At 65.3% G+C, this 112,569-nt stretch carries 99 protein-coding genes (2 of these 99 cut by a window edge); 61 read left to right on the top strand and 38 right to left on the bottom strand.

Features of this window, described 5'->3' with window-relative positions; translation table 11 throughout:
* From ACZ9C1_RS13625 to ACZ9C1_RS13580, 10 genes are all read left to right on the top strand, one after another.
* Positions 1–925 carry the 3' portion of a glucokinase gene (locus ACZ9C1_RS13625; protein WP_102682952.1) on the top strand. The gene continues 32 nt to the left of window position 1, outside the view, so 925 of the gene's 957 nt are visible here — the last part of the coding sequence; the start codon falls outside the window, past its left edge; the stop codon is at positions 923–925.
* A 97-nt stretch (positions 926–1,022) separates the two neighbouring features.
* Positions 1,023–1,718: a response regulator gene (locus ACZ9C1_RS13620; RefSeq protein ID WP_219730381.1), complete on the top strand. Its 696-nt coding sequence runs from the start codon at positions 1,023–1,025 to the stop codon at positions 1,716–1,718.
* Positions 1,702–3,156, top strand: a complete 1,455-nt coding sequence (locus ACZ9C1_RS13615; protein ID WP_102682950.1) for an ATP-binding protein — start codon at positions 1,702–1,704, stop codon at positions 3,154–3,156. The genes ACZ9C1_RS13620 and ACZ9C1_RS13615 overlap by 17 nt, the downstream gene beginning before the upstream one ends.
* A gap of 121 nt (positions 3,157–3,277) precedes the next feature.
* Entirely contained in the window at positions 3,278–4,495 is a 1,218-nt protein-coding gene (locus ACZ9C1_RS13610) for a D-mannose isomerase (protein WP_476254067.1), read from the top strand.
* A 115-nt stretch (positions 4,496–4,610) separates the two neighbouring features.
* Entirely contained in the window at positions 4,611–5,918 is a 1,308-nt protein-coding gene (locus ACZ9C1_RS13605) for an ABC transporter substrate-binding protein (RefSeq protein WP_139669078.1), read from the top strand.
* A 149-nt stretch (positions 5,919–6,067) separates the two neighbouring features.
* The gene (locus ACZ9C1_RS13600) at positions 6,068–6,976 is read left to right on the top strand and encodes a carbohydrate ABC transporter permease (protein ID WP_457378185.1); all 909 of its coding nucleotides are present in this window, start codon (positions 6,068–6,070) and stop codon (positions 6,974–6,976) included.
* Positions 6,969–7,814, top strand: coding sequence for a carbohydrate ABC transporter permease (locus ACZ9C1_RS13595; protein ID WP_457378186.1), 846 nt, complete (start codon positions 6,969–6,971; stop codon positions 7,812–7,814). The genes ACZ9C1_RS13600 and ACZ9C1_RS13595 overlap by 8 nt, the downstream gene beginning before the upstream one ends.
* Before the next feature lie 3 nt (positions 7,815–7,817).
* A complete protein-coding gene (locus tag ACZ9C1_RS13590) occupies positions 7,818–8,972 on the top strand; it encodes an ABC transporter ATP-binding protein (RefSeq protein WP_038706737.1) in 1,155 nt (384 codons plus the stop codon).
* Between the two features lie 13 nt (positions 8,973–8,985).
* Positions 8,986–10,359 carry a carbohydrate porin gene (locus ACZ9C1_RS13585; protein WP_371926796.1) on the top strand — a complete coding sequence of 458 codons (1,374 nt, stop codon included), beginning with the start codon at positions 8,986–8,988 and terminating at the stop codon, positions 10,357–10,359.
* 119 nt (positions 10,360–10,478) lie between these two features.
* Positions 10,479–11,333 carry a D-hexose-6-phosphate mutarotase gene (locus tag ACZ9C1_RS13580; protein WP_046854323.1) on the top strand — a complete coding sequence of 285 codons (855 nt, stop codon included), beginning with the start codon at positions 10,479–10,481 and terminating at the stop codon, positions 11,331–11,333.
* On the opposite strand, the gene hexR is transcribed toward ACZ9C1_RS13580, so the two are convergent.
* Complete coding sequence (gene hexR, locus ACZ9C1_RS13575; RefSeq protein WP_172670918.1) at positions 11,326–12,189, bottom strand: DNA-binding transcriptional regulator HexR; 864 nt, start codon at positions 12,187–12,189, stop codon at positions 11,326–11,328. The genes ACZ9C1_RS13580 and hexR overlap by 8 nt on opposite strands.
* Positions 12,190–12,380: 191 nt before the next feature.
* On the opposite strand from hexR, the gene zwf reads away from it, so the two are divergent.
* Genes zwf through ACZ9C1_RS13560 form a run of 3 tightly spaced genes read left to right on the top strand, consistent with a single transcriptional unit; the run spans position 12,381 to position 15,242 of the window.
* The gene (gene zwf, locus ACZ9C1_RS13570) at positions 12,381–13,850 is read left to right on the top strand and encodes a glucose-6-phosphate dehydrogenase (RefSeq protein ID WP_214500530.1); all 1,470 of its coding nucleotides are present in this window, start codon (positions 12,381–12,383) and stop codon (positions 13,848–13,850) included.
* Complete coding sequence (pgl, locus tag ACZ9C1_RS13565) at positions 13,837–14,550, top strand: 6-phosphogluconolactonase (RefSeq protein ID WP_277501825.1); 714 nt, start codon at positions 13,837–13,839, stop codon at positions 14,548–14,550. Before zwf ends, pgl begins: the two co-directional genes overlap by 14 nt.
* Positions 14,551–14,567: 17 nt before the next feature.
* Entirely contained in the window at positions 14,568–15,242 is a 675-nt protein-coding gene (locus tag ACZ9C1_RS13560) for a bifunctional 4-hydroxy-2-oxoglutarate aldolase/2-dehydro-3-deoxy-phosphogluconate aldolase (protein WP_046854326.1), read from the top strand.
* Positions 15,243–15,451: 209 nt separating this feature from the next.
* On the opposite strand, the gene leuA is transcribed toward ACZ9C1_RS13560, so the two are convergent.
* The 3 genes from leuA to xseA all read right to left on the bottom strand — a co-directional run bounded on the left by leuA (position 15,452) and on the right by xseA (position 19,705).
* Complete coding sequence (leuA, locus tag ACZ9C1_RS13555) at positions 15,452–17,125, bottom strand: 2-isopropylmalate synthase (RefSeq protein ID WP_102682942.1); 1,674 nt, start codon at positions 17,123–17,125, stop codon at positions 15,452–15,454.
* 369 nt (positions 17,126–17,494) lie between these two features.
* Positions 17,495–18,322, bottom strand: coding sequence for a peptidoglycan DD-metalloendopeptidase family protein (locus ACZ9C1_RS13550; RefSeq protein ID WP_457378188.1), 828 nt, complete (start codon positions 18,320–18,322; stop codon positions 17,495–17,497).
* 3 nt (positions 18,323–18,325) lie between these two features.
* Positions 18,326–19,705, bottom strand: coding sequence for an exodeoxyribonuclease VII large subunit (gene xseA, locus ACZ9C1_RS13545; RefSeq protein WP_476254066.1), 1,380 nt, complete (start codon positions 19,703–19,705; stop codon positions 18,326–18,328).
* A gap of 137 nt (positions 19,706–19,842) precedes the next feature.
* Between xseA and ACZ9C1_RS13540 the strand changes: the two genes are divergently transcribed.
* Positions 19,843–20,607 (top strand): N-acetylmuramoyl-L-alanine amidase, encoded by a 765-nt coding sequence (locus ACZ9C1_RS13540; RefSeq protein ID WP_476254065.1) that lies wholly within the window; start codon positions 19,843–19,845, stop codon positions 20,605–20,607.
* On the opposite strand, the gene ACZ9C1_RS13535 is transcribed toward ACZ9C1_RS13540, so the two are convergent.
* Entirely contained in the window at positions 20,595–21,494 is a 900-nt protein-coding gene (locus tag ACZ9C1_RS13535) for a LysR family transcriptional regulator (protein WP_457378191.1), read from the bottom strand. The genes ACZ9C1_RS13540 and ACZ9C1_RS13535 overlap by 13 nt on opposite strands.
* 97 nt (positions 21,495–21,591) lie before the next feature.
* On the opposite strand from ACZ9C1_RS13535, the gene ACZ9C1_RS13530 reads away from it, so the two are divergent.
* The 6 genes from ACZ9C1_RS13530 (at position 21,592) to tadA (ending at position 28,292) form a co-directional block, all read left to right on the top strand.
* Positions 21,592–22,347, top strand: a complete 756-nt coding sequence (locus ACZ9C1_RS13530) for a sulfite exporter TauE/SafE family protein (protein ID WP_139669097.1) — start codon at positions 21,592–21,594, stop codon at positions 22,345–22,347.
* A gap of 50 nt (positions 22,348–22,397) precedes the next feature.
* The gene (locus tag ACZ9C1_RS13525) at positions 22,398–22,955 is read left to right on the top strand and encodes a sugar ABC transporter ATPase (RefSeq protein ID WP_102682938.1); all 558 of its coding nucleotides are present in this window, start codon (positions 22,398–22,400) and stop codon (positions 22,953–22,955) included.
* A gap of 86 nt (positions 22,956–23,041) precedes the next feature.
* Positions 23,042–24,511: an IMP dehydrogenase gene (gene guaB / locus ACZ9C1_RS13520; RefSeq protein WP_023628475.1), complete on the top strand. Its 1,470-nt coding sequence runs from the start codon at positions 23,042–23,044 to the stop codon at positions 24,509–24,511.
* Positions 24,512–24,588: 77 nt separating this feature from the next.
* Positions 24,589–26,166, top strand: coding sequence for a glutamine-hydrolyzing GMP synthase (gene guaA / locus ACZ9C1_RS13515; RefSeq protein WP_011535447.1), 1,578 nt, complete (start codon positions 24,589–24,591; stop codon positions 26,164–26,166).
* A gap of 264 nt (positions 26,167–26,430) precedes the next feature.
* Positions 26,431–27,813, top strand: a complete 1,383-nt coding sequence (locus ACZ9C1_RS13510; protein WP_476254064.1) for a multicopper oxidase family protein — start codon at positions 26,431–26,433, stop codon at positions 27,811–27,813.
* Complete coding sequence (gene tadA / locus ACZ9C1_RS13505; protein WP_046854335.1) at positions 27,813–28,292, top strand: tRNA adenosine(34) deaminase TadA; 480 nt, start codon at positions 27,813–27,815, stop codon at positions 28,290–28,292. The genes ACZ9C1_RS13510 and tadA overlap by 1 nt, the downstream gene beginning before the upstream one ends.
* Before the next feature lie 104 nt (positions 28,293–28,396).
* On the opposite strand, the gene mltF is transcribed toward tadA, so the two are convergent.
* On the bottom strand, positions 28,397–29,854 hold the full coding sequence (mltF, locus tag ACZ9C1_RS13500) for a membrane-bound lytic murein transglycosylase MltF (RefSeq protein ID WP_110699821.1): 1,458 nt from the start codon (positions 29,852–29,854) through the stop codon (positions 28,397–28,399).
* Positions 29,855–30,179: 325 nt separating this feature from the next.
* Here mltF and purL point away from each other — a divergent pair, with 325 nt between their 5' ends.
* Together purL and ACZ9C1_RS13490 are read left to right on the top strand one after the other, a co-directional pair.
* Positions 30,180–34,079 (top strand): phosphoribosylformylglycinamidine synthase, encoded by a 3,900-nt coding sequence (gene purL / locus ACZ9C1_RS13495; protein WP_476254063.1) that lies wholly within the window; start codon positions 30,180–30,182, stop codon positions 34,077–34,079.
* Positions 34,080–34,082: 3 nt separating this feature from the next.
* The gene (locus tag ACZ9C1_RS13490) at positions 34,083–34,394 is read left to right on the top strand and encodes a YqfO family protein (RefSeq protein ID WP_023632229.1); all 312 of its coding nucleotides are present in this window, start codon (positions 34,083–34,085) and stop codon (positions 34,392–34,394) included.
* Positions 34,395–34,504: 110 nt separating this feature from the next.
* Here the strand turns inward: ACZ9C1_RS13490 and nagE are convergent, their stop codons facing one another.
* The 8 genes from nagE to tatA form a co-directional block, all read right to left on the bottom strand.
* Entirely contained in the window at positions 34,505–36,166 is a 1,662-nt protein-coding gene (gene nagE, locus ACZ9C1_RS13485) for an N-acetylglucosamine-specific PTS transporter subunit IIBC (RefSeq protein ID WP_476254062.1), read from the bottom strand.
* 12 nt (positions 36,167–36,178) lie between these two features.
* Positions 36,179–38,722, bottom strand: a complete 2,544-nt coding sequence (gene ptsP, locus ACZ9C1_RS13480; protein ID WP_457378870.1) for a phosphoenolpyruvate--protein phosphotransferase — start codon at positions 38,720–38,722, stop codon at positions 36,179–36,181.
* Positions 38,723–38,740: 18 nt separating this feature from the next.
* Positions 38,741–39,763, bottom strand: coding sequence for an SIS domain-containing protein (locus ACZ9C1_RS13475; protein WP_457378871.1), 1,023 nt, complete (start codon positions 39,761–39,763; stop codon positions 38,741–38,743).
* Positions 39,760–40,848: an N-acetylglucosamine-6-phosphate deacetylase gene (gene nagA / locus ACZ9C1_RS13470; protein WP_139669111.1), complete on the bottom strand. Its 1,089-nt coding sequence runs from the start codon at positions 40,846–40,848 to the stop codon at positions 39,760–39,762. Before nagA ends, ACZ9C1_RS13475 begins: the two co-directional genes overlap by 4 nt.
* Positions 40,849–40,859: 11 nt before the next feature.
* Positions 40,860–41,591: a GntR family transcriptional regulator gene (locus ACZ9C1_RS13465; protein ID WP_038706720.1), complete on the bottom strand. Its 732-nt coding sequence runs from the start codon at positions 41,589–41,591 to the stop codon at positions 40,860–40,862.
* Positions 41,592–42,171: 580 nt separating this feature from the next.
* On the bottom strand, positions 42,172–42,906 hold the full coding sequence (tatC, locus tag ACZ9C1_RS13460; RefSeq protein WP_110699809.1) for a twin-arginine translocase subunit TatC: 735 nt from the start codon (positions 42,904–42,906) through the stop codon (positions 42,172–42,174).
* Complete coding sequence (gene tatB / locus ACZ9C1_RS13455) at positions 42,906–43,193, bottom strand: Sec-independent protein translocase protein TatB (RefSeq protein ID WP_046854344.1); 288 nt, start codon at positions 43,191–43,193, stop codon at positions 42,906–42,908. Before tatB ends, tatC begins: the two co-directional genes overlap by 1 nt.
* Positions 43,193–43,411 carry a twin-arginine translocase TatA/TatE family subunit gene (gene tatA, locus ACZ9C1_RS13450; RefSeq protein WP_046854345.1) on the bottom strand — a complete coding sequence of 73 codons (219 nt, stop codon included), beginning with the start codon at positions 43,409–43,411 and terminating at the stop codon, positions 43,193–43,195. Before tatA ends, tatB begins: the two co-directional genes overlap by 1 nt.
* A gap of 136 nt (positions 43,412–43,547) precedes the next feature.
* On the opposite strand from tatA, the gene gspK reads away from it, so the two are divergent.
* The 3 genes from gspK (at position 43,548) to ACZ9C1_RS13435 (ending at position 46,107) form a co-directional block, all read left to right on the top strand.
* Positions 43,548–44,513, top strand: a complete 966-nt coding sequence (gene gspK / locus ACZ9C1_RS13445) for a type II secretion system minor pseudopilin GspK (protein WP_476254061.1) — start codon at positions 43,548–43,550, stop codon at positions 44,511–44,513.
* A gap of 135 nt (positions 44,514–44,648) precedes the next feature.
* Complete coding sequence (locus tag ACZ9C1_RS13440; protein ID WP_457378875.1) at positions 44,649–45,947, top strand: hypothetical protein; 1,299 nt, start codon at positions 44,649–44,651, stop codon at positions 45,945–45,947.
* Positions 45,937–46,107 carry a hypothetical protein gene (locus tag ACZ9C1_RS13435; protein ID WP_203650986.1) on the top strand — a complete coding sequence of 57 codons (171 nt, stop codon included), beginning with the start codon at positions 45,937–45,939 and terminating at the stop codon, positions 46,105–46,107. The genes ACZ9C1_RS13440 and ACZ9C1_RS13435 overlap by 11 nt, the downstream gene beginning before the upstream one ends.
* Positions 46,108–46,182: 75 nt before the next feature.
* On the opposite strand, the gene ACZ9C1_RS13430 is transcribed toward ACZ9C1_RS13435, so the two are convergent.
* The gene (locus ACZ9C1_RS13430; RefSeq protein WP_476254060.1) at positions 46,183–48,228 is read right to left on the bottom strand and encodes a PhoX family protein; all 2,046 of its coding nucleotides are present in this window, start codon (positions 48,226–48,228) and stop codon (positions 46,183–46,185) included.
* A gap of 207 nt (positions 48,229–48,435) precedes the next feature.
* Between ACZ9C1_RS13430 and ACZ9C1_RS13425 the strand changes: the two genes are divergently transcribed.
* The 12 genes from ACZ9C1_RS13425 to ACZ9C1_RS13370 are packed head-to-tail and all read left to right on the top strand — an operon-like array spanning position 48,436 to position 59,050.
* The gene (locus ACZ9C1_RS13425; protein ID WP_198754451.1) at positions 48,436–50,082 is read left to right on the top strand and encodes a bifunctional UDP-sugar hydrolase/5'-nucleotidase; all 1,647 of its coding nucleotides are present in this window, start codon (positions 48,436–48,438) and stop codon (positions 50,080–50,082) included.
* Positions 50,079–50,498, top strand: coding sequence for a pilus assembly protein PilZ (locus ACZ9C1_RS13420; protein ID WP_476254059.1), 420 nt, complete (start codon positions 50,079–50,081; stop codon positions 50,496–50,498). The genes ACZ9C1_RS13425 and ACZ9C1_RS13420 overlap by 4 nt, the downstream gene beginning before the upstream one ends.
* Before the next feature lie 3 nt (positions 50,499–50,501).
* Entirely contained in the window at positions 50,502–52,451 is a 1,950-nt protein-coding gene (gene gspD / locus ACZ9C1_RS13415; RefSeq protein WP_476254058.1) for a type II secretion system secretin GspD, read from the top strand.
* Positions 52,451–53,899, top strand: a complete 1,449-nt coding sequence (locus ACZ9C1_RS13410; protein WP_457378883.1) for a GspE/PulE family protein — start codon at positions 52,451–52,453, stop codon at positions 53,897–53,899. The genes gspD and ACZ9C1_RS13410 overlap by 1 nt, the downstream gene beginning before the upstream one ends.
* 2 nt (positions 53,900–53,901) lie before the next feature.
* Positions 53,902–55,098 carry a type II secretion system inner membrane protein GspF gene (gene gspF / locus ACZ9C1_RS13405; protein ID WP_277501808.1) on the top strand — a complete coding sequence of 399 codons (1,197 nt, stop codon included), beginning with the start codon at positions 53,902–53,904 and terminating at the stop codon, positions 55,096–55,098.
* Positions 55,099–55,112: 14 nt separating this feature from the next.
* Entirely contained in the window at positions 55,113–55,547 is a 435-nt protein-coding gene (gene gspG, locus ACZ9C1_RS13400; RefSeq protein WP_110699795.1) for a type II secretion system major pseudopilin GspG, read from the top strand.
* Positions 55,548–55,560: 13 nt separating this feature from the next.
* Positions 55,561–56,001: a type II secretion system minor pseudopilin GspH gene (gene gspH, locus ACZ9C1_RS13395; protein WP_476254057.1), complete on the top strand. Its 441-nt coding sequence runs from the start codon at positions 55,561–55,563 to the stop codon at positions 55,999–56,001.
* Entirely contained in the window at positions 55,998–56,366 is a 369-nt protein-coding gene (locus tag ACZ9C1_RS13390) for a type II secretion system protein (RefSeq protein WP_102682922.1), read from the top strand. Before gspH ends, ACZ9C1_RS13390 begins: the two co-directional genes overlap by 4 nt.
* Positions 56,363–56,953 carry a prepilin-type N-terminal cleavage/methylation domain-containing protein gene (locus tag ACZ9C1_RS13385; protein ID WP_277501806.1) on the top strand — a complete coding sequence of 197 codons (591 nt, stop codon included), beginning with the start codon at positions 56,363–56,365 and terminating at the stop codon, positions 56,951–56,953. The genes ACZ9C1_RS13390 and ACZ9C1_RS13385 overlap by 4 nt, the downstream gene beginning before the upstream one ends.
* A complete protein-coding gene (locus tag ACZ9C1_RS13380) occupies positions 56,950–58,011 on the top strand; it encodes a GspL/Epsl periplasmic domain-containing protein (protein ID WP_476254056.1) in 1,062 nt (353 codons plus the stop codon). The genes ACZ9C1_RS13385 and ACZ9C1_RS13380 overlap by 4 nt, the downstream gene beginning before the upstream one ends.
* A complete protein-coding gene (gene gspM / locus ACZ9C1_RS13375) occupies positions 58,008–58,394 on the top strand; it encodes a type II secretion system protein GspM (RefSeq protein WP_277501804.1) in 387 nt (128 codons plus the stop codon). Before ACZ9C1_RS13380 ends, gspM begins: the two co-directional genes overlap by 4 nt.
* Positions 58,395–58,423: 29 nt before the next feature.
* Entirely contained in the window at positions 58,424–59,050 is a 627-nt protein-coding gene (locus ACZ9C1_RS13370) for a hypothetical protein (protein WP_457378880.1), read from the top strand.
* A gap of 12 nt (positions 59,051–59,062) precedes the next feature.
* Here ACZ9C1_RS13370 and ACZ9C1_RS13365 read toward each other — a convergent pair whose 3' ends face one another.
* The 4 genes from ACZ9C1_RS13365 to ACZ9C1_RS13350 form a co-directional block, all read right to left on the bottom strand.
* Positions 59,063–60,682, bottom strand: a complete 1,620-nt coding sequence (locus ACZ9C1_RS13365) for a ShlB/FhaC/HecB family hemolysin secretion/activation protein (RefSeq protein WP_139669138.1) — start codon at positions 60,680–60,682, stop codon at positions 59,063–59,065.
* A gap of 187 nt (positions 60,683–60,869) precedes the next feature.
* A complete protein-coding gene (locus ACZ9C1_RS13360) occupies positions 60,870–64,865 on the bottom strand; it encodes a hemagglutinin repeat-containing protein (protein WP_476254055.1) in 3,996 nt (1,331 codons plus the stop codon).
* 222 nt (positions 64,866–65,087) lie between these two features.
* Positions 65,088–65,651, bottom strand: coding sequence for a L,D-transpeptidase family protein (locus tag ACZ9C1_RS13355; RefSeq protein WP_102682915.1), 564 nt, complete (start codon positions 65,649–65,651; stop codon positions 65,088–65,090).
* A gap of 20 nt (positions 65,652–65,671) precedes the next feature.
* Positions 65,672–66,226: an NUDIX hydrolase gene (locus ACZ9C1_RS13350; protein ID WP_102682914.1), complete on the bottom strand. Its 555-nt coding sequence runs from the start codon at positions 66,224–66,226 to the stop codon at positions 65,672–65,674.
* A 137-nt stretch (positions 66,227–66,363) separates the two neighbouring features.
* Here ACZ9C1_RS13350 and ACZ9C1_RS13345 point away from each other — a divergent pair, with 137 nt between their 5' ends.
* The 5 genes from ACZ9C1_RS13345 to purT all read left to right on the top strand — a co-directional run bounded on the left by ACZ9C1_RS13345 (position 66,364) and on the right by purT (position 69,530).
* The gene (locus tag ACZ9C1_RS13345) at positions 66,364–66,963 is read left to right on the top strand and encodes a CoA pyrophosphatase (protein ID WP_046854363.1); all 600 of its coding nucleotides are present in this window, start codon (positions 66,364–66,366) and stop codon (positions 66,961–66,963) included.
* A gap of 45 nt (positions 66,964–67,008) precedes the next feature.
* On the top strand, positions 67,009–67,533 hold the full coding sequence (locus ACZ9C1_RS13340) for a gamma carbonic anhydrase family protein (protein ID WP_102682912.1): 525 nt from the start codon (positions 67,009–67,011) through the stop codon (positions 67,531–67,533).
* Positions 67,526–67,720 carry a DUF1289 domain-containing protein gene (locus tag ACZ9C1_RS13335; RefSeq protein ID WP_476254054.1) on the top strand — a complete coding sequence of 65 codons (195 nt, stop codon included), beginning with the start codon at positions 67,526–67,528 and terminating at the stop codon, positions 67,718–67,720. The genes ACZ9C1_RS13340 and ACZ9C1_RS13335 overlap by 8 nt, the downstream gene beginning before the upstream one ends.
* 86 nt (positions 67,721–67,806) lie before the next feature.
* The gene (locus ACZ9C1_RS13330) at positions 67,807–68,274 is read left to right on the top strand and encodes a 7-cyano-7-deazaguanine/7-aminomethyl-7-deazaguanine transporter (protein WP_023629807.1); all 468 of its coding nucleotides are present in this window, start codon (positions 67,807–67,809) and stop codon (positions 68,272–68,274) included.
* Positions 68,275–68,348: 74 nt separating this feature from the next.
* The gene (purT, locus tag ACZ9C1_RS13325) at positions 68,349–69,530 is read left to right on the top strand and encodes a formate-dependent phosphoribosylglycinamide formyltransferase (RefSeq protein ID WP_139669148.1); all 1,182 of its coding nucleotides are present in this window, start codon (positions 68,349–68,351) and stop codon (positions 69,528–69,530) included.
* Between the two features lie 78 nt (positions 69,531–69,608).
* On the opposite strand, the gene ACZ9C1_RS13320 is transcribed toward purT, so the two are convergent.
* From ACZ9C1_RS13320 to ACZ9C1_RS13310, 3 genes are all read right to left on the bottom strand, one after another.
* Positions 69,609–70,913, bottom strand: coding sequence for an MFS transporter (locus ACZ9C1_RS13320; protein WP_102682909.1), 1,305 nt, complete (start codon positions 70,911–70,913; stop codon positions 69,609–69,611).
* A 240-nt stretch (positions 70,914–71,153) separates the two neighbouring features.
* Positions 71,154–72,341, bottom strand: a complete 1,188-nt coding sequence (locus ACZ9C1_RS13315) for a transporter associated domain-containing protein (protein WP_110699776.1) — start codon at positions 72,339–72,341, stop codon at positions 71,154–71,156.
* Between the two features lie 9 nt (positions 72,342–72,350).
* Complete coding sequence (locus ACZ9C1_RS13310) at positions 72,351–73,160, bottom strand: cytochrome C assembly family protein (RefSeq protein ID WP_102685316.1); 810 nt, start codon at positions 73,158–73,160, stop codon at positions 72,351–72,353.
* Positions 73,161–73,422: 262 nt separating this feature from the next.
* Here ACZ9C1_RS13310 and ffh point away from each other — a divergent pair, with 262 nt between their 5' ends.
* From ffh to ACZ9C1_RS13280, 6 genes are all read left to right on the top strand, one after another.
* Complete coding sequence (ffh, locus tag ACZ9C1_RS13305) at positions 73,423–74,799, top strand: signal recognition particle protein (RefSeq protein WP_023629809.1); 1,377 nt, start codon at positions 73,423–73,425, stop codon at positions 74,797–74,799.
* Positions 74,800–75,032: 233 nt separating this feature from the next.
* Positions 75,033–75,284 carry a 30S ribosomal protein S16 gene (gene rpsP, locus ACZ9C1_RS13300; RefSeq protein WP_011535318.1) on the top strand — a complete coding sequence of 84 codons (252 nt, stop codon included), beginning with the start codon at positions 75,033–75,035 and terminating at the stop codon, positions 75,282–75,284.
* A 5-nt stretch (positions 75,285–75,289) separates the two neighbouring features.
* The gene (rimM, locus tag ACZ9C1_RS13295) at positions 75,290–75,826 is read left to right on the top strand and encodes a ribosome maturation factor RimM (protein WP_023629810.1); all 537 of its coding nucleotides are present in this window, start codon (positions 75,290–75,292) and stop codon (positions 75,824–75,826) included.
* A 3-nt stretch (positions 75,827–75,829) separates the two neighbouring features.
* Positions 75,830–76,582: a tRNA (guanosine(37)-N1)-methyltransferase TrmD gene (gene trmD / locus ACZ9C1_RS13290; protein ID WP_023629811.1), complete on the top strand. Its 753-nt coding sequence runs from the start codon at positions 75,830–75,832 to the stop codon at positions 76,580–76,582.
* 43 nt (positions 76,583–76,625) lie between these two features.
* Positions 76,626–76,976, top strand: coding sequence for a 50S ribosomal protein L19 (gene rplS / locus ACZ9C1_RS13285; RefSeq protein ID WP_023629812.1), 351 nt, complete (start codon positions 76,626–76,628; stop codon positions 76,974–76,976).
* A gap of 98 nt (positions 76,977–77,074) precedes the next feature.
* A complete protein-coding gene (locus ACZ9C1_RS13280) occupies positions 77,075–77,482 on the top strand; it encodes an acyl-CoA thioesterase (protein WP_023629813.1) in 408 nt (135 codons plus the stop codon).
* 114 nt (positions 77,483–77,596) lie between these two features.
* Here ACZ9C1_RS13280 and ACZ9C1_RS13275 read toward each other — a convergent pair whose 3' ends face one another.
* Complete coding sequence (locus ACZ9C1_RS13275) at positions 77,597–79,417, bottom strand: cation:proton antiporter (protein ID WP_476254053.1); 1,821 nt, start codon at positions 79,415–79,417, stop codon at positions 77,597–77,599.
* Positions 79,418–79,485: 68 nt separating this feature from the next.
* Here ACZ9C1_RS13275 and xerD point away from each other — a divergent pair, with 68 nt between their 5' ends.
* The 6 genes from xerD (at position 79,486) to ACZ9C1_RS13245 (ending at position 85,090) form a co-directional block, all read left to right on the top strand.
* Positions 79,486–80,382, top strand: a complete 897-nt coding sequence (gene xerD, locus ACZ9C1_RS13270) for a site-specific tyrosine recombinase XerD (RefSeq protein ID WP_139669154.1) — start codon at positions 79,486–79,488, stop codon at positions 80,380–80,382.
* A 154-nt stretch (positions 80,383–80,536) separates the two neighbouring features.
* On the top strand, positions 80,537–81,286 hold the full coding sequence (locus ACZ9C1_RS13265; protein WP_102685319.1) for a thioredoxin fold domain-containing protein: 750 nt from the start codon (positions 80,537–80,539) through the stop codon (positions 81,284–81,286).
* Between the two features lie 82 nt (positions 81,287–81,368).
* Positions 81,369–82,673 carry a homoserine dehydrogenase gene (locus tag ACZ9C1_RS13260; RefSeq protein WP_023630110.1) on the top strand — a complete coding sequence of 435 codons (1,305 nt, stop codon included), beginning with the start codon at positions 81,369–81,371 and terminating at the stop codon, positions 82,671–82,673.
* Positions 82,674–82,727: 54 nt separating this feature from the next.
* Complete coding sequence (thrC, locus tag ACZ9C1_RS13255; RefSeq protein WP_139669156.1) at positions 82,728–84,137, top strand: threonine synthase; 1,410 nt, start codon at positions 82,728–82,730, stop codon at positions 84,135–84,137.
* 155 nt (positions 84,138–84,292) lie between these two features.
* Complete coding sequence (locus ACZ9C1_RS13250; protein ID WP_476254052.1) at positions 84,293–84,670, top strand: ANTAR domain-containing protein; 378 nt, start codon at positions 84,293–84,295, stop codon at positions 84,668–84,670.
* Positions 84,671–84,808: 138 nt separating this feature from the next.
* Positions 84,809–85,090, top strand: a complete 282-nt coding sequence (locus ACZ9C1_RS13245; RefSeq protein WP_476254576.1) for a DUF3509 domain-containing protein — start codon at positions 84,809–84,811, stop codon at positions 85,088–85,090.
* A 183-nt stretch (positions 85,091–85,273) separates the two neighbouring features.
* Here the strand turns inward: ACZ9C1_RS13245 and ACZ9C1_RS13240 are convergent, their stop codons facing one another.
* Both ACZ9C1_RS13240 and ACZ9C1_RS13235 read right to left on the bottom strand, forming a co-directional pair.
* The gene (locus tag ACZ9C1_RS13240) at positions 85,274–86,152 is read right to left on the bottom strand and encodes a TIGR02285 family protein (RefSeq protein WP_457378911.1); all 879 of its coding nucleotides are present in this window, start codon (positions 86,150–86,152) and stop codon (positions 85,274–85,276) included.
* A 10-nt stretch (positions 86,153–86,162) separates the two neighbouring features.
* Positions 86,163–87,362, bottom strand: coding sequence for a CaiB/BaiF CoA transferase family protein (locus tag ACZ9C1_RS13235; RefSeq protein WP_102685323.1), 1,200 nt, complete (start codon positions 87,360–87,362; stop codon positions 86,163–86,165).
* 141 nt (positions 87,363–87,503) lie between these two features.
* Here ACZ9C1_RS13235 and ACZ9C1_RS13230 point away from each other — a divergent pair, with 141 nt between their 5' ends.
* Positions 87,504–88,046 (top strand): YaeQ family protein, encoded by a 543-nt coding sequence (locus ACZ9C1_RS13230; protein ID WP_046854377.1) that lies wholly within the window; start codon positions 87,504–87,506, stop codon positions 88,044–88,046.
* A gap of 30 nt (positions 88,047–88,076) precedes the next feature.
* Positions 88,077–89,786 (top strand): single-stranded-DNA-specific exonuclease RecJ, encoded by a 1,710-nt coding sequence (recJ, locus tag ACZ9C1_RS13225; RefSeq protein ID WP_277501797.1) that lies wholly within the window; start codon positions 88,077–88,079, stop codon positions 89,784–89,786.
* Between the two features lie 913 nt (positions 89,787–90,699).
* Here recJ and ACZ9C1_RS13220 read toward each other — a convergent pair.
* Positions 90,700–91,341: a TetR/AcrR family transcriptional regulator gene (locus tag ACZ9C1_RS13220; protein WP_102690704.1), complete on the bottom strand. Its 642-nt coding sequence runs from the start codon at positions 91,339–91,341 to the stop codon at positions 90,700–90,702.
* A gap of 172 nt (positions 91,342–91,513) precedes the next feature.
* Between ACZ9C1_RS13220 and ACZ9C1_RS13215 the strand changes: the two genes are divergently transcribed.
* Entirely contained in the window at positions 91,514–92,614 is a 1,101-nt protein-coding gene (locus ACZ9C1_RS13215; RefSeq protein ID WP_277501796.1) for an efflux RND transporter periplasmic adaptor subunit, read from the top strand.
* 6 nt (positions 92,615–92,620) lie between these two features.
* Positions 92,621–95,686, top strand: coding sequence for an efflux RND transporter permease subunit (locus tag ACZ9C1_RS13210; RefSeq protein ID WP_258599995.1), 3,066 nt, complete (start codon positions 92,621–92,623; stop codon positions 95,684–95,686).
* Positions 95,687–95,816: 130 nt separating this feature from the next.
* On the opposite strand, the gene ACZ9C1_RS13205 is transcribed toward ACZ9C1_RS13210, so the two are convergent.
* Positions 95,817–96,503 (bottom strand): DUF4197 domain-containing protein, encoded by a 687-nt coding sequence (locus tag ACZ9C1_RS13205; protein ID WP_023631317.1) that lies wholly within the window; start codon positions 96,501–96,503, stop codon positions 95,817–95,819.
* A 64-nt stretch (positions 96,504–96,567) separates the two neighbouring features.
* Positions 96,568–99,057, bottom strand: a complete 2,490-nt coding sequence (gene plsB, locus ACZ9C1_RS13200) for a glycerol-3-phosphate 1-O-acyltransferase PlsB (RefSeq protein WP_139669169.1) — start codon at positions 99,055–99,057, stop codon at positions 96,568–96,570.
* A 228-nt stretch (positions 99,058–99,285) separates the two neighbouring features.
* Here plsB and ACZ9C1_RS13195 point away from each other — a divergent pair, with 228 nt between their 5' ends.
* Positions 99,286–99,495, top strand: coding sequence for a cold-shock protein (locus ACZ9C1_RS13195; RefSeq protein WP_011535295.1), 210 nt, complete (start codon positions 99,286–99,288; stop codon positions 99,493–99,495).
* Between the two features lie 64 nt (positions 99,496–99,559).
* Here the strand turns inward: ACZ9C1_RS13195 and ACZ9C1_RS13190 are convergent, their stop codons facing one another.
* The 4 genes from ACZ9C1_RS13190 to ACZ9C1_RS13175 form a co-directional block, all read right to left on the bottom strand.
* Positions 99,560–99,937 (bottom strand): hypothetical protein, encoded by a 378-nt coding sequence (locus tag ACZ9C1_RS13190; RefSeq protein ID WP_102684040.1) that lies wholly within the window; start codon positions 99,935–99,937, stop codon positions 99,560–99,562.
* Positions 99,938–99,954: 17 nt separating this feature from the next.
* Positions 99,955–100,767: a putative RNA methyltransferase gene (locus ACZ9C1_RS13185; protein WP_277501794.1), complete on the bottom strand. Its 813-nt coding sequence runs from the start codon at positions 100,765–100,767 to the stop codon at positions 99,955–99,957.
* Positions 100,767–101,918 carry a succinyl-diaminopimelate desuccinylase gene (gene dapE, locus ACZ9C1_RS13180; RefSeq protein ID WP_102684042.1) on the bottom strand — a complete coding sequence of 384 codons (1,152 nt, stop codon included), beginning with the start codon at positions 101,916–101,918 and terminating at the stop codon, positions 100,767–100,769. The genes ACZ9C1_RS13185 and dapE overlap by 1 nt, the downstream gene beginning before the upstream one ends.
* A gap of 114 nt (positions 101,919–102,032) precedes the next feature.
* Positions 102,033–104,624: a glycosyltransferase gene (locus ACZ9C1_RS13175; protein ID WP_476254051.1), complete on the bottom strand. Its 2,592-nt coding sequence runs from the start codon at positions 104,622–104,624 to the stop codon at positions 102,033–102,035.
* Positions 104,625–104,912: 288 nt separating this feature from the next.
* Between ACZ9C1_RS13175 and tcdA the strand changes: the two genes are divergently transcribed.
* Positions 104,913–105,722, top strand: a complete 810-nt coding sequence (tcdA, locus tag ACZ9C1_RS13170) for a tRNA cyclic N6-threonylcarbamoyladenosine(37) synthase TcdA (protein WP_038706694.1) — start codon at positions 104,913–104,915, stop codon at positions 105,720–105,722.
* Between the two features lie 19 nt (positions 105,723–105,741).
* Here tcdA and ACZ9C1_RS13165 read toward each other — a convergent pair whose 3' ends face one another.
* The 4 genes from ACZ9C1_RS13165 to ACZ9C1_RS13150 form a co-directional block, all read right to left on the bottom strand.
* Positions 105,742–106,152 (bottom strand): SufE family protein, encoded by a 411-nt coding sequence (locus ACZ9C1_RS13165; protein WP_457378822.1) that lies wholly within the window; start codon positions 106,150–106,152, stop codon positions 105,742–105,744.
* Positions 106,149–107,354, bottom strand: coding sequence for a cysteine desulfurase (locus tag ACZ9C1_RS13160; protein ID WP_457378823.1), 1,206 nt, complete (start codon positions 107,352–107,354; stop codon positions 106,149–106,151). Before ACZ9C1_RS13160 ends, ACZ9C1_RS13165 begins: the two co-directional genes overlap by 4 nt.
* A gap of 80 nt (positions 107,355–107,434) precedes the next feature.
* Complete coding sequence (dapD, locus tag ACZ9C1_RS13155; RefSeq protein WP_046854388.1) at positions 107,435–108,469, bottom strand: 2,3,4,5-tetrahydropyridine-2,6-dicarboxylate N-succinyltransferase; 1,035 nt, start codon at positions 108,467–108,469, stop codon at positions 107,435–107,437.
* A gap of 41 nt (positions 108,470–108,510) precedes the next feature.
* The gene (locus ACZ9C1_RS13150) at positions 108,511–108,858 is read right to left on the bottom strand and encodes an ArsC family reductase (RefSeq protein ID WP_023631566.1); all 348 of its coding nucleotides are present in this window, start codon (positions 108,856–108,858) and stop codon (positions 108,511–108,513) included.
* 283 nt (positions 108,859–109,141) lie between these two features.
* Between ACZ9C1_RS13150 and ACZ9C1_RS13145 the strand changes: the two genes are divergently transcribed.
* Positions 109,142–110,788 carry a Na+/H+ antiporter gene (locus ACZ9C1_RS13145; RefSeq protein WP_277501789.1) on the top strand — a complete coding sequence of 549 codons (1,647 nt, stop codon included), beginning with the start codon at positions 109,142–109,144 and terminating at the stop codon, positions 110,786–110,788.
* On the opposite strand, the gene ACZ9C1_RS13140 is transcribed toward ACZ9C1_RS13145, so the two are convergent.
* A complete protein-coding gene (locus ACZ9C1_RS13140) occupies positions 110,785–111,531 on the bottom strand; it encodes a zinc metalloprotease (protein ID WP_258599999.1) in 747 nt (248 codons plus the stop codon). The two genes, ACZ9C1_RS13145 and ACZ9C1_RS13140, sit on opposite strands and share 4 nt — an antisense overlap.
* Before the next feature lie 109 nt (positions 111,532–111,640).
* Positions 111,641–112,569, bottom strand: the 3' portion of a protein-coding gene (gene dapC / locus ACZ9C1_RS13135) for a succinyldiaminopimelate transaminase (RefSeq protein ID WP_277501787.1). 265 nt of this gene lie beyond the right edge of the window; 929 of the gene's 1,194 nt are visible here — the last part of the coding sequence; the start codon falls outside the window, past its right edge; the stop codon is at positions 111,641–111,643.

Below are 112,569 nucleotides of genomic sequence, written 5' to 3'. Positions count from 1 at the left end.
CACCAACGCGCGTTTTGCCGTGTGGCGCGACAATGAACTGCAGGCGGTGCAGGTGCTGGCCACCGCCGACTACACCAGCCCTGAACAGGCCATCGAGGCCTATCTGGCCGACCAGCGTATCGCCCGTGGCGGCCTGGCGGCGGTGTGCCTGGCGGTGGCAGGCCCGGTGGACGGCGACGAATTCCGCTTTACCAACAACCACTGGCGCCTGAGCCGCAGCGCGTTCTGCCAGACGCTGCAGGTCGACCGCCTGCTGCTGATCAACGACTTTTCCGCGATGGCGCTGGGCATGACTCGCCTGCGCGCAGGCGAATTTCGTGAAGTCTGCGCAGGCCTCGCCGATCCATCGCGCCCGGCGCTGGTGATCGGCCCCGGCACAGGCCTGGGCGTGGGCAGCCTGCTGCGCCACGGTGAGCACTGGCTGGCGCTGCCGGGGGAGGGCGGGCATGTCGACCTGCCGGTGGGCAATGCCCGTGAGGCGGCGATCCACCAGGAAATCCACCGGCAGATCGGCCATGTCAGTGCCGAGACCGTGCTCAGTGGCGGTGGGCTGGTGCGCCTGTACCAGGCCATCTGTGCGCTCGATGGTGCTGCGCCGACGCACAAGACCCCGGCGCAGATCACCGACGCGGCGCTGGCCAACGAGCCACGGGCGCTGGCGGTGGTCGAGCAGTTCTGCCGGTTCCTCGGCCGGGTGGCGGGCAACAATGTGCTCACCCTCGGGGCGCGGGGTGGCGTCTACATTGTCGGTGGCGTGATTCCCCGTTTCGCCGAATTGTTCCTGCGCAGCGGCTTTGCCGCGAGCTTCGCCGACAAGGGCTGCATGAGCGGCTACTTCGCCGGGGTGCCGGTATGGCTGGTGACGGCGGAGTTTTCCGGGTTGCTGGGGGCGGGGGTGGCGCTGCAGCAAGCGCTGGATCGGTGATCGTTGGGGCCGCTTTGCGGCCCCAAACAGCAGACACAAAGATCTGCGCATAACAAGAGGACTGACCATTGTGACCACTGCCGGCAAATCGATCCTGATGGTCGACGACGACCAGGACATCCGCGAACTGCTGCAGACCTACCTCGCCCGCTGCGGCCTGCAGGTGCACGCCGAACCTGACGGCCAGGGCTTTCGCCGCGCCCTGGACGCCAACCCCTACGACCTGGTGATCCTCGACGTGATGCTGCCCGACGAAGACGGCTTCAGCCTGTGTCGCTGGGTTCGCCAGCACCCGCGCCAGGCGCGGGTGCCGATCATCATGCTCACCGCCAGTTCCGATGAAGCCGATCGGGTCATCGGCCTGGAGCTGGGCGCCGACGACTACCTCGGCAAACCCTTCAGCCCGCGAGAGCTGCAGGCACGGATCAAGGCCTTGTTGCGCCGTGCCGATTTCGGCCAGGCGACGCTGGCCAGTGCGGTGCTGGCCTTCGATGACTGGCGCCTGGACACGATCAGCCACCGTCTGTTCCACCGCGACGGCGAAGAAGTGATCCTCTCCGGCGCCGACTTCGCCCTGCTCAAACTGTTTCTCGATCACCCGCAGCAGATCCTCGACCGCGACACCATCGGCAACGCCACCCGTGGTCGCGAACCGATGCCGCTGGACCGTATCGTCGACATGGCGGTCAGTCGCCTGCGCCAGCGCCTGCGCGACACGGAAAAACCACCCCGGCTGATCCGCACCGTGCGTGGCAGCGGCTACCTGCTGGCGGCCAATGTCTGCCCGGCCTGACGAGCGTCGCTGGCGCCTGCTGCCGCGCTCGCTGTTGGGGCGCATGCTGCTGCTTACCTTGCTGGTGGTATTGCTGGCTCAGGGCCTGTCCAGCGTGATCTGGGTCGCGCAATTGCGCGCCAGCCAGCTGCAGGGCTTGCGCGCCAGCGCCAGCAGCCTCGCGCACTCGATGAGTGCCAGTGTCAGCTACTTCCGCTCGCTGCCGGTGGCCTACCGGCCCATGGTATTGGATCAGTTGCGCAGCATGGGCGGCACGCGCTTCTTCGTCTCGCTCAACGTCAAGCCTCTGGAAATGCCGGTGTTGCCGATCACCCCGCGCAAGCAGGCGGTGATCGACGTATTCCAGGAGGTGCTGCACGAGCGTCTTGGCCAGCAGATGGAGATTTCCGTGGAGTTCGTCAGCCCCGACGATCTGCGCATCTTCAACAGCGGCCTGAAACTCGATGAGCTGCCCCGCTCGTGGGCGCACTATTCGTTGACCCTCGAGCCGCTCAATCCGCCGGTGCTGGTGACCCAGATCCGCCTCGGCGAAGGCGAATGGCTGTACATCGCCTCGCTGCTGCCCGAGCCCTACACCAGCCTTGAGGCCGAACGCTTGCCGCGTCAGCAGATCGGCTTCATTGCCCTGACCACCGTGCTGTTGCTGCTGTTCATCGGTCTGTTGGTGCACTGGCAGAGCCGGCCGCTCAAGCGCCTGGCACGGGCGGCGCGGGAAATGTCGCTGGGGGCGGACGTCGCCCCGGTGGCCGAAGGCGGCGGTAGCGAAGTGGTCGAGGTGGGGCGGGCGTTCAACAACATGCGTGATCGGATAAGCCGTTACCTGACCGAGCGTTCCCAGCTGTTCAGCGCCATTTCCCATGACCTGCGCACACCGATCACGCGCCTGCGCCTGCGAGTGGAGCTGCTCGAGGACGAGAAGCTGCAGGCCAAGTTCAGCCGCGATCTCGATGAGCTGGAGCTGCTGGTCAAGGGGGCGCTGCAATGTGTCAAGGACACCGATATCCACGAGAATATCGAGCCGATCGACCTCAATCAGGTGCTGGAGCTGCTGGCCGAGCCTTATCTCGGCGATGGGCGCATCACCCTCGAGGGTCAGGCGCTGGCGCCGTACCCCGGCAAGTCGCTGGCGTTGCGCCGCTGCATCGGCAACCTGATCGACAATGCCATCAAGTATGGCGAGCGGGCGCAGCTGCGCATCATCGACACCGCCGAGAGCTTCGTGCTGCAGGTGGACGACCAGGGCCCGGGGGTGCCGGAACAGCGCCTGGAACAGGTGTTCGAGCCGCACTTCCGCCTGGCCGGGCAGCAGCAGGGGTATGGGCTGGGGCTGGGCATCGCGCGCAACATCGCCCATAGCCATGGCGGCGAGGTGAGCCTGTTAAACCTGCGCGAGGGTGGGTTGCGGGTGACCTTGTACCTGCCGCGTACAGCCGAATGAGCCCTTGCCCCGCGATAAGCGCTTCGATGTAACGATGCGGTGACAATCGAGCCGGGCTTCGTGACATGCCAGCCAGGATGGCTGACTAGAATCGGCTGACAACAACAAGGAAGGTGCACCCATGGCCATCAGCTGGCTCGACTCCCCGACACACCATGCCTGGCTCGACGCCGAGGCCCTGCGCCTGCTCGCCTTCGCCAGGGCTTCGCGCCTGCCCCAGGGGTTCGGCAACCTCGATGACGAAGGCCGCCTGCCCCGTTGCGCCCTGGCCGAGACCATGAACACCGCGCGCATGACCCACAGTTTCGCCTTGGCGCATATCCAGGGCGTTCCGGGTTGCCGCGAGCTGGTCGAGCATGGCGTCGGCGCCCTGCAAGGCCCGTTGCGCGACCAGGAACATGACGGCTGGTACGCGCAGCCCGAAGGTCATGGCGACACCGGCAAGGCCGCCTACCTGCATGCCTTCGTCGCTCTCGCCGCCAGCTCGGCGGTGGTGGCGGGCATCAGCCAGGCGTCGGCGTTGCTGGAGGCGGTAACCCAGGTCATCGCGCAGCGCTTCTGGTGCGAAGAGGAAGGCGCCCTGCGCGAGTCGTTCTCCCGCGACTGGCGGCAGGCGGAGGCCTACCGGGGCGCCAACAGCAACATGCACGGCGTCGAAGCCTTCCTCGCCGTGGCTGACGTGACCGGCGACACACAGTGGTTGCTGCGCGCCCAACGGATCGTCGAGCGCTTGATCCTGACCCACGCCGCCGCCGACGGTATGCGCGTCACGGAACATTTCGATGCGCAGTGGCAGGCGCTCCCCGACTACAACCGCGACAACCCCGCCGATGGCTTCCGTCCTTACGGGACCACGCCCGGCCACGCCTTCGAATGGGCGCGCCTGGTGCTGCACCTGGAGGCGGCCCTGCAAAGGGCGCAACTGCCTGTGCCCGAGTCCTTGCTGCCAGCCGCCCGGGGCCTGTTCGACAGCGCCTGTCGCCACGCCTGGCAGGCAGATGGCGCGCCGGGGCTGGTCTACACCCTGGACTGGCACGACCGCCCGGTGGTGCGCGAGCGCCTGCACTGGGTGCATGCCGAGGCCTGTGCCACTGCCGCGGCGCTGTTGCAACGTACCGGTGAAGCCCAGTACGAACACTGGTACCGCTGCTTCTGGGACTTCATCGCCAGCCACTTCATCGACCGCGTCCATGGCAGCTGGCACCACGAACTCGACCCGGCACTGCTGGCCAGTGCGCGCATCTGGGGCGGCAAGCCCGACCTCTACCACGCCTACCAGGCCCTGCTGCTGCCACGCCTGCCGCTGGCGCCGAGCCTTGCCACGGCCCTGGCTTTGTAACCAGACGATGACATTCGCGCATCCGTTCGTTACCTGGCGCCGGGCGCGACCTCCCTACACTCCATGCCATGCAAGCGACAGTCTTGCCTCGCATAACAACAAGAAAGGTAATCCCATGCATCCGACGCTTCGTCTCGCCGCCGCGATCTCCTTCGCCTCCCTGTTCTCCCTCAGTGCCCAGGCCGCCGACTCCAAAGGCAGCGTGGAAGTCGTCCATTGGTGGACCTCCGGCGGCGAGAAGGCCGCGGTCGACGTGCTCAAGGCGCAGGTCGAGAAGGACGGCTTCACCTGGAAGGACGGCGCCGTGGCTGGCGGTGGTGGCGCCACCGCCATGACCGTGCTCAAGAGCCGCGCCGTGGCTGGCAACCCGCCCGGGGTCGCGCAGATCAAGGGCCCGGATATCCAGGAGTGGGCATCAACCGGTTTGCTGGATACCGATGTGCTCAAGGACGTGGCCAAGGAAGAGAAATGGGACGGCCTGCTCGACAAGAAGATCGCCGATACTGTGAAGTACAAGGACAAGGAATCCAAGGAACCACCTAGTTACGTTGCCGTCCCAGTAAACATCCACCGTATCAACTGGCTGTGGATCAACCCGGAAGTGTTCAAGAAGGCCGGTATCGACAAGGCCCCGACTACCCTAGATGAATTCTACGCCGCCGCCGACAAGCTCAAGGCCGCCGGTTTCATCCCGCTGGCCCACGGTGGCCAGCCGTGGCAGGACAGCACCGTGTTCGAGAGCGTGGTGCTCTCGGTGATGGGCGTCGAGGGTTACAAGAAGGCCCTGGTCGAGCTGGACGAAAAGGCCCTGACCGGCCCCGAGATGGTCAAGGCGCTCACCGAACTGAAGAAAGTCGCCACCTACATGGACCCTGACGGCAAGGGCCAGGACTGGAACCTGGAGGCGGCCAAGGTCATCAACGGCAAGGCCGGCATGCAGATCATGGGCGACTGGGCCAAGAGCGAATGGACCCTGGCGAAGAAGACCGCTGGCAAGGACTACCAGTGCGTGGCCTTCCCCGGCACCGACCAGGCCTTCCTCTACAACATCGACTCGCTGGTGGTGTTCAAGCAGAAGGACAAGGGTACCGCGGCAGGCCAGCAGGACATCGCCCGCAAGGTGCTGGGCGAAGACTTCCAGAAGGTCTTCAGCATCAACAAGGGCTCGATCCCGGTGCGTAACGACATGCTTGCCGACATGGGCAAGTACGGCTTCGACAGTTGCGCCCAGACGGCGGCCCAGGACTTCCTGGCCGATGCCAAAAACGGCGGCCTGCAACCGAGCATGGCGCACAACATGGCCACCACCCTGGCGGTTCAGGGGGCGTTCTTCGATGTGGTGACCAACTACATCAACGATCCCAAGGCCGATCCGGCCGACGCGGCGAAGAAGCTGAACGCAGCTGTCAAAGCGGCCAAGTAAGGGGCTGACGGCCCTATCGCCGGCAAGTCGCGGCGGCGAACCGCGGCTCCCACAGGTACAGCGATCAGCCTGAGCACACCTGTACCTGTGGGAGCTGGCTTGCCAGCGATAAGGCCCGCGCAGGCAATCTCGTATCGGGAACCCAGATCATGACTACAGCAACCGCCCGCCTGCGGGCCTCACCCCTGGACGCGCTGCAGCGCTGGCTGCCCCAGCTGGTGCTGGCGCCGAGCATGCTCATCGTCCTGGTGGGCTTCTACGGCTACATCCTGTGGACCTTCGTCCTCTCGTTCACCACCTCTACTTTCCTGCCCACCTACAAGTGGGCGGGCCTGGCCCAGTACGCCCGGCTGTTCGACAACGACCGCTGGTGGGTGGCGAGCAAGAACCTGCTGCTGTTCGGCGGGCTGTTCATCGGCATCACCCTGGCCATCGGCGTGTTCCTTGCCGTGCTGCTCGACCAGCGCATCCGCCGCGAAGGCTTCATCCGCACCATCTACCTGTACCCCATGGCGCTGTCGATGATCGTCACCGGTACCGCCTGGAAGTGGCTGCTCAACCCCGGCATGGGCCTGGACAAGCTGCTGCGTGACTGGGGCTGGGAAGGCTTTCGCCTGGACTGGCTGATCGACCCCGACCGGGTGGTCTACTGCCTGGTGATCGCTGCCGTGTGGCAGGCCTCGGGCTTCATCATGGCGATGTTCCTCGCCGGCCTGCGCGGCGTCGACCAGTCGATCATCCGCGCCGCACAGCTCGATGGCGCCAGCCTGCCGCGCATCTACTGGACCGTGGTGCTGCCCAGCCTGCGCCCGGTGTTCTTCAGCTCGCTGATGATCCTCGCGCACATCGCGATCAAAAGCTTCGACCTGGTCGCGGCGATGACCGCGGGGGGGCCGGGCTACTCGTCGGACCTGCCGGCAATGTTCATGTACTCGTTCACCTTCAGCCGTGGGCAGATGGGCATGGGCTCGGCCAGCGCGATCCTCATGCTGGGCGCGATCCTGGCGATCATCGTCCCCTACCTGTACTCCGAACTGCGGGGCAAACGCCATGATTAGTCCTGTCGACAAACCCGCGCTGAACCTCAGCCGCATCGCCATCCACGCCGTGCTGCTGCTGGCGGTGCTGCTGTACCTGGTACCACTGGTGGTCATGCTGCTGACCAGCTTCAAGACCCCCGAGGACATCAGCACCGGCAACCTGCTGAGCTGGCCTGCGGTGTTCACCGGCATTGGCTGGGCCAAGGCCTGGGCCACGGTCAACGGCTACTTCCTCAACTCGATCCTGATCACCGTGCCGGCGGTGCTGATCTCCACGGCCATCGGCGCGCTCAACGGCTACGTGCTGTCGATGTGGCGCTTCCGTGGCTCGCAGTTGTTCTTCGGCCTGCTGCTGTTCGGCTGCTTCCTGCCGTTCCAGACCGTGCTGCTGCCGGCCTCGTTCACCCTCGGCAAGCTGGGCCTGGCCAGCACCACCGGCGGCCTGGTGCTGGTGCATGTGGTGTACGGCCTGGCCTTCACCACATTGTTCTTCCGCAACTACTACGTGAGCATCCCCGAGGCGCTGGTCAAGGCGGCACGCCTGGACGGCGCCGGGTTCTTCACCATCTTCGGGCGGATCATCCTGCCGATGTCGACGCCGATCATCATGGTCTGCCTGATCTGGCAGTTCACCCAGATCTGGAACGACTTCCTGTTCGGCGTGGTGTTCTCCAGCGGCGACTCGCAACCGATCACCGTGGCCCTGAACAACCTGGTCAACACCAGCACCGGGGCCAAGGAATACAACGTCGACATGGCCGCGGCGATGATCGCCGGGCTGCCGACGCTGCTGGTCTACGTGATTGCGGGCAAGTATTTCGTGCGCGGGCTGACCGCCGGCGCGGTCAAGGGGTAAGTCATGGCAACACTCGAACTTCGCAATGTGCACAAGACCTATGGCGCGGGCCTGCCGGACACGCTCAAGGACATCCAGCTGGCGATCAAGGACGGCGAGTTCCTGATCCTGGTCGGGCCCTCGGGCTGCGGCAAGTCGACGCTGATGAACTGCATCGCCGGCCTGGAAAGCATCAGCGGCGGGGCGATCCTCATCGACGACGAGGATGTCAGCGGCATGAGCCCCAAGGATCGCGACATCGCCATGGTGTTCCAGTCCTACGCGCTGTACCCGACCATGAACGTGCGCGACAACATCGCCTTTGGCCTGAAGATCCGCAAGATGTCCCAGGCCGCCATTGACGAGGAGGTGGCGCGGGTGGCCAAGCTGCTGCAGATCGAGCACCTGCTGGGGCGCAAGCCCGGCCAGCTGTCCGGCGGCCAGCAGCAGCGCGTGGCCATGGGCCGGGCGCTGGCGCGGCGGCCGAAGATCTACCTGTTCGATGAACCGCTGTCGAACCTCGACGCCAAGCTACGGGTGGAGATGCGCACCGAGATCAAGCTGATGCACCAGCGCCTGAAGACCACCACGGTGTATGTCACCCATGACCAGATCGAGGCCATGACCCTGGGCGACAAGGTGGCGGTGATGAAGGACGGCATCATCCAGCAGTTCGGCACCCCGCAACAGATCTACAACGACCCGGCCAATCTGTTCGTTGCCAGTTTCATCGGCTCGCCGCCGATGAATTTCATTCCCGTGCGCCTGATGAAGCAGGACGGGCGGGTGCTGGCGCTGCTCGACAGCGGCCAGGCGCGCTGCGAGCTGCCGCTGGGCGTGGCGGCGGACGAGCTGGAAGGGCGCGAGATCATCCTCGGCGTGCGCCCTGAACAAATCTCGCTGGGGGCCGCCGAGGGCAACGGCATGCCCGCCATCCGCGCCGAAGTGCAGGTCACCGAACCCACCGGCCCGGACCTGCTGGTGTTCGTCACCCTCAACCAGACCAAGGTCTGCTGCCGCCTGGCGCCGGATGTAGCGTGCCGGGTGGGCGACAGCCTCAACCTGCAGTTCGACCCGGCGCGGGTGCTGCTGTTCGACGCCGGCAGCGGCGAACGTCTCGACCTCGCCGCCAGCGGCACTGCCATCAAGGACAACGTGACTCGCTTCAAAGGCCGTTGAATCGTCTAGAACAATGCATAACAAGAAAAGAGGACGCAAAGGGATGGAACATCGCAATCGCATCAAGACCCTGGGATCGCTCGCCTTGCTGGCGCTGGTCGGCAGCAGCGGGGCCCAGGCCGCCGAGGCTTTCTCGTCGGAATCGAAATGGATGACCGGCGACTGGGGCGGCACCCGTACCGAGCTGCTGGAGAAGGGCTACGACTTCACCCTCGACTACGTTGGCGAAGTGGCCGGCAACCTGCACGGTGGCTACAACGACGACAAGACCGCGCGCTACAGCGACCAGTTCGCCCTGGGCGCGCACCTGGACCTGGAGAAGATCTTCGGCTGGAAGGACACCGAGTTCAAGCTGGCGATCACCGAGCGTAGCGGCCGCAACCTGTCCAACGACCGCATCAGCGACCCGCGTGCCGGGCAGTTCAGCTCGGTGCAGGAGGTCTGGGGGCGCGGCCAGACCTGGCGCCTGACGCAGATGTGGGTCAAGCAGAAGTACTTCGACGGCGCGCTGGACGTGAAATTCGGCCGCTTCGGCGAGGGCGAGGACTTCAACAGCTTCCCCTGCGACTTCCAGAACCTGGCCTTCTGCGGCTCGCAAGTGGGCAACTGGGTCGGCGGCATCTGGTACAACTGGCCGGTCAGCCAGTGGGCGCTGCGGGTCAAGTACAACATCACCCCGGAATTCTTCGTCCAGGTCGGCGCCTACGAGCAGAACCCGTCGAACCTGGAGACCGGCAACGGCTTCAAACTCAGCGGCAGCGGCACCAAGGGCGCGATACTGCCGGTGGAGGCGGTCTGGTCGCCGAAGGTCAACGGCCTGCCGGGCGAGTACCGCCTGGGCTACTACTACAGCACCGCCAAGGCCGACGACGTGTACGACGACATCAACGGCAACCCGCAGGCGCTGACCGGCGCGGCGTTCAAGTCGCACTCCAGCAAGCACGGCTGGTGGGTCGTGGCCCAGCAGCAGGTCACCGCCCATGCCGGCGACGTCAACCGCGGCCTGAGCCTGTTCGCCAACTTCACCGTGCACGACAAGGCCACCAACGTGGTCGACAACTACCAGCAGGTCGGCCTGGTCTACAAGGGTGCCTTCGATGCCCGGCCCAAGGACGACATCGGCTTTGGCATCGCCCGCATCCACGTCAATGACGATGTGAAGAAGCGCGCCGAGCTGCTCAATGCCCAGTCCGGCATCAACGACTATGACAACCCGGGCTTCGCGCCGCTGCAGCGCACCGAGTACAACGCCGAGCTCTACTATGGCTTCCACGTCACCAATTGGCTGACCGTGCGCCCGAACCTGCAGTACATCAAGAGCCCGGGTGGTGTGGACGAAGTGGACAACGCGCTGGTCGCGGGGTTGAAGATTCAGTCGTCATTCTGAGAAAAATTGTTGTAAATTTACGCCATCCATTTCGGCCTTCCCGCTAACCACTGGTCTGCAGTGGTTAGCGGGCACGGGCTGAGACAGCGCTATCTCGAACAACAAAAGAGCTTGGAACCATGCCCGAACATCCGCTACATCGCTTCTTCACCTCGCAACGGCCCAGGCCGACCTTCGAGTGGGAGCGTTACCAGCAGCGCGATGTGCTGATCATCGACCACCCTCGCTGCCAGGCAGTGTTCAGCCGCCAGGGCGGGCAGCTCCTGCACTTTCAACCCGCCGGTGAGAAACCCTGGTTGTGGTGCGCCGAGCAGTGGCCGCAGGTAGGGGCTATCCGCGGAGGCGTGCCGGTGTGCTGGCCCTGGTATGGCCGCCATCCCAGCGAGGACCTGTGGCCGGCCCATGGCTGGGCGCGCCTGCTGGACTGGAAGCTGGTGGACAGCCGCGAGGACGAGGAGGGGGTGACCCTGAAATGGCGCCTGGACCTGTGCGACTGGCAGGTCGACCTGCATGCCCGGCTTGGAGCGAGCATGGAACTGAGCCTGAGCACCGAGCACCAGGACAGTGAACCGTGCCAGCTGAGCCATGCGCTGCTGGCCTACTGGCGGATCAGCGACGTGTCGAAGATAGCGCTGTCTGGGCTGGAGGACATCGACGGCTACGACCGTCTCAATCGCCAGGCCTGCCGCGAAGACGGCGCGCTGACCCTCAAGGGCGGTTGCCAGCGGGTCTATCCCGGTACGCCGCGGGTGCAATTGCAGGACCCGGCCTGGCAGCGCGAACTGTGCATCGACACCGGCGACAGCGACGACACTGTGGTCTGGCACCCTGGCAACCGGCCGTTGATGGGCGTGAGCGGGCGCGAGTGCCAAGGCTTCGTCTGCGTCGAGGCGGCCAGCGGCAGTGGCGAGGGTCTGAGCCTGGCGCCGGGCGAGCGGGCGCACCTGCGTTTGCAGGCGCACCGGCTCAGTTGAGGTCGTCGTCCTCGATCGGGTAGCGACTGGCGTTGAGGCTTTCCTTGATCTTGCGCAGGTGCGGCTGGAAGTCCACGCCACGGCGCAGGGTCATGCCGGTGGCGAGCACATCGAGCACGGTGAGCTGGATGATCCGCGAGGTCATCGGCATGTAGATGTCGGTGTCTTCCGGCAGCGGGATATGCAGGCTCAGGCTGCAGGCCTGGGCCAGGGGCGAGCCGGCGGCGGTCAGGCCGAGCACCGAGGCGCCGTTTTCCCGCGCCAGGCGCGCCACCTCGACCAGTTCGCGGGTGCGCCCGGTGTAGGAAATGATCACGAACAGGTCGCCGGTGTGGGCCACCGAAGCCAGCATGCGCTGCATCAGCACATCGGCGTGGGCCGACACGGCGAGGTTGAAACGGAAGAACTTGTGCTGCGCATCGAGGGCCACCGGGGCCGAGGCGCCGAGGCCGAAGAAGTGGATCTGTCGGGCTTGGATCATCATGTCCACGGCGCGGCTGACCTGCTGCGGGTCGAGCGCCTGGCAGGCGCTGTCGAGCGAGGCAATGGCGCTGCCGAAGATCTTCTGGGTGTAGGCGGCCGGATCGTCGTCTGCCTCCACCGCGCGGCTGACATAGGCGGCGCCGCTGGCCAGGCTCTGCGCCAGTTGCAGCTTGAGCTCGGGGTAGCCACTGACGCCGAACGAGCGGCAGAAGCGGTTGACCGTCGGTTCGCTGACACTGGCCGCCTGGGCCAGGGCGGCAATGCTGAAGCGGGTGGCTTGCTGCGGGTTGAGCAGGATGACTTCGGCGACCTTGCGTTCGGCCTTGTTCAGCTCGTCGAGGCGGCCCTGGATCTGTTCCAGGAGGTTTCGCACGCGGTCCATGGTGTGTCCTTGGGTCGGGAAGCAGGCTTTTTGCGCTGGTGTGTATCCTACTGTCGGTAAGATTGTCACACCACTTGTCTGTAATAGCTGTATTGGATGTTGTGGTTTTTACTACATTAACCCTTGAAAAGCAGGGTTGAAACCGGTATTCCTAGTCCAACATTTATAAAAGAACCAACATTATGGCCGCGATCAGTGTCGAACCCTGCACCTTCGCCCTCTTTGGCGCCCTAGGCGACCTGGCATTGCGCAAGCTGTTCCCCGCGCTCTACCAGCTCGACCGCGCCGACCTCCTGCACCCCGACACCCGCCTGCTGGCCCTGGCCCGCGAGCCGGGCAGCGTGCAGGAACACCTGAACAACATCGAAGCCCATCTGCGCCGCCACGTGCCGGAGGCCGAGATCGATGCCGCCTCCCTGGGGCGCTTCCTGGCGCGCCTGAGCTACCTGCACCTGGACTTCGTCGAGCCCGAGGGCTACCAGGCCTTGGCTGAGCAGGCACCGAGCGGGCAGCCGCTGATCGCCTACTTCGCCACGGCGGCGGCGGTCTACGGAGCGATCTGCGAGAACCTCGACAAGGCCGGCCTGGCGTCGCGCACCCGGGTGGTGCTGGAAAAGCCCATCGGCCACGACCTGGAGTCCTCGCGCCGGGTCAACGACGCCGTGGCGCGGTTCTTCCCCGAGAGCCGTGTCTACCGTATCGACCACTACCTGGGCAAGGAGACGGTGCAGAACCTGATCGCCCTGCGCTTCGCCAACAGCCTGTTCGAAACCCAGTGGAACCAGAACTCCATCTCCCATGTGGAGATCACCGTTGCCGAAAAGGTCGGCATCGAGGGCCGCTGGGGCTATTTCGACAAGGCCGGCCAGTTGCGCGACATGATCCAGAACCACCTGTTGCAGCTGCTCTGCCTGATCGCCATGGACCCGCCCAGCGACCTTTCGGCCGACAGCATCCGCGACGAGAAGGTCAAGGTGCTCAAGGCACTGGCGCCGATCACCGGCGAGGGCTTGAGCACCCATGTGGTGCGTGGGCAGTACATCGCCGGTTTCAGTGACGGCAAGCCGGTGCCGGGTTACCTCGAAGAGGACAACGCCAACGCCCAGAGCGACACCGAGACCTTCGTCGCCCTGCGTGCCGATATCCGCAACTGGCGCTGGTCGGGCGTGCCGTTCTACCTGCGCACCGGCAAGCGCATGCCGCAGAAGCTGTCGCAGATCGTCATCCATTTCAAGGAAACCCCGCACTACATCTTCGCCCCGGAACAGCGTTTGCAGATCGGCAACAAACTGATCATTCGCCTGCAGCCGGACGAGGGCATTTCGCTGCGGGTGATGACCAAGGAGCAGGGCCTGGACAAGGGCATGCAACTGCGCAGCGGCCCGCTGCAGCTGAATTTCTCCGACACCTGGCGCAGCGCGCGGATCCCGGATGCCTATGAGCGGTTGTTGCTGGAAGTGATGCGCGGCAACCAGAACCTGTTCGTGCGCAAGGACGAGATCGAATACGCCTGGAAGTGGTGCGACCAGCTGATCGCTGGCTGGAAGACCAGCGGTGACGCGCCCAAGCCCTATGCGGCCGGCTCCTGGGGGCCGATGAGCTCGATTGCATTGATTACACGTGATGGGAGGGCCTGGTATGGCGATATCTGAACTGCAACTGCCGGCGACCGTGAAGGTTCATCAGCTGGCTGATCCGAAAACCCTGGCGGCGACCCAGGCCTTCGACGTGGCCGAGCGCCTGCGCCAGGCGATCGCCAGCAAGGGGCAGGCTTGCCTGGTGCTGTCTGGCGGGCGTAGCCCGGTGCCCTTCCTCGAGAAGCTGGCCGGCGAGGCGCTGGACTGGTCCCGGGTCACCGTGAGCCTGGCCGATGAGCGCTGGGTGCCGGTGGCGCACGACGACAGCAACGCCGGCCTGCTGGCTCGTCACCTGTTCAAGGGGCCGGCGGCCAAGGCGCGCTTTATCGGGCTCTACCAACCCGCCGCTACCCTCGAAGCCGCTGCCGAGCAGGCCGACCAGGTGCTGGCCGACCTGCCACCGATCGATGTGCTGGTGCTGGGCATGGGCGACGATGGCCATACAGCCTCGCTGTTCCCGGCCAGCCCCAACCTGCGCCAGGGCCTGGCCAAGGTCGGTGAGCGCCGCTGCCTGCCGATGTTGGCGCCCAGCGTGCCGCACCAGCGCCTGAGCATGACCCGCGCGCTGCTGGCCACTGCCGGCCTGACCCTGTTGTCGGTGCAGGGCGCGGGCAAGCTTGCCACCCTGCGCACCGCGCTGGCGGCCGAAGACCCAACCGAAATGCCGATTCGCGCCTTTCTTCACGACCCCCTGGACATCTACTGGTGCCCATGAGCCAAGGATCCATTGTCATGACCACCCTCGAACGCCCACAGCCTTTGCTCTCGATGGCCGACAAAGCCGCGCGGATCGACGCGATCTGCAACAAGGCGCGCATCCTGCCGGTGATCACCATCGCCCGTGAGGAAGACATCCTGCCCCTGGCCGATGCCCTGGCCGCTGGCGGCATCCGCACCCTGGAAGTGACCCTGCGCTCGCAACACGGCCTGAAGGCCATCCAGGTGCTGCGCGAGCAGCGCCCGGAGCTGTGCGTCGGCGCCGGTACCGTGCTCGATCGCGGCATGTTCGCCGCCGTCGAGGCGGCGGGCGCGCAGTTCGTTGTTACCCCGGGCATCACCCAGGACATTCTCGAAGCGGGCGTGGACAGCGACATTCCGCTGTTGCCAGGCATCAGCACGCCGTCGGAGATCATGATGGGCTATGCCCTGGGCTACCGCCGCTTCAAGTTGTTCCCGGCCGAGATCAGTGGCGGCGTGGCGGCGATCAAGGCGTTCGGCGGCCCGTTCGGCGACATTCGCTTCTGCCCCACTGGCGGGGTCAACCCGGCCAACGTGCGCAACTACATGGCCCTGCCCAATGTGATGTGCGTGGGCGGTACCTGGATGCTCGATAGCAGTTGGATCAAGAACGGCGACTGGGCGCGGATCGAGGCGTGCAGCGCCGAGGCGATGGCGTTGCTGGACTGACAGATTTCGTTGTGTGCTACACGGCTTGTGGGGCGCTTGGTCGGCGCCCCTTTTTTTCGCCTGTGGGTTTTGGGTTGTTTGCACCGGCCTCATCGCGGATGAATCCGCTCCTACACGGTCCCTGTAGGAGCGGATTCATCCGCGATGAGGCCGGTACAGACAAAAAAAGCCCGCATCCAAGATGCGGGCCTTGATCATCACATTGCGACTTACGCCGCTTTGGCCTGCTGCTGGCTCAGCGAGCGGTTCAGTGCGCTGAACAGCGCCTTGAAGCTGGCGGTGGTGATGTTCTCGTCGATGCCCACGCCGTGCACCGGACGCCCGCCGGCCACGCGCAGCTCGATGTAGGCCGCGGCCTTGGCATTGGTGCCGGCACCGATGGCGTGTTCGTTGTAGTCCATGATCTCCACGGCGATCGGCAGGCCGGCCACCAGCGCTTCGAGGGCGCCGTTGCCCTTGCCGTGCCAGTGCAGGGTGGTTTCGCCTTCACCGGAGACTTCCACTTGCACGTGGCTGCTGCCGTTCTCTTCCTGCAGGCGGTGGCTGACCAGGGCATACGGGGCGTTGGCCTGGAGGTATTCCTTCTGCAGCAGCTTGTAGATCTGCTCGGCGGTCATTTCCAGGCCGAGACGGTCGGTCTCGCCCTGTACCACCTGGCTGAACTCGATCTGCATGCGGCGCGGCAGGCTGATGCCATATTCCTGCTCGAGCAGGTAGGTGATGCCGCCCTTGCCCGACTGGCTGTTGACACGGATCACCGCCTCGTAGCTGCGGCCGATGTCGGCCGGGTCGATCGGCAGGTACGGCACTTCCCACAGCTCGCCGTCCTGCTGCTTGGCGAAGCCCTTGCGGATGGCGTCCTGGTGCGAGCCGGAGAAGGCGGTGTGGACCAGGTCGCCAACGTACGGGTGACGTGGGTGCACCGGCAGCTGGTTGCATTCCTCGACGACCTTGCGCACGCCATCGATGTCGGAGAAGTCCAGCTGCGGGTCGATGCCCTGGGTGTAGAGGTTCAGTGCCAGGGTCACCAGGTCGACGTTGCCGGTACGCTCGCCGTTGCCGAACAGGCAGCCTTCGGCACGGTCGGCGCCAGCCATCAGGCCCAGCTCGGTGGCGGCGATGCCGGTGCCACGGTCGTTGTGGGTGTGCAGGCTGATGATCACGCTGTCGCGGCGGTTGACGTTACGGCAGAACCACTCGATCTGGTCGGCGTAGACGTTCGGCGTGGCGACTTCGACGGTGGCCGGCAGGTTGAGGATGATCTTGTGCTCGGGGGTCGGGTTCCACACCTCGATCACCGCGTCGCACACCTCTTTGGCGAACTCCAGCTCGGTGGCGCTGAAGGTTTCGGGCGAGTACTGGAAGGTCCACTGGGTTTGCGGCTGCTGCGCCGCGTACTTGACGAACAGCTTGGCGGCATTGACCGCGATGTCCTTGACGCCCTGCTTGTCCTGGTTGAAGACGATGCGGCGGAACGACGGGCAGGTGGCGTTGTACAGGTGAACGATGGCCTTCTTGGCGCCGCGCAGGGATTCGAAGGTACGGGCGATCAGGTCTTCACGGGCCTGGGTGAGCACCTGGATGGTGGTGTCGTCCGGGATATGGCCGTCTTCGATCAGGGTACGCACGAAGTCGAAGTCGGTCTGCGATGCGGACGGGAACGACGCCTCGATTTCCTTCACGCCTACTTGCACCAAGGTCTTCCAGAAACGCAGCTTCTTCTCGGCATCCATCGGCTCGATCAGCGACTGGTTGCCATCACGCAGGTCGGAACTGCACCAGATCGGCGCCTGGGTGATGGCCTTCGACGGCCAGGTACGGTCAGGCAGGTCGATGGTCGGGAAGGCGCGGTACTTCTTCGATGGGTCTTTGAGCATGGTCATGGAAGCAATCCTTTTATGTGCGGCCGTGATCGGGCCTGCCGAACGTGTACGAGATGAAAAGGCGAGGCGACGCGATTCACCCTGGTAGTCGGGCGCTGACCAGGCAGAGGCTGCGGTGTTGTTGGAGGAGGGTGCTGAAGATGTTCATATGCTCAACCCTAACCAGTGGGTTGGGGGATGGCAAGCATTGCGGGAAAATTGAGAGAAATGCTTAAAAAAACGATGATTGGGATTTTTTATGTCCGTTAATCAGGCCTTGTTGAGATTTTATTGCGTTATGTTTTTTCATTGCGCAAATCGCGGGGCCAGCCCGCTCCTACAATGCCAACGCCGGCTGCGTGGGAGCGGGCTGGCCCCGCGATTGCGATTTCAGGGCTGGAACGCGCCGATGAAGATCGCCGGATCCACCCGCGCATCGTTGAGGCTTACGTTCCAGTGCATGTGCGGCCCGGTGGCCCGGCCAGTCGAACCTACGCGGCCCACCACCTCGCCACGGCGCAGCGCCTGGCCCGGCTTCACGTCGATCTTCGACATGTGGCAGAACATGCTGATGAAGCCTTGCCCATGGTCGACGAACACCGTGCGGCCATTGAAGAAGTAGTCGCCCACCAGGATCACCTTGCCATTGGCCGGGGTCTTGATCGGCGTGCCGGCGGGCACGGCGAAGTCCAGCCCGGCATGGGGGTTGCGTTCCTCGCCATTGAAGAAGCGGCGCACGCCGAACTTGCTCGACAGCGGCCCGTTGACCGGCTTGTCGAGGACCAGGTTGCTTGGCAGCACAGGGCTGAAGCTGCGGTAGGCCTTGATCTGCTCGGCCAGTTCGCGGTCGATGCGCTTGAGGTCCTGCGGTTCAGGGTTGACCTGGCGCTTGTTCTTCAAGGTGATGTGCTGCTCGGGGTACTTCTTGCTGCCGACACTGAAAGGAATGCTGCGCCCACCCTGGGTCAGCACGGCGCTGCCGGGCTTTTGCGTCAGCGGGATGCCGACGATGGCCAGCCAGTTGTCCTGCTCCCTGACCACCAGTACCGGTTTGCCGTCGAAGCGCGCCGTCGGGGCGCTGGCGGCGGGCCCCAGGTCGACCACCGCCACGCCGCCGGGCACGGGCTTGTTGAGAGCGCGGGTGATGTAGCTGGCGTGGGCGGCCGTGACCGGCAGCAGCAAGGCGAGGGCAAGCAGGGGCGCGAACAGGCGTGGCATGTGTCAGTCCAGTAGCGAGAGGGTGACCGGGGTCTGGTGGTTGTCCTCGACCCGCACCTTGAGCTCGCCTTCGTTGAGGCGGGCAGTCAGGCGTTGGCCGTTGTGGGTTTGCGCGGCGCTGCGGATGGCCTGGCCGCGCTCATCCAGGAGGATGCTGTAGCCGCGGGCGAGGGTGGCCAGCGGGCTGACCACCTGCAGGGTCTGTAGTTGTGCCTGGAAGCGCTGGCGGCGGTCCTTGAGCACCTCGCGCATGGCCCGCGGCAGGCGCTCGGCGAGGCTGTCCAGGCGCTGCTTGAGCAGTTTCAGGCTGCGTCCTGGATGTTGCGCGGCCAGGCGCGTGTCGAGGCGGCCGAGGCGTTGCTGGCGCTGGTTCATGTCGAGCATGAAGGCGCGACGCAGGCGCATGTCCAGGTCGTCCAGGCGCTGGGCCTGCTGGCGCAGGCGTTCGCCGGGGTGGCGCAGGCGTCGGGCCAGCCCGTCGAGGCGCAGGCGGTCGTGGGCCAGGCGGTTCTGCATGCGCAGCAGCAGGCGCCGTTGCAGGCTGTCGAGGCGCTGCTGCAGGCCGCTGCTGTCGGGGGCGAGCAGCTCGGCGGCGGCCGACGGCGTGGGTGCGCGTACATCGGCGACGAAGTCGCTGATCGACACGTCGGTCTCATGGCCCACGGCGCTGACGATGGGCGTGACGCAGGCGGCCACGGCGCGGGCCACGGCCTCTTCGTTGAAGCACCAGAGGTCTTCCAGCGAGCCGCCGCCACGGGCCAGGATCAGCGCGTCGAAGCCTTGCCGATCGGCCATCTGCAGGGCGCGGACGATCTGGTTGATCGCCTCGCGGCCCTGCACCGTGGTGGGGATCAGGTTCAACTCGACCTGCGGCGCACGGCGGCCGAACACGCTGATGATGTCGCGGATCACCGCGCCGGTGGGCGAGGTGATGATGCCGATGCGTTGCGGGTGCGCCGGTAGCGGCTTCTTGCGTTCGGTGCTGAACAGCCCCTCGGCGCCGAGCTTTTCCTTCAGCGCCTCGAACGCCAGGCGCAGGGCACCGTCGCCGGCCGGCTCGACCGTATCGAGGATCAGCTGGTAGTCGCCACGCCCTTCGAACAGCGAGACCTTGCCGCGCACCCGTACCGCCAGGCCGTCGCGCAGGGCCTGGCGCACCCGGGCGGCGTTCTGCCGGAACAGCGCGCAGCGGATCTGCGCGCCGCTGTCCTTGAGGGTGAAGTACATATGGCCGGAGGCCGGGCGGGCGAGGTTGGAAATCTCGCCTTCCACCCAGACGCTGCGGAACACGTCCTCAAGCAGCACGCGGGCGCGGCCGTTGAGCTGGCTGACGGTGAGGACCTCGCGGTCCAGGCCGAGTCGTTCGAAAGGGTCTCTGATCATGGCGGCATCATAAAGGAGCCGTCGCGCGGATGCACTGTGCCGGCTGCTGGTACGCCCAACCTTGGGAGTATTTCCGGCTGCCGGCCCCGACACCCGGCGATGCAGTCTGGGCGCTTGATTCCATGAGGAGATTCGCCATGTATCCCATAGACGCCCACACTTACCGCTCCAAGGCTTTCAACCGACGGGTGCGATTCCTGGTGCTGCATTACACAGCCATCAATTTCAACGGCTCGATCAATGCGCTGGTCAACGGTACCCAGGTCAGCGCCCACTACCTGGTGCCCGACCCGTCCGATCCGAGCTTCGCGAGTGCAGGTTTTGATGCGATGCGCACCTTCAACCTCGTTGACGAGAACGAGCGCGCCTGGCATGCGGGGGTCAGCGGCTGGGCAGGACGCAGCAACCTGAACGATACGTCGATCGGCATCGAGATCGTCAACCAGGCGTCGGTGAGCAACGGCCAGTTCATGTTCCCGTCCTATCACCCCCAGCAGGTAGAAGCCTTGATCCAGCTGGGCCAGGCGATCCTGCAGCGCTATCCGGAGATCACGCCGACCCAGGTGGTCGGCCATAGCGACATCGCCATTGGCCGCAAGAGCGACCCGGGCGCCGCTTTTCCCTGGCAGGCCCTGCACCAGGCCGGTATCGGCGCCTGGTATGACGAGGCGCGCAAGGCGCACTACGAGCAGCGGTTCGCGGGTTGCCTGCCGCAGCTCAAGGTCGTCCTCGACAAGCTGCGTACCTACGGTTACAGCTTCCCGACCCGCCCCGATCCGGCCCAGGTGCGCGCGTTGCTCAGGGCGTTCCAGCTGCATTTCAGGCCAGGCAACTATGACGGTGTGCTGGATGCCGAGACCGCGGCGATCGTCTTTGCGCTGGTGGAGCGCTACATGCCCTGATCGCCCTGTGGCGAGCGCAGGCTGTCCAGCAGCTTTCTCGACAGCGCTGCTGCGTCGCGTCGGCAGGCCAGGGCCACGGTGCTCTGGCAAGCCTCGGCCAGCGGCACGAAGGTGACAGAGGGCGGGGCGATCTCGCGCATGCTCAGGGGCAGCAACGCCACACCGAACCCGGCCTGGATCAGTTGCAGCTGGGTGGTCTTGCGCGACACCACCTGCGCCGCCCGGGGAAAGAACCCTTCGTTCATGCATAACGACGCCGACAGGTAGCTCAGCCCGCCGCGCTGGCGGTGGGGTATGGAAATGAAGCGCTCCTCGCGCAGGTGCCCCAACCGAACACTGGCTGCCGCGGCCAGTGGGTGGTTCGCCGCCACAGCCAGCAGCAGGGGCTCATCGAACAACGCATGCAGCTCAACGCCCTCATGCTGGCGTAGCACCGGCAGGCGCAACAGGCCGATCTCCAGGCGGCCTTCGGCGATGTCCTCCAGTTGCGCCTCCGACGATTGCTGAGCGATCTCCAGGGAAACGCCGGGGTTGTCCTTGAGGTAGCCGCCGAGGCGCTGCAGCAGCTGGCCGGTCAGCGGCACGGTGCTGGAGTGGTTCAGCCGCAGGCTGCCGCGCAGGCCCTGGCCGATTTCCCGGGCCAGGCGCTCGGCCTTGTCCAGGTCGGCCAGCAGATGGCGGGCGCGCTCGAGAAAGGCCTGACCGGCCACGGTCAGGCGTGGCAGGCGCGCAGTGCGTTCGAACAGGGCGGTGCCCAGCTGAAGCTCAAGCTCCTTGATCTGCCGGCTGAGGGCCGACTGGGCAATGTACAACCGCTCGGCGGCGGCGCTGAAGCTGCCGACCTCGGCGATTTCGACGAAGTAGCGCAGTTGGCGGATAGAGGTCATGTCATGCCTTTTCGAGATATCTTGCGGCGAAAAGACATATTAGTCGGCATGGCTTGTGGCTGGCTAATCTTCAGTGGACTTCCTAGGAACTGCCGCGATGCTCGCTCAATTGTCGTTTTCCACGTCCGACTGGCTGCCCATCCTGCTGGGAGTGGGGGTGGCCTACATCGTCTTCGGCATCGCCGGTTTTGGCACCGCGCTGGTCGCCGGCCCCGTGCTGATCCATTTCATGCCGTTGTCACGGATCATCCCGCTGCTGGTGCTGCTGGACTTCGTCGCCGCCTTCGGCAACCTGCTGCCTTCGCGGCGCGATGTGGTGCGCGGCGAGTTGCTGCGCCTGCTGCCGTTCATGGCCGTGGGTTGCACCCTGGGCGTGGTGTTCCTGCTACGGCTCAAGTCCGATCTGCTGCTGTTGCTGATGGGCATCTTCGTGACCGCCTATGCGGTCTATGGCCTGGCGGTCAAGGTGCGCCCGGCTAGCCTGTCGGGCGCCTGGGCGGTGCCCATGGGCACGGTGGGCGGATTGTTCGGCGCCTTGTTCGGCAGTGGTGGATTCCTCTACGCGATCTACCTCAGCGCCCGCCTGGAGGCCAAGGAACAGGTGCGTGCGACCCAGGTCGCCCTGATCAGTTGCAGCACGGTGGTGCGCCTGTCGCTGTTCCTGATCGCCGGGGTGTATGCCGATAGCAGCTTGCTGCTGCTCGCCGCCTGCCTGCTGCCGGTGATGTTCGTCGGCACCTGGCTGGGGCGGCGACTGACCTTGAAACTGTCCCGCGAGGCCTTCATCCGCCTGGTCACCTGGTTGGTCCTGGCCAGCGGCCTGGCGTTGATCGGTCGCTACCTGAGCGCCTGAGCAGGCGCTAGAATTGCGCCATTACCGCAGTCCCCAGGCCCGCCTCACGCATGAATACCCAGAGCATCATCGTCCCCAAACTGTCCACCGTGCCCGTCCATGAGGCGCGCGCCCGCGCCATCCTGCGTTGGCTGGTGCGCGAAAAAATCGTCGAGGAACAGTTGAGCACCTGTGGGCGCACCGGCAACCGCATGGGCCATGCCCTGGCGGAGGGGGCGCGCAAGGTGGCCCTGCATCCCGAGAGGTTGCCGTTCGGCGAGCAGGTCAACGGCCTGGAAGTGATGCTCAAGCGCTGCATCTACACCCCCACCGACGGTTTTCTCGAAGAAGCCGGTTGCCCGGAGTGCCGGCGCGAGGTCGGCGAGCCGCTGTTCGAGAGCCTGGAGGAGTGGATGCCGGGGGTGAGCGATAACTTCACCTGCCCGTTGTGCGGCTTCGAAGACGACATCAATGGCTTTCTCTATTTGCAGCCGTGTGCCTTTTCCAACCTGGGGTTCATCTTCAATAACTGGGGCGAGGCCGGGTTTACCCAGGCCTTCCTCGACAGCTTCGCCGACTGGCTGGACCAGCCGGTGGCGGTGGTGCAGGTAAAACTGCCGCAAGGCTGACCGAAGGCCCTTATTTTGCATTGAGCGGCGCGCCATGGATGGGTATAATGGCGCGCTTCCATTTTTCCCTCCCGGGAGCCCCCGCGATGCTGCGTATCAGCCAAGAAGCCCTGACCTTCGACGATATCCTCCTTGTACCTGGCTACTCCGAGGTACTGCCCAATGAAGTCAGTCTCAAGACCCGTTTGACTCGTGGCATCGAGCTGAACATTCCCCTGGTCTCCGCCGCCATGGATACCGTGACCGAAGCGCGCCTGGCCATCGCCATGGCCCAGGAAGGCGGCATCGGCATCATCCACAAGAACATGACCATCGAGCAGCAGGCCGGCGAAGTACGCAAGGTCAAGAAGTTCGAGGCTGGCGTGGTCAAGGACCCGATCACCATCGACGCCGACGCCACCGTGCGCGACCTGTTCGACCTGACCCGCCTGAACAACATCTCCGGTGTTCCGGTGCTGGAAAACGGTGACCTGGTCGGCATCGTCACCTCCCGCGACGTGCGCTTCGAAACCCGCCTGGACGCCAAGGTCCGCGACGTGATGACCCCCAAAGAGCGTCTGGTCACCGTCCGCGAAGGCGCCGACAAGAACGAAGTCCGCGAGCTGCTGCACAAGCACCGCCTGGAAAAAGTCCTGATCGTCGACGACAAGTTCGCCCTCAAGGGCATGATGACCGTCAAGGACATCGAGAAGGCCAAGGCCTACCCGCTGGCCAGCAAGGACGACCAGGGTCGCCTGCGCGTCGGCGCCGCGGTCGGTACCGGCAAGGACACCGGCGAGCGTGTTGCCGCCCTGGTAGCCGCCGGCGTTGACGTGGTGGTGGTCGACACCGCCCACGGTCACTCCAAAGGCGTGATCGACCGCGTGCGTTGGGTGAAAGAAACCTACCCGCAAGTGCAGGTGATCGGCGGCAACATCGCCACCGGCGCCGCCGCCAAGGCCCTGGCAGAAGCCGGCGCCGACGCGGTCAAGGTCGGTATCGGCCCAGGCTCGATCTGCACCACCCGTATCGTCGCCGGTGTCGGCGTGCCGCAGATCAGCGCCATCGCCAACGTCGCCGCCGCACTGGAAGGCACTGGCGTGCCACTGATCGCCGACGGCGGCATCCGTTTCTCGGGTGACCTGTCCAAGGCCATCGTCGCCGGTGCGTCCTGCGTGATGATGGGCTCGATGTTCGCCGGTACCGAAGAAGCGCCGGGCGAAGTCGAACTGTTCCAGGGCCGTTCCTACAAGGCCTACCGCGGCATGGGCTCGCTGGGTGCCATGGCACAGGCGCAAGGCTCGTCCGACCGTTACTTCCAGGACTCCTCGGCCGGCGCCGAGAAGCTGGTGCCGGAAGGTATCGAAGGCCGCGTGCCGTACAAGGGCGCCCTGGCCGCGATCATCCACCAGCTGATGGGCGGCCTGCGTTCGTCCATGGGCTACACCGGCAGCGCGACCATCGAAGAGATGCGTACCAAGCCGGAGTTCGTGCGCATCACCGGTGCCGGCATGGCCGAGTCCCACGTGCATGACGTGCAGATCACCAAAGAAGCCCCTAACTACCGCGTAGGCTGAGGCTTCCAGCAATTACCGAACGGGGCTGTCATACACAGCCCCGCGTCGTTTCCGATTTCCACTGACGAGATTGAGTCATGGCCCTCGACATTCACGCTCACCGTATCCTGATCCTCGATTTCGGTTCCCAGTACACCCAGCTGATCGCCCGCCGCGTGCGCGAGATCGGTGTGTATTGCGAGCTGCACCCGTTCGACATGGACGATGAAGCGATCCGCGAATTCAACCCGCGCGGCATCATCCTGGCCGGTGGCCCCGAGTCGGTCCACGAAGCCAACAGCCCACGCGCGCCGCAGGCCGTGTTCGACCTGAAAGTACCCGTGCTGGGCATCTGCTACGGCATGCAGACCATGGCCGAGCAGATGGGCGGCAAGGTCGAAGGTTCCGACCTGCGCGAGTTCGGTTACGCCCGCGTCGACGTGGTCGGTAAGAGCCGCCTGCTCGACGGCATCGAAGACCATGTCGACGATGACGGCGTGCTGGGCCTGGACGTGTGGATGAGCCACGGCGACAAGGTCACCCAGATGCCAGGCAACTTCAGCGTGCTGGCCAGCACTCCGAGCTGCCCGATCGCCGGCATGTACGACGATGCCCTGGGCTACTACGGCGTGCAGTTCCACCCGGAAGTGACCCACACCAAGCAAGGCGGTCGCATCCTGTCGCGCTTCGTCCAGGACATATGCGGCTGTGAAGCGCTGTGGACTGCCTCGAACATCGTCGAGGACGCCATCGCCCAGGTCCGTGCACAGGTCGGTTCGGCCAACGTCCTGCTGGGCCTGTCCGGCGGCGTCGACAGCTCGGTTGTTGCCGCGCTGCTGCACCGCGCCATCGGCGACCAGCTGACCTGCGTGTTCGTCGACAACGGCCTGCTGCGCCTGCACGAAGGCGACCAGGTGATGGCCATGTTCAAGGAGAACATGGGCGTCAAGGTGATCCGCGCCGATGCCGAGAAGCAGTTCCTCGACAATCTGGAAGGCGAAGCGGACCCTGAGAAGAAGCGCAAGATCATCGGCCGCACCTTCATCGACGTGTTCGATGCCGAGGCCAGCAAGCTGGAGAACATCCAGTTCCTTGCCCAGGGCACCATCTACCCCGACGTGATCGAGTCGGCCGGCGCCAAGAGCGGCAAGGCCCACGTGATCAAGTCGCACCACAACGTCGGCGGCCTGCCGGAGGAAATGAACCTCAAGCTGGTCGAGCCCCTGCGTGAGCTGTTCAAGGACGAAGTGCGCAAGATCGGCCTGGAGCTGGGCCTGCCGTACGACATGGTCTACCGCCACCCGTTCCCGGGCCCGGGCCTGGGCGTGCGCATCCTCGGTGAAGTGAAGAAGGAATACGCCGACATCCTGCGTCGCGCCGACCACATCTTCATCGAAGAACTGCGCAAGGCCGACTGGTACCACAAGACCAGCCAGGCGTTCGTGGTGTTCCAGCCGGTCAAGTCGGTCGGCGTCGTCGGCGACGGCCGTCGCTACGCCTGGGTCGTGGCCCTGCGTGCCGTCGAGACCGTGGACTTCATGACCGCGCGCTGGGCGCACCTGCCGTACGAACTGCTGGAAACCGTCAGCGGCCGTATCATCAACGAAATCGACGGCATCTCCCGCGTCACCTACGACGTGTCGAGCAAGCCGCCGGCCACTATCGAGTGGGAATGAGTTGAGCCACAAGGGCGCCGCAAGGCGCCCTTGTCGTATCTGGGGGGAGGCTCAGGTCTCGCGCTGGTAAGCGGGAAGGCGTGTAGGGCTTGCTCGCGAAGCAGGCCAGCGACTCCTGCAGGTGTACCGCCCCATCGCTTCGGCAACGAACAGCCCTGCGACAAGACTTCACTTAATATTTCGCAAATGCAGGTGTATCGTATTCGCCCTTCATCGCCAGCCCTGCTGGCAGCTTGATCGCGCAGAAACGAGGTACCCGCACCGATGTCCTTTACCCGTCGACAAATGCTCAAGGGCCTGACCGGCCTTGTGGTGGTAGGCCTGGGCGCCGGTGGCGCGGCGCGTTACTGGCTGGGCAAGGTCGATGACGACAACGCTGGGCACGACTACGAGCTGATCGCCGCACCGCTGGACGTCGAGCTGGTGCCGGGGTTCAAGACCGAGGCCTGGGCCTTCGGCCCGTCGGCGCCGGGGACCGAGCTGCGGGTGCGCCAGGGTACGTGGCTGCGGGTGCGCTTCATCAACCACTTGCCGGTGGAAACCACCATTCACTGGCATGGCATCCGCCTGCCGCTGGAAATGGACGGCGTGCCGTACGTGTCGCAGTTGCCGGTCAAGCCCGGTGAATATTTCGACTACAAGTTCCGTGTGCCGGATGCCGGCAGTTACTGGTACCACCCCCATGTAAGCAGCTCCGAGGAGCTGGGGCGCGGGCTGGTTGGCCCACTGATCGTCGAAGAGCGCGAGCCGACCGGTTTCAAGCACGAACGCACGCTGAGCCTGAAGAACTGGCACGTGGACGAGCAGGGCGCCTGGTTGCCGTTCAGCATCCCTCGCGAGGCGGCACGCAACGGCACGGCCGGGCGGCTGATCACTATCAATGGCCAGGCCGAGTCGGTTACGGAGCTGCCGGCCGGACAGGTGGTGCGGGTGCGTCTGTTGAACCTGGACAACACCTGGACCTATCGCTTGAACCTCAAGGGCAACTGCGAGGCGATGATCTACGCCCTCGATGGCAACCCGATCACCCCGCGCCCGCTAGACGAGGAATACTGGCTTGGCCCCGGCATGCGCATCTGCCTGGCGATCCGCATTCCCGAGGCGGGCGAGGAGGTCTCGTTGCGTGACGGCTTCGTGCGCCTGGGTACCTTGCGCTCGGTGGCCAGCAGCGACGCTCCAGGCGACTGGCCCAAGGCGCTGCCGCCGAACCCGGTTGCCGAGCCGGACCTGGAGAACGCCGAGAAGCTCAACTTCAATTTCGAATGGGTCGGCAAGGTTTCGGTGAACACCGAGAACGGCAAGCCGCCGAGCCTGTGGCAGATCAACGGCCAAGCCTGGGACATCACCGACAAGACTTGCGCCGACCGGCCCATCGCTACGCTGCAGAAGGGCAAGAGCTATATCCTCGAGCTGAAGAACATGACCCAGTACCAGCACCCGATCCACCTGCACGGCATGAGTTTCAAGGTGATCGCCTCCAATCGGCGTAAGATCGTCGAGCCGTGGTTCACCGATACCTACCTGCTGGGCAAGAACGAGCGGGCGCAGGTGGCGCTGGTGGCGGATAACCCGGGCACCTGGATGTTCCACTGCCATGTCATCGACCACATGGAAACCGGCCTGATGGCCGCGATAGCGGTGGTCTGATGCGTCCGCAGATCATCGATCGCAGCCGCGATCAGGAATTCATGCGCCTGGCCCTCGAACTGGCGGCCCAGGGCGCGGCCCTGGGCGAGGTGCCGGTGGGGGCGGTGCTGGTGCAGCACGGCCAGGTGCTCGGCCAGGGCTTCAACCGGCCGATCCTCGACAGCGACCCCAGCGCCCACGCCGAGATGGTGGCGATCCGCGCTGCGGCCAAGTCCGCCAGCAACTACCGCCTGCCGGGCAGCACCCTGTACGTGACGCTGGAACCGTGCAGCATGTGCGCGGGGCTGATCGTCCATTCGCGGGTGGCGCGGGTGGTGTATGGGGCGCTAGAGCCCAAGGCGGGGATCGTGCAGAGCCAGGGGCAGTTCTTCACCCAGGGTTTTCTCAACCATCGGGTGATGTACGAGGGGGGAGTGCTGGCCGAGGAATGTGGCGCGATCCTCAGCGAGTTTTTCAAGGCTCGGCGGGCCAAGGGCTAACCCGCGCCGGCCTCATCGCTGGCAAGCCAGCTCCCACAGGATGGCGCTCGGCTTTAGAAGGGCGATTGGGGGAGCTGGCTTGCCGGTGAAGTGGCCTTGAAGACTCACATCGGCGCCGCTTGCTCCGCTGGCTTGTCCTTGTTCACCGCCGGCACATGCAGGTTGCCCTCGGCCACCTGGCCTTCGAGCTGCGGCTGCGTGACCCAGGTGAGGATGTCGTAGTAACGACGGATGTTGGCGACGAAATGCACCGGCTCGCCGCCCCGGGCATAACCGTACTTGGTCTTGCTGTACCACTGCTTCTGCGACAGGCGCGGCAGCATCTTCTTCACGTCCAGCCACTTGTTCGGGTTCAGGCCTTCGCGCCTGGCCAGGGTGCGGGCGTCTTCGAGGTGGCCGCTGCCAACGTTGTAGGCCGCCAGGGCGAACCAGGTGCGGTCCGGCTCCTTGATGCTGTCGTCGAGCTGGTCCTTGACCAGCATGAAGTACTTGGCGCCGCCCTGGATGCTCTGCCGGGGGTCCAGGCGGTTGGACACGCCCATGGCCTGGGCGGTGCGCTGGGTCAGCATCATCAGGCCGCGCACACCGGTCTTGGAGGTGACTTCCGGCTGCCACATCGATTCCTGGTAGCCGATCGCGGCCAGCAGCCGCCAGTCCACCTGTTCGACCTTGGAGCTGGTCTTGAAGTGTTTCTCGTACTTGGGCAGGCGTTGCTGCAGGTGCTGGGCGAAGGTGTAGGCACCGACGTAGCCCAGCACATCGACATGGCCGTAGTAACGGTCCTTCAGGCGTTGAAGCGTGCCGTTCTTCTGCGACTTGTCGAGAAACTCGTTGATCTCGTTGAGCAGGCTGTTGTCTTCGCCGGCGGCCACCGCCCAGCGCTGGTCACGGGTGTCGCCCAGGTCGAAGGCCACGCGCACGTTGGGGAAGTAGACCTGGTTCATGGCCAGTTCGTTGGAGTCGACCAGGGTCAGGTCGATCTGGCCTTCGTCGACCATGCGCAGCAGGTCGACCACTTCGACGGCGTCGGATTCTTCGTATTCCAGCCCCGGATTCTGCTTTTTCAGCTCGGCCAGCTGGTCGGCGTGGCTGCTGCCCTTGAGCACCATGATCTTTTTGCCCACCAGGCCCTTGGCATTGGTGGGGCGCGAGCGGCCGTTGCGGTAGATGACCTGCGGGGTCACCTCGAGATACGGGTGGGAGAACTTCGCCTGGCTGGCGCGGCGCTCGCTGCTGACCAGGCCGGCGGCGGCCAGTACCGGGCCGGAGGGCTTGCCCAGTTGGTCGAACAATTGGTCAAGGTTGTCGGCGGTCTCGATCTCGAGCTTCACCCCCAGGTCATCGGCGAAGCGCTTGACCAGTTCGTACTCGAAACCGGTTTCGCCGTTGCGGTCCTGGAAGTAGGTCGCCGGGCTGTTGCGGGTAATCACGCGCAATACGCCATCCTCCTTGACGCGCTCGAGGGTGCTGGGTTTTTCAACGCAGGCACCGAGCATCAGGAAGAGTCCGGTTGCGAAGAGCCATTTGGCGCAACGCTGGCGCAAAGCAGTGTGGGCGAACATAGGGTGCAGTATACGCAAAGGACTGCCGGCGCCATATCTCGACAATGGTTGGCAGGTCTGCTAGCACGTCACTGTGCCTGCGACAGGGCGGAGCAGGTCGTGGGAGCGGGCTTGCCCCGCGATTCGCCCGCTCAGGCAGTCTCTTTGCCGGTAGGTGTCATCGCGGGGCAAGCCCGCTCCCACGATGAAATACCCGCGATTTTTTTGACCCGCAAGTCCGGTTCCACCGCCCGGCAGCATTGGCTTAGAGCGGGTGCCGAAAGCCTGCGAATTAGGCTAGAATGCACGGCCTCTAAGCACACCCCTTCCTGAGGCTGTCCCGACGATGTTGATCCTGCGCGGCGCTCCTGCCCTTTCTGCCTTTCGCCACGGTAAATTACTCGAGCAACTGAGCCAGAAAGTCCCCGCTGTTACTGGTTTGTATGCCGAATTCGCCCACTTCGCCGACGTCGACGGCGAGCTGACCGCCGACCAGCAGCAGGTGCTGGGCCGTCTGCTCAAGTACGGCCCGAGCGTGCCGGTACAGGAGCCGAGCGGCCGCCTGTTCCTGGTCGTGCCGCGCCTGGGCACCATCTCGCCCTGGGCATCCAAGGCCAGCGACATCGCCCACAACTGCGGCCTGCAGTCGATCCAGCGCCTGGAGCGCGGCATCGCCTACTACGTCGCCGGCAACATCAATGACGCCGACGCCCAGGCCATCGCCGCCGAGCTGCACGACCGCATGACCCAGCGCGTGCTGGGCAAGCTGGAAGACGCCGCCGACCTGTTCAGCCACGCCCAGCCCAAGCCGATGACCTCGGTCGACATCCTGGCCGGTGGCCGCGCCGCCCTGGCCCAGGCCAACATCGACCTGGGCCTGGCCCTGGCCGAAGACGAGATCGACTACCTGGTCGCCGCCTTCCAGGGCCTTGCGCGCAACCCGAACGACATCGAACTGATGATGTTCGCCCAGGCCAACTCCGAGCACTGCCGCCACAAGATCTTCAACGCCAGCTGGGACATCGACGGCCAGGCGCAAGAGAAGAGCCTGTTCGGCATGATCAAGAACACCTACCAGATGCACAACGAAGGCGTGCTGTCGGCCTACAAGGACAACGCCTCGGTGATCGTCGGTTCGGTGGCCGGGCGCTTCTTCCCGAACCCTGAGACCCGCCAGTACGGCGCGGTACAGGAGCCGGTGCACATCCTGATGAAGGTCGAGACGCACAACCACCCGACCGCCATCGCCCCGTTCTCCGGCGCCTCCACCGGCTCCGGCGGCGAAATCCGCGACGAAGGCGCCACCGGCCGTGGTGCCAAGCCCAAGGCCGGCCTGACCGGTTTCACCGTCTCCAACCTGCGCATCCCCGGTTTCGAGCAGCCTTGGGAAAAGCCGTACGGCAAGCCCGAGCGCATCGTCGACGCCCTCGACATCATGATCGAAGGCCCGCTGGGCGGCGCCGCGTTCAACAACGAATTCGGTCGCCCGGCCCTGACCGGCTACTTCCGTACCTTCGAGCAGGGCATCAACACCCCGCACGGCGAGGAAGTCCGTGGCTACCACAAGCCGATCATGCTGGCCGGCGGCATGGGCAACATCCGTGAAGACCACGTGCAGAAGGGCGAGATCACCGTCGGCGCCAAGCTGATCGTGCTTGGCGGCCCGGCCATGCTGATCGGCCTGGGTGGCGGCGCCGCTTCGTCGGTTGCCACCGGCGCCAGCTCCGCCGACCTGGACTTCGCCTCGGTGCAGCGCGAGAACCCGGAAATGGAGCGTCGTTGCCAGGAGGTCATCGACCGCTGCTGGCAGCTGGGTGACAAGAACCCCATCGCCTTTATCCACGACGTCGGCGCCGGCGGCATTTCCAACGCCTTCCCCGAGCTGGTCAACGACGGTGGCCGTGGTGGTCGCTTCGAGCTGCGCAACGTGCCCAACGACGAGCCGGGCATGGCCCCGCACGAAATCTGGTCCAACGAATCGCAGGAGCGCTACGTGCTGGCCGTCAGCGCCGAGGACTTCGAGCGCTTCCAGGCCATCTGCGAGCGCGAGCGTTGCCCGTTCGCAGTGGTCGGCGAGGCCACCGAAGAGCAACACCTGACCGTTACCGACAGCCACTTCGACAACACCCCGGTGGACATGCCGCTGGACGTGCTGCTGGGCAAGCCGCCGCGCATGCACCGTTCGGTCACTCGCGAAGCGGAGCTGGGCGATGAGTTCGATCCGAGCACGCTGGACCTGACCGACTCGGTCGAGCGCGTGCTGCGTCACCCGGCCGTGGCCAGCAAGAGCTTCCTGATCACCATCGGCGACCGCACCATCACCGGCCTCGTGGCCCGCGACCAGATGGTCGGCCCGTGGCAGGTACCGGTGGCCGACTGCGCCGTCACCGCCACCAGCTTCGACGTCTACACCGGCGAAGCCATGGCCATGGGCGAGCGTACCCCGCTGGCCCTGCTCGACGCCCCGGCGTCCGGGCGCATGGCAATCGGCGAAACCCTGACCAACCTGGCTGCCTCGCGCATCGAGAAGCTGTCCGACATCAAACTGTCGGCCAACTGGATGTCCGCCGCCGGCCACCCGGGCGAAGACGCCCGCCTGTACGACACCGTCAAGGCCGTCGGCATGGAGCTGTGCCCGGAACTGGGCATCACCATCCCGGTCGGTAAAGACTCGATGTCGATGAAGACCCAGTGGAGCGAAGCCGGCGAGCAGAAGAGCGTTACCTCGCCGATGTCGCTGATCATCACCGGCTTCGCCCCGGTCACCGATATCCGCAAGACCCTGACCCCGCAGCTGCGCATGGACAAGGGCGAGACCGACCTGATCCTGATCGACCTGGGCCGCGGCAAGAACCGCATGGGCGCCTCGATCCTGGCGCAGACCCACGGCAAGCTGGCTGCCCAGGCGCCGGACGTCGACGACGCCGAGGACCTCAAGGCGTTCTTCGCGGTGATCCAGGGCCTCAACGAAGACGGCCACCTGCTGGCCTACCACGACCGTTCCGACGGTGGCCTGCTGACCACCGTGCTGGAGATGGCCTTCGCCGGCCACTGCGGCCTGGATGTGGAGCTGGGCACCCTGACCAGCAAGCGCGAGAAAGTCGCGGCCATCCTCTTCAACGAAGAACTGGGCGCGGTGATCCAGGTCCGTCAGGACGCCACGCCGGATGTGCTGGCGCAGTTCAGCGCCGCAGGCCTGGGCGAGGATTGCGTCGCGGTGATCGGCCAGCCGATCAACAACGGTGAAGTACTGATCAAGTTCGAAGGCGAAGAGCTGTTCAAGGGCGACCGTCGCCTGCTGCAGCGCCAGTGGGCCGAGACCAGCTACCAGGTCCAGCGCCTGCGCGACAACGCCGACTGCGCCGACCAGGAGTTCGACGCGCTGCTCGAGGAAGACAACCCAGGCCTCTCGGTCAAGCTCGGCTATGACGTCAACGAAGACATCGCCGCCCCGTACATCAAGAAAGGCGTGCGCCCGCAAGTGGCGATCCTGCGCGAGCAGGGCGTCAACGGCCAGGTCGAGATGGCCGCGGCCTTCGACCGCGCCGGCTTCGCCGCCGTCGACGTGCACATGAGCGACATCCTGTCTGGTCGTGTCGATTTCGAAGCGTTCAAGGGCCTGGTGGCCTGCGGCGGCTTCTCCTACGGCGACGTGCTCGGTGCCGGTGAGGGTTGGGCCAAGTCGGCGCTGTTCAACGCCCGTGCCCGCGATGCCTTCCAGGCCTTCTTCGAGCGTACCGACAGCTTCGCCCTGGGCGTGTGCAACGGTTGCCAGATGATGTCCAACCTGCACGAGCTGATCCCGGGCACCGAGTACTGGCCGCACTTCGTGCGCAACCGCTCGGAGCAGTTCGAAGCCCGTGTGGCCATGGTCGAGGTGCAGAAGTCCAACTCGATCTTCCTGCAGGGCATGGCTGGTTCGCGCATGCCGATCGCCATCGCCCACGGTGAAGGCCATGCCGAATTCGCCAGCGAAGAGGCACTGCTGGAAGCCGACCTGTCCGGTTGCGTGGCCCTGCGCTACGTCGACAACCACGGCAAGGTCACCGAAGCCTACCCGGCCAACCCGAACGGCTCGCCGCGCGGGATCACCGGCCTGACCAGCCGCGACGGCCGAGTGACCATCATGATGCCGCACCCGGAGCGTATGTTCCGCGCCGTGCAGAACTCCTGGCGCCCGGATGAGTGGCAGGAAGACGCAGCCCTGATGCGCATGTTCCGCAACGCGCGGGTGTGGGTGAACTAAGGCGTGTACAAGCTCGCCTTCTTCGTCCCCGACAGCCATGTCGAAGTGGTCAAGGCCGCCGTGTTCGCCGCTGGAGGCGGGCGCATTGGCGACTATGACCACTGCGCCTGGCAGACCCTCGGCCAGGGCCAGTTCCGCCCGTTGCACGGCAGCCAGCCGTACCTCGGGCAGACCGGTCAGGTCGAGGTGGTTGAGGAGTGGAAGGTGGAGCTGGTGGTGGCTGATGCGCTGATCGCCCAGGTGGTCGCTGCGCTCAAGCAGAGCCACCCGTATGAAACACCTGCCTATGAGGTCTGGCCGCTGGCCGATTTCTAGGAAAGCGTTGAATGACATCGCGGGGCAAGTCGCATCGGCGCACCGCCGCTCTCACGAAGCAAAATCGTGGGAGCGGCGGTGCGCCGATGCGACTTGCCCCGCGATGCTTTTCAGCCTTGCAAGGCGGCGCCCAGCGCAGGCGCCTTGCCACCTACCAGCAGATGCCACACGCCACCCGCCTGCGGACTCACTCCCAGGCATCCCAAGGCGGCCAGGTGATCCTGTGCCACCTTGCTCTCATCCCTGACTTGCACCCGCACCCGGCTCGAGGCCACGCACTGCGCTTCCAGCAGATTGTCGCGCCCGCCCAGGGCCTGCAGCCATTCATCCACGACGACTGTCTCGGTGACCACGGCGGCCTTCTCGGCTACCGGTGCCGTCACCCGCGCATGGGGTAGCTCACCACGGATCTCATCGGCCAGCGCATCAGCCATCGGCCCCACCACCACTTGGAGGCTGCCGCCGCTGCCAGGCCGTACCACCGCCATGGCGCCGAGGGCTTTCAAGGCCTGGTCCTGGGCCAGGCCGCGATCGGCCAGTACCAGGCGCAGGCGCGTGGTGCAGGCGTCCACCCCTTGCAGGTTGGCGGCGCCGCCCAGTGCGTCGATATAGCGCCGGGCCCTGGGCACCTCCACGTCGGCCGCCGCTTCGTTGCCGGGTTGTTCCTCGCGCCCTGGTGTCTTGAGGTCGAAGCGGCGGATACAGAAGTCGAACACGAAGTAGTAGACCACCGCATACAGCAGGCCTACAGGGAACACCAGCCAACCATTGCTGGAGCGCCCCCAGCCCAGGGCCATGTCGATGGCGCCGCCGGAGAAGGTGAAGCCCAGGCGGATGCCCAGCAGGTCGCAGACCGCCATGGACACTCCGGTGAGCAGCGCGTGGATCAGGTACAGCAGCGGCGCGAGGAACATGAAGGCGAACTCGATTGGCTCGGTCACCCCGGTCAGCGCCGAGGTCAGTGCCATCGACAACAGCACGCCACCGATCAGCTTGCGCCGGGCCGGCAGGGCGTGGCGGTACATGGCCAGGCACGCGGCGGGCAGGCCGAAGATCATCACCGGGAACATGCCGGCCATGAACTGCCCGGCGTTCGGGTCACCGGCGAAGAAGCGCGCCAGGTCGCCGGTCACCACCTGGCCGCTGGCCGCCTGGAAGCTGCCGAAGACGAACCACACCAGGTTGTTGAGGATGTGGTGCAGGCCGGTGATGATCAGCAGGCGGTTGAGCACACCGAAGAAGAACGCGCCGATGCTGCCGCTCTCCAGCATCAGTTGGCCAAGGTCGTTGATGCCATGCTGGATCGGTGGCCAGATAAGTCCGAACAGCAGCCCGAGGAACACCGCCGACACCCCGGTGGCAATCGGCACGAAGCGCCGGCCGCCGAAGAACGCCAGGTAGTCCGGCAGCTGGATGTCCTTGAAGCGGTTGTACAGGCCACCGCCGAGCAGACCGCAGATGATCCCGGCGAGCATGCCCATGTCGATCTTCGCATCGATCACCTTCAGCGTCGCCACCAGCACCAGGTAGCCGATGGCCCCGGCCAGGCCGGCGGTGCCGTTGTTGTCGCGGGCGAAGCCCACGGCGATGCCGACGGCGAAGATCAGCGCCAGGTTGGCGAAGATCGCTTGCCCTGCGTCGTGCACCAGGGCGATGTCGAGCAGGTCGGTGTCGCCCAGGCGCAGCAGCAGGCCGGCGATGGGCAGGATGGCGATGGGCAGCATCAAGGCGCGGCCGAGCCGTTGCAGGCCCTGGATGAAGTGCTGGTACATGGTGCGCTCCGATTATTGTTGTAGGGCCGCGGCGGCGGCCGGTTGGGCGTGGGACTGGGCGGTGAAGTCGCGGCAGGCCTGGCGCACCGCGGCGGCGCTGGACAAGCCCAGCAGGCCTTGGCTGAAGCGGCGGCAGGCGGTGGCATCGAGCTGGCGCACCTGCGCCTTGATCTCGCCGATCTGCGGCGCGCTGACCGACAGCTCGGCCACGCCCAGGCCGACCAGCACTGGCGTGGCCAGCGGGTCGGAGGCCAGCGCGCCGCACACGCCGACCCAGCGCCTGTGCTTCGCCGCGCCCTGGCAGGTCAGCTCGATCAGGCGCAGCAGGGCGGGGTGCAAGGCATCCACCCGCGCAGCCAGGCCGGCGTGGTCGCGGTCCATGGCCAAGGTGTACTGGGACAGGTCGTTGGTGCCGATGGAGAAGAAATCGGCATGTTCGGCCAGGCGCTCGGCGAGCAGCGCCGCGGCGGGGACTTCGATCATCACCCCCAGCTCGGCGCGTTGCGCGATGCCCAGCTCGCCGGCCAGCCGGTCCAGGCGCTGGCGGATGGCGATCAGCTCGTCGACTTCGGTCACCATCGGCAGCATGATCCGGCAACGCTGTTGCGGGCTGACTTGCAGCAGCGCGCGCAACTGCTGGTCGAGCAGTTCCGGGCGTACCTGGCCCAGGCGGATGCCGCGCAGGCCCAGTACCGGGTTGGCCTCGGCCGGCAGGGGCAGGTAGTCGAGCTGCTTGTCGCCGCCTACATCAATGGTACGGATGATCACCGGACGCTCGCCCATGGCATCGAGCACGGCCTGGTAGGCGCTGCGCTGCTCCGTCTCGTCCGGCGCGGTGGGGCGGTCGATGAACAGGAACTCGCTGCGCAGCAGGCCGATGCCGTCGGCGCCTTGGGCCAAGGCCTCGGCGGCTTCCTCGGCACTGGCGACATTGGCAGCGACCTCGATCAGTTGGCCATCACGGGTGCGGGCGCTTTGCTGGGCGGCGGCCTGCTGGCGTTGGCGGGTTTCGCGGCGCTGCTGCACATGCTGACGCACCTCGGCCAGACGCTGCGCATCAGCCTCGGTTTCCAGGCGGCCCTGGTCGGCGTCCAGCACCAGCGGCGTGCCGGCGGGCAACTCCAGCAGCGCTTCGCCCACGGCCACCAGGCACGGCAGGCCGCGGGCGCGGGCAAGGATGGCGACGTGCGAGGTGGCGCCGCCGGCGGCCATGCACAGCCCGGCGACCTCATGGCGGGCCAGTAGCAGCAGGTCGGAGGGCGTCAGTTCATGGGCGACGACAATGGCCGAGGGCGGCAGGCGCAGTTGCCGGGTTTCACCAAGCAAGGCCCGCAGAACACGCTGCTGCAGGTCGTACAGGTCGTTGGCGCGTTCGGCCAGCAACGGGTTGCCCAGGCTACGCAGGATCTGGCATTGGGCATCGATGGCACGGCTCCAGGCATGGCTGGCGGCGACGCCGTTGGCGATATGCTGGCGGGCGTCGCCGAGCAGGGCCGGATCGTCGAGCAAGGCCAGGTGGGCCTCGAGGATCGCGGCTGCGTCCTCCTGGCCGCGCGGCAGGTGGCGCCAGTCGCGGTCGATGGCGTGGCGCACGTCGGCCAAGGCCGTGTTCAACGCGTGGTGCTGTGCGGCGGGGTCGTTGTCGCCGTTGTCGGGCGGCAGGCTGACCCCGTCCAGCCGGGCCAGCGGCCCTTGGGCCAGGCCGGGGGCGGCGCAGACACCGGTAAGCATGCCGGGCCCGGCAGCGGGCTTGGGCATGGCGGTGCTGGTTGGCGCATGCGCGGCATGGCGCTCACCGACCGAGGCCGTCTGTACGGCGGCGATCAACGCCTGCAGCGCGACCTGGCTGTCCGGCCCGGTGCAGATCAGTTCGACTTCGGCACCTTCGCCAACACCCAGGCCCATGACCGCCACCAGGCTGTCGAGGTCGGCCTCGCGCTCGGCGAAGCGCAGCATGGCTCGGCTCTGGAAGCCTTGCGCAGTCTGGCGCAGCAAGGCGGCGGGGCGGGCGTGCAGGCCGCCGTGATGAGCGACCCGGGCATGACCGCGCGCGCTTTCATGGCTGACCGGCCGGGCATTCGCTTCGCGAGCCATGGCCTCGACCTCCAGCAGCGCCGCGCCAAGTTGCGCATTGCCTGCCTCCAATCGCCTCAGGCCAAAGCCAGGGCCATTGCTGATCAGCATCACCGTAACCAGGCTGACACAGTGCTGCGCCACTTGGTCCATGTCGAAGCGCACCAGCGGCTGGCCTTGGCTGACCTGGTCGCCCAGCGCCACCAACGGCGAGAAACCACGGCCCTGCAGTTGCACGGTGTCGACACCGATATGCAGGAGGATTTCCGCGCCGTTGGTTGCGCGCAGGGTCAGCGCGTGGCCGGTGCGGGCCAGTTGCACCACCTCGCCGGCACACGGGGCGTGCAGCACGTCGTTGAGTGGGTCGATGGCGACGCCGTCACCGAGGGTGGCGCTGCTGAACACCGGGTCTGGCACTTGCTCCAGCGGCACCAGCGGCCCGGCGAGCGGGGCATGGAGGATGATCTTGTTATTGTCGGGCATGCGCTGTTCCTCGCGGCTTCACTGCGTGCAGGTCACTTTGCTCAGGTGGCGCGGCTGGTCGGGGTCGAGGCCACGGGCCTCGGCCAGGGCCGCGGCCATGACGTAGAAGCTCTGGATCGCCAGCAGCGGGTCCAGGGCCGGGTGTTCGGCGCAGCTCAGGGTGAGGTCGCGCCCGGCGATATCGGCCGGCGCCGCCAGCAGCACATTTGCGCCGCGCTGACGCATGTCGGCGGCCAGTTGCAGCAGGCCGGCCTGCTCGACGCCGCGCGGGGCGAACACCAGCAGCGGGTACTGGGCGTCGATCAGCGCCATGGGGCCGTGGCGCACCTCGGCGCTGCTGAAGGCCTCGGCCTGGATCACCGAGGTTTCCTTGAGCTTGAGCGCCGCTTCCTGGGCGATGGCAAAGCCGGCGCCACGGCCGATCACCATCAGCCGTTCGGCATCGCGCAAGGTGTCGAGGGCCGGGCTCCAGTCCTGGGCGGCGGCTTCACGCAATTGCGCGGGCAGGGCAAGGCCGGCTGCCAGCAGGGCGCGGTCCTGGCCCCAATGGGCGACCAGGCGGGCGCTGGCGCTCAGGGTGGCGACGAAGCTCTTGGTCGCCGCCACCGACAGCTCGGGGCCGGCGCCCAGCGGCAGGTGGTGCTGGCAGGCCTGCTCCAGCGGCGAGCCCTCGGCATTGACCAGCGACACGGTGGTCGCGCCGCACTGGTTCAGGCGACGCAGGCTGTCGACCAGGTCCGGGCTCTGCCCCGACTGCGAGAAGCCCAGCGCCACCTGGCCGCGCACCCGCAGCGGCGCCTGCTGCAAGGTCACCACCGACATCGGCAGCGAGGCCACTGGCAGGCCGAGTTGCTGCATGGCGACATAGGCGAAGTAACTGGCGGCGTGATCCGAACTGCCGCGGGCCACGGTCAGCGCCACCTGCGGGTCGAGCCGGCGCAGCTGTTCGCTCAGGGTTTCCAGGCGCGGGTCCAGCGTCTGGTTCTGTCGTTCGACGACATCGGCGCAGCTGCGGGCTTCTTCGAGCATCCTTGAGCTCATGCGGTTTCTCCTTCGACCATCACGGCGGTCAGGTTCAGTTGGCGATCGAGCAGCACCGCGTCGGCCCAGGCGCCCGGTTGCAGGCGGCCACGGTCGGCGATACCGAGGTAATCGGCGGGGTGGCGGGACAGGCGCGCGGAGGCCTCGGCCAGGGGCAGGCCGATCTTCACCAGGTTGCGCAGGGCCTGGTCCATGGTCAGGGTGCTGCCGGCCAGGGTGCCGTCGGGCAGGCGCACGCCGCCCAGGCACTTGGTCACGGTGTGGCTGCCCAGGCGGTATTCGCCGTCGGGCATGCCGGCGGCGGCAGTGGAGTCGGTGACGCAGTACAGGCACGGGATCGCGCGCAGGGCCACCTTGATCGCCCCGGGGTGCACGTGCAGCAGGTCGGGGATCAGCTCGGCGTAGCGGGCGTGGGCCAGGGCCGCGCCGACGATGCCCGGCTCGCGGTGGTGCAGCGGGCTCATGGCGTTGTACAGGTGGGTGAAGCTGCTGGCGCCGGCTTCCAGCGCCGCCACGCCTTCCTCGTAGCTGCCCAGGGTGTGGCCGATCTGCAGGCGGATGCCGCGCTGGCTCAAGGCCTGGATCAGCGGCAGGTGCCCGGCGATTTCCGGGGCGATGGTGATGACCTTGATCGGTGCCAGGGCCAGGTATTCCTCGACCTCGTCGAGTAGCGCCTGGTGGGCGAAGTTCGGCTGTGCGCCGAGCTTGCCGGGATTGATGTACGGGCCTTCCAGATGCACGCCGAGAATGCGCGCGCCCTGGCGCGGTTGCTTGAGGTGCGCGCCCAGTTCGCCCAGCACGCGGGCCAGTTCCTCGCGTGGTGCGGTCATGGTAGTGGCCAGCAGCGAGGTGGTGCCGAAGCGCCGATGGGTGCGGGCGATGGTGGCGAAGGCCTCACCGCCCTGCATGATGTCGCTGCCACCGCCGCCGTGCACATGCAGGTCGATGAAACCGGGCAACAGGTAGGGCAGGTCGTTGGTCAGCGGGTCGCACGGCGTGCCCTCGATGGCCTGTATGCGGCCGTTTTCGAGGTGCAGTTGTCCGCGCACCCAGCCGTCGGGGGTGAGGATGTTGGCGATGTCCATGGGGGCTCCGGTCAGCGTCGCAGTTCGGCGACGAAGTCGTAGTAGTCGTTGCGGCAGTAGGTGTCGGTCAGCTCGATGGCGGTGTTGTCGTCGAGGTAGCCGATGCGGGTCATCAGCAGCATGGCGGTGCCGGGGGCGATGCCCACCTGGGCGGCCAGTTCGTCGCTGGCGTTGATCGCGCGGATATGTTGCAGGGCGCGGACCACCGGGCGGCCGAGTTGGTCGAGGTGCTGGTACAGCGAATCGCCGATGGCCTGCGGGTCGCCGAGCAGGCGGGCGGGCAGGGTGCTGACCTCCACCGCCATGACGATGTCGTCGGCCTTGCGCAGGCGCTTGAGGTGGGCCACCTGGTCGGTGGGCGACAGGCCGAGGCGGATCAGTTCGTCGCTGCTCGGCGTGCCGATGCTGCGCTCCAGCCACTGCGAGCTGGGCACGAAGCCTTTCATGCGCAGCATTTCGCTGAAGCTCGACAGGCGTGACAGGGGTTGTTCGAGGCGTGGCGTGATGAAGGTACCGGAGCCCTGGATGCGCTGGATCAGGCCTTGTTCGAGCAGGACTTCCAGGGCCTTGCGCGCGGTGACCCGGGAGATGTCCAGGGTTTCGCTGAGGGTGCGCTCCGAGGGCAGGGCCTGGTCGGCGGTCCACTGGCCGGCGTGGATGGCCTGCTCCAGGTTGCGTGCCAGTTGCAGGTAGAGCGGGGTGGCGCTGGTGTCGTCGGGGCGCAGGGCGGTTAGAGGACGCATGGGCGGTGTCCGGTATTGTTGTGGGATGAAAATTAATACCACTTTAATACCAGGTCAATACCACTGGTCTGGATTGGTGTGTCGATGGGGATGTATGTCGATAGATATTTGGCGCTCGGTCTCACAGGCGTAGCCCTCCTATCGATGAACGCCCCGTCCCCCCAATCTCCTGTCGGACATTTCCGAACTTGAAACCAAATGCTTCAGCCAGAAATGCTTGGGAACTATCCTACGTGCTTGCCGGAAGCTGCTGCGTTGTCGGGGAAAGACCCCAGGGATAACTTCACCTGGTCGCCAGATTTGGTGACCAGGATGTGAGAATCCTGGAGTACAGGTTTTTCGGCAGTCCCTTCATGGCAGCCGTGCACGGGCAGACTTCGGTCTGACCGGGTTTCTTGTGCCCCGGATTCTCACCCCGTTCATGGCTGCCACCTTAATCGGGCGTGAGAGTCCGTATAACGAAGATCGCTGCTCTGCCATGGCAGCCGTAGGTGGGCAGGCCTTGCCTGATCGGTTTTCTTCGTGACCGGTTCTCACTCCGAGTACGGCTGCCACCCGACCAAGTAATGGCTCCTGCCTTTTACTCCGCCCGCCGCACCAACCCACACGCCAGCAATCCCACCTCGAACAGCACCCACATCGGCACCGCCAGCATGGTCTGGGAAAACACATCCGGCGGCGTCAGGATCATCCCCACCACGAAGCAGCCGACGATCACATAAGGCCGGCTGCGTCGCAGCGTGGCCACGTCGGTCAGCCCCGCCCAGACTACGATGAAGGTCGCCACCGGGATCTCGAAGGCCAGGCCGAACGCCAAAAACAGCGCCAGGATGAAGTCCAGGTACAGGCCGATGTCGGTCATCATCGCCACCCCGTCCGGGGTCACGCTGGCGAAGAAACCGAACATCATCGGGAACACCAGGAAGAACGCGAACGCCATGCCGCCGTAGAACAGCACGATGCTCGACACCAGCAGGGGCAGGGCGATGCGCCGTTCGCGGCGGTACAGCCCCGGGGCGATGAAGCCCCAGGCCTGGTGCAGCAGCAGCGGCATGGCGACGAACAGCGCGCACATCGCCGTCAGCTTGAACGGCGCAAGAAACGGCGAGGTGACGCTGGTGGCGATCATGCTGGCGCCTTCGGGGAGGTAACGGCGCAGCGGTTCGGAAATGTGCGTGTACAGCGTCTGGGCAAAGGGGAACAGCCCGCAGAACACCAGCGCGATCACCAGCAGGCAGCGCACCAGGCGCTTGCGCAGGTCGCGCAGGTGATCGGTCAGTGGCATGCGCGTCGCCTGGTCGAGAGCGAGGGACATCAAGCGCTCTCCTTGGCATGGGCGACTGGTGTCGGGTCATTGGCCGGCGTCGCGTCGAGCTGGATGCCCTGGCGCAGCTCCTGCTCCAGGCGCTGCAACGGCGCGGCATCCAGGGCGGGCATGTCGATCTCCCGTTCCACCTGCGCCTTCAACGCATTCAGTGCCCGACGGGCCTGGCCCAGCCCACGGCCCAGGGTCCGCGCCGCCACCGGCAGGCGCTCGGGGCCGAGCACCAGCAGCGCGACGATGCCCACCAACAGCAGTTCGGTGAAGCCGATCTCGAACATCAGGCCTGACGATCCGTTTGCGTCTGCTGCACCGGCTGATTGTTCAGCACCTGCGGCTGTTGCTCGACAGTGTTGTCGGCAGTGCCGCCCATGGACTTGCGAAAGCCCTGGATCGCCTCGCCGACATCACCGCCCAGCCCCTTGAGACGCTTGGTGCCGAACAGCAGGAAGACGATCAACAGCACGATCACCAATTGCCAGATTCCAATGCCACCCATGTAAGACCACTCCTGTCAGGTCAAAGAAAAAGGAAGGCCAATCCTGCCCTGCGCAGATGACGGGCACATGACTGCCATCTGCCTGCAACAACTGGCGTGTTGACTGGCGCTTTTCAGCGGCCACGGGAAGACAGGGATGGGGCGCAGGCGACAACAGGGCGCGGCACTGCTGATGGTGCTGGTGGTACTGGCGATGCTCGCAGCGGGGCTGGCCTGGCTGGTGGAGGATGGCCGGCGCCAGGTGGACGCGGTGCGGCTGCTGCACCAGCGGGTGCAGGTGCGGGCCATGGAGCAGGCGGGGCTGGCCTACGCCTCCCAGGCCCTGCGTGATCCGGCCTGGCGCGCCAGCCCGCTGTTCTGGCAGGCCCTGCGTGGGCAGCCGCTGGCCTATGATTTTGGTGCCGGCAAGGCACAGTTGCGGGTGATCGACCAGCACAGCTGCTTCAACGTCAACGCCCTGCTGGGGGAGGATGGACCACGGGCCGAGCGCCAGTTGCGCCAGCTGTTGGGCGATGACATGGCTGCCGAACGGCTGGTCGATGCCCTGGCCGACTGGCTGGATGCCGACAGCGATGCCCGCCTGCAGGGCGCCGAGAGCGCCCAGTACCAGCGCCAGCAACCACCGCGACTGGCGGCCAACCAGCCGATGCTCGACACCAGTGAGCTGAACCTGCTGCTGGAGCCGGACAGTGGTCGGCAAGGCCGCTATCGAATGCTCTGCGCGCTGCCGTCGACCAGCGGCTGGCGGCTCAATGCCAATGCCCTGGGGTTGGAACACCTGCCGTTGCTGGAGGCGATGTACGAAGGACGGTTTTCCCGTTCGATGCTCAGCCGTGTGATCAGTGGCCGCCCGGCGGCCGGGTATGTCGATGCCGCGGCCTTGCGCCAGGCGCTGGGGGCGGTGGATGACGAGACCTTCGCCCGGCTAAGCGAAGGGTTGCTGCTCAACAGCGGCCATTTCGTCCTGCAGCTGTCGTTCGAGGAAGAGGGGCGCACGCTGCGCAGCCAGTTCCAGATCGAGGCGCTGGGCGTGGTGCAATGGCATGCGCGGGTGCCGGCGCAGCAGGTGCGGGTCAGGGGGCGGGAGCCCGTAGCCGGGTGAGACTTTGTTACTGATGGTTGGAAATTCGCTAGGTATCGTAGGAAATGTCGGATGAGGCGATCTGTTCAGCATGGCCGGTGACGCGGGCGGCTAAGCTACCCGCCGACCACTTGTATTACCGGGTATTCACCTCTCATGCCGAACACCACCCGCCCCGGTTGGGGCGAGAAAACCCTCCAGGCCCTGAGTGACGGCGTGTCCATTGACGGGCGATTCCGGACAGGGCTCTCGAAGTGCTTTGCGTCTGCCGCCGGGTCGATCCTGCTGGCAGTGTTCTCTGTCGGCAGCGCGGGATTCGTATCGATCTGCAGCACACCGATCCTCGAACAGTGCAAGTACCTGATCGATGACACATCGCTCCCTGTGCCAGAAACCTACGCGCACTCCATCATTGCGCTCTGCCTGACAGTGGTTGCGCTTCTGCTGGTGTGGTTGCGCGAGTTGGGTCTGACGGATATCGCGCGTCGCAAGGAAGCCGACCTGGAGCGTCAACGCCGGGAGATGGAAGGGCGTCTGACCAATCTGCCGCCCCGGCAGTTCATCAATGACTATGTGGATGCGCTGAGAACCATCGGCGAGTTGCGTCAGTTGACCAAGTACGAGGCTTGCACGCTCAGCCCGGAAACGATCGTGCAGCGCATTCGAACCATCATGTCGATCATCCTGAGCCTGACCAGGCTGTGGGATGGAGTCTCGGCATCCAACCGTTTCGTCACTTACCATGCGAACATCATGAGGGTCCTGTATCGGGACGAAATTGCCCTGACCCCGGTACGCGACCTGGCCTTGGGTGATGAGGCGCAAACTTTCGCCAGCCAGGACTCATACGCATTGCAGAACTGGTTGCTGCAGTATGAGTTCTTTCTGCACAACCAATCCTATGACGTGGTGATCGAGCGCTGTTCAGGCATCCTGTTCATCCAGGACACCGGTCTGTCCGTCAACTCATCATGCCCCGGGCGTCCCGATGCGTCGGCCGAGCAGATCTGCCTGCCATTCACTCGAACGGCGTGCTATGACCCATCGTTCCATCATCCAAACCTCCCGGGGCCGGCGCGAGCGGCGGCGACCGGCCAACCTGGCTATGTACCGAACATCAATGAAACCATGGCACTGTGGTTCGCCAATCAGAAAATCACCAACAGCGAAATCAATCCCAGATACGAGCAACAGGTAAAGGATTACTACCGCAAGCTTGATCATGCGAAATCGCTGATCAGCCTGCCCCTTTATCATCAGGGCGCATTGATGGGGGTCTTGAACGTCAGCAAAAATGCCGAGAACATGCTGATGAATGCAGACCGTGCAGACCTGTTCGTGCAGTTGATGAACCCAGTCTGCTACCATTTGGGCAAGATGCTAGCCTCGCCTGAGGCAGGCCACGCTGGCGCGCAAGGCGTGCCCTGCGACAAGGAGCATGAATATGAGAATTGAGCTGCGTACACCACTGGTTCGCAAACCGACGCCCGCCAACACTGCCAAGAAGCGTGAGATGACAGGCGAGGAGTTGTGCAAGGCAATGGCCGAGCGGGCCGAGAAGATCCTCAAGGGGGAGCCCGTCGAACCGGTGGGCTGGAACCTCGAGGTCTACTGAGCCTCAGTCGAATCGAAAGAAGCCGCCCATGGGCGGCTTCTTCGTTTGTCACCGTGGGAACGCGGGTCGACTCGATCAGGCCGTACCGATCTCCCCGCCATCATTACGCTGGATCACCACCGTCGAGGCCCGCGGCCGTACCGAGGTACCGGCCGGGGTCAGGTCGGTGGCCTTGTCGGTGCTCGGCCAGTTGTCCGGGTGCTGGATGTTGACGAACATGGTCTTGTTGTCCGGGGTGAAGGCAATCCCCGTCACCTCGCAGCCATTCGGCCCGACGAAGAAGCGGCGCAGGTCCACCTGGTTGGTGGCGTTGACCGGGACCTGCTTGCCGTTGGCGTCCACCAGGTCGGTGGGGATCACTGCCAGCACCTGGTCGTTGGTGTAGCTGGTCAGGGTGGCTTCGCCGTTGTCGGTCTCGAACCACAGTACGCCGCGGCTATCGAAGCTCATGCCGTCGGGGCTGGCGAACTGGTTCAGTTCGGTCAGGCCCGAGCGGTTGATGTCTGGCGCACCGGCGGCGTTGGCGCCGAACACGAAGATGTCCCAGGTGAAGGTCTTGTGGTCGTCGCTGTCGTGCCAGCGGATGATGTGGCCGTGGCGGTTCGGCCCGCGCGGGTTGGCCGCGTCGACCTTGGCCGCGGTGCGCGCGCTGTTGTTGGTCAGGGTCAGGTAGACATCGCCGTTGAGCGGGTTGACGGCGGTCCACTCGGGGCGGTCCATGGGCGTGGCGCCCACGGCGTCGGCAGCGCCACGGGTGTTGAGGATGATGCCCGGCAGGTCGCCGAACTGCGCGCCCAGGGTGCTGCCGGCGGTGGTCGGGGTGGCCACGTCGAGCAGCAGCCAGGCGCCAGTGCCGTTGGCATCGAAGCGGGCGACATACAGCTTGCCCTTGTCCATGTACTTGGCGCCGGTGGCCAGGCGGTCGGCCGGGTTGGCGTCGGCCGGGTCCCACAGCGCGTCGGAGACGAACTTGTACAGGTATTCGTTGTTGGAGTCGTCGCCGGTGTACCAGACCAGCGGCTTGCCGGCCACCGGCAGGCCCGGGCAGCAGCCTTCGTGGCGGAAGCGGCCCAGGGCGGTGCGCTTCACCGCCAGGGTGTTGTTAGTGTACGGGTCGATCTCGACAATGTAGCCATAGGTGCTGGCTTCGTTGCGGAAGTCGTCGGTGGCGCTGGCGCCGCTGGGGGTGATGTTGAAGCGGGCGAATTCGCCGGCCACTTCGCTGGCATCACCCGCCGCGGTTTCCCACTTGTACTGGCCGCTGCTCGAAGAGACGCCGATACGCACCTGGTCGGCCGGACGCACACCCTTGTTGACGAAGATGCCGGGCCAGTTCTCCTCGCAGGTCAGGTAGGTGCCCCACGGGGTGTAGCCGTTGCCGCAGTTGTTGTTGGTGCCGCGGCACTGGGTGCCGGTGGGCGAGAACTTGGTCTTGACGTGGTCGGTGCCGCGCATCGGGCCTGCGATATCCATCAGCGAGACGGTGGTGAAGCGGCGGTTGAGCGGGTCGTTGTCGACCACCTGCCAGCGCCCGGCGACCTTGCTGATGCGCACCACGCCGGCGCCGTGGGCGTTGATCTCCTTGCGCACCTCTTCGACCGGGCGTTTGCCGGCAACGGTGGTGGGGCCGGTCGGGTGCAGGGCGGCGGTGTCGATGTATTCGAAGTTGATCGCCAGCAGGCCATCGCTGGAGCTGCCGTTGATGGGGAAGAAGTGCATGCCGTCGTGGTGCATGCCCATGGCGTTGGCCTGGTCGGTGGAGGTGTTGCTACCGTCGGCCTTCCATGGGTTGGCGGTGGCGTTCAGCGGCGTGCCCCAAGGGGCCAGCACGTAGGCGCTGTAGCCGGCGGCGACCACGCAGGCGTCGGTGCGCGAGCCGGCGATGGAGTTGAAGCCCAGCTTGAGTTTGGGTTTCTCCGGCTGCGGCGCTGGATCGTCGTGATCCGAGCCGCCGCCGCTGTCGAAGCAACCGGTCAGGCCGGCACCGGCGATCATGGCGATGGCCGCGCCGAGGCTGCCGCGCACCACGGAGCGACGGCTCAGGTAAGTGTCCATGACACTGGCCATCGGCAGGTTGCCGCTCTGGTTGCGGTCCAGGTTATCGCCGGTATCTCGACTCATCAGGGTGTCCTTTTTTTGGCTGAGTTGAAGGAAACCGCGACTGTAGAGGGCAAGTATGATGATTGATTGTCAGATTTGTTAAAGAGCCTTTAAAACTCACCGCTATTACTAAAGCGTTAACCTGCGCTGTTTTGGAATTAACGTCGGTTTTCTGCCATCAAACTGTCACGCAAGCGCCGCAATATCCGGAGCCCTACGTGAACAGGGATGGCGGAGTCGATGGCGAGCAGGCGCGAAGTGATCAGCTGGATGGGTGTCGGTGCCCTGGCACCGTTGCTCGGCGCCTGCTCGGCTTTGCCCCTGCCGCGTGGCGGGGCCGATCGGGCGCTGGACCTGTTGTATGTCGCCGACACCCTCGACGCCCGCCAACCGGGCCAGGCCGTTGTGCCGGCCACACGCCTGGGCCCGGTCAGCCACCTGGGCCGTGCACCCTGGATGAGCGGGCCGAATGCCAGCGCCGGGCAGCCGGCGCTGGCGCCGTTGCTCGATGCTGGCCTTGCCGGCCAGGCCCATACTGGAGGTTATGCAGTATTGGCCGCGCTGCTCGAACAGCTGCGGCGCGAGGCCGGTAGCGAACAGTGCCTGACCCTGGAGAACGGCCAATGCTGGAACGGCAGCGGCCTGGCCTACCTCACCCAGGGCGAAAGCGGTGTGCAGGGCAGCCAACTGCTGGGCAGCGAAGCGCGGGTCAGCAGTGATGAGCGTGTGCTGTGGCCGCAGCGCAGTGCCGGGCTCTATCGGCAGTCCTCCTCGATTACCCTCGGCGCCGGGCTGGCCGATGCCCAGGGCAAGGCGCTGGGCGTCAAGGGGCTGCAGGTGTTCCAGCGTGGCGGTGTGCGCATCGCAGTGGTCGGCGTCACCGACCCCTACGCCCAGGACCAGAAAGCCTCCCTGAAACAGTGGTACCAATCCTTGCAACCGAGCTTCCAGCAAGCCCGGCGCGAGGCCGACCTGGTGGTGGCGCTGGCGGATGTCGGCACCGGCCCGGGCTTGTGGTTGGCCGAGCGCATACCCGAGGTGGATGTGCTGCTGTGTGCCCGTGGCCAGGACCTGTGGCCGGCGCCGGTGCTGGCCACCCAAGCCAGCGGCCGCCGGGTACCGGTGCTGTTCGCCGGTTGCCGGGCCAGTGGCGCGTTTCGCCTGCGCTGCCGCCAGGCAGGCGGCCAATGGCAGTTCGAGGCGCGGTTCTTCCCGGCCTTCGAGCACAGCCTCGCACCGCAGGCCCTGGCCCGTGCCAGCCAATTGCGCAGCGAACTGCAACGCCAGCGCAGCGGTCATGCCGCCTGGCTTGACCAGCCGCTGGCGCGTGCCCCTGAAGCATTGTGGCGCCGCGATACCCGTGGCGGCAGCTGGGACCGCCTGTTGCACCATGCCCTGGCCGATGATTCGAGCATGCCGGTGCTGCTGCCCGGCCTGCGCTACGACTACCCGCTGACAGCGGGCGAGTCGATCACCCGTGAGCACCTCATAAGCCTGACCGGTGGTTACGCCGCACCGGTGGTCGAGGCCCCGGCGCGCCAGGTCGAGCAGGTGCTGGAGAACGCCGCCGAGCAGCTGTTCGGCGACCCGTTGCTGCTGGACAACAGCCAGGACCTGCCGCGCTGGCAGAGCCAGGACTGGCAGGTCAGCTACAGCCCTAACGGCAAGCGCATCATCGGCCTGCAACCCGTCGAGGGCCTGTGCCGCACCTTTGGCCTGCACTTCGATGCCCAGGCCGGCGCGCCCTTGTGGCAGACCCTCGAAGCCTGGCTGACCCGCCAGGCGCCGGGCTGGGCCCTGGCTCCCTTGCAACTGCCGGCTGTGCGCTACGTGCAGGGCCATCCTGGCTGGCACCCGCACCAGGTGGCCGCGTGATCTCGCGTCTTTTCAGCTTCGCGTTGCTGACCCTCACCGGCTGGCTGGCGGCGCAGTGCGTGCTGCTGCTCAGCCGCCAGCCGCAACCGGCCAATGCGCCGGCACCGGCGCCGGCACCGTTGCCAGGCTTGTTGGCCGAGCACTGGCAGACGCCTGTCGATGACGGGCGCATCCCGCTCACCCGCCTGCCCCTGGCCTACCTGGGCGGGCTCAAGGCCCAGCCGCTGTCGGCCAGCGTGGTGGTACTGCGCCATGGCCAACAGGTGCGCACCCTCGGCCGTGGCCAGCGCCTGGCGCCGGGCATCGTGCTGCAGGACATCGACGCCGATGGCCTGATCTTCGACAACAACGGGCGGCGCGAGCGCCTGCCCTGGCCACCACGCCCCGCCGTGACCGGCTTCAAGCGCCAAGGATGAATGATGATCGCAAGGTACTGTCTGGCCGGGCTGCTGATGCTCGGCATGTCCCTGGCCCGGGCCGAAGAGGCGGAAGTCTTCGCCGACGACGGCACGCCGCTGTACGAGGTGAACTTCGTCGATACCGAGCTCGGAGAGTTCATCGACAGCGTGTCGCGCATCACCGGCACCACCTTCATCGTCGACCCCCGGGTGCAGGGCAAGGTCACCGTGCGCACGGTCGATCGCCACGACGCCGACGCTATCTACGACATCTTCCTTGCCCAACTGCGCGCCCAGGGCTTCGCCGCCGTGGACCTGCCCAACGGCAGCGTGAAGATCGTGCCCGACCAGGCCGCGCGCCTGGAGCCGGTGCCGGTGGAAACCGCGGGCAAGAAGGCCGAAGGCAGCGACGGCGTGGCGACCCGCGTGTTCAATGTGCGCAACGCCGCCAGTGAGCAGATGCTCGGCATTCTCAAGCCGCTGATCGACCCACGGGTCGGGGTGATCACCCCGTATCCGGCGGCCAACCTGCTGGTGGTCACCGACTGGCGCAGTAACCTGGAGCGCATCGACAGCCTGCTGCGCCAGCTCGACCAGGTCAGCGACGAGCCGTTGCAGGTGATGCCGCTCAAGCATGCCAGCGCTGCCGACACCGCTGGCCTGGTGACCCGCCTGCTGGCCCGCGAGCAGGGCGCCGACAGCGCCCAGGTGGTTGCCGACCCGCGCAGCAATGCGCTGCTGGTGCGTGGCAGCGCCGACAGCCGGGAGCGGGTGCGGGCGCTGCTGGTGCAGCTCGACCGGCCCAGCGACAGTCTGCGCAGCAGCAACACCCAGGTCATCTATCTGCGCCACGCCAATGCCGCCGAAGTGGTCAAGGTGCTGCGCGGCCTGAGCCAGGCTGGCACGGTGCCGGCGGCGGAAGGCGAGGGCAAGGATGCGCCGGTGCCGGCGGCCAGCGACTCGGGCATTCGCCTGGAGTACGAGGAGGGCACCAACGCCGTGGTGATGGTCGGCCCGGACAGCGAACTGGCCGCCTACCGCAGTATCGTCGAGAAGTTGGACATTCGCCGGGCGCAGGTGGTGGTCGAGGCGATCATCGCCGAGGTCTCCGACAGCAGCGCCCAGGAACTGGGCGTGCAGTGGCTGTTCGCCGACGAGAAGTTCGGCGCCGGCATCGTCAATTTCGGCGGCAACGGGGTGAACATCGCCAGCATCGCCGGGGCCGCCAGCAGCGGCGACAACGAGAAACTCGGCAAGCTGCTTTCGGCCACCACCGGCGCCACCGCCGGCATCGGCCATATCGGTGGTGGCTTCAACTTCGCCATGCTGGTCAACGCACTCAAGGGCAAGAGCGGTTTCAACCTGCTGTCCACGCCGACCCTGCTGACCCTGGACAATGCCGAGGCGTCGATCCTGGTGGGCCAGGAGGTGCCGTTCGTCACCGGTTCCGTCACCCAGAACAACGCCAACCCCTACCAGACCATCGAGCGCAAGGAAGTCGGGGTGAAGCTGCGCATCAAGCCGCAGATCAGCATCGACGACAGCGTGCGCCTGGACATCGTCCAGGAGGTGTCGTCGATCGCCGACTCCAGCGCCGCCAGTGACGTGATCACCAACAAGCGCGAGATCAAGACCAAGGTCATGGTCGAGGACAACGGCCTGGTGATCCTCGGCGGGCTGATCAGCGACGAAATGGCCACCAGCAACCAGCGCGTGCCGCTGCTCGGCGATATTCCCTACCTGGGCCGGCTGTTCCGCTCCGACGCCAGCAAGAACACCAAGCAGAACCTGATGGTGTTCATTCGCCCGCGCATCCTGCGCGATGGCGAGAGCCTGGCCGGACTGAGCCAGCAGAAGTACCAGAGCCTTCAGCAAAACACTCCGCTCAAGCTGCCGGCGCTGGCCGAGGGCCTGCCGTTGCTGCAAGTGTTCCCCGCCAGCCGGGCACGTCTGGAAGGCGGTGACTGGTGATGCTGCCCTATCGCCTGGCACGGCAGAGCGGGGTGGCAATGGCGCCGGCTGAAAACGGCTGGCAGTTGTGGCTGCGCGGCGACGCCGACAGTGACCAATTGCAGGAACTGCTGCGCGTGCATGGCCAGCCGGTGGGCGTCGAGCAGCTCGACAGTGCGAGCTTCGACGAGCGCCTCGGCCAGCTTTACCAGGCTGGCGAGGCGGCGAACCAGGCCTTGATCGAAGGCATCGGCGAGCAAGTCGACCTGGACAGCCTGATGAGCGAGATGCCGCGCATCGAGGACCTGCTGGAAAGCGATGACGAAGCACCGGTGATCCGCCTGATCAACGGCCTGTTCGGCCAGGCGCTGCGCCTGCGCGCTTCGGATATCCATATCGAGACCTTCGAGCAGAGCCTGGTGGTGCGCCTGCGCATCGACGGCCACCTGCGCGAGGTGCTGCGCCCGCCACGGGCGTTGTCGGCGATGCTGGTGTCGCGGATCAAGGTCATGGCGCGGCTCGATATCGCCGAGAAGCGCCAGCCCCAGGATGGCCGCATCACTCTGCGCGCCGCCGGGCGCGAGGTGGATGTGCGGGTCTCGACCTTGCCCGGTATCCATGGCGAGCGGGTGGTGATGCGCGTGCTCGACAAGCAGGCCAGCTTGCTGGCGCTGGACAACCTGGGCATGCCTGCCGCCGTGCTGCGCGGCTTGCGTGGTTGCCTGGCACGGCCCAATGGCATTGTGCTGTCCACCGGCCCCACCGGCTCGGGCAAGACCACCACGCTGTACGCCAGCCTCAACAGCCTGAATGACGGCAGCCGCAATATCCTCACCGTCGAGGACCCGGTGGAATACGCCATCGCCGGCATCGGCCAGACCGCCATCAACCCGCGTGCCGGGCTGACCTTCGCCAGTGGCTTGCGCGCCATCCTGCGCCAGGACCCGGACGTGATCATGCTGGGCGAGATCCGCGACCAGGAGACCGCGCAGATCGCCGTGCAGGCCAGCCTCACCGGGCATCTGGTGCTGTCGACCCTGCACACCAACAGTGCCGTCGGTGCGGTGACCCGCCTGCGCGACATGGGCATCGAGCCGTTCCTGATTGCCTCGTGCCTGCGTGGCGTGCTGGCCCAGCGCCTGGTGCGGCGCCTGTGCACCTGCGCGGTGGCGCAGCCGCTGCAAAGCGCCGAGCGTGAACTGTGGCCGGAGTTGGGCAGCTTGCGCGAAAGCTTTCACCCGGTCGGCTGCGAGCACTGTCAGGGCAGCGGCTATGTCGGCCGTCTGGGGCTGTATGAGTTCATCGAGTTGGACGCCGGGCTGGTTGCCTTGCTCTACGACGGCGAGAGCGAACTGGCCATGCAGGCCTACCTGGATGGCCGCCGGCAGAGCCTGGTGGCTGAGGCCCGCGATTGCCTGGCCCGTGGCGAGACCAGCCTGGCCGAAGTGCTGCGCGTGGTGCAGGGCTAGCCATGCCGACCTATCGCTACCAGGCCGTGGATCTTGCCGGCAAGGCGCACAAGGCCAGCGTGCAGGCCGACAGCGAGCGCCATGCGCGGCAATTGCTGCGCGAGCAGGGCCTGTTCGCCCGGCACTTGCAACGCCACGATAGCGCACAGCCCGGTCGTCAGCGCCTGACCCGTGGCCAACTGTGCGAGCTGACCCGCCAACTGGCGACCTTGGTTGGCGCTGGCATCCCCCTGGTCGATGCCCTTGCCACACTGGAGCGGCAGCTACGCCAGCCGGCCTTGCACGCGGTGCTGGTGGCCTTGCGCGGCTCCCTCGCCGAGGGCCTGGGGCTGGCGCGTAGCCTGGCGCGACAGGGCGCGCCGTTCACCGGCTTGTATTGCGCGCTGGTCGAGGCCGGCGAGCGCTCCGGGCGTCTTGGCCAGGTGCTGAGCCGTCTGGCCGACCATCTCGAACAGGTCCAGCGCCAGCGCCACAAGGCACGCACCGCGCTGATCTACCCGGCGGTGCTGATGGGCGTGTCACTGGCCGTGGTGGTCGGCCTGATGACCTTCGTGGTGCCCAAGCTCACCGAGCAGTTCGCCCACTCCGGGCAGAGCCTGCCGTTCATCACGTCGCTACTGATCGGCTTGAGCCAGGGGCTGGTGCAGGCCGGCCCCTATCTGCTGGCACTGGCGATCCTGGCCGCGCTGTTGGGCGGCTGGCTGCTGCGCAAGCCGCACTGGTGCCTGCGCCGCGACGACCTGCTGCTGCGCCTGCCGCGTATGGGTGTGCTGCTGCAAGTGCTGGAGAGCGCGCGCCTGGCACGCAGCCTGGCGATCCTCTGCGGCAGCGGCGTGGCCCTGCTCGAAGCCCTGCAGGTGGCCACCGAGACAGTCGGCAACCGGCGCATCCGCGCAGCCATGGAGCAGGTACGCCAGCAGGTGCAGGGCGGCACCAGCCTGCATCGGGCGCTGGATAACGCCGGGGAATTTCCGCCGCTGCTGGTGAACATGGTCGGCAGCGGCGAGGCCAGCGGCACCCTGGCCGACATGCTCGAACGGGTGGCCGATGACCAGGAGCGCGGCTTCGCCCGCCAGGTGGACACCGCCATGGCGCTGTTCGAACCGCTGATGATCCTGGTAATGGGCGCCGTGGTGCTGTTCATCGTGCTGGCGGTGCTGCTGCCGATCATGCAGCTCAACCAGGGATTGCAACTGTGACAAGGAGAACTTCGATGCCGCAACGACGTAACCGCCAGCGGGGCTTCACGCTGATGGAAATCATGGTGGTGATCTTCATCATCGGCCTGCTGATCGCCGTGGTCGCGCCCAGCGTGCTGGGCAACCAGGACAAGGCCATGAAGCAGAAAGTCATGGCCGACCTCGCGACCTTGGAGCAGGCGCTGGACATGTATCGCCTGGATAACCTGCGCTTCCCCAGCACCGAACAGGGCCTGGCGGCGCTGGCGAAGAAGCCGACCCAGGAGCCGCTGCCGCGCAGTTGGCGCAGTGACGGCTATATCCGCCGCCTGCCGGAAGACCCGTGGGGCACCCCGTACCAGTACCGCATGCCCGGCGAGCATGGCCGGGTTGATGTGTATTCGCTGGGCGCCGATGGCGTGCCGGGCGGCGAAGGGCTGGATGCCGACCTGGGCAACTGGGCGCTTTAAGTTGATCAAGCCTATGGCCCACCCCCTCCAGCGTGGTTTCAGCCTGCTCGAACTGCTGGTGGTGCTTGCCATTGCCGCCTTGATGACCAGCCTCGTGGCCTGGCTCGACAGCGGCAGAAGCAGCATCGACCAGGCGCTCGATCGCCTGGCCGCCGCCACCGTGGCCCAGGCCGACCTGGCGCGCCACGCCGGGCAGTTGCGCGGGCTGCGCTGGAACGGTCAACGCCCCGAGTTCGTCCGTCGGCAAGGCGAGCACTGGCAGGTGGAAACCGTGGCGCTCGGCGATTGGCCCAAAGGCCTGCGCCCGGACTGGCCAGCCAGCCAGGCGCCAGCGCTGCTGTTTACCCCCGATGGCTGGTCACGTCCGGGCACTGTGCGCTGGCGCTGGGCCGAGGGCGGTCAGCGCTGGGACTGGGACCGCGGCGGGCAATTGCGCGTGAGCGCGATGCCATGAAGCGCCGGCAACGCGGCTTCACCCTGTTGGAGGTGAGCGTGGCCCTGGGCATCGCCGCCGTCCTGGCGGTGATCACCAGCCAGGTCCTGCGCCAGCGCCTGGCGGTGCAGGACACCGTGCAGCAGCATCGCCTGGGCCTGCTGTGCGCCCGTGAGCTGCAGGCACGCTTCGTGGTCGAGCAGTATTGGCCGGTGACCAACCAGGACAACGGTGTGCTGGTGGAGGGCGGGCAGGCCTGTCATTGGCAGTTGCAACTGCGCCGCACCGGTGTGCGCGACCTGCGCCGTGGCGAACTGCTGTTGCATGCCGATCGTGACCAGCGCCTGCCGCTGGGGCAGTTCACTGTGTTTCTGGAGCGGCCATGAAACGGCGCCAGGTGGGCATGACCCTGATCGAACTGCTGGTGGCCCTGGCCCTCACGGCCTTGCTCGGGGTGATGCTGTCGGCGCTGGTCAACGGCTGGCTGAAGGTTCGCGAGCGGCTCGATGAACAGGTGAGCGAAACCGGCGTAGTGGATTTTTGCCTGGCCCTGGAGCGGCGTTTCGACAGCCCGGTGCTGCGCCGCCTGTACGAGCAGCGTTTGCCGTTGGCGGCGCGCTGGCTCGACTGGCAGCCCGACCGTCAGCAACTGCTGTGGGTGGCCGCCGCCGCCTGGCCGCAGGCCGAAGGGGGATCGCGCCTGCAGCGCCAGCGCCTGCGCTTCGAGCCGCGTGAACAACGGCTGCTGCTGGAAACCTCGGCCGACCTGTACGCCGCCGCGGCCCCGGTTTGGGTGCTACGCGAACGGCTGGAGCGGGTCAGCGCGATGAATGTTCTCTACCACCAGACCGGCCGTTGGCTGGCCTGGCCTTCCGATCAACCGGCGCACCCCGGTAGGGGCGTGCGCGTGGAGCTAGTGCGTGATGGAGCACCTTATACCTGTACCTTCGTTCTGCCTTGGGGGCGCGCATGAAGCTTGAATGGCGCCGGCGGGCGCCGGCACAACCCTGGTTGCTGCTGCGCCCCGGCGAGGTCTGGGAGTGGCTGCTGGTCACCCAAGGCTGCCCGTTGCGCCAAGGCCGGGGCGAGCCACCGGCCGGGCTCGGGGCGCGGGTTGCCCTGATCGTCCCTGGTGAACATTGCAGTCATTTCCTGCTGCCCGCTCCGCCTGGGCTGAAACGCGAGGAATGGCCTTTGCTGCTCGAGGACCGCTTGCTGCAAGGCGACGATGACGTGCTGTGTGCCTGTATCGGGCGCCACGCAGGGCAGTTGCGTCTGCTGGTGGTGGCACGGGGCAGGCTCAAGGAATGGCGGGGGCAGTGCGCCAGCTGGGGGCTGACCGTGGAACGTTGCTGGGCTGAGTTCCAGCTGCTGCCAGACTGTGCGGCAGAAGCGGCTTGGCACTGGCGACGAGGAGCGATGAGCCTGTACAAGGGCCAGGCCCACTGGCTGGCCTGGCCGCAGGGGCTTGGCACGCCGCCCGCGCTTGCCTGGCTGCCTGGCGAGGTCGAGTGCGTCGACGGCGACTGGCCCGGTGTGCTGGCCCCGCTCGATGGCTTGCCCGGCTTGTTCGAGGCCCGCCGGCCACGCCAAGTTCTGCGCCTGGCAAAGGGGCAGGCGCGCCTGGCAATTGCCTGCCTGGCGTTGATGTTGGCGTGGGGCGGGTTGTGGAGCGCGCAACATTGGCGCCAGGCCCAGCTCTATCGCGCCCAGGTGCAGGCCGTTACCGGCGTCCAGCCGACGCCTCGCCAGGCGGCGCGGGTGTTGACGCAACTGCAGGACGAGGCGCGTGAAAGCCAGGTGTGCCTGCGCCAGCTCGAGGCATTGCAGACGCAAGTCCATGGATGGTTGAACGATCATCCCGGCTGGCGTCTGCAAGTGGTGCGCTTCGATGGCCAGCGTTGGCACCTTGAGTTGGTCGGAGAGGGTGCAGTGGCACCCTGGCAGGAAATGGCCACGGCAGCCGGCGTGCAGGTCCAGGTAGAAGACGAGGCGCGCCGCGTGGTGTTCGACCTGGGGAGCGCCGCATGAGCCGTGAATGGGTGCGACAGCATCGGCTATCGCTGGCCTGGGCCGTCGTCGCGCTGTTGCTGGGGTTGCTGGCGCTGCGCGAGGGCGTGGCCTTCTGGCAGGAACAGCGGCAATGGCAGGCATTGGCCGAATCGCTGGCGGCACAGCCACGCCAGCCTGCGCTGACCCTTGAAGCGTTGCACCCATCGGCCCAGGCCCGGCACATCGAGTTAGTCGAGGTGCAGTCCGAGGACGAAGGCTGGCTGCTGCGCGGCAAGGTGGCCGATGCCCAAGCCCTGCAGGGCTGGTTGCAGGCCCTGCGCGATGAAGGCGCGCAGCCGTTGCAATGGGGGCTGGAGCGAGATGCCGAGGGGCTGCGTTTCACCGTGCGGCTTCGACCATGAGGCGGCGGGCGTACCTTTGGCTGGGCTTGGTGTTCTGTCTGACCCTGGTGTTCGAACTGCCGGCGCGCTGGCTGGTGGCGGGGTTCGGGTTGCCGGCGGAGGGAGTGAACGGCAGCCTGTGGCAAGGGCAGTTTGCCCGGCTGGGACCGGTGGGACCCGTGCAATGGACATGGCGTCCATGGCAGCGCGACCTGCAGGTGCGCCTGGGCTTCCAGGAGCAGGGCTGGCAAGGCCGCCTGAGTGGTTGGCCGTGGCGTTGGCAGGCGGACCTCCAGGCATTGGGCGCACAGCCAAGCGTCGGCGGTGACTATCGCCTGGCCGGGCAATGGCAGGGCAGTATCAAGCTGCAAGGCTCGGGGCAACATTGTCGGGCCGCCGCAGGCAGCATCACCGTCGCCGACCTGGCTTTGAGCGCGCCCTGGTCGCTGGTGCTGGGACAGGGCTCGCTGGCGATGGACTGCCGTCAGGGCTGGCGGTTGAGCGCTGGCCTGGTTCGCCACGGCCAGCACCAGATGAGCCTGGAGGCCGACCTGGCGGCCCGGCAAGCGCAGGTCGATTTCGTGTTGCAGGCCGATGCCGGTTTGACGCCCGTGCTGCGCGGCGTGCAATGGCTGGGGCCCGAGGACACGGTCGGGCAGCGCCGGCTCAGGTGGTAGCCCACATGCCGGTCAGAGCGCGAGGGACCATTGCGCGACCCAGAAGCCTTGCTCCAGTGATTTGCGCGGGCGATCGCTGGCGTGCAGTGCGCGTTGGTAGTCCAGGCGCAACGTGCTGTGCGGCAGGTTCAGTTCGACCCCTGCCGAGGCACCGACCAGGCGCTGCGACGGGCTGGTGCGCGCATAGCGGGCCCAGCCCAGGTCCACGCCGAAGGACGGGCGTAACGGTACCGGCAGGGGTAGCGGCTGGCTGAGGGTGTTGCGCCATGCCCCGGCGCTGGCGCCCGCGACATTGTGCTTGCGGAATCCGCGCACGGCCGAGTGATCGCTCAATTGCAGTTGCTCGACGGCGGGCAGCACATGGGCGCTGTATTGCAGGGCCAGTTCGCTTTGCCAGCGCCAGGGCCATTGAGCCTGGCCCTGGCGCAGGTGCAGCAAGTTGGCGCGGTACTTGGTGAAGTCCGGACGTGGCGCCTGCTTGTGGGCGAACGGTCGGTCGGCGCCGAACCAGCGTACCCCTTGGCTTACGCCCAGGTAAGCGTTCCACAGTCCACCTTCGAGCCACAGCAGGTTCAGGCCAGCTTCGAGGGTGGCCAGGGTCGGGCTCTGCAGCGCCAGTACGGCGGGGCCGAAGCGGTTGAGCAATTGCTTGCGGTCCAGCCGGGCGCTGGCGCTGAGCATGCCTTGCTGGTTGCGCCACAGCACGCGCTCGGCGCCGACGCCGTAGAACTCGCTGCGGCCACTGCTGGCGTAGCGGGTGTTTGGGATCGGCGCTCGGTAGCGCATCTGGCTGGCATTCAGGGTGAAGGTCCAGCGGCCATGGGGAATGCTGTAGTACAGGCTGACGCCTTCGCTTTGGCCAGGCGCGTCGAACACCACCGAACTTAGCGACAGGCGCAGGTCGTCGTTCAGGCCCAGCGGGCTGTCCAGGCCAAGCCCCAGGTTGAGACGGTGGCGGCCGGTCAGTTCCCCGCCGCGGTTGTCGAGCAGGGCGTCCAGGTGGGCGCGTGAAGCGACGCGCCGGGGTTCGAGCACGACGCGGGTTCCGCCTTGCATCTCGCCCGGCAGCAAGGCCATTTGCAGGTCATAGGCACGCAGCCGGTTGAGTTGGTCCAGGCCTTGCTCGAGATCCGGCAGGTGCAGGGGAAGGCCGAGCATGCCCGGAAATGCGCCTTGCAGCGACAGCGGCAGGTCGGCGCCAGCCAGTTCGATCGATTCGATGAAGCCTTCGACGATGACGATGTCCAGCGGGGCGCCGTGCTCAGGGGCGCGGGCCACATAGGGGCGGCTGGTGGGATATCCGGCTTGCACGTAGTGCCGGGTCAGTTGTTTGAGTAGCTGGTCAATTTCGGCGACCCCCATGCAAGTGGACGACAGCGCACGCACGATCGGCTGCAGTTGCCGGGTATCGAGCATGCGGTTGCCGGCCAGGCGTACCCCACTGATCGCCCAGCAGTGCTGGTCGGGGTCGAGCATTGCAGTATCGCTGTCTTCAGTGGCGTTGGCAGGTTGCCTGCGCTGCCAGCGTTCGAGCCGCTGCTGCTGTTCCAGTTGCCGCACGGCTTGTTGCTGATCCCGCAACTGCTGGCTGGCCGGGTCGACCGTGGCGATGGCGTTGGCCGATAGCGTCATGATGAGGCAAGCCAGCAGGACAGTGGCGATGTGGCGTATGCCTGCGCTTGATGGGCGGAAAGTATGGGAGGAAAAGATCGGTGCGTTCATGGGGTTCGGTCCGATGCCCCTGTGGGAACGGGTGTGCCCGCTCCCGCAGAATCCGTGTGGGAGGCGCAGCGACCCACAGGCCGCTGCCTGGCAAGCGTCAGCGCTGGCGGCTCTCCTTTATCTGCGAGACATACTCGCTAGTGCGGTCGTGACCGGTGTTGCTGTACGCCTTGTGGTCGTCAGCCTTGTCGGTGCTGCCGGTGATCAGGTTCGAGAGGTACGAATAGGCGGTACTGGCAAGGCCAGCCGTGGACAAATCGACGTCGACCTTCACATCCTTGGCGTAGTCCCGACCGCTCAGGTTGTCGCGGGCGACCGCGCCGCCACCGAGTTCGACCTGGCCATCGGCCGCCTGCAGCGTGGCGCCGACCAGGCGGGTGTCGCCAGCTACCTGCAGATCGATGCCCTGCGTGCCGGACAGGAGCGTCTGCTGGCTGACGGTGTCGTTGTCGCGCTTGGCGTATTCCATCTTGACCGACGGGGTAAATTTCGCGGTGACTTTGTTCCACAGCGCCCCGGCGATTTCCGTGATGTTGCCGCCCTCGAAAACGCTCGCCAGCGAGGCCGGGGTTTCAGTCTCGGATGCTGCCGGTTGCTTCTGGGCGAGACTGGCGTCGACCTCTAGCTTTACGCTGTCGACCTGGTCCTGACGGCTGGCCACCCGCAGGTTGCCGTCGATCTTGCCTTCGATTGCCTGCGCCTCAAGCTGTGCGCCTTCGATGCGGGTATCGCCCTGGCTGCGCAAGTCGATCAGGTCGGCGCGCAGCTTGCTGTCATGCCAGGTGGTGTTGTCGCGTTTATCCAGGCCGACCTTGACCTGGGCGTTGATGCCCCCAATGTCCATGGCATTGACCTTCAGGCCGCCACCAATGGTAACGTCGAGGTTGTCGTGGCGCTCGGTGTTGCTGGCTGCCTCGACCAGCAGGCCACCATTGCGGGCGTCCAGGCCTATCCGTTTGGCGTTGGCTTGCAGCCCTTGTACCTGCAGCGCGGTATCGTCATGGGCGAAGCTGGTAATCTGCACCGAGCCCTTGCTGTCGAACTGCGCACCAATGGCTGTGCTGGCCTGCTCATTGACCCAGCCGAAGGTGCCTTTGCCACCCAAGCCACCACCGGTAGTGCTGCCGTCGACATTCAGCTTGCCGCCCCAGGTCTTGCCCAGACTCTGGCGGGTATCGCTGGCGGCTGTCACGCTCAGCCTGCCTTCGCTGTGCAGGGTAATGTCGCCGGTGCCCGCACGGCTGCCGATGCGCGTGCCTTCAAGGCGCATATCACCGCCACTGGTCAGTTCCACGGCACCTTTGCCATCGATTTGTGCGACCCGCGCCTGGCTGTGCTGCGTTTCCAGGCTGTGGCGCTTGAGATTACCGTCCAGGCCGCCGTTGGGGCCTAGCAGGCCGGTGCCGGCCTTGACCGCCAGTCCGGCGTCCAGCGTGGTGGTGTGTTCAGTGTTGTGATCATGGGCTGCTGCGAGTGTCAGGTCGCCGCCACTGCGCAGGCTGACCGCGCCGTTGCCGCCGTCGAAGCGGGCACCCTCATAGTGACTACTACGTTCGAGTTCTGCCTGGACCCCCTGGCTGCCCTGCAAACTGCCGACGCGGGCTGTCGTGGTCTTTTTCAGCTGGCTCAGGGAGTCGCCATGACCTTCAAGCCTTGCGTTGACATCCGTTCCGGTGGTGGTGCTCACACGCAGGCTGCCGCCACCCGTGGTGTTGCGTATTTCGCTGCTGCTCTGATCCCGGGCGGCCAGCATCTGGTGTTCTCCAGCCTCGATGCGCAGGCTCCCAGCCCTGGCTTTGTAGGCGCTACCTTCATCCATGAGCTGATCGGCCCGAATGGAGATGTTGCCACCGTCGAAGTTCGTGACCTGCGCGGTGCTGTTGGTGTCCTTGTGCACGCGCGAGGTGTGCTGGAGCGAGAGTTGAGCGCCAGCGTTTGGTGAGGCCGCTTCGTCTTCGGCTTTCTTGCCAGTGAACAAGTGCTTGACGTGATCGCTGAGGTACTTGTAGTCGATGCCGACGCTCAGGCCGCCGTCCCATTTGGTGAGCGTGGTTTCACGGACCTTGGTGTCGGCTGCCGCACGGTTGTCGATGCGCTCGGCGTCCACTTTCAAGGTGCGTCCCGCATTCAGCTGAGCAGCGGTGGTGGTGAGTTGCGCGGTGTCGATGTGCAGATCGCCGCTTGCTGACAGATGGCTTCGTCGAGTCGTGGTTTCGCGTTCGAGCACGGCGGCCGGGCCATGATAGCCGTCGATGCCAAGGCCTACACGGTCGGAACCGCCGGTGACACTCAGCGCGGCAGCTGTACGGGTATCGAGGGTATGCCTGGCCTGGGTGTCGTGGGCTGCCGCCAATTCGACTTCGCTGGCGGCCAGCATGAGGTCTTTCCTTGCCTGCACGTTCGAAGCACTGAGCGTCAGTTTACGATCACTGCGCAGCGAGACGGAGTCCGCGCTGATGCTGCTGGCGACCTGGCGTGTCGCAGTGGTCTGCTCGTCGCTCTGCAGTTTTTCGTAGCCGAACTTGGCCGTGTACTGCTGCGAGTCCGGCGCGTCCTTGCCGGCGCTGGCCACGAACGCACGCTTGCCCGTGGTGAGCCGGGCATGGTCATTTTCCACGGCGCTTTCAATCTGCAGAGCGCCTTTGGCGTCGAGTTCGACCTGCTTGCGCGCCTCGAGGCGGGCGCCGGAGATCTGCATGTCGGCCCCGGCGCTGGCGATGAGAGTGCTGCCCTTGAGGGTGCTGGCCTTGACCTGCTCGGTGTGTGCCTGGCTGTCGATATCGGTGCGGTCCAGGTAGCGCCTGTGGGTGGACTGCTCGGCGATATCGAGCGTGTCCACGCCAGCGTCGATCGTCATCTTTCCACCGCTGCGCAGTTGCAGGGCGTTGTCCGCTTCCAGGTGCGCGGCCGTCAGGTGCAGGTCGCTGCCGGCCGACAGGTTCAGGCTGTCCTCGGCCACCAGGCGGCTACTCAGTTGCTGGCGACTGGTTTGCGTGGTCTTGCCGTTATGGCTTTCGGTGGGGATGAACAGCCATTGCTTCGACCAGTTGACCGGATCGTCCGTCACCTTTTCGCGGGTGGCGGTATCCAGGGTCAGTTTTTTACCGGCGTGTACCTCGATCTGCCTGGCCTTGCCATGAGCATGGGTAAGCTGCAGGTCGCCATCGGTTTTCAGGTCCAGCTTGCCGGTCTTGCTTACGAGGCTGGCCTGGCGTTTGTCATTGCCCTGTACTTTAAGGTCGCCCGCGGAGTGGATGATCAAGTCGCGATCTGCGCGCAGCTCCTTGTCGCCGACCTGCACACCGGCGCCTTCGGCGGTGCTGACGATGCGGATGCGCCCGGCCTGCATGGCGCCAAGCAGGTTGGCATCGATGGAGGTGGCGGCGGGGAGCTGTTCGAGCACCTCGCGACTGCTGGCGTCGACAAGGTTGTGGCCGATGGTCATGTTCAGCTGCCCTTTGGCGAACAGGTGCCCAGTGGTGTCGATACGCGGCGCGATGAGGTCCAGGGCGCCTGCGCCGTTGCTCTGGCCGCGGCCCAGCACATTCAGCGTGCCGCTGGCGTCACGGCTGTCGAGGTGTCTGATCTGCCCGTCGTGAATGTCCGCCTTGCCGACCAGGAAGCCGGCGCGGGTGGTATTGATGAAGCTGCCGCCATTGAGTGTGATGCCGTTGGGGTTGGCGAGCAGGTAATCGGCTTTCTGGCCGAAGATCTCCTGAGCCCCTTCGATCCGCGAGGCGTTCTGGCCGACTACCTCGTTGAGGATGGTCGAGGCGGCGTGGCCCTGGAATTGCGAGTTGGCGCCCAACTGGCCGGCCAGCTGCGACTGCCCGGCCTGCAGGGCATTGTTCAGCACCAGGCCTGGCTTGCCGACGTTGTAGTCGAGGAACTGGTTGTGTGACAGGCCGCTGGCATTGGGCGCGACGATGTCGATGACCGGGACGCCATGGCTGTTGTCGATGATCGGGGTGCCGCCAGGGCCCGGTGTCGGTGTCAGGGCGCCTTGCGCCTGAACCTGGGTGCTGCCCAGCAGGGCAAGGAAGACAGCCCAGCGCAGGGGGTCGGGTCTGGTCTTGGAGACAGGATTTTGCATGAAAACCTCGCAAGTGATGTACGAAATCGTGAAATCAGCTGCGGGAATTCTAAGAATGTCAGTGATGGCATTTATGTGGCTCAACGCCACTATGCTGCGGGGAATGAGCCGATCCTAACTGTAGGAAAAGGGAGCGGTGGTGTGGCGAAAGGGGGCGGGCACTAAAAAAGAAAGGCCTGTCACGCGTGAGCAGGACAGGCCTTTGGTGCCACCGGTGAGCGCTCAGGGGCGGATTTCGATCAGCGTGCCGTCCTTGACCATGCTCCATACTTCGCGCATGTCGTCATTGCGCATGGCGATGCAGCCCTCGGTCCAGTCGAGGGTATGGAAATACCACTCGGGGTACTCCTCGTTGATCGGCGTGCCGTGGATCATGATCATGCTGCCAGCGGCAACACCTTCGCTGCGCGCCTTGGCGGCATCGGTGATATTCGGGTAGGAGATGTGCATGGCCAGGTTGTAGCGGTCGCTGACCTTGCGCCAGTCGAGCCAGTACAGGCCTTCCGGGGTTTTCTTGTCACCTTCGCGGGCCTTGGCCCCCTTGGGTTGCTTGCCCAGGGAGATGCGGTAGGTCTTGAGCGGCTCGCCACGGCTGATCAGTTGCAGGCGGCGCTCGGACTTGATCACCAGCACCTTGTCGATCAGCCGCTCTTGCTGGGTGCCAGTGGTGGCGGGTTGGACCGGCGACGGCGCGGCCGACGGCGTCTTGCGGATGATAGTCTCGGTGAAGGCGGCTTGCGACACCGAGGCGACACTGAGGCAGAAGAGGGCAAGCAGCCAGCGCATGAAACCGTATCCCTGAAAACTTAGGTGGTGGACGACGTGACGTTCATCGGCGGCAGGTATTCATGGCCAATCGGATAGTGCTGCCTGACGCGGTCGCGATAATAGCATTCTAGTGTGCGTGTGACGGTGCGGAAAGCCAGCTCGCGCCAGGGGATCTCGTGCTCTTCGAACAAGCGTACTTCAAGGCTCTCGATGCCCACTGCAAAGTCCAGATCGGCCAGTTCGGCGCGGAAAAACACGTGCACCTGGTTGATGTGCGGCAGGTCGAACAACTGGTACAGGCAGGTTTCGCCGACCCGCGCGCACGCTTCCTCGACGGTTTCGCGACGGGCGGCGGCATCGAGGGTCTCGCCGTTTTCCATGAAGCCGGCGGGCAGCGTCCAGAACCCTCGGCGCGGTTCTATCGCCCGGCGGCACAGCAGTACCTGGGAGCCCCAGGTAGGCAAGACCCCTGCGACGATATTGGGGTTCTGGTAGTGGATCGTCTGGCAATGATCGCAGACATACCGCAGGCGGCTGTCGCCTTCGGGGATCCGCTGGGTGACCGGTTGGCCGCACGCGCTGCAGAATTTCATGCTTTCATTCATTCCAGTGGGGTCGGGCTATCTTGGCGCGCCCGGCCCGCTTATCGCAAGCGGCCTGCGGGCGGGGCTTGGGTGCCTCGCGGCTTTGGTGCATCATGCAGGGCAGGCCTTGGACACGAGAGTGCGTAATGCTGGACGAGCTTCTTCGCCGAATGAGCAACCATACCCCCGCATCACCGGAGACGGACCGCCGTTTCCCCGAAGCGGCGGTGTTGCTGCCCATTACCCGCAGCGAGGAGCCGGAGCTGGTGCTGACCCTGCGCGCCAAGGGCCTGTCCACCCATGGTGGTGAAGTCGCCTTCCCGGGCGGGCGGCGCGACCCTGAGGACCCAGACCTGGTGTTCACGGCCCTGCGCGAAGCCGAGGAGGAAATCGGCCTGCCGCCGGGGCTGGTCGAGGTCATCGGCCCGCTCAGCCCGCTGATCTCGCTGCACGGCCTGAAGGTGACGCCGTTCGTCGGTTTGATCCCGGACTATGTCGAGTACCGCGCCAACGACGCGGAAATCGCCGCCGTGTTCAGTGTGCCGCTGGCGTTTTTCCGCCAGGACCCCCGCGAGCACACTCACCGCATCGACTACCAGGGCCGCAGCTGGTACGTGCCCAGCTACCGCTACGGCGACTACAAGATCTGGGGGCTCTCGGCGATCATGATCGTCGAACTGGTCAACCTGCTGTTCGACGCGGGCATCAGCTTGCACCAGCCTCCCGAGCGTTTCATCGAGAACTGAGCGGGGCACACCCCGCCACTGGCGTTCAACCGTGAGGAGCGACACATGAAATACCGCCTGGGCGACCTGCGCGTCGAAGCCCATCCCGAGAGCTGGGCCGCGCCCACTGCCACGCTGATCGGCAAGGTGCGCCTGCAGGCCCGGGCCAGCGTGTGGTTCGGCGCGGTGCTGCGCGGCGACAACGAGTTGATCGACATCGGCGAGGACAGCAACGTCCAGGACGGCACGGTGATGCACACCGACATGGGCTCGCCGCTGACCCTCGGTCGCGGCGTGACCATCGGCCACAACGCCATGTTGCATGGCTGCTCGGTCGGCGACTACAGCCTGGTCGGCATCAATGCGGTGATCCTCAACGGGGCGCGTATCGGCAAGCACTGCATCATCGGCGCCAACGCCCTGATCCCCGAGGGCAAGGAGATTCCCGACGGCTCGCTGGTGATGGGGTCGCCGGGCAAGGTGGTGCGCGAGTTGACCGAGCAGCAGAAACGCATGCTCGAGGCCAGCGCCGCCCATTATGTGCACAATGCCCAGCGCTATGCCCGTGACCTGGTGAGCGACGATGAGTGACGAGCGGCCCGTGGCCTCGCCCTGTGTCAATGTCTGCGCGCTGGACGAGCAGGATATCTGCACCGGGTGCCAGCGTACGGTGAGCGAGATCACTCGTTGGGGGCGCATGGACAATGCCGAGCGGCGCTTGGTGTTGCAGCGCTGCCATGAGCGGGCGCTGGCGGCCGGGTTGATCATCGGTCTGTAGCACCTGTCGAACAGCCGTGGGAGCGGGCTTGCCCCGCGAAGGGGGCAACGCTAATCTGTCCGGCTTGCCCAATCCGAACACCCATCATGTTCTATCTCATCGCCTACATCAGCAGCGTGGTGCTGATCAACTTCGCCTTCTCCAGTGCGCCGCACCTGGACGTGATCTGGTCCGCCTGGGGCGGGTTGGTGTTCATCCTGCGCGACATGGTGCAGACCCGCTACGGCCATGGCGCGTTGTTGGCCATGCTGGTGGCGCTGGTGCTGTCCTATATCACCTCCGAGCCTGCCATCGCCCTGGCCAGCGCGACCGCGTTCTTCGTCTCCGAACTGATCGACTGGCTGGTGTTCAGCGTTACCCGGCGCCCCCTGCGCGACCGCCTGTGGCTGAGCTCGGCGCTGAGCATCCCGGTGGACACCTTCATCTTCTTCGGCATGATCGGTGCCTTGACGCCTGCAGTGATCGGCACGGCGATGGCCTCGAAGTTCGCCGGGGTCACCGCGGTGTGGTTGATCATGGCCTGGCGGGCACGGCGCGCGGTGGCCACATCCTGATGTAGAATACCGGTCCATTTTTCAGCGGGCGGCAGCCAGCGTGGCGCGGCCCCGGACGCCTTCGAGGACCTGAAATGACCCGTATCGGAACCCCACTGTCGCCCACCGCGACCCGTGTATTGCTGTGCGGCTGCGGCGAGCTGGGCAAGGAAGTGGTGATCGAGCTGCAGCGCCTGGGCGTCGAAGTGATCGCCGTGGACCGCTACGCCAATGCGCCGGCGATGCAGGTCGCGCACCGCAGCCATGTGATCAACATGCTCGATGGCGTGGCCCTGCGCGCAGTGATCGAGGCGGAAAAACCGCATTACATCGTCCCCGAGATCGAAGCCATTGCCACCGCCACGCTGGTCGAGCTCGAGAGCGAAGGCTTCAACGTCGTCCCCACCGCCCGCGCCACCCAGCTGACCATGAACCGCGAAGGCATTCGTCGCCTGGCTGCCGAAGAGCTGGACCTGCCGACCTCGCCGTACCATTTCGCCGACACCTTCGAGGATTACAGCAAGGCGGTGGCCGACCTGGGCTACCCGTGCGTGGTCAAGCCGGTGATGAGCTCGTCCGGCAAGGGCCAGAGCCTGCTGCGTAGCGCCGATGACCTGCAGAAAGCCTGGGACTATGCCCAGGAAGGCGGCCGTGCCGGCAAGGGGCGGGTGATCATCGAAGGCTTCATCGACTTCGAATACGAGATCACCCTGCTCACTGTGCGCCATGTCGGTGGCACGACCTTCCTCGCGCCGGTCGGCCACCGACAGGAAAAGGGCGACTATCAGGAGTCCTGGCAGCCCCAGGCCATGAGCCCGAAGGCGTTGGCCGAGTCGCAGCGTGTAGCCCAGGCGGTCACCGACGCGCTGGGCGGCCGTGGCCTGTTCGGTGTGGAACTGTTCGTCAAGGGCGACCAGGTGTGGTTCAGCGAAGTGTCGCCACGCCCGCACGACACGGGCCTTGTGACCCTGATTTCCCAGGACTTGTCGCAGTTCGCCCTGCACGCGCGGGCCATCCTCGGCCTGCCCATCCCGGTGGTGCGCCAGTTCGGCCCGTCGGCGTCGGCGGTGATCCTGCCTGAAGGCCAGTCGCAGCAGACCAGCTTCGCCAACCTGGGCGCGGCGCTGAGCGAGCCGGATACCGCCATCCGCCTGTTCGGCAAGCCAGAGATCAATGGTACTCGGCGCATGGGCGTGTGCCTGGCGCGTGACGAATCGGTCGAGGCGGCGCGGGCCAAGGCGACCCGGGCTTCGCAGGCGGTCAAGGTCGAGTTCTGATCTGAAACGATCGCGGGGCGAGCGCGCTACCACGCCAGTATCAGTCTGGCGTGGTAGCGCGCTCGCCCCGCGATTGATTCAAAGCTCGGTATTGCGCGTCTCTTTCAGACACAGCACGGCAATCAGACTGATCAGCGCCGCCGCCGACACATAGCCTCCCACCCAGCTCAATCCCCCCATGCTCACCAGCTTCTGGGCAAAGAACGGTGCCGCCGAGGCGCCGACGATGCCGCCCAGGTTGTAGGCCGCCGAAGCGCCGGTGTAGCGCACATGGGTCGGGAACAGCTCCGGCAGCAGCGCGCCCATCGGGGCGAAGGTCACACCCATCAGGAACAGTTCGATGGCCAGGAACAGCGCCACGCCTGCGGTCGAGCCCGAGGTCAGCAGCGGTTCCATGGCAAAGCCCGAGGCAATGGCCAGCAGCGCGCCGGCGATCAGCACCGGCTTGCGCCCATGACGGTCACTCAACCAGGCCGACAGGGGCGTGGCCAGGGCCATGAACACCACGGCGAAGCACAGCAGGCCGAGGAAGGTTTCACGGCTGTAGCCCAGTGTGGACACGCCATAGCTCAACGAGAACACCGTGGAGATGTAGAACAGCGCGTAGCACACCACCATCGCCGCAGCCCCCAGCAGGGTCGGCAGCCAGTACTGGGAAAACAGCTCGAGCACAGGCATCTTGACCCGCTCCTGGCGGGCCACGGCCTTGGCGAACACCGGGCTTTCCTCGAGTTTCAGGCGCACATAGAGACCGACCAGCACCAATGCGGCGCTGAGCAGGAACGGAATGCGCCAGCCCCATTCGCGGAACTGCTCGTCGCTGAGCACCAGGGCCAGGGTGAGGAACAGGCCGTTGGCGGCGAGGAAGCCGATCGACGGGCCCAACTGCGGGAACATGCCGAACCACGCGCGTTTGCCCTCAGGGGCGTTTTCAGTGGCCAGCAATGCCGCGCCGCCCCATTCGCCGCCCAGCCCCAGGCCTTGGCCGAAGCGCAGCACACAGAGCATGATCGGTGCCCATACGCCGATGCTGTCATACCCGGGCAGCACGCCGATCAGGGTAGTCGAGACGCCCATCAGCAGCAGCGAGGCGACCAGCGTCGACTTTCGCCCGATGCGGTCGCCGAAGTGGCCGAACAGCGCCGATCCCAGTGGCCGGGCGAGGAAGGCGATACCAAAGGTAAGGAAGGCCGCCAGCATTTGCGCGGTGCCGGAACCGGACGGGAAGAACACCGGCCCGATCACCAGCGCGGCGGCGGTGGCGTAGACGTAGAAATCGTAGAACTCGATGGCGGTGCCGATGAAGCTGGCGGTGGCCACCCGGGCAGGCGAGTTGACCGGGGCTGCCGAGGCAGGTTCGGCGTAGGTGGTGCTGGTAGTCATGCGAAGGTCCCTGACAGTCATGCTCCATGGGGCACGGCCCATGTGGCGGGCACACGGGAGCCGGAGCGTATTGTTGTTGGTCGCCGACTGACGATAGCCCAGGGGATAGGCGGTGAGCGGTGGCTGATCGGGGTGCTGAGCAGGACCGCGGGGCGTGTCAGTGGGGCGGACTGGCCGTCGGACGCCGGGTGCGGGTAGCGGGCGGGACGGCAGGGCTGGGTAAGCGTGACCCGAGTATAGCTATCGAGCCAGTGTCCAGACCAGTACCTTGCTTGCGCAATTGTCCTCGGTTTCGAGGATTTCCAGCCGATATCTGCCAATTTTCAGGCAGACAGCGCTTTCTGGAATGCTTTCAAGTGCTTCGGTGACCAGGCCGTTCAGGGTTTTCGGCCCACCGTCGCAGGGCAGGTGCCAGCCCAGGGTACGGTTGATCTCGCGCAGCGAAGCCGTCCCTTCGATGACGAAGCGGCCATCAGGCTGAGGGTGGACATGCGGGTTGTCCAGGTTCTGCTCGTCCTCGAACTCGCCAACGATCTCTTCGAGGATGTCTTCCAAAGTGACGATACCCAGTACTTCGCCATACTCGTCCACCACCACGCCCATGCGCCGCTGCTGCTTGTGGAAGTTGAGCAACTGCATCTGCAGCGGTGTGCTCTCGGGCACGAAGTAGGGCTCGTAGCAGGCGGCCTGGAGCTTCTCCTGGGTGAGCTCTGCCCGCGGCAGCAGGTGGCTGATCAGCTTGGTGTTGAGGACGGCTTCTACCTGGTTGATGTCGTTGTGATAGACCGGCAGGCGCGTGTGGCGGCTGATGATCAGTTGCTCGATGATCTGCTCGATGGGATCGTCGAGGTTGATGCCGTCTACTTCGTTGCGCGGTACCAGGATGTCGTTGACGGTGATCTTGTCCAGCGCCTGCAGGCCCTCCAGCAGGCCGTGCTGGCTGGTCTCGGCAGGTTCGTCTTCGTCGAATGCGTCGCCCTGCTGCGGGTGCAGTGCCACCGCAGTGGGTTGCACGCGGAACGGGCGCAGGATCACTTTGGCGCAGCCATCGAGCAGGCAGCCCAGCGGCTGCAGCAACGTCAGCGGCAATTTCAGCAGGTTGCCGCCCAGGTCCAGGAAGGCTTGCGGGTTGCGGCGTGCCAGGCGGCGCGGCAGGTAGTCGGCGAGCACCAGCAGGGTGAAACTGGCGCCAAGGCCGGCCAGCCAGAAGCCGTGTTCACCGCTGTAGCGCTGGCCAATCAGGCAGGCCAGGCCCAGTACCAGCAACTTGCCGAGGCTGGCGCCGAGCACCAGGCCCTGGGCGGGCAGGGTGGGGGCGCCGTGGCCATTGAGCTGCTGGCGGGCGCAGTCTACCGCGGTGAACAGCGCCGACCACAGCAGGGCCAGTGCGATGATGCCGAGCAGCGGGGCGTACGGCAGAGTGTCCATGGGCGGCCGTCAGATGTGCAGGATGAATTCGCGGACCAGCTTGCTGCCGAAGTAGGCCAGCATCAGCAGGCAGAAACCGGCCAGGGTCCAGCGGATCGCCTTGTGACCGCGCCAGCCGAGGCGGGTGCGGCCCCACAGCAGCACGCTGAAGACGATCCAGGCGACACAGGCCAGCAGCGTCTTGTGCACCAGGTGCTGGGCGAACAGGTTGTCGAGGAACAGCCAGCCGGATATCAGCGACAGCGACAGCAGCCCCCAGCCGGCCCAGAGGAAGCCGAACAGAAGGCTTTCCATGGTCTGCAGCGGCGGGAAGTTGCGGATCAGTCCGGACGGGTGCTTGTGCTTGAGCTGGTGGTCCTGCAGCAACAGCAGCAGGGCCTGGAACACGGCGATGGTGAACAGGCCGTAGGCCAGGATCGACAGCAGGATATGGGCGAGGATGCCTGGCTCTTCGTTGATCAGCGGCACCGTGCCGGGGGGCGCGAACTGGGCCAGCAGCGCGGTCACCGCACCGAGCGGGAACAGCAGCACCAGCAGGTTCTCCACGGGAATGCTCAGGCAGGCGAGCAGGGTCAAGCCGATCACCGCCACGGCGATCAGGCTGGCGGCGCTGAAGAAGTCGAGGCTCAGGCCCAGGGGCGTGATCAGCTGGAAGAACAGGGCGCCGCCCTGGGCGATGACCGCCAGGGTGCCGAGCAGGCCAAGCAGCCGTTTGTCGGCACGGGCGCCACGGGCCAGGCCGGTGGCCTGGTAGACGGTCGCGGCCAGATAAAGGAAGGCGGCGAGCAGGTTGGGGATGAGGCTGGGTGAAGAGAACATAAGTCCTGGCGTGCAAGCCCTAAAGGGACGGAGTTTGGCATAGAACGCGGTAGGCAAGGAAGACTGCGTATCAATCGCGGGGCAAGCCCGATACCACGGGGCCATGACCAGGGATAGCCAGCGCATCTGGCCGGTGGTCCCGAGCAAGGTGTGCGCGCAAGGCAGTCTCCGCTATAATCGCCGCCTTGTTGTGCCCAGCGCGTGTGCATTTCCACCTGGGCGCCTGAAAAACCTCGGCTTCACTGGGCCTGAAAGGATCACCATGTTCGAAAACCTGACCGACCGCCTGTCACAGACGCTGCGCCATGTCACCGGCAAGGCCAAGCTGACCGAAGACAACATCAAGGACACGCTGCGCGAAGTGCGCATGGCCCTGCTCGAAGCCGACGTCGCCCTACCGGTGGTCAAGGATTTCGTCAACAGCATCAAGGAACGTGCGGTCGGCACCGAAGTGTCGCGCAGCCTGACCCCGGGCCAGGCGTTCGTAAAGATCGTCCAGGCCGAGCTGGAAAGCCTCATGGGGGCGGCCAATGAAGAGCTGACCCTCAACGCCGCCCCGCCGGCCGTGGTGCTGATGGCCGGCCTGCAGGGCGCGGGCAAGACCACCACCGCCGGCAAGCTGGCGCGTCATCTGAAAGAGCGCAAAAAGAAGAGCGTGATGGTAGTGTCGGCCGACGTCTATCGTCCGGCGGCGATCAAGCAGCTCGAGACGCTGGCCAATGATATCGGCGTGACCTTCTTCCCGTCCGACATCAGCCAGAAGCCGGTGGCCATCGCCGAAGCGGCGATCCGCGAAGCCAAGCTCAAGTTCATCGACGTGGTGATCGTCGACACCGCGGGTCGCCTGCACGTCGACGCCGACATGATGGACGAGATCAAGGCCCTGCACGCCGCGGTCAAGCCGATCGAAACCCTGTTCGTGGTCGACGCCATGACCGGCCAGGATGCCGCCAACACGGCCAAGGCCTTTGGCGATGCGCTGCCGCTGACCGGCGTGGTGCTGACCAAGGTCGACGGCGATGCCCGTGGCGGTGCCGCCCTGTCGGTGCGCGCCATTACCGGCAAGCCGATCAAGTTCATCGGTATGGGCGAGAAGACCGAAGCCCTCGAGCCGTTCCACCCCGACCGGATCGCTTCGCGCATCCTTGGCATGGGTGACGTGCTTAGCCTGATCGAGCAGGCCGAGCAGAACATCGACAAGGAAAAGGCCGACAAACTGGCCAAGAAGTTGAAGAAGGGCAAGGGCTTCGACCTCGAAGACTTCCGCGATCAACTGCAACAGATGAAGAACATGGGCGGCCTTGGCGGCCTCATGGACAAACTGCCGAGCATCGGTGGCGTCAACCTGTCGCAGATGGGCAACGCCCAGGGCGCGGCCGAGAAGCAGTTCAAGCAGATGGAAGCGATCATCAATTCCATGACCCCTGCCGAACGCCGCGACCCTGACCTGATCAGCGGTTCGCGCAAGCGCCGCATCGCCCTCGGTTCCGGCACCCAGGTGCAGGACATCGGCCGGCTGATCAAGCAGCACAAGCAGATGCAGAAGATGATGAAAAAATTCTCCGCCAAGGGCGGCATGGCCAAGATGATGCGCGGCCTTGGTGGGATGCTGCCGGGTGGCGGCATGCCCAAGATGTAAGCGAATCCGGGCGGCGGTTTTTAATATGAAGACCGCCGCCCAGCCCCCGCTTCGGCGGGAACAGTGCCGCCAAATGGCGGCTTAACCGGCAGATCTGAACGGTGGGTCAAGCGCTCGCCGAAAAAGGCATTTGCAAATGTCCGTGTATTCCCCGAGAATATGCGGCCTTTTGGGCACCCGTGTGCCCATTGGGCATTCAGTTTTGCAGCACCGACTATAGGAACGATGTTCACATGGTAACCATTCGTCTGGCCCGTGGCGGCTCGAAAAAGCGCCCATTCTACCACCTGACCGTGACCAACTCGCGTAACGCCCGTGACGGCCGTTTCGTTGAGCGCGTTGGCTTCTTCAACCCGATCGCATCGGGCGCCGAAGTCAAGCTGTCGGTCAACCAAGAGCGCGTCACCTACTGGCTGAGCCAGGGCGCACAGCCGTCTGAGCGTGTTGCTCAGCTGCTGAAGGAAGCTGCCAAGGCTGCAGCCTGAGCAGTATGAACGCGACGCCAGAAAAGGCTGATGACCTCATCGTCGTTGGCAAGATTTTTTCGGTTCACGGCGTTCGCGGCGAGGTGAAGGTGTACTCCTTTACCGATCCGATTGAAAACCTGTTGGATTATCCGCGCTGGACGCTTAGGCACGAAGGCAAGGTAAAGCAGGTCGAGCTGGTCAGCGGTCGTGGCTCCCAAAAGGGCCTGGTCGTGAAATTGAAAGGCCTCGAGGATCGTGACGAAGCCCGTCTTCTGAGCGGTTACGAAATCTGCATCGCGCGGAGCCTTTTGCCCAACCTGGCAGCCGACGAGTACTACTGGTACCAGTTGGAAGGCCTGAAGGTCATCAATCAGGACGAACAGCTGTTCGGCACGATCGATCACCTGTTGGAGACCGGTGCGAACGATGTAATGGTGGTCAAGCCTTGCACAGGCAGCCTGGATGATCGCGAGCGTCTGTTGCCCTATACGGAGCAATGTGTGCTGGCAATCGACCTGCAGGCCGGTGTGATGCGAGTCGAATGGGACGCGGATTTCTAGACGATGGGCAGCCTTCGCGTAGAAGTCATCACGTTGTTCCCCGAGATGTTCTCGGCCATCACGGAGTACGGCATTACCAGCCGTGCGGTGAAACAGGGGTTGCTGCAAGTGACCTGCTGGAATCCGCGGGACTACACCACAGATCGCCACCACACCGTGGATGATCGGCCGTTTGGCGGTGGTCCGGGCATGGTGATGAAGATCAAGCCTCTGGAAGACGCCCTGGTTAGCGCCAGGCAGGCGACTGGAGCTGCGGCAAAGGTGATCTACCTTTCGCCACAAGGCCGCAAGCTGACCCAGCAGGCGGTCAAAGGCTTGGCCGAACAGGAATCGTTGATCCTGATCGCCGGCCGTTATGAAGGCATCGATGAGCGCTTTATCGAGGCTCATGTCGATGAGGAGTGGTCGATTGGCGACTATGTGCTTTCCGGTGGCGAGCTGCCGGCCATGGTGCTGATCGATGCGGTTACGCGGCTGCTGCCCGGAGCTTTAGGGCATGTGGACTCGGCGGAGGAAGACTCTTTCACCGACGGTCTGCTGGATTGCCCGCACTACACCCGACCCGAGGTGTATGCGGATCAGCGTGTACCCGACGTGTTGCTTAGTGGCAACCATGCACATATCCGGCGATGGCGGATGAAGCAGTCCCTTGGTAGGACCTTCGAACGACGCGCCGATCTTCTGGAAAGTCGCTCGCTTTCTGGAGAAGAGAAGAAGCTGCTCGAGGAATACCTCCGCGAGCGGGACGATAGTTAAACGTATCGATGGTGGATCGCGTTATCCATCTTAGGAGCACAGCATGACCAACAAGATCATCCAGCAGCTCGAAGCCGAGCAGATGAGCAAAGAGATCCCGACCTTCGCACCAGGCGACACCATCGTCGTCCAGGTCAAAGTGAAGGAAGGCGACCGCTCGCGTCTGCAGGCGTTCGAAGGCGTCGTTATCGCCAAGCGTAACCGCGGTCTGAACAGCGCCTTCACCGTGCGCAAGATCTCCAGCGGCGTTGGCGTAGAGCGTACCTTCCAGACCTACAGCCCGCAGATCGACAGCCTGGCCGTGAAACGTCGTGGTGACGTGCGTAAAGCCAAGCTGTACTACCTGCGTGACCTGTCCGGTAAAGCAGCTCGCATCAAGGAAAAACTGTCCTGAGTGCAGTTTGTCCGGTGGCCTAGGCCCCGTGCGAGAAAAAGCAGCCTTCGGGCTGCTTTTTTGCGTCTTGAATCTTGCCTTTGCGATGTGACTCCGAGATGACAACCCGAGACCAGGAAATCCAGCGCCGTACCGAACTGTCGGTGACCCGCGTGACCAAGGCGGTGTTCCCCAACACCACCAACCACCACAACACCCTGTTCGGTGGCACGGCCCTGGCGTGGATGGACGAAGTTTCGTTCATCGCCGCCACCCGTTTCTGCCGGCTGCCGCTGGTGACCGTGTCCACCGACCGCATCGACTTCAAGCACCCGATCCCGGCAGGCTCGATCGTCGAGCTGGTGGGGACGGTGATCAAGGTCGGCAACACCAGCCTGCAGGTGCAGGTGGATGTGTTCGTCGAGAACATGTACCTCGATGGCCGCGAACGGGCGATCCATGGCGTGTTCAGCTTCGTCGCCATCGACGAGGACAAGCGCCCGGTGCCGGTGCTGCCTTTGGCCTGATGCCATCGCGCTGATTTGACGCGTCCCTGTAGGAGCGGCTTCAGCCGCGATCACCCGCAACGCGGGTGCCAGGCATTGCGACGCATTCATCGCGGCTAAAGCCGCTCCTACAGGTCAATGTGCCACAGGCTGCTCGGTCAGTTCCGGTTCCACCAGTGCCACCAGTGTCCACCCCGGCTGTGGCTTGAGCGGGTTGTCCGGGCTGGCCACATGTACCCAGCCTTGCCCGTCCCGGGCGAACAGCAGCGTCGCCCGTGGGCCATGCAACTGCTGGTAGTCGCCCCAGCTGAATGCCTCGGTCAACGTGGTGCTGTACAGCTCGGCACCCTGATGCAGCAGTTTGGCCAGCTGCGCATAGGTCATCGCGCTCGACCCGAGCAATTGCCCGCGATGCTCCTCGCTGGCCCGGTGTTTGTCGCTGCGCTGTTTCTCCAGGCCGCTGGCCAGCACGAAAAGCCGGGCGTGGCCGAAGTCATGACGAAAGCGCGCGCAGGCCAGGGCATTGAGTTCGCCCGCCGGTGACAGCCCCAGCAGATGGCCCAGCCCGACCAGATCGAGGTGAGCGTCGGCATGCTGCGACGCAGGGTTGCCGAAGTAGGTCGGCAGGTTGTCCATGCGAGCGGCGCGGATGTTCTCCCAGCTCGAGTCGGTCAGCAGCACCCGGCAGCCCAGTTGTTGCAGCGCCTTGGCGATGGCGCGCGCAGGTGGGTTGGCGCCGACCAGGAGAAACCCGCTCGGCGCCGGTTCCGCCACCTTCAGCAGGCGTGCCAAGGGCCTTGCGGTGGCGCTTTGCAGGACCACGGTACCGATGATCACGGCAAAGGTCAGTGGCACCAGCAGCAGCGCGCCCTCATGCCCGGCCTGGTCCAGGCGAATGGCGAAGATGGCCGATACCGCCGCGGCGACGATGCCCCGCGGCGCGATCCAGGCCAGCAGCGCCCGTTCCCGCCAACTCAGCGGCGACCCCAGGGTCGACAGCAACACGTTCAGCGGCCTGGCCAGCAACTGGATCACTAGCAACAGGGCCAGTACCGCTGGGCCCAAGGCGAGCAGTGCCTGCAGGTCGAGCCGCGCCGCGAGAAGGATGAACAGGCCGGAGATCAGCAGCACGCTGAGGTTCTCCTTGAAGTGCAGGATCTGCCGCACATCCACGCCGGGCATGTTGGCCAGCCACATGCCCATGACCGTGACCGCCAACAGGCCCGATTCATGGACGATCTGGTTGGCGGCGATGAAGATGCCCAGCACCGCGGCCAGCGACGCCAGGTTGTGCAGATACTCCGGCAGCCATTGCTCGCGCATGATCTGCCCGAGCAGCCAGCCTCCAGCGGCGCCGAGCGCGCTGCCGCAGAAAATCACCCCGGCGAAGGTCGCCAGGCTGTGGCTCAGGCCTTCGCCGGCGGCGCTGGCGATGATGAAGCTGTAGACCACCACCGCCAGCAGTGCGCCGATCGGGTCGATGACAATGCCTTCCCAGCGCAGGATATTGGCGATCGCCGCCTTCGGCCGCACCACCCGCAGCATGGGTACGATGACCGTGGGGCCGGTGACCAGGGTCAAGGTACCGAACAGGATCGCCAGGGGCCAGTCGAAGCCCAGCAGCCAGTGGGTGGCCAGGGCGATCACCAGCCAGGTGCTCAGCGCGCCGACGGTGACCAGGCGATGCACCACACTGCCGATCTCGCGCCATTGCGACAAATGCAGTGTGAGGCTGCCTTCGAACAGGATCAGCGCCACCGCCAGCGATACCAGTGGCATCAGCAACGGGCCGAACAATGCCTGCGGTTGCAGCCAGCCCAGCACTGGCCCGGCGAGGATGCCGCACAGCAGCAGGAACAGGATCGCCGGCAGTTTCAGGCGCCAGGCCAGCCATTGGCAGAGCAGGGCCGCCGCGCCGATGCCGCCGACACTCAAAAGAATCTGCTGTTCGTTCATGCGGGCTCCCTCTGCATGCCATGTTGTGAAAGACTAAGCGTCATTTCGTCGTTTGCCACCGAGTTTTCATGCCAGCACTGGACCACCCGCTGATCGACCAGTTCCTCGATGCCTTGTGGCTGGAAAAGGGGCTTTCCGACAACACCCGCGCTTCCTACCGCAGTGACCTGGCCTTGTTCAACGGCTGGCTGCAGGAAAAGCACGTGCTGTTGCCCGATGCCGGCCGCGAACTGATCCTCGATCACCTGGCCTGGCGCTTCGACCAAGGCTACAAGCCTCGCTCCACCGCGCGCTTCCTGTCCGGGGTGCGCGGCTTTTTCCGTTACTTGCTGCGCGAGCGGTTGATCGCCGTCGATCCGACCTTGCAGGTGGACATGCCGCAACTGGGCCGGCCACTGCCCAAGTCGCTGTCGGAGGCCGATGTCGAAGCCTTGCTGCAGGCCCCGGATCGCGGTGAGGCGATCGGCCAGCGCGACCGCGCCATGCTCGAAGTGCTCTATGCCTGCGGTTTGCGAGTGACCGAACTGGTCAGCCTGACCTTGGACCAGGTCAACCTGCGCCAGGGCGTGCTGCGGGTCATGGGCAAGGGCAGCAAGGAGCGCCTGGTGCCGATGGGCGAGGAAGCGGTGGTGTGGATCGAGCGCTACCTGCGCGATGGCCGCGCCGAGTTGCTGGGCGGCCGCCCCAGTGACGTGCTGTTCCCCAGCCAGCGCGGCGAGCAGATGACCCGCCAGACCTTCTGGCACCGCATCAAGCACCACGCGCGGGTGGCCGGGATCGACAAGCCGCTGTCCCCGCACACGCTGCGCCACGCCTTTGCCACGCACCTGCTCAACCATGGCGCCGACCTGCGTGTGGTGCAGATGCTGCTGGGGCACAGCGACCTGTCCACCACGCAGATCTACACCCATGTCGCCAAGGCCCGCCTGCAACAGCTGCATGCCGAACACCACCCCCGTGGATGAATGATGTTCATGTTCCGCCGACTGGTGCCTGAGTACCCCTACTGCGCCAGTCTGTTGTGGTAGGCTTGGACGGTTTGTTGCAAGGGCCGACCGTTCGCCGCCCGCCAGGGCTGGGCGACGTCCCCACGGCCCCGTCCGCCTTCAGGAGTACCCCATGCGCGTGACCCAGATTTTCGCCGCCGCCGCCTTGGCGCTGGCCAGTACCTTTGCCGTTGCCGCGGCTACCGATGGCAATGCCGGTGCCGAGCAGGCGATCCGCAAATCGTTGCAGAACCTCCAGTTGGAGGTGCCGATCGAAAGCGTTGCCAGCAGTCCGCTCAACGGCCTGTACGAGGTCAAGCTGCAAGGCGGCCGCGTGCTGTACGCCAGCGCCGACGGCCAGTTCGTCATGCAGGGCTACCTGTTCCAGATCCAGGACGGAAAGCCGGTCAACCTCACCGAGAAGACCGAGCGCCAGGGCATCGCCAAATTGATCAACGGTATTCCGGCCGGCGAGATGGTGGTCTACCCGGCCAAGGGCGAGACCAAGTCGCACATCACCGTGTTCACCGACACCACCTGCCCGTACTGCCACAAGCTGCACGCCGAGGTGCCGGAGCTCAACCGCCGCGGTATCGAAGTGCGTTACGTCGCCTTCCCGCGCCAGGGCCTGGGTTCGCCGGGCGACGAGCAGTTGCAGGCCGTCTGGTGCTCCAGCGACCGTCGCGCGGCGCTGGACAAGATGGTCGATGGCAAAGAGATCAAGGCTGCCAAGTGCGCCAACCCGGTCAGCAAGCAGTTCCAGCTGGGCCAGTCGATTGGTGTAAATGGCACGCCGGCGATCGTTCTACAGAATGGCCAGGTGATTCCGGGCTACCAGCCGGCACCGCAAGTGGCCAAGCTGGCCCTGGCCGAGAGCAAGTAATCAATTCAGTACGCCGTCGTCATGGGGTGACGGCATGTTTCACGGTCGGCGCAGATGCCGGCCGTTCTATGGGGAGTTCACAGTGAAACCGGTCAAAGTAGGCATCTGTGGGTTGGGGACCGTCGGTGGCGGAACCTTCAATGTACTTCAGCGCAACGCCGAGGAGATCGCCCGCCGTGCCGGGCGCGGTATTGAAGTGGCACAGATTGCCATGCGCTCGCAGAACCCGAACTGCCAGATTACCGGTACCCCCATTACCGCTGATGTGTTCGAAGTCGCGAGCAACCCCGAGATCGATATCGTCATCGAGCTGATCGGCGGCTACACCATCGCCCGCGACCTGGTGCTCAAGGCCATTGAAAACGGCAAGCACGTGGTAACCGCCAACAAGGCGCTGATCGCCGTGCACGGCAACGAGATCTTCGCCAAGGCCCGCGAGAAGGGCGTCATCGTCGCCTTCGAAGCTGCCGTGGCCGGTGGCATCCCGGTGATCAAGGCGATCCGCGAGGGCCTGTCGGCCAACCGCATCAACTGGCTGGCCGGGATCATCAACGGTACCGGCAACTTCATCCTCACCGAAATGCGCGACAAGGGCCGTGCCTTCCCCGATGTGCTGGCCGAAGCCCAGGCGCTGGGCTACGCCGAGGCCGACCCGACCTTCGACGTCGAAGGCATCGATGCCGCGCACAAGCTGACCATCCTGGCGTCCATCGCCTTCGGTATCCCGCTGCAGTTCGACAAGGCCTACACCGAAGGCATCACCCAGCTGACCACCGCCGACGTGAACTATGCCGAGGCCCTGGGCTACCGCATCAAGCACCTGGGCGTGGCCCGTCGCACCGCCGACGGCATCGAGCTGCGCGTGCACCCGACGCTGATCCCGAACGATCGCCTGATCGCCAACGTCAATGGCGTGATGAACGCGGTGATGGTCAATGGCGACGCCGCCGGTTCCACCTTGTACTACGGCGCCGGCGCCGGCATGGAGCCGACTGCCTCGTCGGTGGTCGCCGACCTGGTCGACGTGGTTCGCGCCATGACTTCCGACCCGGAGAACCGTGTACCGCACCTGGCCTTCCAGCCGGATGCGCTGTCGGCCCATCCGATCCTGCCGATCGAAGCCTGCGAAAGCGCCTACTACCTGCGTATCCAGGCCAAGGACCACCCGGGCGTGCTGGCGCAGGTCGCAAGCATCCTTTCGGAGCGCGGTATCAACATCGAGTCGATCATGCAGAAGGAAGCCGAGGAGCAGGATGGCCTGGTACCGATGATCCTGCTGACCCACCGTGTGGTCGAGCAGCGCATCGACGACGCCATCGTCGCCCTGGAAGCGCTCCAGGACGTGGTCGGCAAGGTCGTGCGTATCCGCGTCGAACAGCTCAATTAATTCCGGTGGCGGGCCGTGACGGCGGCCCGCGCCCAGCATCGAAGGTTTGCATCCATGCGCTATATCAGTACCCGCGGCCAGGCTCCGGCCCTGAACTTCGAAGACGTCCTGCTGGCTGGCCTGGCCAGCGACGGCGGGCTGTACGTTCCCGAGAACCTGCCACGCTTCACCCAGGAAGAGATTGCCTCCTGGGCTGGCCTGCCGTATCACGAGCTGGCCTTCCGGGTGATGCGCCCGTTCGTCGAAGGCAGCATCGCCGACGCCGATTTCAAGAAGATTCTCGAAGAGACCTACGGCAACTTCGCCCATGCTGCGGTCGCCCCGCTGCGCCAGCTCAACGGCAACGAGTGGGTGATGGAGCTGTTCCACGGCCCGACCCTGGCCTTCAAGGACTTCGCCCTGCAACTGCTCGGCCGCCTGCTCGACCACGTGCTGGTCAAGCGCGGCGAGCGCGTGGTGATCGTCGGTGCCACCAGCGGTGACACCGGCTCGGCCGCCATCGAAGGCTGCCGCCGTTGCGACAACGTCGACATCTTCATCCTGCACCCGCACCAGCGCGTGTCGGAAGTGCAGCGCCGGCAGATGACCACCATCCTTGGCGACAACATCCACAACATTGCCATCGAAGGCAACTTCGACGACTGCCAGGAGATGGTCAAGGCCAGCTTCGCCGATCAGTCCTTCCTCAAGGGCACACGTCTGGTGGCGGTCAACTCGATCAACTGGGCACGGATCATGGCCCAGATCGTCTACTACTTCCACGCCGCGCTGCAGCTCGGCGGCCCGGCGCGTTCGGTGGCGTTCTCGGTGCCGACCGGCAACTTCGGCGACATCTTCGCCGGTTACCTGGCGCGCAACATGGGCCTGCCAATCAGCCAACTGGTGGTGGCGACCAACCGCAACGACATCCTGCACCGTTTCATGAGCGGCAACCAGTACGTCAAGGACGCCCTGCACCCGACCCTGTCGCCGTCGATGGACATCATGGTCTCGTCCAACTTCGAGCGCCTGCTGTTCGACCTGCATGGGCGTAACGGCGCGGCCGTTGCCCAGCTGATGGACACCTTCAGGCAGGGTGGCGGCTTCAGCGTCGAGCAGGACCGCTGGACTGAGGCGCGCAAGCTGTTCGACTCGCTGGCGGTGACCGACGAGCAGACCTGCGAGACCATCGCCGAGGTGTTCCAGAGCACCGGTGAAGTCCTCGACCCGCACACAGCGATCGGCGTCAAGGCCGCCCGTGAATGCCGCCGCAGCCTGGACACCCCGATGGTGGTGCTGGGTACCGCGCATCCGGTCAAGTTCCCCGAGGCGGTGGAGAAGGCCGGTGTCGACAAGGCCCTGGAGCTGCCGGCGCACCTGAGCGACCTGTTCGGCCGTGAGGAGCGTTGCACCGTGCTGGCCAACGACCTGAAGGTCGTGCAGGCCTTTGTCAGCCAGCATGGCAATCGCGGCAAGCCGCTGTAAGCTGACACCGTCCACAGGAAAGCCCGTCTTGCACGGGCTTTTTTGTGGGCGCAAGACGCACGGCAGCGGATTTCAGATTTTTCCCATGTAGTTCGATGGATACCCTTACTAGAGTGGCGCTCTGACCAAGCAGACACGGCTCCAGGGGGAGGCTCATGCATCAGCTCAATGTCCTTATCCACCAGGCTCGGCCCTACTATCAGATGCTCTTGCATCAGGCCTTCAATGCCCATGGTGTGTACAACGTACGGCTCACCGATGACGTGCCGGCAGCCACGGCCAACATCACACAAGGGCAGCGACCCGTTGATGTGCTGGTGCTCGACCAGGGGATGCCAAGCCGTCATGCCCGGCGCCTGTTCAAGTACCTGGTGCAGGCTTCCTGCGCGGGTGGGTTGCTGTTTGTCGGCTATGGCGACGCGGGGGGCATCGACCTGGCGCTCGAGGCCCGCAAACAGGGCTTGAATGTCCTGGCCGAGCTGCCCTGGCCGATGTCAATGGTGGGCCTGGAGCAGGCGCTCGGGCGCCTGTAGCCTGACCTTCGGCAAGCAAAGGGTGGGCGGAGCATCGAAACTGTCATGTTAGTCGCGGATGCTCGTGATGACGGGCCTGGCGAACTTTCCGCCGGCCCCGATGGTCAGTTTTCTTCCCCTAGCCAGCGAGTGATCCGGATGGAAAGAATCTGCAGACTGCTCAACGATGCCCTGACCCCTTACCAGGCCGAGATTGGACCGACCGATAACCGTGGCCGCCGTCACCTGAGTGTTCACGATGAGCACGGTTTGCCGATTTTGCGGCGTACCGTTTGTGAGCGAGAGCTGATAGAACAGCAATTGCTGGTCGATCTGGTCGATGGCCTGCACCGTGACCTGCAAGTTGCCGAAGGCCGCCTGCAACCCTGTGTGATCGCCGCCTTGCAGCATCAGAGGCAAATGCAGGGAACCTTTGCCTGACCGGCCCGTCAGACTCAGCAAGGGCAACCTGACGGTGCTTTGCTCCGGTGCCATCCAGGCTGTCACTGGAAGTCCCAGGGACTTTCGCTTGACCCCGGTCGTCTTCCCCAGCGGCCGGGGTTTCTTTTGCCTTGAATTCACCTGCACCCTGTTAGGTGCCACTGCTGATCTGCACGGGTCAGTTCAGCGCACCGGCGCTTCGCCCTGCTCGAAAAAATGCCGGGCCTGGCCCAGATAATCTTCCTGCAGCTCCGGATCCAGCCAGCGGGCATACAGGCCTGGCAACGTATCGCGGCGCAGCATCGGCAGCAGCTGGTCGATATTGGCGATCGCCTCGCGTCCCAAGGCGGTGTCCGAGCAGCCTACATGGAGGAACTGGTAGCGGTTGACGCCACGGATGGGATAGAAGCGGTAATCGTCCAGCGAGCCATTCTGCTGCTGGATCAGGTAGCGAACCTCTGGCCAGTAGCCGAGCACCAGTTGCAGGCGCCCCAATTGTTGCATCTCCAGCAGGCTGGCGGTGGCATCGTTGCCGTAGTGGCGGCTGAAGGCGCTGTCAGGCAACTGCTTCAGCACGTCATCGACCTGCACGCTATAGCTGCGCTCGGCGACGATGCCCAGCTTGAGCCGGGTCTGGGCCAGCAGCCGCTGAAGATCCACCTGTTGCCCATCCAGGTAAGGCTCCAGCAGCGCCTGGTCGCGCTTGCGCACCACCAGGCCACTGCTCAGTACGCCCAGCGATGGCTGGGAGAAATGCACGTACCTGGCACGTTCGGGCGTCCAGAGCAGGGTCGGGTCGCAAGTGAAACTGTGCTCCTGGAGCATCTGGATGCCGCGGGCGCGATTGACTCGGACGATCTGGTGGTCGTACTTGGGCATCTGCGCGATCAGCTTGGGCAACAATTGGTCGATCACGCCCTGGCCTTTGGCCGGCCCTTCGAAAATGGTGAACGGCGGCAGGTCACGGACCAGCCACAGCAGGCGCTCTCTGGCCTCGGCCAATTGTGCCGCGAGCGCGCTGAATACCAGGCAGAGCAGCAGGGGCAGGTGGCGGATGCGCATGGGCCGCGGATCAGACCGTACCGGCCGCGCGCAGGCGGGCAATGGCGGCTGCGTCGTAGCCCAGGCTGGCCAGTAGCGGCGTCGTATGTTCACCCAGGGCCGGTCCGACCCATTCGGCGCTGCCGGGGGTGTCGGACAGCTTGGGCACGATACCCGGCATCTTGAACGGCTTGCCGTCCGGCAGTCGGGCCTGGAGGAACATCTCGCGGGCGAGGAATTGCGGGTCGCCCAGCATGTCCTGGGCGGAGTAGATCCGGCTGGCCGGTACCTCGGCGTCGTTGAGCACCTGCATCACTTTGTCCAGCGGCAGGCCGTTGGCCCAGCGGTCGATGACGCCGTACAGCTCGTCGCGGCGGGCATCGCGGCCATCGTTGGTGGCCAGGGCGGCATCGTTGGCCAGGTCGTCGCGGCCGATGGCTTGCATGAAGCGCTTGAAGATCGCATCGCCATTGGCGCCGATCTGTACGTGCCGGCCATCGGCGGTGGTATGGATGCAGGAAGGGGTGATACCCGGCATGATGTTGCCGGTGCGCTCGCGGATAAAGCCGAACACGTCGAACTCCGGCACCATGCTCTCCATCATGGCGAAGATGGCTTCGTACAGCGCCACATCCACGACTTGGCCGTCGCCACCGTTGACTTCGCGATGACGCAAGGCCATCAGCGCGCCGATTACGCCCCAAAGGGCGGCAATGGAGTCGCCGATGGAAATCCCCGTGCGCACCGGTGGGCGATCCTCGAAGCCGGTGATGTAGCGCAACCCGCCCATGGATTCGCCAACCGCGCCGAAGCCCGGTTGGTCCTTCATCGGGCCGGTCTGGCCAAACCCCGACAGGCGCACCATCACCAGGCGTGGGTTGAGGGCGTGCAGCACGTCCCAGCCCAGGCCGAGCTTTTCCAGCACACCGGGGCGGAAGTTCTCGATCAGGATGTCGGCCTCGGCCAGCAGGCGCTTGAGCACTTCGCGGCCTTCAGGATGCTTGAGGTTAAGGGTCAGTGATTGCTTGTTGCGCGCCTGGACGAACCACCACAGTGACGTGCCCTCGTACAGCTTGCGCCATTTGCGCAGCGGGTCGCCGCCATCGGGCGACTCGACCTTGATTACCTCTGCACCGAATTCGGCGCAGATCCGCGAGGCGAACGGGCCGGCGATCAAGGTGCCGAGCTCGATGACTTTCAGGCCGGCGAGAGGTTTGCTGGGCATTGTCATGGGGCATCCGTGGAGGCTGGGCGTGAGCGCAGGTTGTATCACAGCTCGGCGGCGGCAGGTATATCGGCGTTGTCTGATCCGGCGCTGGCGCCCGGGATCAGTTAGACTGTGCGACTTTCCCCCGCAAGAAGCCTATCGCCCATGGCCCAGCCGTCCACAACCTACAAGTTCGAACTGAATCTGACCGACCTCGACCGCGGCGTGTACGAGAACGTTCGCCAGACCATCGCCCGCCACCCTTCGGAAACCGAAGAGCGCATGGCCGTGCGCCTGCTGGGCTATGCCCTCTGGTACAACGAGCAGCTGTCCTTCGGTCGCGGCTTGTCGGACGTCGATGAGGCGGCCCTGTGGGAAAAAAGCCTGGACGATCGCATCCTGCACTGGATCGAAGTCGGCCAGCCCGACGCCGACCGCCTGACCTGGTGCTCGCGGCGTACCGAGCGCACCAGCCTGCTGGCCTACGGCAGCTTGCGGGTGTGGGAGACCAAGGTGCTCGGCGCGGTCAAGGGCCTGAAGAACCTGAGCATTGCCGCCGTCCCGCAGGAGGTGCTGGAAACCCTCGCCACCGACATGCCGCGTACCATCAAGTGGGACGTGATGATCAGCGAAGGCACGGTGTTCGTCACCGACGACCGTGGCCAGCACGAAGTGCAGTTGCAATGGTTGCTTGGCGAGCGCGGCTGACCTGAACCAAAGCGGAATTGCGAAGACCCCATGCGTATCGAACCACGTCCCCTGCCGTCGCCCCTGCCTTTGCTGGGCAACCTGCCACCCTTGTTGACCCGTCTCTATGCCGCCCGTGGCGTGCAGTCCGAAGCCGAACTGGACAAGGGCCTGGCCCGCCTGTTGCCGTACCAGCAACTCAAGGGCATCGAGGCGGCGGTGGAGCTGCTGGTCGAGGCGCTCGACCAGCGCCAGCGCATTCTCGTTGTCGGCGATTTCGACGCCGACGGTGCCACCGCCAGCACGGTCGGTGTGCTGGGTTTGCGCTTGCTGGGCGCGGCCCATGTCGACTACCTGGTGCCCAACCGCTTCGAATATGGCTATGGCCTGACCCCGGAGATCGTCGCGGTCGCGCTCGAGCGCCAGCCGCAATTGCTGATCACTGTGGACAACGGTATTTCCAGCGTCGATGGCGTGGCCGCGGCCAAGGCCGCCGGGCTCAAGGTGCTGGTCACCGACCACCACCTGCCGGGCGAGCAGTTGCCGGCCGCCGATGCCATCGTCAATCCCAACCAGCCGGGTTGTGCGTTCCCCAGCAAGTCACTGGCCGGTGTCGGCGTGATCTTCTACGTGCTGATGGCCCTGCGTGCGCGGTTGCGCAGCCTGGGGCGCTACGAAACGCAGCCGCAGCCGAATATTGGCGAATTGCTCGACCTGGTGGCATTGGGCAGCGTCGCCGACGTGGTGCCGCTGGATGCCAATAACCGCATCCTGGTGCATCAGGGGCTGGAGCGTATTCGCGCCGGCCGCGCCCGCCCCGGGCTGAAGGCGATTCTCGAGGTGGCACGGCGTGACCACAAGCGCATCACTTCCACCGACCTTGGCTTCATCCTTGGCCCTCGGCTCAATGCTGCCGGGCGCCTGGACGACATGAGTCTGGGCATCGAATGCCTGTTGTGCGAAGACGCGACCCTGGCGCTGGACATGGCCCAACAGCTGGATGGCCTGAACCAGGACCGCAAGTCCATCGAGCAGGGCATGCAGCGTGAGGCCCTGGCCCAGCTCAAGGACCTGCCGGTCGAGTCCATGCCTTATGGCTTGTGCCTGTTCGACGCCGACTGGCACCAGGGGGTGATCGGCATCCTCGCCTCGCGCCTGAAAGAGCGTTACCACCGCCCGACCATTGCCTTTGCCGATGCGGGGGAAGGGGTGCTGAAGGGCTCGGCGCGTTCGGTGCCGGGGTTCCATATCCGTGACGCACTGGACGCCGTGGCGGCGCGGCATCCGAGCTTGATCAGCAAGTTCGGCGGGCATGCCATGGCGGCGGGGCTGTCCTTGCCGGCCGACAATTTCCCAGCGTTTGCCGAGGCGTTCGACGATGAGGTGCGGCGGCAGTTGCGTGAGGAAGACCTGACCGGGCGGTTGTTGTCGGATGGCACCCTGGCGGTGGAGGAGTTCCACCTGGATCTGGCGCGGGCATTGCGCAACGCCGGGCCCTGGGGGCAGCACTTTCCCGAGCCGTTGTTCCACGGGGTGTTCCAGCTGGTCGAGCAGCGGGTCGTCGGGGAGCGGCATCTGAAAGTGGTGCTCAAGAGCGAGTGTGGGGCGGTGCGGTTGGATGGGATTGCCTTTGGGATTGACCGGGAGGTCTGGCCGAATCCTACAGTGCGGTGGGTGGAGTTGGCTTACAAGTTGGATGTGAATGAGTTTCGGGGGAATGAGAGTGTGCAGTTGATGATTGCGCATATGGAAGCGCGGTGATCTTTTGTTGAATTGCTGGGGTTTTGGGGTTTTGGTTGTATTGAAGTTGTATGCGCATTCATTTGCGATGTCGACGCTTATTCACCTTTCCGCCCTTACGGCGGCTTACTTTGGTCTTGGCCAAAGTAAGCAAAGCCGTTGCGCTCCATTCATCCGGCCCTCCGCTTCGCTCCGGGTCCCCTCACTCCGGCCTTGCTCCCGGGAGGACCGCGCTGAACGCCCCATCCTGGGGCGCAGCGCTTGACGGGCATCCTTGCCCGTCACCTCCCTTCGCAAGGCCTGCGTTCGGCCTCCTGAAGTCGCGAAGTTACGGGCGGCGCCTGCACTAACGCAGCTAGTCGCTAGTTGCCATCGTGGGAACTCTAGATCAACATCGCGGGGCAAGCCCGCTGCCACCATAGTTTGACTACGTGATTCAACGTGGGAGCGGGCTTGCCCCGCGATAGCGTAATGAAGAACAACATAACAGCCACTAACAAAACCAACATATCTGCTCTTGATCTGCTCTTGCTCTTGCTCTTGCTCTTGCTCTTGCTCTTGCTCTTGCTCTTGCTCTTGCTCTTGCTCTTGCTCTTGCTCTTGCTTCTAAGTGCGCGATAGTTCAGGCGCCACCAATTGCGACTTCAGGAGGCCGAGTGGAGTTCTTGCGTAGTGGGGCGACGGCCATGGATGGCCGTCGAGCGCTGCGCCCCAGGATGGGGCGTTCAGCGCGGTACCCACGGGAGCAAGAACGGAGCGAGGGAACCCCGGAGCGAAGCGTAGGGGCCGTATGAACGGAGCCGAACGGTTTTGCCTACTTTTGTCAAGACAAAAGTAGGTCGCCGTAAAGGCGAAAGGGTGACTAAATGTCGACATCTTCTACGAATGCGCTCACAAAAAACAAAACAATCGCCCGGAACCCGAACCCGCCCCCTTACCCCCGAAACGCCCGAATAAAAACCCCCACCGCCTCCCGCACATGCGCCTCAGCCTCATCCCCCTCCAGCGCCGGCGAGCACCCCAGCAGCAACCGATAATCCGGCGCCCCCTTCACCAGGCAGAAGAAATGCTCCGCCGCCTGCCACGGGTTATCGATCCGCAACAGCCCGCGCTGGTCGACACAACGCAGCAACGCCTCCATCCCGCTCATCACCCGCTTGGGCCCCGCCGCATAGAAATACTGGCCAAACCCCGGATCCTGGCTACCCAGGGCAAAGATCAGGCGACTCAGCTTGACGGCCTCGTCACTGCTGATCAAAGCCTGGAAACCACGGGCAATGTTCAGCAGCACATCTTCCACCGCCGCGCCTTCGGGATACTCGAACATCAGGTCGGGCAACTGGTTCTGGCAGGTGGCCATGACCGCCGCGCCGAACAGCGTCTGCTTGTCGGTGAAATGGCTGTACACGGTGAGTTTCGAAACACCTGCCGCCGCAGCGACCGCATCCATGCTGGTGTTGGCATAGCCAAGGCTGAGAAACAGGCGCTTGGCGGCTTCGAGGATGGCCTCGCGCTTGGCCAGGTCCTTGGGCCGGCCGGGGCCGATGGGTGCGTCGTTGGACATGAGGGACCGCATTCTCTGTGAAAGGGGCACATCTTACCGGGTCCGGGGGCGGTCGGCTGCAGCGTACGTCGCACCACTAAATATCGATTTTCTCTGAAGCGCCTGCTTCCCCGGCTCGATTCGCTGACTTAATATACTCGCCAGTATAAATATTCGATGCGCCCTCTGCCAAAGGTCATTCATCATGTTGCGTCGTGCGTTGTCCCTCGCCCTGCCGGCCGTTGCCGTGCTGCTGCTCACCGCCTGCGGCCAGGAGGCCGCGCCACCTGCCGCACCGCGCCCGGCGCTGGTGGTCCAACCCCAGCCGGCCGGCGCATCCGCCGACAGTTACCCGGGCGAGGTGCGGGCGCGCTTCGAGCCTGAACTGGCGTTCCGTATCGGCGGCAAGGTCAGCAAACGCCTGGTGGAGGAGGGGCAGCGGGTCAAGGCCGAGCAGCCGTTGGCCGAACTAGACCCGCAGGACGTGCGCCTGCAACTGGAGGCTAACCGCGCCCAGCTGGCCGCGGCCGAAGCCAACCTGGCGCTGGTGCGCGCCGAGCGCGACCGCTACCAGAAACTGCTGGATCGGCAGATGGTCAGCCATTCCCAGTTCGATAATGCCGAGAACCTTTACCGCGCCGGCATGGCCCGCCTGAAGCAGGCCAAGGCCGAGTACGAAGTGGCGGGCAACCAGGCCGAGTACGCTGTGTTGCGCGCGCCCCAGGCTGGCGTGATCGCCAAGCGTCAGGTCGAGGTGGGCCAGGTGGTGGCGGCGGGGCAGACTGTGTTCACGCTGGCTGCCGATGGTGAGCGCGAAGTGGTCATAGGCCTGCCGGAGCAACAGTTCGCCCGCTTTGCTGTCGGGCAGACAGTCAGCGTGGAACTGTGGTCGCACCCGAACCGGCGTTTCGAAGGCCGGATCCGCGAGCTTTCCCCGGCGGCGGACCCGCGTTCGCGCACCTTTGCCGCGCGCATCGCCTTTATCTCCAACGCCACCCCTGCCGAGCTGGGCCAGAGCGCGCGAGTGTTCATCGATCATGCCGAACGTTCGCCGCTGGCAGTCCCGCTGTCGGCAGTGACCGCCGAGGCGGGGCAGGCCTATGTCTGGCGGGTTGGCAAGGACAACCGCCTGCAGCGCGCCGCTGTGCGTCTGGGTGCCTATGGCGCGGACAGCGTGCCGGTGCTCGAAGGCCTGGAGGCCGGCGACTGGGTGGTGGCTGCGGGCGGCCATGTGCTGCGCGAGGGGCAACAGGTGCGGCCTGTGGACCGCAGCAACCGTGAAGTGAACCTGGCGGCCAAGGAGTAAGTCCCGATGGGTTTCAACCTTTCCGCCTGGGCGCTGCGCAACCGCCAGATCGTACTGTTCCTGATGATCCTGTTGGCGGCAGTAGGCGCCATGTCCTACACCAAGCTGGGGCAGAGCGAGGATCCACCCTTCACCTTCAAGGCCATGGTCATCCGTACCCTGTGGCCAGGCGCGACCGCCGAGGAGGTGTCGCGCCAGGTCACCGAACGTATCGAGAAGAAACTGATGGAGACCGGCGAGTACGAGAAGATCGTCTCGTTCTCCCGGCCCGGTGAGTCCCAGGTCACGTTCATGGCCCGTGACGCGATGCATTCCAAGGATATCCCCGAGCTGTGGTACCAGATCCGCAAGAAGGTCGCGGACATCAAGCACACCCTGCCCCCCGAAGCGCAGGGGCCATTCTTCAACGACGAGTTCGGCACCACCTTCGGCAATATCTACGCCCTGACCGGCGCCGGCTTCGACTACGCGGTGCTCAAGGACTACGCCGACCGTATCCAGATCCAGCTGCAGCGGGTCAAGGACGTGGGCAAGGTGGAGCTCATCGGCCTGCAGGACGAGAAGATCTGGATCGAACTGTCCAACGTCAAGCTGGCCACTCTCGGGGTGCCGCTCGCCGCCGTGCAGCAGGCGCTGCGCGAACAGAACGCGGTGAGTACCGCGGGTTTCTTCGAAACCTCGAGCGAGCGCCTGCAACTGAGGGTCAGCGGGCGCTTCGACAGCGTCGAGCAGATTCGCCAGTTTCCTATCCGCATTGGTGATCGCACCTTCCGCATCGGTGACGTCGCCGAGGTGCAGCGCGGTTTTAACGACCCACCCGCGCCGCGCATGCGCTTCATGGGCGAGGACGCCATCGGGCTGGCGGTGTCGATGAAGGACGGCGGCGACATCCTGGTGCTTGGCAAGGCTCTGGAGGGCGAGTTCGCCCGCCTGGCGCAGAGCCTGCCGGCAGGCATGGAACTGCGCAAGGTGTCCGACCAGCCGGCGGCGGTGAAGGCCGGGGTCGGTGAGTTCGTGCAGGTGCTGGTCGAGGCCCTGGCCATCGTCCTGCTGGTGAGTTTTTTCTCGCTGGGCCTGCGCACCGGCCTGGTGGTGGCGCTGGCGATCCCGCTGGTGCTGGCCATGACCTTCGCCGCCATGCACTACTTCGGCATCGGCCTGCACAAGATCTCGCTGGGGGCGCTGGTGCTGGCCCTGGGCCTGCTGGTCGACGACGCGATCATCGCAGTGGAGATGATGGCGATCAAGATGGAGCAGGGCTATGACCGGCTCAAGGCCGCGAGCTACGCCTGGACCAGTACGGCGTTCCCGATGCTCACCGGTACCCTGATCACCGCAGCGGGCTTCCTGCCGATCGCCACGGCGGCTTCGAGTACTGGGGAATACACCCGTTCGATCTTCCAGGTGGTGACCATTGCCTTGCTCACGTCCTGGGTGGCGGCGGTGGTGTTCGTGCCCTACCTGGGCGAGCGCCTGCTGCCGGACCTGGCCAAGCTTCACGCCGCTCGCCACGGCGCCGACGGGCACGCCCCCGACCCCTATGCAACACCGTTCTACCAACGAGTCCGGCGCGTGGTCGAGTGGTGCGTGCGGCGACGCAAGACAGTGATCGTGCTGACCATCGCCGCGTTCGTCGGCAGCATCCTGTTGTTCCGCTTCGTGCCTCAGCAGTTCTTCCCGGCTTCCGGGCGGCCGGAGCTGATGGTCGATCTGAAGCTGACCGAAGGCGCTTCGCTGAACAACACCGCCGAGCGGGTCAAGCAATTGGAGGCGCTGCTCAAGCAGCAGGACGGTATCGCCAACTACGTCGCCTATGTCGGCACTGGTTCACCGCGTTTCTACCTGCCGCTGGACCAGCAACTGCCGGCGGCGAGCTTTGCCCAGTTCGTGGTGCTGGCCAAGTCGCTGGAGGACCGTGAACGCCTGCGCAGCTGGTTGATCGGCACCCTGGACCAGCAGTTCCCCGACCTGCGCTCGCGGGTGACGCGCCTGGAAAACGGCCCGCCCGTAGGCTATCCGGTGCAGTTCCGGGTCACCGGCGAGCACATCGAGAAGGTCCGCGCCCTGGCCCGCGAGGTGGCGGCCAAGGTGCGCGAGAACCCGCATGTGGTCAACGTGCACCTGGACTGGGAAGAACCGAGCAAGGCGGTGTACCTGGATATCGACCAGGACCGTGCCCGGGCGCTGGGCGTGAGCACCGCGCACCTGTCGAGCTTCCTGCAGAGTTCACTGACCGGCAGCAACGTCAGCCAGTACCGCGAAGACAACGAGCTGATCGAGATTCTCCTGCGCGGTACGCCAGAGGAGCGCCGTGAGCTGGGCAACCTGGGCAGCCTGGCGGTGCCCACCGACAACGGCCAGAGCGTGGCCCTGTCGCAGGTGGCGACCCTTGAGTACGGCTTCGAGGAAGGCATCATCTGGCACCGCAACCGCCTGCCCACGGTCACCGTGCGCGCCGATATCTACGACAAGGAACAGCCGGCGACCTTGATCAAGCAGATCCAGCCGACGCTGGCGCAGATCAAGGACGAGCTGCCTGATGGCTACTTGCTCGAGGTGGGCGGCACGGTGGAAGACTCCGAGCGTGGCCAGCGTTCGGTGAACGCCGGCATGCCGCTGTTCATCGTGGTAGTGCTGAGCCTGCTGATGATCCAGCTGCGCAGTTTCTCGCGGATGTTCATGGTGTTCCTCACCGCGCCCCTGGGGCTGATTGGCGTGACTCTGTTCCTGCTGGTGTTCCGCCAGCCGTTCGGTTTCGTCGCCATGCTCGGGACCATCGCCCTGGCGGGCATGATCATGCGCAATTCGGTGATCCTGGTGGACCAGATCGAACAGGATATCGCCGCAGGGATGGAGCGTTGGCAGGCGATCATCGAGGCCACGGTGCGGCGCTTCCGGCCGATCGTGCTGACCGCGCTGGCGGCGGTGCTGGCGATGATTCCGTTGTCGAGGAGTGTGTTCTACGGACCGATGGCGGTGGCGATCATGGGTGGGTTGATCGTCGCCACGGTGCTGACCCTGCTGTTCCTGCCGGCGCTCTATGCGGCGTGGTTCAGGGTCAAGAAAAACTGAGGAACGAGCGGGAGGGCTTTGCCCTCCTATCGCCGGCAAGCCGGCTCCCACACGAGTTGCGCAGTACCTGTGGGAGCTGGCTTGCCAGCGATAGGGCTGCACAGCAGCCCCACTGGTTTTCAGCTCGACATCACAGCGCGCCGAACACCTTCTTGGCCAGGCTGGTGGCCGCACCGGCCGGGTTCTGGCGAATGCTTTCTTCCTGCTTGCCGATCATCTCGAACAAGCCGTCCAGCGCCTTCTCGGTCACATAGTTCTCGATATTGGCGTCATCCTTGATCAGGCCAAGGCCCTTGGCCTGCCCGGCAAAGCTGTTGTACTGCTGGGCCAGGCCGACCTTGTCGGTGGCCTGCTTGACGATCGGCAGGAACTTGGCGCGGATCTGCTCACGGCTGCTCTTGTTCAGGTACTGGGTGGCCGAATCCTGGCCACCGCTGAGGATGCCCTTGGCATCGGTCACGGTCATCTTCTTCACCGCGTCCACCAGGATCGCCTGGGCTTGCGGCACGGCAGCCTCGGCGGCCTTGTTCATGCTGGTTTCCAGGGCATCGACCTGGTCGCCTTTGCCGAACATCTTCATGGCCTTGGCCGCTTTGCCGAGGTTGCCTGGCAGCTCGATGCGCACGTCCGGGTTGTTGCTGAAACCACCGGGGGTGCTCAGTTGCTTGACGGCGATCTGCGCGCCTTGGGTGAGGGCGTCCTTCAGGCCGCCGGAGGCGTCGCTCTGGGACAGGTCGCCAAGCGACAGGGCCAGGGCGCTGGCCGACAACAGCAGGCCGGCGCACAGGGTGGTGAAGCGCAGGGAGGAGCGGATCATGGGGCTTTCCTTATGGGCAGAATGGAACAGGTTCAGCGTATCGTTCAGGCCGTGATCGGGCCAGTCAGGCAAGCGCGGCAGGTTCCGGTGTTTCATCGCGGTGCAAGGCCACCTGGCGGATCGACAGGCGCAGCTCCGCTGACAGCACGCGCTTGGCCACGCCTTCGGCCAGTTCGGCGAGCTTGTCGTGGTAGCCCAGCTTGCCGGTGCTGTCGGGTCGCAAGACCCCTTCGCGTACCAGCGTCTGGATGAAGTGGCGGAACAGAGTCTTGTCGAAGAACTCGGGCGCATTCAAGCCATGCAGGATCGACAGGCGCTGGGCCATCATCACGCACAGCTCCTCCAGTTCCTCGGCGCTCAGCGTGTGCTGGCCGCTGTTGAGCAGCAGCGAAGTGGCCATGTAGAAGCGCTGCAGGGTCTGGGTGATGGTGCGCGCCAGCAGCGTCAGCAGCACGAACTGCCGCGAGCTGGGCGCGGGGCGCATGTAGATGTCTTGCTCCTTGCGCAGCAGCCCCTGTTCGACCAGCGCCGCCAGCCACTGGTCGATCACCTCGTCCAGTTGCTCGGGCGTCCAGCGCAGGAACAGTTCGGCCTGCAGGTACGGATACAGCGCTCGCACGTACTGGCCCAGCAGTTCGCGGCTCATGCGCGAGCTGCTGAGGAAGAAGCTCGCCAGCAGCCCCGGCAGGGCGAAGATGTGCAGTACGTTGTTGCGGTAGTAGGTCATCAGTACCGCGTTGGCTTCGTCCAGGTAGAGGATGCGACCCAGCGCATCCTTCTGCTCGGCCAGCAGGTCCATGCCCAGTACGTGCTCGATAAGTGCCTTGCCGTCACCCTCGGGCAGGGTGGTGTGCGGCGAGTAGGGCACCTGGCGCAGCAGGGCCAGGTACAGGTCGAGCACGCGGGTCAGGGCTCGTTCGTCCAGGGCCAGGCGGCTGGTCGACAACAGGGCCAGCGCCACCAGGTTGACCGGGTTGATTGCCGCAGCCTCGTTGAGGTGGCGGGCAACCGTTTCGCCCAGGCGGGTGGTGGTTTCGTTGAGCCAGTCCGGGCGGAACTGCGGGCCCAGCGCCTGTTCGCGCCAGCCGGGTTGCTGCTGGTCGAGGAAGCTGTTCAGGCGGATCGGCTCGCCGAAGTTGACGTACACCTGGCCGAAGCGCTGCTTGAGCGCGCCGATGACCTTGAAGATGTCGAAGATCGATTCCTTCTTCTTGCTGGCGCCGCGCAGCTCGCCCAGGTAGGTGCGGCCTTCGAGCACCCGCTCGTAGCCGATGTACACCGGCACGAAGACGATCGGCGTGCGCGAGGAGCGCAGGAAGCTGCGCAGGGTGATTGCCAGCATGCCGGTGCGCGGCTGCAGCATGCGCCCGGTGCGCGAACGCCCGCCTTCGACGAAGTACTCCACCGGGAAGCCCTTGGTGAACAGGGTGTGCAGGTATTCGTTGAACACGGCGGTGTACAGCGGGTTGCCCTTGAACGTGCGGCGCATGAAGAACGCCCCGCCGCGGCGCAGCAGGCCGCCGATCACCGGCATGTTGAGGTTGATGCCGGCGGCGATGTGCGGCGGCGTCAGGCCGTTGCGGAACAGCAGGTAGGACAGCAGCAGGTAGTCGATGTGGCTGCGGTGGCAGGGCACGTAGATCACTTCGTGGCCGGGGGCGATACCCTGCACCTGCTCGATGTGGTTGACCTTGATGCCGTCGTAGATCTTGTTCCAGAACCAGCTCAGCACCACTTCAAGGAAGCGGATCGCGGTGTAGGTATAGTCCGAGGCGATCTCGTTGCCATAGTGCAGCGCCTTGGCCTCGGCCTTGGCGTAGGGGATTTTCTCGCGGTCGGCCTCGTCGCTGATCGCCTGGCGCACCAACGGGTCGTGCACCAGCCCTTTGACCAGGTTGCGCCGGTGCGAGATGTCTGGCCCGATGACCGCGGTCTTCAGGTTGCGAAAATGCACGCGCATCATGCGTTGGGCCATGCGCACGGTGCGCTCGTGGCCCTTGTTGTGCTGCACCAGCTCGCGCAGGTGGATTGGCGCGGAGAACTGCACCCGGGTCTTGCGCCCGAGGATCAGCACGCTGAGCAGCCGGCGCAGGCGGCCGGTGACCGCCCAGCTGTCGGCGAACAGCAGTTTCCACGGGCTCGACTCGCTGGCCGGGGTCTGGCCCCAGAACACGCTGACCGGAATGATCTGCGCGTCTTCCTCGGCGTGCTGGCTGATCGCCGCGACCAGGCGTTCGAGGGTGGGCGGCGCGCCACGCTTGTCCTGGCGGCCGAGCCAGTCGGGGTCGGGGGTCAGGTAGAAGAACGCCGCGGGCTCCTGCAAGGGGCCGACGGCCACCGGCAGCACCGGGCGTGGCAGCCCTGCCTTGGTGCATTCGTGGTCAACCACGGCCAGGTCGGTCAGCGAAGGCGAGGAGAGGGCGTAGAACACCGGTCGGCTGCGGTCGAGCTTGAGTGTCAGCGAGGACTGGTTGATGGTTTCGGAGCGCACCCACAGGTAGAGAACGCGACGCAGGGCGCCGAAGATGAGGCGGCGCAGGGGAGAACGGGTCATGGGGTGGGCCCTGGGTGGAAGTTGCAGTGTCTTTTCAGCACGTTAGTCTGCCGTATCTGCGTAAGTTCAGCAAAATTCCGCCAAAAATGACCCTGTCATGAATTTTTTTTGTTCCCTGTCATATACTCGGCCTGCCGCTTGCAGGATATTCGCGCAAGCTGCGTCGGCACGGGCGGTGAGCCCATGCCAGCAAGGCGATCTTCAAAATAAAAATCCGGAGTAGTTCAGATGTCGTCTCGTGAGACTGGGAATGTTAAGTGGTTCAACGATGCCAAGGGTTATGGCTTCATTCAGCGCGAAGGTGGTGCGGACGTGTTCGTCCACTATCGGGCTATCCGCGGTGAGGGGCATCGCACCCTGGTCGAGGGACAGCAGGTGGAGTACGCACTCGTGCAGGGCCAGAAAGGCCTGCAGGCAGAGGATGTAGTCGGGCTCTGAGTCTTCCGGCTGCACGCTCAAGCTGCAAGTTGTCCGTGGAACTTGCAGCCTGATGCGAACGGCCTCAGCTGGTACGCCAGGTGATTTCCTCTTCACCGTCGGCGCTGATGCGGATCCAGCGATCGGCATCTTCTTCCCCGTCTTCTTCCGCCCAGCTACCTGGCGCGCAACGCACTTCGACGTTCAGCGCGGCGAATGCCGCACGCGCGCAGGCGATGTCGTCGACCCAGGGGGTCTGGTCACTTTCCAGGTACAGGCTGTTCCATTTCCCCACAGCCTTTGGCAACCAGGTAACCGGGATGTTACCGGCTGTGCACTTGAAGGTCTGGCCTTTCTGCTTCCATTCGCTGCACGGGCCCAGGGCCTGGGTCAGCCAGTCGGCGATCTGCTTGTGATCGACCTCGGCGTCCTTGAGGTAGATCTCGATATCGGGTTGACGCATGGGTGGCTCCAGTGTGCTCAGTCTTGGCGCACGAAATAGTCATAACGCATGGAAACGGTGACCACGAAAGGTTCGGGTTGGTCGATCACTTGTGCGCGCTTCTCGGCGCTGGCCCGCCAGCCGTGCGGGGTCATCGCCAGCAGATCGGCGCGGGCCTTGGCCTCGACCAGGCTCAGGCGGAACTCGAGGACCTCGCTGTGGGCGTGGGTCATGCCTTCAGGGACCAGGGCAAGGTGCTTGTCGTCGGCGTAGGGACGCACTTCATCGTAGAGCACCTCGCGCAGCTCCATCAGGTGACCGCTGGTCGGGCCGACCCGCATCAGCCCGCCGCCCGGGGCGAGCAGGCGCCTGGCCTCCTGCCAGTCGAGCGGGCTGAACACGCTGGCGATGAAGCCACAGCTGGCATCGGCCATGGGAACGCGGGCCATGCTGGCCACCATCCAGGTCACTTCAGGGGCTCGGCGGCACGCGCGCTTCACCGCTTCGCGGGAGATGTCCAGGGCGTAGCCGTCGGCCGCAGGCAGCGCCTGGGCAATCTTCGCGGTGTAGTAGCCTTCGCCGCAGCCGATGTCCAGCCAGGCCTGCGGCTGGCGCTCGGCAGCCAGTTGCGCCAGGCGACTCGCCACCGGGGCGTAGTGCCCGGCGTCGAGGAAGTCACGACGGGCTTCGACCATGGCCTGGTTGTCACCCGGGTCGCGGCTGTTCTTGTGTTGTACCGGCAGCAGGTTCAGGTAGCCCTGGCGGGCGCGGTCGAAGCGGTGGCCGGCGGGGCAGGCCACGCCGTTGTCGAGCTGCGCCAGGGGCGCCTGGCAGAGAGGGCAGGCGAGCATCAGGCGAGCAACCGTACCAGGGTCTGATAGTAGATCTCGGTCAGCAGGTCGAGGTCGCTGGCCAGGATACGCTCGTCCACCTGGTGGATGGTGGCGTTGACCGGGCCGAGCTCGACCACCTGGGTACCCATGGTGGCGATGAAACGGCCATCGGAGGTACCGCCACTGGTCGATGGTCGGGTCTCGCGGCCAGTGACGGCCTTGATGCTCGACGACACCGCATCGAGCAGTTCGCCCGGCTCGGTGAGGAACGGCAGGCCCGACAGCGCCCAATCGATGCTCCATTCCAGCTGGTGCTTGTCGAGGATCGCCGCGACGCGTTGCTGCAGGCCCTCGACCGTCGATTCGGTGGAGAAACGGAAGTTGAACAGCGCGGTCAGCTCGCCCGGTACCACGTTGGTGGCGCCAGTGCCGGAGTTGAGGTTGGAGATCTGGAAGCTGGTCGGCGGGAAGAACGCATTGCCTTCGTCCCAGTGCTCGGCGGCAAGTTCCGCCAGGGCCGGCGCGGCCAGGTGGATAGGGTTGCGCGCCAGGTGCGGGTAGGCCACGTGGCCCTGCTTGCCGCGCACGGTCAGCTTGGCGCCGAGCGAGCCGCGACGGCCATTCTTGACCACGTCACCGAGCAGGGTGGTGCTGGACGGCTCGCCGACGATGCACCAGTCCAGGCGCTCGTTGCGCGCCTTCAGACGCTCGACCACGGCCTTGGTGCCATGGTGGGCCGGGCCTTCCTCGTCGCTGGTGATCAGGAACGCGACCTTGCCGCGGTGGTTCGGGTAGTCGTGCACGAAGCGTTCGCTGGCCACCACCATCGACGCCAGGCTGCCCTTCATGTCGGCGGCGCCACGGCCGCAGAGCATGCCGTCGGCATCGATCAGCGCTTCGAACGGCTCATGCTGCCACTGCTGCACCGGGCCGGTGGGCACCACGTCGGTGTGGCCGGCGAAGCACAGCACCGGGCCTTCCTGGGTGCCATGGCTGGCCCAGAAGTTGTCTACGTCTTCGATGCGCATCGGCTCGAGCTGGAAGCCGACGGCGCCCAGGCGGTTCATCATCTGGGTCTGGCAGTCGGCATCGACCGGGGTGACCGACGGGCGGCGGATCAGGTCGCAGGCCAGTTGCAGGGTAGGCGAAAGCTCGGCAGGGGCCGTCATTGCAAGACTCCGGGGGCAAGGCAGGGCAGGAAACTGGGCGTTATCTTATATCAAATGATGTTTGCGGACACGATGTGCTTGGCGGGAGCGGCGTACCGCCGCTCCCACGCTGCATCAAACGACTTGTGCTTCGCTGACCTTGTCCGCCGGCTTGGGCAGCGACGACAGCAGCGCCATCACCAACGCCGCCAGGTACGGCAACGACTGCACCAGCAGCATCGCCACCCAGAAGCGCATGTCCGAACTCGGCAGCCCCTGAACCAGATAGATCCCTAGCGCCGCGCCCCACAGCATCAGCATGATGAACAGCTCTTCGCGGGCCTCGGCAATCGCCACCAGCAGCCCATGGCTATCGGCATTCTTTGGCGTGCGGAAGAACGGCATGCTGCTGGTGAAGAAACCGTACAGCACCGCCTTGGCGATGGTATGCGACAGCGCCAGCCCTGCCAGGGCGGCGGCGAAGGCGTCCTTCAGGTCGACACCCACCGCGCGGCGATAGAGGAACAGGATCTTGCCGACCTTGAAGAAGAACAGCGCCAGCGGCGGGATGGCGAACATCATCAGCGGCGGGTCGACCCGGTGCGGCACGATGATCATCGCCGCCGACCACAGCAGCGCGCCGACGGTGAAGAAGATGTTCATGCCATCGGCGATCCATGGCAGCCAGCCGGCCAGGAAGTGGTAGCGCTGGCCGCGGGTCAGCTCGCTGCCCTTGCCGCGCAGCAGGGCGCCGGCGTGGTGCTTGATGATCTGGATGGCGCCGTAGGCCCAGCGGAAGCGCTGCTTCTTGAAGTCGATGAAGGTGTCGGGCATCAGGCCCTTGCCGTAGCTGTTGTGGGCGTAGGCCGCCGACAGGCCTTTCTCGAATACCCGCAGACCCAGTTCGGCGTCTTCGCAGATGCACCATTCGGCCCAGCCGAGTTCCTCGAGCACGCTGCGCCTGGTCATGGTCATGGTGCCGTGCTGGATGATCGCGTCACGGTCGTTGCGGGTGACCATGCCGATATGGAAGAAGCCCTTGTACTCGCTGTAGCACAGCTTCTTGAAGGCGCTCTCGTGCTGGTCGCGGTAGTCCTGCGGCGACTGCACCACGGCGATCTTCGGGTCGGAGAAGTGCGGCACCATGTGTTTTAGCCAATTACGGTCGACGCAGTAGTCCGAGTCGATCACCGCGATCACCTCGGCGTCCTTGGCGGTGTGCGGGATCAGGTAGTTCAGCGCCCCGCCCTTGAAGCCGGCCAGGGGCGCGACGTGGAAGAACTTGAAGCGCGTGCCGAGCTTCTCGCAGTGGGCCTTGAGCGGCTCCCACACGGCCGGGTCCTTGGTGTTGTTGTCGATCACCAGCACTTCGTAATCCGGGTAGTCCAGCGCGGCGAGGGCGTCGAGGGTCTGCTTGACCATCTCCGGCGGCTCGTTGTAGCACGGCACATGCACCGAGACTTTGGGGCGATAGGCGCTGTCGCCCTGCACGGGCAGGAATTCGCGTCGGCGTTTGTGGATCCACACCGCCTCGGCCAGTTCGTGGGCCTCGGTCAGCAGCACGATGAAAACGCCGAGGGCACCGAGCGCCAGCAGCACGCCCACGGTGAGGCTGAACCAGGTGCTGTACTGCTGGCTGTAGTCGTAGGCGATCCATACCAGCACCGACCCGCACAGGAAGGTGATGAAGGTGAGGAAGGTACGCCCGCGCTGGCGCAGGGCCGAGCCGTCGATCAGCAGGACGGCCAGGGCGATCATCGCCAGCACCACCGAGGCCACGGCCAAGGCGCGCCATTGCGGGATCGCCACGATCGGCCCCTCGAAGTTGAACTTCTGCTGGCGCTCGGCGTTGTACACGCCCCAGTAGGCGCCAACCGAACCTTCGTCGCTGGCCTTCCACGGCTGGTCGTAGGCCTCGATGACGAAGTAGTTGTAGCCACGGCGGTTGAGGGTGTTGACCAGGGTACGCAGGTAGATGGCCTGGTCGGCCTGGGTGGCGTCGGCGCCGCCGCGCATGCGGCCATTGCTCGGCCAGCCGACCTCCGAGAGCAGCAGAGGCTTGCGTGGGAACTGCTTGCGCAGCTCGCGGGCACGGTCGAGGACGAACTGCACCGAGTCCTTCATGGGCACGAATTCCCAATAGGGCAGGATGTGCGCGGCGATCAGGTCGACGTGTTTCGCCAGCTCCGGGTGTTCCTTCCAGATGTGCCACTGCTCGCTGGTGGTCACCGGCACCTTCACCGCGGCGCGCACCCGGTCGAGGTAACCGATCAACTGTTCGGCGGTGACTTCCTCGCGAAACAACGCTTCGTTGCCGACCACCACCCGCACCACGCTGCGCGAGGTATTGGCCAGGCCGATGGCCTTTTCGATCTCGCGCTCGTTGCGCGCCTGGTCGTTGCTGATCCAGATGCCCAAGGTCACGCGCAGGCCGAGCTCTTCGGCCAGGCGCGGTACCTCGGCCTGGGTGCCTTCAACGGTGTAGATGCGCACGTTGTCGGTCAGCTTGTTCAGTTGCTCGAGGTCCTGGCGGATCTCGTCCTCACTGGGGTACTGGCCTTTCTGCGGGCTTTGCCCCAGGCGGAAGGGCGAATAGGAAAACCCGGAGATCTGTTCCGGCCAGGCGGGGGCGGAAACCGGGCGGTTGATCAAGGCCCAGAACCCGGTGAACAGCGCGGCGATCGCCAGGACCACCACCAGGTTGAGACCGAATTTACGTGATGACATAGGTGTTCGAGGTTCCGAAGAGGGGAGCGAGGGTCGCTGTCGCAGGCCGTGGGTCCTACAAGTGCCGGAGAAGGTAATCTGTTGGATTATCGACAAGGAATGTAGTTCTGAGGCCGTTCGCTTGTCGTCCAGATATATTTGCTTGATAGGACATTAAAGCAGGCTCGGTAGGTTTTGTTCCAACACCGAGCCGCTCTGCCACGCCGTTGCGGCGTGTTCACGCGCTGTGCTCCCCCCGGAGCGCATGCCTTGGCATATAATGCGCGCCGGTTTTTTCGAGGTCCCCACATGAGCACAGAAGATCCACGCTTCGCCGGCGTCGCCCGGCTCTACGGCGACGATGGCCTGCAGCGCCTGCGCCAGGCCCATGTGGCCATCGTCGGTATCGGCGGGGTCGGCTCGTGGGCAGCCGAGGCCCTGGCGCGCAGTGGCGTGGGCGAGATCAGCCTGTTCGACCTCGACGATGTCTGCGTGAGCAACACCAACCGCCAGGCCCACGCCCTCGAAGGGCAGGTGGGCCGCCTCAAGGTGGAGGTGATGGCCGAGCGTCTGCGGGCGATCAACCCGGCTTGCACGGTGCACGCGGTGGCCGACTTCGTCACCCGCGAGACCATGGCCGAGTACATCACCGAGCAGATGGACTGCGTGATCGACTGCATCGACAGCGTGATGGCCAAGGCCGCGCTGATTGCCTGGTGCCGCCGGCGCAAGATCGCCATCGTCACCACCGGTGGCGCCGGCGGGCAGATCGACCCGACCCAGATCCAGGTCGGCGATCTCAACAAGACCTTCAACGACCCGCTGGCTTCACGGGTGCGCTCGACCTTGCGCCGCGACTACAACTTCTCGCGCAACACCAGCCGCAACTATGGCGTGCCATGCGTGTTCTCCAGCGAACAGCTGCGCTACCCCAAGGGCGACGGCAGTGTGTGCCTGCAGAAGAGCTTTGTCGGTGAAGGCGTACGCCTGGACTGCGCCGGTGGTTTCGGCGCGGTGATGATGGTGACCGCGACCTTCGGCATGGTGGCGGCGAGCAAGGCCGTTGAAAAACTGGTGGCCGGGGCGCGGCGACCTTCGGAGCGGGTCAAGGCTGATTAGGCTATCGCGGGGCAGCGATTCAGGCCTGGGTGGCGAGTTCGGCCATCCTCAGTAGCACCGCATGCAGCCCATTGCTGCGCGACGGTGACAACTGCCGCTCCAGCCCCAATTGGGTAAACCAGGCGCTCAGGTCGATCGCTTCCAACTGATCGCTGGCCAAGCCTTGTACCCGCACAAGAAGAAGTGCCAGCAACCCCCGCAGCATCCGCGCATCGCTGCCTGCCTTGAACCGCCACTGGCCGTCGTCCCGCACAGCCACCAGCCATACCAGGCTCTCGCAGCCATGCACCCGATTGGCTTCGGTCTTGTCGCTGTCACCCAGCGGTTCCAGGCGGTCGCCCCACTGCATCAGCAACCGCGCCCGCTGCTCCCAGCCACGCGCCTGTTCGAAAGCTTCCAGCGCTTGGCTGGCCTCTGGCGAAAGGTTCATCGCAACAGCTCCAGGCCTTTGTCGAGCGCCGCGAAGAAGCGCTGCAGGTCGTCACTGTCTGAGTACAGCCCCAGCGAAACGCGGATCGCGCCATCGAGCCCCAGGTGCCTGAGCAGTGGCATGGCGCAATGGTGCCCGGCGCGCACGGCGATACCCTGTTCGGTCAGCAGGTGGGCGATATCGGCGTTGTGCACGCCATCGATGACGAAACTGGCCAAAGCCGCCTCGGGCGAGCCGAGCAGGCGAACCCCCTCGCGATCGGCCAGGCCACGTACCAGATACTGGTGCAGGCTGCTTTCATGGGCGGCCACGGCATGTACGTCGAGGCTGGCCAGGTAGTCCAGGGTGGCGCCCAGGCCGATCACCCCGGCAATCGGCGGGGTGCCGGCTTCGAAACCCAGTGGCGCGGGGCGGAAACTGGCGCTCTGGTAGTCCGCCATCTGCACCATTTCTCCGCCGTACTGCCAGTGACGCAGCAACGCCAGCGCATCCTGGCGGCCGTAAAGTACGCCCACTCCGTCCGGACCATAGAGTTTGTGACTGGAGAACACATAGAAGTCGCACGCCAGTTGCTGCACGTCGTGCCGGCCATGAACCACGCCTTGGGCGCCATCGACAACGCTCAGCGCGCCCTGGGCGCGGGCATGTGCCAGCAAAGGCGCCAGCGGTTGCCAGGTACCCAGCACGTTGGACAGTTGGCTGATCGCCAGCAGGCGAGTGCGCGGGCCGATCAGTTGCAGGGCCTGCTCCAGGTCGACATGCCCCTGGTCAGTGACCGGGAGGACCACCAGTCGCAGGTTGCGGCGGTGCGCCAGTTGTTGCCAGGGCAGCAGGTTGGCGTGGTGCTCCAGGCCGCTGACGGCGATTTCGTCGCCTGCCTCGAAGCGATGTTCCAGGCCATAGGCCAGCAGGTTCAATGCAGAGGTAGCGCCGTGGGTGAAGACGATCTGGCGCGCATCGGCTGCATTGAGCCAGGCGGCGACCTTGTCCCGTGTGCCCTCGAAGGCCTGTGTCGCCAAGGCGCCGGGCAGGTGCTGGGCGCGGTGCACATTGGCTGCACCATGCCCGTAGTAATGGCTCAGGGCATCAAGCAAGGCCTGGGGTTTCTGCGCGGTGGCGGCGCTGTCCAGATAGGTCTGGTGCTGCCGTTGCAGGGCGGCGATGGCCGGGAAGTCGGTACGCCAGGGGGAGGGCTGGAACATGTTCGCGGGGCCTGGAATGAAAAATCGGGTCTGCCCGTAGGAGCAGACCCGATCTTATCACCTCAAACCCAGGCAGAGCCTCAGTTGTGAGCGTGCAATGCCTCGTTCAGCTCGATGGCCGACTTGTGGGTCTTGCACTCCACGGCGCCATTGAGCGAGTTGCGGCGGAACAGCAAGTCGGTCTGGCCGGCCAGATCGCGTGCCTTGACCACCTTGACCAGCTGGTTGTTCTCGTCCAGCAGGTTCACCTTGGTACCGGCGGTGATGTACAGGCCGGCTTCGACGGTGTTGCGGTCGCCCAGCGGGATGCCGATACCGGCGTTGGCGCCGATCAGGCAGCCTTCGCCGACCTTGATGACGATGTTGCCACCGCCGGACAGGGTGCCCATGGTCGAGCAGCCTCCGCCCAGGTCCGAGCCCTTGCCGACGAACACGCCGGCGGAGACGCGGCCTTCGATCATGCCCGGGCCTTCGGTGCCGGCGTTAAAGTTGACGAAGCCTTCGTGCATGATGGTGGTGCCTTCGCCGATGTAGGCGCCCAGGCGCACACGGGCGGTGTCGGCGATGCGCACGCCGGCGGGCACCACGTAGTCGGTCATCTTCGGGAACTTGTCCACCGAGAATACTTCCAGCAGTTCACCTTTCAGGCGCGCTTCCAGTTGCCGCTCGGCCAGCTCGGCCAGGTCGACCGCGCCCTGGTTGGTCCAGGCGACGTTGGGCAGCAGCGGGAAGATGCCGGCCAGCGACACACCGTGCGGCTTGACCAGGCGGTGCGACAGCAGGTGCAGCTTGAGGTAGGCCTCGGGGGTGGAGGCCAGGGCGCCGTCTTCGGCCAGCAGGGTGGCGACCAGCGGCTTGTGGCTTTCGGCCAGGCGGGTCAGCAGGGCGGCCTGGGCGGCGTCGACGCCCTTGAGCGCGTCGGCCAGCTGGGCGGCCTGGGCGGTGCTGAAGGCGATGGCCTGGTTGCCACCTTCATAACCGAGAACCGGCGCGATGGCCGCGACCAGTTCGGCGGACGGATTGAGCACAGGCTGTGCGTAGAAGACTTCCAGCCAGGCGCCCTGGCGGTTCTGGGTGCCGACACCGAAGGCCAGGCTGAACAGCGATTGAGACATGCGATTACCTCATGCGAAAAGGGATGGAGCGTAATGCGTGATCAGGCCAGCGCCGCCGCGTACAGGTCGGGCTTGAAGCCGACCAGCGTGCGCTCGCCGAGGTCGAGCACCGGGCGCTTGATCATCGACGGTTGGGCGACCATCAGTTCGACGGCCTTGGCCTGGTCGAGGTTGGCCTTGCTGGCGTCGTCGAGCTTGCGGAAGGTGGTCCCGGCGCGGTTCAGCACGACTTCCCAGCCATGCTCGTCGCACCAGCGGTTCAGGCTGTCGCGGTCGATGCCCTGGGTCTTGTAGTCGTGGAAGTCGTAGCCAATGGCCTTTTCTTCAAGCCAGGTACGGGCCTTTTTCATGGTGTCGCAGGCTTTGATGCCGTAGAGAGTGTAAGCCATTGAAATGCCTGGGGCTGCCGGCTGGGGGCTGGCGTCCCCGATACTCCTTGAAGATTGGGTGGGAGCGATTATGCGGTATCGATGGGGTTGGCGCCACGGCTGCGGGCCCGAAGGTACGGGGGGATGTATGTCACATCGTCTCAAGTAGCATTGTGTTACATATTCGCCGGTGGGTTGCGACTAACGTGCAGCGGTCCACAATAGAAGGTCCTCGCTAACATATTGTTTCAATGGCGATGTTTCGCCTTGCTGTCGTTTCTCCGATTACACAGGAAGCTTGCCGATGCAGTCAGCCTATACCGTTCTTATCCTGCTGATGCTGGTGAGCATGTCGAAACTGGTGGGGCGCGTGTTGCCGCTGCCGCTGCCGCTGGTGCAGATCGGTGCGGGTGCCTTGCTGGCCTGGCCAACCCTGGGCCTGCATGTGGCGCTGGACCCGGAGCTGTTTCTGTTCCTGTTCTTGCCGCCGTTGCTGTTCGCCGATGGCTGGCGTATGCCCAAGCGCGAGCTGTGGCGTATCCGCGGGCCGGTGGTGGCTCTGGCCGTGGGGCTGGTGCTGTTCACCGTGGTCGGCGCCGGGTACTTCATCCACTGGCTGCTGCCGAGCATTCCCCTGCCGGTGGCCTTTGCCCTGGCGGCGGTGCTGTCGCCCACCGATGCGGTGGCGGTCTCGGCCATCACCCAGGACCGCCTGCCCACGCCCCTGATGCACATGCTCCAGGGCGAGGCATTGATGAACGACGCCTCGGGCCTGGTAACCTTCAAGTTCGCCCTGGCCGCCGCCATCACCGGCGTGTTCTCGCTGACCGAGGCCAGCCTGACCTTCGTGCTCGTCGCCCTTGGCGGCCTGGCGGTGGGCGTGGCGCTGAGCTGGCTGGTGGGGCGCCTGCGCATGTGGATGATCACCCGCGGTTGGGACGATCCGGCCACCCACGTGGTGTTCATGCTGCTGCTGCCGTTCGCCGCCTACGTGCTGGCTGAGCGCCTGGGTGTGTCGGGCATCCTCTCGGCGGTGGCCGCGGGCATGATGCAGAGCTGGCTCGACCTGCTGCCGCGTCAGACCAGCACCCGCCTGCTCAATCGCAGTGTCTGGTCGTTGCTGGAGTTCGCTTTCAACGGCCTGATCTTCCTGCTGCTCGGCCTGCAGTTGCCGGACATCATCAAGGCGGTGGTCACCGACGAGGCGACGGTGTGGCCGACCCTGGCCTGGCGCTGCCTGGACGTGGTGGCGATCTTCGCCGCGCTGGTGCTGCTGCGTTTTGTCTGGGTGCAGAGCATCTGGCGGGCGATCGGCGTGGTGCGGCGCTGGCGCGGCAAGCCGGCGCTGGTGCTGATGCCGACCGCGCGCTCCTGCTGGCTGCTGACCTTTGGCGGCGTGCGCGGGGCGGTGACCCTGGCGGGCGTGATGTCGGTGCCGTTGCTGATGGGGGCGGGCAAAGCCTTCCCCGAGCGCGACCTGCTGATCTTCATTGCCGCCGGGGTGATCCTGCTGTCGCTGGTCAGCGCGGTGATTGCCCTGCCGATCCTGCTGCGTGGCGTGACCAAGAGCCCTGACGAACGCTTGCACCAGGAGGTGCAGGAGGCCTGGCGGCGCACCGCCGAAGCGGCTATCCATGCCCTGGAAGCCGAGGAAGTGATCGATGCCAATGCGCCCCAGGACGCCGCCCAGGCCACCCTGGCCACCGAGCTGAAAGCGCGGCTGATGGCCGAATACCGGGATGAACTGGACAGCTACAACGACACCGCCGAGGCCCGTGCGCTGGCCGAGCAGATGGACCAGTTGGAGCGCCGCCTGAGGCTCCGTGCGCTGCGGGCGCAGCGCTTGGAGCTATATGAGTTGCATCGCCAGCACCGGGTGGGCGATGAAGTGGTGCGCCAGGTGCTGGGCGAGTTGGACATGAGTGAGGCGAACCTGGGGCTGGTTCGTTAGCAGCGCAACTGACAGGGGTGGGGATAGACCAGGCGCATGAAGCGTTTGTCTTTTTCACTGATTACCTGGTTTCGCCTTGCCTTCCAGTTACCGACTGTGTGCGTCTGCCTGACCTGATAATGCATGATTGACTGCCTGTCGTAGGGCAGCAGCAATCGGGTGCCATCGTCAGGCACCGGAAGAAACTGGGTGGCGAGCTCGTCCTCGATCGCATCGTCGAGCGCCTCCTGGTCGTCCACTTCCTTGGCGAGGATTTCTCTCAACAGCGGACGCAGTGCCGCGAGGTCCCAGGGAATGTTGGCGTGGGGATGCTGATGCTCGTGATCCATGCCCAGCGCATGGCCGAACTCATGCAGGACGATTGCTTCGAAGCGCGGGTCTGACAGCTTGGCGCCAATGGCCATGCTCTCGTCCGCCTCATTCAGCGACTGGTTGCCCAGGACGCTGTAGTTGATGTCTTCGGCGACATCGGTACGAATGCGGATTTCGGCCTGGCTGTCACCATCGTTGACAAGCTTGAAATGCAGGTTGGCGTACCTGAGCCAATGGCACGCAGTGGCGACTATCGCCTGCTTGTGCCAGGGGCAGGTGCCGTTCAGGAACGAGATCCTGAGTGTCTGGCCGGCAGACCAGAATACCGAGGTTACGCCTACCGAGCGCTTACGGCGTGTGTGCTGCGCATGGGCTGAGTACAGCTTCTTGCGCAGGCGATAGGTGGATGAGGCAAGGAGGGAATCGACCATTTGTTGTCACCGTCTGGTTGGAGAGGGTGGCAAGTATCTGGGATGCGGGCAGGCCATGAGCTGTGCATATTGCTGGGGCGACGCCCCTCCGAAGAGGGGCGTTATGACATTAACGGCTCAGGAATGCGCGAATACGCTCTGCGGCTTCGATGCACTCGGCCAGCGGAGCAACCAGCGCCATGCGCACGCGGCCGGCGCCTGGGTTTACGCCGTTCACCTCGCGGGACAGGTACGACCCCGGCACCACAGTGACATGCTCTGCCTCGAACAAGTCGCGGGTGAATTCTGCGTCGCTGCCCGGTACCTTGGCCCACAGGTAGAAGCTGCCATCCGGGCGCTGTACATCCATTACCGGCTGCAGGATGTCGAGCACCGCGTCGTACTTGGCGCGGTACTGGTCGCGGTTCTCGCGCACGTGGGCCTCGTCCTGCCAGGCGGCGATGCTGGCCAGCTGGGTTTGCACCGGCATTGCGCAACCGTGGTAGGTCCGGTACAGCAGGAATGGTTTGATGATCTCGGCGTCGCCAGCCACGAAGCCCGAACGCAGGCCGGGCAGGTTGGAGCGCTTGGACAGGCTGTGGAACACCACGCAGCGCTTGAAGTCACTGCGACCAAGCGCAGCGCATGCGCTCAGCAGGCCCGGTGGCGGCGCGTCCTCGTCGAAGTACAGCTCGCTGTAGCACTCGTCGGCGGCGATCACGAAGTCGTGCTTGTCGGCGAGGGCGATCAGCTTCTTCAGGGTATCCATCGGCACCAGGGCGCCGGTGGGGTTGCCCGGGGAGCACAGGAACAGGACCTGGCAGCGTTCCCAGGTCTCGTCCGGCACGGCGTCGAAGTCGGGGTTGAAACCGTTGCTTTCCAGGCATGGCAGGTAGTGCGGGGTGGCGCCCGCCAGCAGGGCCGCGCCTTCGTAGATTTGGTAGAACGGGTTGGGACTGACCACCAGGCCGTCGTCGTCGCGGTTGACCACGGCCTGGGTGAAGGCGAACAGTGCTTCGCGGGTGCCATTGACCGGCAGGATATGACGGTCGGCGTCCA

The sequence above is a fragment of the Pseudomonas sp. TE21435 genome, from assembly GCF_056279265.1.
The sequence above is the reverse complement of the archived record's forward strand: the minus strand, read 5'-3'. Positions and strand labels throughout refer to the sequence as shown.

Bases quoted from the DNA above. Each gene is read 5' to 3' on its own strand.
- xerD (WP_139669154.1), top strand. From the start codon at position 79,486: ATGCCAGCACTGGACCACCCGCTGATCGACCAGTTCCTCGATGCCTTG.
- ACZ9C1_RS13250 (WP_476254052.1), top strand. From the start codon at position 84,293: ATGCATCAGCTCAATGTCCTTATCCACCAGGCTCGGCCCTACTATCAG.
- gspH (WP_476254057.1), top strand. From the start codon at position 55,561: ATGGCCCACCCCCTCCAGCGTGGTTTCAGCCTGCTCGAACTGCTGGTG.
- thrC (WP_139669156.1), top strand. From the start codon at position 82,728: ATGCGCTATATCAGTACCCGCGGCCAGGCTCCGGCCCTGAACTTCGAA.
- ACZ9C1_RS13215 (WP_277501796.1), top strand. From the start codon at position 91,514: ATGTTGCGTCGTGCGTTGTCCCTCGCCCTGCCGGCCGTTGCCGTGCTG.
- ACZ9C1_RS13510 (WP_476254064.1), top strand. From the start codon at position 26,431: ATGTCCTTTACCCGTCGACAAATGCTCAAGGGCCTGACCGGCCTTGTG.
- rimM (WP_023629810.1), top strand. From the start codon at position 75,290: ATGAACGCGACGCCAGAAAAGGCTGATGACCTCATCGTCGTTGGCAAG.
- ACZ9C1_RS13580 (WP_046854323.1), top strand. From the start codon at position 10,479: ATGCCCGAACATCCGCTACATCGCTTCTTCACCTCGCAACGGCCCAGG.
- ACZ9C1_RS13560 (WP_046854326.1), top strand. From the start codon at position 14,568: ATGACCACCCTCGAACGCCCACAGCCTTTGCTCTCGATGGCCGACAAA.
- ACZ9C1_RS13365 (WP_139669138.1), bottom strand. From the start codon at position 60,682: ATGACGCTATCGGCCAACGCCATCGCCACGGTCGACCCGGCCAGCCAG.
- ACZ9C1_RS13280 (WP_023629813.1), top strand. From the start codon at position 77,075: ATGACAACCCGAGACCAGGAAATCCAGCGCCGTACCGAACTGTCGGTG.
- ACZ9C1_RS13465 (WP_038706720.1), bottom strand. From the start codon at position 41,591: ATGCGTCCTCTAACCGCCCTGCGCCCCGACGACACCAGCGCCACCCCG.
- ACZ9C1_RS13160 (WP_457378823.1), bottom strand. From the start codon at position 107,354: ATGTTCCAGCCCTCCCCCTGGCGTACCGACTTCCCGGCCATCGCCGCC.
- ACZ9C1_RS13425 (WP_198754451.1), top strand. From the start codon at position 48,436: ATGGCGGAGTCGATGGCGAGCAGGCGCGAAGTGATCAGCTGGATGGGT.
- ACZ9C1_RS13355 (WP_102682915.1), bottom strand. From the start codon at position 65,651: ATGCGCTGGCTGCTTGCCCTCTTCTGCCTCAGTGTCGCCTCGGTGTCG.
- ACZ9C1_RS13390 (WP_102682922.1), top strand. From the start codon at position 55,998: ATGAAGCGCCGGCAACGCGGCTTCACCCTGTTGGAGGTGAGCGTGGCC.
- ACZ9C1_RS13185 (WP_277501794.1), bottom strand. From the start codon at position 100,767: ATGCTCGCCTGCCCTCTCTGCCAGGCGCCCCTGGCGCAGCTCGACAAC.
- gspD (WP_476254058.1), top strand. From the start codon at position 50,502: ATGATCGCAAGGTACTGTCTGGCCGGGCTGCTGATGCTCGGCATGTCC.
- guaA (WP_011535447.1), top strand. From the start codon at position 24,589: ATGGCCCTCGACATTCACGCTCACCGTATCCTGATCCTCGATTTCGGT.
- ACZ9C1_RS13380 (WP_476254056.1), top strand. From the start codon at position 56,950: ATGAAGCTTGAATGGCGCCGGCGGGCGCCGGCACAACCCTGGTTGCTG.
- ACZ9C1_RS13475 (WP_457378871.1), bottom strand. From the start codon at position 39,763: ATGAGCTCAAGGATGCTCGAAGAAGCCCGCAGCTGCGCCGATGTCGTC.
- ACZ9C1_RS13385 (WP_277501806.1), top strand. From the start codon at position 56,363: ATGAAACGGCGCCAGGTGGGCATGACCCTGATCGAACTGCTGGTGGCC.
- ACZ9C1_RS13440 (WP_457378875.1), top strand. From the start codon at position 44,649: ATGCCGAACACCACCCGCCCCGGTTGGGGCGAGAAAACCCTCCAGGCC.
- tadA (WP_046854335.1), top strand. From the start codon at position 27,813: ATGCGTCCGCAGATCATCGATCGCAGCCGCGATCAGGAATTCATGCGC.
- ACZ9C1_RS13345 (WP_046854363.1), top strand. From the start codon at position 66,364: ATGCTGGACGAGCTTCTTCGCCGAATGAGCAACCATACCCCCGCATCA.
- ACZ9C1_RS13430 (WP_476254060.1), bottom strand. From the start codon at position 48,228: ATGAGTCGAGATACCGGCGATAACCTGGACCGCAACCAGAGCGGCAAC.
- ACZ9C1_RS13350 (WP_102682914.1), bottom strand. From the start codon at position 66,226: ATGAAATTCTGCAGCGCGTGCGGCCAACCGGTCACCCAGCGGATCCCC.
- ACZ9C1_RS13320 (WP_102682909.1), bottom strand. From the start codon at position 70,913: ATGACTACCAGCACCACCTACGCCGAACCTGCCTCGGCAGCCCCGGTC.
- ACZ9C1_RS13205 (WP_023631317.1), bottom strand. From the start codon at position 96,503: ATGATCCGCTCCTCCCTGCGCTTCACCACCCTGTGCGCCGGCCTGCTG.
- ACZ9C1_RS13275 (WP_476254053.1), bottom strand. From the start codon at position 79,417: ATGAACGAACAGCAGATTCTTTTGAGTGTCGGCGGCATCGGCGCGGCG.
- ACZ9C1_RS13525 (WP_102682938.1), top strand. From the start codon at position 22,398: ATGAATACCCAGAGCATCATCGTCCCCAAACTGTCCACCGTGCCCGTC.
- ACZ9C1_RS13585 (WP_371926796.1), top strand. From the start codon at position 8,986: ATGCATAACAAGAAAAGAGGACGCAAAGGGATGGAACATCGCAATCGC.
- ACZ9C1_RS13590 (WP_038706737.1), top strand. From the start codon at position 7,818: ATGGCAACACTCGAACTTCGCAATGTGCACAAGACCTATGGCGCGGGC.
- ptsP (WP_457378870.1), bottom strand. From the start codon at position 38,722: ATGCCCGACAATAACAAGATCATCCTCCATGCCCCGCTCGCCGGGCCG.
- ACZ9C1_RS13235 (WP_102685323.1), bottom strand. From the start codon at position 87,362: ATGACAATGCCCAGCAAACCTCTCGCCGGCCTGAAAGTCATCGAGCTC.
- rplS (WP_023629812.1), top strand. From the start codon at position 76,626: ATGACCAACAAGATCATCCAGCAGCTCGAAGCCGAGCAGATGAGCAAA.
- ACZ9C1_RS13410 (WP_457378883.1), top strand. From the start codon at position 52,451: ATGCTGCCCTATCGCCTGGCACGGCAGAGCGGGGTGGCAATGGCGCCG.
- rpsP (WP_011535318.1), top strand. From the start codon at position 75,033: ATGGTAACCATTCGTCTGGCCCGTGGCGGCTCGAAAAAGCGCCCATTC.
- ACZ9C1_RS13550 (WP_457378188.1), bottom strand. From the start codon at position 18,322: ATGCCACGCCTGTTCGCGCCCCTGCTTGCCCTCGCCTTGCTGCTGCCG.
- ACZ9C1_RS13240 (WP_457378911.1), bottom strand. From the start codon at position 86,152: ATGCGCATCCGCCACCTGCCCCTGCTGCTCTGCCTGGTATTCAGCGCG.
- ACZ9C1_RS13540 (WP_476254065.1), top strand. From the start codon at position 19,843: ATGTATCCCATAGACGCCCACACTTACCGCTCCAAGGCTTTCAACCGA.
- tatB (WP_046854344.1), bottom strand. From the start codon at position 43,193: ATGTTCGAGATCGGCTTCACCGAACTGCTGTTGGTGGGCATCGTCGCG.
- ACZ9C1_RS13605 (WP_139669078.1), top strand. From the start codon at position 4,611: ATGCATCCGACGCTTCGTCTCGCCGCCGCGATCTCCTTCGCCTCCCTG.
- ACZ9C1_RS13220 (WP_102690704.1), bottom strand. From the start codon at position 91,341: ATGCGGTCCCTCATGTCCAACGACGCACCCATCGGCCCCGGCCGGCCC.
- gspK (WP_476254061.1), top strand. From the start codon at position 43,548: ATGGGGCGCAGGCGACAACAGGGCGCGGCACTGCTGATGGTGCTGGTG.
- ACZ9C1_RS13330 (WP_023629807.1), top strand. From the start codon at position 67,807: ATGTTCTATCTCATCGCCTACATCAGCAGCGTGGTGCTGATCAACTTC.
- ACZ9C1_RS13315 (WP_110699776.1), bottom strand. From the start codon at position 72,341: ATGGACACTCTGCCGTACGCCCCGCTGCTCGGCATCATCGCACTGGCC.
- xseA (WP_476254066.1), bottom strand. From the start codon at position 19,705: ATGATCAGAGACCCTTTCGAACGACTCGGCCTGGACCGCGAGGTCCTC.
- ACZ9C1_RS13610 (WP_476254067.1), top strand. From the start codon at position 3,278: ATGGCCATCAGCTGGCTCGACTCCCCGACACACCATGCCTGGCTCGAC.
- ACZ9C1_RS13435 (WP_203650986.1), top strand. From the start codon at position 45,937: ATGAGAATTGAGCTGCGTACACCACTGGTTCGCAAACCGACGCCCGCC.
- ACZ9C1_RS13265 (WP_102685319.1), top strand. From the start codon at position 80,537: ATGCGCGTGACCCAGATTTTCGCCGCCGCCGCCTTGGCGCTGGCCAGT.
- dapD (WP_046854388.1), bottom strand. From the start codon at position 108,469: ATGTCTCAATCGCTGTTCAGCCTGGCCTTCGGTGTCGGCACCCAGAAC.
- tcdA (WP_038706694.1), top strand. From the start codon at position 104,913: ATGAGCACAGAAGATCCACGCTTCGCCGGCGTCGCCCGGCTCTACGGC.
- recJ (WP_277501797.1), top strand. From the start codon at position 88,077: ATGCGTATCGAACCACGTCCCCTGCCGTCGCCCCTGCCTTTGCTGGGC.
- gspM (WP_277501804.1), top strand. From the start codon at position 58,008: ATGAGCCGTGAATGGGTGCGACAGCATCGGCTATCGCTGGCCTGGGCC.
- tatC (WP_110699809.1), bottom strand. From the start codon at position 42,906: ATGTCCCTCGCTCTCGACCAGGCGACGCGCATGCCACTGACCGATCAC.
- gspF (WP_277501808.1), top strand. From the start codon at position 53,902: ATGCCGACCTATCGCTACCAGGCCGTGGATCTTGCCGGCAAGGCGCAC.
- ACZ9C1_RS13230 (WP_046854377.1), top strand. From the start codon at position 87,504: ATGGCCCAGCCGTCCACAACCTACAAGTTCGAACTGAATCTGACCGAC.
- ACZ9C1_RS13310 (WP_102685316.1), bottom strand. From the start codon at position 73,160: ATGTTCTCTTCACCCAGCCTCATCCCCAACCTGCTCGCCGCCTTCCTT.
- ACZ9C1_RS13210 (WP_258599995.1), top strand. From the start codon at position 92,621: ATGGGTTTCAACCTTTCCGCCTGGGCGCTGCGCAACCGCCAGATCGTA.
- leuA (WP_102682942.1), bottom strand. From the start codon at position 17,125: ATGACCATGCTCAAAGACCCATCGAAGAAGTACCGCGCCTTCCCGACC.
- ffh (WP_023629809.1), top strand. From the start codon at position 73,423: ATGTTCGAAAACCTGACCGACCGCCTGTCACAGACGCTGCGCCATGTC.
- mltF (WP_110699821.1), bottom strand. From the start codon at position 29,854: ATGTTCGCCCACACTGCTTTGCGCCAGCGTTGCGCCAAATGGCTCTTC.
- ACZ9C1_RS13535 (WP_457378191.1), bottom strand. From the start codon at position 21,494: ATGACCTCTATCCGCCAACTGCGCTACTTCGTCGAAATCGCCGAGGTC.
- ACZ9C1_RS13150 (WP_023631566.1), bottom strand. From the start codon at position 108,858: ATGGCTTACACTCTCTACGGCATCAAAGCCTGCGACACCATGAAAAAG.
- ACZ9C1_RS13340 (WP_102682912.1), top strand. From the start codon at position 67,009: ATGAAATACCGCCTGGGCGACCTGCGCGTCGAAGCCCATCCCGAGAGC.
- ACZ9C1_RS13595 (WP_457378186.1), top strand. From the start codon at position 6,969: ATGATTAGTCCTGTCGACAAACCCGCGCTGAACCTCAGCCGCATCGCC.
- trmD (WP_023629811.1), top strand. From the start codon at position 75,830: ATGGGCAGCCTTCGCGTAGAAGTCATCACGTTGTTCCCCGAGATGTTC.
- ACZ9C1_RS13335 (WP_476254054.1), top strand. From the start codon at position 67,526: ATGAGTGACGAGCGGCCCGTGGCCTCGCCCTGTGTCAATGTCTGCGCG.
- ACZ9C1_RS13195 (WP_011535295.1), top strand. From the start codon at position 99,286: ATGTCGTCTCGTGAGACTGGGAATGTTAAGTGGTTCAACGATGCCAAG.
- ACZ9C1_RS13615 (WP_102682950.1), top strand. From the start codon at position 1,702: ATGTCTGCCCGGCCTGACGAGCGTCGCTGGCGCCTGCTGCCGCGCTCG.
- nagA (WP_139669111.1), bottom strand. From the start codon at position 40,848: ATGGACATCGCCAACATCCTCACCCCCGACGGCTGGGTGCGCGGACAA.
- ACZ9C1_RS13530 (WP_139669097.1), top strand. From the start codon at position 21,592: ATGCTCGCTCAATTGTCGTTTTCCACGTCCGACTGGCTGCCCATCCTG.
- zwf (WP_214500530.1), top strand. From the start codon at position 12,381: ATGGCCGCGATCAGTGTCGAACCCTGCACCTTCGCCCTCTTTGGCGCC.
- ACZ9C1_RS13190 (WP_102684040.1), bottom strand. From the start codon at position 99,937: ATGCGTCAACCCGATATCGAGATCTACCTCAAGGACGCCGAGGTCGAT.
- ACZ9C1_RS13140 (WP_258599999.1), bottom strand. From the start codon at position 111,531: ATGGTCGATTCCCTCCTTGCCTCATCCACCTATCGCCTGCGCAAGAAG.
- ACZ9C1_RS13245 (WP_476254576.1), top strand. From the start codon at position 84,809: ATGGAAAGAATCTGCAGACTGCTCAACGATGCCCTGACCCCTTACCAG.
- ACZ9C1_RS13175 (WP_476254051.1), bottom strand. From the start codon at position 104,624: ATGTCATCACGTAAATTCGGTCTCAACCTGGTGGTGGTCCTGGCGATC.
- ACZ9C1_RS13145 (WP_277501789.1), top strand. From the start codon at position 109,142: ATGCAGTCAGCCTATACCGTTCTTATCCTGCTGATGCTGGTGAGCATG.
- tatA (WP_046854345.1), bottom strand. From the start codon at position 43,411: ATGGGTGGCATTGGAATCTGGCAATTGGTGATCGTGCTGTTGATCGTC.
- ACZ9C1_RS13600 (WP_457378185.1), top strand. From the start codon at position 6,068: ATGACTACAGCAACCGCCCGCCTGCGGGCCTCACCCCTGGACGCGCTG.
- guaB (WP_023628475.1), top strand. From the start codon at position 23,042: ATGCTGCGTATCAGCCAAGAAGCCCTGACCTTCGACGATATCCTCCTT.
- ACZ9C1_RS13620 (WP_219730381.1), top strand. From the start codon at position 1,023: ATGGTCGACGACGACCAGGACATCCGCGAACTGCTGCAGACCTACCTC.
- ACZ9C1_RS13360 (WP_476254055.1), bottom strand. From the start codon at position 64,865: ATGCAAAATCCTGTCTCCAAGACCAGACCCGACCCCCTGCGCTGGGCT.
- plsB (WP_139669169.1), bottom strand. From the start codon at position 99,057: ATGACCCGTTCTCCCCTGCGCCGCCTCATCTTCGGCGCCCTGCGTCGC.
- purL (WP_476254063.1), top strand. From the start codon at position 30,180: ATGTTGATCCTGCGCGGCGCTCCTGCCCTTTCTGCCTTTCGCCACGGT.
- pgl (WP_277501825.1), top strand. From the start codon at position 13,837: ATGGCGATATCTGAACTGCAACTGCCGGCGACCGTGAAGGTTCATCAG.
- purT (WP_139669148.1), top strand. From the start codon at position 68,349: ATGACCCGTATCGGAACCCCACTGTCGCCCACCGCGACCCGTGTATTG.
- ACZ9C1_RS13165 (WP_457378822.1), bottom strand. From the start codon at position 106,152: ATGAACCTTTCGCCAGAGGCCAGCCAAGCGCTGGAAGCTTTCGAACAG.
- dapE (WP_102684042.1), bottom strand. From the start codon at position 101,918: ATGACGGCCCCTGCCGAGCTTTCGCCTACCCTGCAACTGGCCTGCGAC.
- gspG (WP_110699795.1), top strand. From the start codon at position 55,113: ATGCCGCAACGACGTAACCGCCAGCGGGGCTTCACGCTGATGGAAATC.
- nagE (WP_476254062.1), bottom strand. From the start codon at position 36,166: ATGTACCAGCACTTCATCCAGGGCCTGCAACGGCTCGGCCGCGCCTTG.